This is a genomic window from Thalassospira xianhensis MCCC 1A02616 (assembly GCF_003326475.1).
GTDB lineage: Bacteria > Pseudomonadota > Alphaproteobacteria > Rhodospirillales > Thalassospiraceae > Thalassospira > Thalassospira xianhensis.
Genome location: NZ_JPWA01000016.1, coordinates 1 through 106,243, shown reverse-complemented (window position 1 = coordinate 106,243; position 106,243 = coordinate 1). Strand labels below are relative to the sequence as shown.

Here is a 106,243-nt window from a genome sequence, read left to right as displayed (position 1 = left end):
TCCGACCGCGCGTGAACTTGAAACCGATGTCAGGCCGCTGGTGCGGATCGGTCTTCTGATCCTGATTCTGGGGGTCGGGTCGGTGTTCTTGTGGGCGGCAACGGCGCGCATCAACTCGGCCGCGACGGCAAGCGGCGTGGTCGCACCGTTTTCCGGCCGCCAGAGTGTTCAGCATCTGGAAGGCGGGATCATTCGTGAAATTCTGGTGCGCAACGGGGCGCGCGTGCAGGGCGGGGAAGTTCTGATCCGGCTTGACGATACGCGTGCGCGGGCCAGTTATGACCTGCTGAACAACCGGTATCTCAATGCGCTGGCGACACAGGCGCGCCTGCTTGCGGAACGCGGCGGCAAGGATCGGGTGCAGTTCCCGGCCCCGCTTTATGATCCGAAATATGCCGGGATTGTTGAATCGCAGGAAACCCTGTTTCAAAGCCGGATGAACGCGTTTCGTGGCGAACTTGACCTTTATGACGAACGGATCAAGGAACTGCGCCGCGAAATCATCGGCACGCAGGAACAGAAAACCGCTTCCGAGCAGCAGGTTGGCATCGTCAAGGAAGAGCTGGCGATGGTCAAGCCGATGGTCGATCTTGGCTATGCCAGACGGACGAGGTTGTTGCAGCTTGAAAGTCGGTTGGTCGAGATTTTGGGCAATATCGGACGGTTCTCGGCCGATATTGCGCGCATCGAACAGCAGATTCAGCAGGTCAAATCCAGTCAGGCGCAGCTCACACGTGACAATCTGCAAACCATCAATACCGAGCTTCGCGATATCCAGGGCGAGATTTCCGACCTGAACGAACGGCTGCGATCGGCCGAGGATATTCTGGTACGGTCCGACATCAAGGCGCCGCGTTCCGGAACGGTGACCAATCTTCAGTTTTCGACCGTTGGTGGGGTGATCCCGCCCGGTGCGCAGGTGCTTGAAATCGTGCCGCAAGACGACAAGCTTGTGATCGAGGCGCGGGTATCGCCGAACGATATTGATGTCGTGCATGAGGGGCTTGAGGTTAATATCCGGGTGACGGCGTTCAGCCAGCGCTGGTTTGCGCCGGTAAAGGGCATTGTTTCCGATGTGTCGCCGGACCGTCTGACAGACCCGGAAGGTCGCCCGTATTTTCAGGCGATGATCGAAATCGATTCGGAAAGCCTTGCCGAACATGAAGGCATGATTTTGTCGCCGGGAATGGCAGCACAGCTTGAAATCGTGACCGGTGCCAGAACGATTCTCGCCTATCTGTTTGCCCCGATCACCGACAGCTTTGATCGCGCATTCCGCGAACAATAGGCACTGGCGCCCGATTCGGGGTGCCTATATCCACCCTATACAACCTGACAGATTCTGTCAGAGGCGAATTTCGCCTTCCAAATCCCCGGAAAACATGAAAAAAATGTGATTTACCGATTCTGGTGCCCATCTTCCGTTGATGGGCTCTTGATTGGGGTCTATACTAGTGTATATGGATGGCCGGTTGCCTTCCATGAAAATGGATCGAAAAATTAGTCCCAAGTAGGGAGCAAAGCCTTGGCCTCGCCCGCCAATCAAGACGATGGCACCGGTTTAACCGATGCCGATATCGAACAGGTGCTGGATGACCGCGCAGAGGATGGCTCTGCTGCGGATAATTCCGATTCCGGTTCGTCGGGCGAGACAGGTTCACAATCCCCTGCAACGCAGGTCTTCACCAATATCCAGAACGTCATCGGCACGTCGTATAACGACATCCTGATCGGGGATCCGGGCGACAACACGCTGGTTGGTGGCGCAGGCAACGATATCCTGGTACCGGGCGAGGGTCAGGATGAAGTTACTGGTGGCGAAGGCCGCGACACATTCGTTTTGCAGGCCGGATTTGGTCAGGCGACCATTACCGATTTCACCATTGGCGAAGATTATCTGGCACTTGATGATCTTGGTGTTGAAAGTGCGGCCGATCTGGTTTCGCGTGCTTCGGATGACGGTCAGGGCAATGTCGTCATTACTTTTGCGACCGGCGATCAGCTTACGCTTAAGGGCATTACGATTGCCCAGCTTTCCGACATCACCCTTGTTGATGCCCCGAAACTGACGGATGTCGCACTGGACAGCTCTGGCGATCCGTCGTCGGGCACGCAAAACGTCATTGACGGTACAGCGGGCGATGACGTGATCCAGGGCACGTCTGGCGACGATGTGATTTCGGGCAATGGCGGCAGCGATGCTGTTGATGGCGGGTCTGGCAACGATACGCTGTCATTTGATGGGTCCGATGATGCCGTGACCGCCGATCTTTCGACCGGTACGGCAGACAGTGTCAACGGTAGCAATACCGTTTCGTTTAGCAATATTGAAAATCTGACCGGGACATCGGGCGATGATGTCCTGCGCGGGGATGCCGGAAACAATACGCTTTCGGGTGGTGCAGGCGACGATACCTTTGGCGCCAGTGGCGGCAATGACACGATTGATGGTGGTGCGGGTCGCAACACCCTTGATTACAGCGCGTCCGAACAGGGCGTTGTTGTCGATCTGAAAAATGGCGCGACCGAAAGCCGGACAGAAACTGAAACCGGCGATGATGCTGCTTCAGAAACCGGAAACAATACGGATTCCGGCACGGCAAGTGGCGATGCATCCGGCGGTGATACGGCAGCCGAGACTGACACCGGTGCGGACAGCGGTTCCGAAAATTCTGGTGAAACGACCGGCGATACTGCTGGGTCAAATGCTGGGGATACCACCGGTGGGGCATCAGACCCGTCGGATGATCCGGTGACGGGCGAAACTGATACGACCGGCGGTGATACGGGCGGTAGCGAAACGGGTGATCAGGCTTCTTCCGGTGGCGGTGAGGATACCTCCCAGCCAGAAACCGATGGCGGGGCTGTCGATGATTCTGCATCTGGCGGCTCGGGTGATGACAGCATCACCGAGGAAACCGGCGACGCAGAAACCGACACCGAAACCGACAGCGGTTCGGACGAAGGTGATGAAACCACCGGTGATGCCGGAGCGGGTGAAGAAACCGATCCGAACACCGGTAGCGATGAAACAACCCCAACCGATCAGAATGGGGCCGAAGCGGGCTCTGATGCTGGCGCCGATACCAACACGGGATCGGAAACCGGCAGTGACGAGACGGATGGGGCTGGCAATGCCGGTGGTGCGTCGCAGGAAACCGAAACCGGATCGACCTCCGACGGTGATCAGACGCAGACGGGCGATACGCAAACCGGCGCACAGGATGAAACATCCGATAACGCATCCTCGGACGAGACTGATGAGACGGTATCGGGCGACGGTTCAGATGAAACCGGTGCATCCGGCGATGAAGCTTCAAACAGCACGGATGGCAGCGATACTTCTAACCCCGTCGATGAAGGGGCGACTGGTCCCGTAACAGAGGGCGAGCAGTCCCCGGCAGAAAACGGTTCGGAAACATCCGGAACCGAAGAAGGCTCTTCGACCGAAACCGATGGCGAGACTTCCGGTGATGCCTCGAATGAAGTCACCGACGGAGAAACCACGCCCGATCAGGAAACAACTCCTGCTGAAACCGGCTCGGAAGCCGCAGGTGATGAAGCGAATGCGGGTGGTGGTGCCGCAGACGACAGCCTAGGCGGTTCGGATGGCGCTGACCAAGACGTTCTGAATGAAGATACGCCTGCGTCGGGTGATGGTGATGACAGCACGGACGGCGAAGAACAGCCGTCCCGGTCAGAGAGCCAGAGCGAACAGGAAAACACCAATAGCGGTCTTCAGGCTGGTGCAGAAACCTCGCCGGAAACCGGTGCGGATGAAACCGGTCTTTCCGGTGACGCGACCGGTGATGAGACTGTTGGTGAAGATGCTGGCACGGATGAAGGCGTAGCCGAGGATACGACCGGCGGCGAAACCACTGATGGCGAAGCAGACCCGATTGAAGCAGGTGCTGAGGACGGCGACAGCCCATCGGGCGAGCAGACGGATGGTGAGACCACTGGCGATACGGATTCCGAAGCCGGGGATGGGGCCGGTGATGAGGCTGGTGACGATACGGGTGGTGGCGCTACCGACAGTGGAAATGAGACCGGCGACAATACCAATATCTATGACAACACCCCGACATCGGGGAACGATATTGTCCATGGCACCGATGGTGATGATTTCCTTGGCGGTGCTGCCGGGAACGACACCTTGCAGGGCAGTGGCGGCAATGACGTCATCGATGGTGGTCTTGGCAACGATGTGCTGCAGGGCGGCCTTGGCGACGACACCCTTGATGGTGGTGCTGGTGCTGATGTCTTGCAGGGCGGTGAAGGCAATGACAGCCTTTATGGCGGTTCCGAAGATGACATTCTGCAGGGTGGCGAAGGCAGCGACCTTCTGGTCGGCGGTACCGGCAATGACGTTTTGCAGGGTGGTTCAGGTGACGATTTCCTGCGTGGCGGTCTTGGCAACGACCATATCCAGGGCGGCGATGGCATCGACACCGTCAGCTATACCGATGCTATTGATGCGGTAACCGTTGATCTTTCACAGAACACGGCAACCGGCGGGGCAGGCAGTGATGTCCTGCAGATGGTTGAAGACGTTATCGGTTCGGACTTCGACGATCATATTACCGGTAATGACGGCAATAACGTGCTGATCGGCGGGGATGGTATCGATACCCTGACGGGTGGTGCGGGTGACGATACGCTGACCACCGGTTCGGGCAAGGATGACATCGAACTGACCGAGAATTTCGGTAACGATACGGTCACCGATTTCAATATTGCCGAAGATACTGTTGATCTTTCGAAGCTGGGCGTGACCGATTTCGCGACCCTGCAATCGATGATGAGCGACGATGGCAACGGCAATACCGTTATCGATTTCGGCGAGCAGGGTGTTCTGACCCTTGAAGGGGTCAGTTCGGACAGTCTTGTTGCGGATAATTTCCGCGGGTTTGGCCGTATCTTTGAAAGCGATGGCGACGACGTTGCCGAAGGTACTGACGGCGATGATGCGCTGTATGGCTTTGACGGCAATGATATCCTCGGCGGTGGGGCCGGGGACGACGTCATTTCTGGTGGTTATGGCAATGACACGCTTTCGGGCGGTGCGGGCAACGATACCCTGCGCGGTCAGGAAGGTATTGATACGGTTGATTATTCCGGTGCCAATGGTTCGGTGAATGTCGACCTTGCCGCCGGTAGTGCAACCGGTGCCGATGGCAATGATGTTCTTGACCGTATCGAAAACGTTATCGGATCGAATTACGACGATACGATTTCGGGTGACAGCGGTGTTAACGTGCTTCAGGGCGGGGCAGGCAACGACACCATTACCGGCCGTGATGGCAACGATACGCTCGATGGTGGTGCCGGTGATGACACCTTTGTCGCCGAGGCAGGCAATGACACCTATATCGGCGGTGCGGGCAACGATACGCTGAATCTGAGTGCGCGCGATGGTGCGCAGACGGTTAATCTGGGGGCCGGTGTTGTCATTGATGAGACCAGCGGTGAGACGGATACTGTCACGGGGATCGAGAACATTGTCACCGGTGCTGGCAATGACGTTGTGACTGGCGATAGCAGCGATAACGTTATTTCGACAGGTTCCGGGGACGATTTCCTCAATGGTGGACGTGGTAACGATACCCTTGATGGGGGTGATGGTGTCGATACCGTCAGTTTTGCCGGACAGACCGGGGTTACTGTCGATCTTTCTGCCGGGACAGGACAATCGGATTTTGGCCAGACGATATTGTCGAACATCGAAAATGCCGTTGGTTCGTCGGGTGACGATGTCATTCGCGGTAACGATGGCGCCAATATTCTTTCAGGTGGTGCAGGCGACGATACCCTTTCGGGCGGTGAGGGAGACGACACGCTGGTTGGCGGCACTGGTCGCGACACCGCCGACTTTGCCGGGACGAATGCAGATATCACTGTCGATCTGACCGAGGGTACTGCAACCGGTGAAGGTAACGATACCCTGATCGAAATCGAGAATGTGATAACCGGGGATGGTGATGATGTCATTCGCGGCAACGATCAGGATAACATTATTGATACCGGTGCCGGAGACGATACCGTTTTTGGTAGCACTGGCGATGATACTCTGTCTGGCGGAGATGGACGGGACACGTTGTCCTTTGCGGGCGGGGCGGACTTTGCCCAGGGGATCGTTCTGGATGCGCAGACCGGTCAGGCCGTTGCTGGTGGTTCGGCGGCTATTTTCAGCGGGTTTGAGGAATACGAGGGTTCATCACAAGCGGATAGGCTTTCGGGCAGTGATGCCTCGGAACGTTTTATTGGTGGCGCGGGCGACGATACCATCGACGGACGGGGTGGCGACGATACCCTCAGCGGTGGAAGTGGCCGGGACACATTTGTTGTCTCGGCGCAAAGCGACAATGACCTGATCACCGATTTTGATCCGGCCAATGATGTCATCAATATTCAGGGCATCGACGGGCTTGAGCTGTTTTCCGATGTCGCTGGCTTTATCGGTGAAGATGCCGCGGGCAATGCCACGATTACGGTTGGCGGTTCGGTGATTACCCTTGAAGGTGTTAACCCCGATGCCCTGACATATGCCAACTTTGCCGGTATCCGGTCGTTGGATGGTACGGAAAATCGTGATGTTCTGATCGGAACGAACCGCAGTGACGTCATAGATGGTCTGGCTGATGACGATACGATTTATGGTAATGCCGGAAACGACACGCTGTTTGGCAGTGATGGAAACGATCTTCTGAACGGTGGTACGGGTAACGATGTCCTTGACGGTGGTGCCGGAAACGATACCGCGCAATATGGGGATGCGGCTTCCGGTGTTTCGGTCGATCTTGGTGCGGGAACGGCATCGGGTGGTGCTGGGAACGATACCCTGACCGGGATCGAGAATGTAACCGGCTCGATTTATGACGATAGGCTTACGGGTGATGATCAGGCCAATACCCTTGTTGGTGGACTGGGCAACGATACCATCAGTGGCGGGAATGGTAACGATTACCTTGTCGGTGGTGTTGGTACCGACACGCTGAATGGCGGTGCTGGCAACGATACAATCGCGGGCGGTAGTGGTATTGACACTGTTACCTACGATGACGCGGCCGGCGGTGTCGAAATCAATCTGGGCGCCGGGTCCGCGATCGGATCCGAAGGTTCCGATACGATCACTGAAATTGAAAATGCTATCGGCTCCGGCTTCAACGACATCATTACAGGTTCCGAAGGCGCAAATACCCTGAGTGGCGGTGCCGGGGACGATACCCTGAATGGCGGGCGTGGCGATGATCTTCTGATTGGTGGAGACGGTTCGGATACGTTCATTTTCGGGACGTTTGCCGGGAACGATAAAATTGCCGATTTCGATGTGACCAGTGACCAGATTGATCTGGGCGCGTTTGATATTCCAAACTGGGAAGCGTTAAAGCCTTTGATCAGCACAGATGATAACGGCAATGCCGTTATCACGATCAATGGCAATAGTCTGACCTTGACGGGTATTCCTGTTTCGGCGCTGGATGTTTCAAACTTCAGCGGCCTTGAAACCCTTGGCGCGACCGAAAATGATGATGTGATCAACGCCACCGATGCCGCCGAAATCATCGATGGTCTTGCCGGAAATGATACGATTTTCGCGGGTGCGGGGAACGATACTGTTTTTGGTGGGGAAGGCGACGATACGCTTTCAGGTGGTGCGGGAGCGGATGTTCTCGACGGTGGTACAGGTCGCGATACGGTTGATTATAGTCAAAGTGTCGGGGTCGATGTCGATCTTTCTGCCGGGACAGGTTCTGTTGGCGGCGCTATCGATACCTTGATCAATATCGAAAACGTTATCGGTTCGCAAAATTCGGACCGTATGTTTGGTGACGATCAGGACAATATCCTGCGCGGGGAAGCCGGCAATGACACGCTTTCGGGCGGGGCCGGAAACGATCAGGTTCTTGGTGGTGCCGGGACAGATGTTCTTTCAGGTGGTGCCGGTGACGATATCCTGAGCGGGGGCAGCGGTGTTGATCTTGCCGATTATTCTGCTGCGACGGGCGGTGTTGTTGTTGATCTGGCGGCGGGCACGGCGAGTGGCGCGGATGGCAATGATACATTGTCAGGCATCGAAAACCTGCAAGGCAGTGCGTTTGACGATACGCTGGCAGGTGATGGAGCTGACAACACCCTGATTGGTGGCGATGGCAACGATGTCCTGTCCGGTGGCGATGGCAACGACATGCTTCGTGGCGGAGCAGGTAACGATGTTATCGACGGTGGTGCGGGTCTGGATACCGCGAGTTTCGAGGATGCCGGCTCTGTTACGGTCAATCTGGCTGACGGTACGGCGACAAGTGCATCGGGAACCGATACGCTTTCAGGTATTGAAAACCTGATTGGATCGTCCGGGGCTGATAACCTGACAGGCGATGCCGGTAATAACGTCATTACTGCCGGAGCCGGGAACGATACCATCACCGGCGGTGCAGGGGATGATACCCTGACTGGTGGCGCAGGTGCGGATATTTACCAGATTGCGCCGGGTGACGGAAACGACACGGTCACCGACTTCAATGTCAGTAGCGATCAGATTGATCTTACCGGGCTATCCATTGACACCTATGGCGAACTGTTCGAGCAAATGAGCGAGAACGGTAATGGCGATCTGGTGATCGATTTCGGTGACGGTGTGACGATGACGCTGGAAGGCGTCAGCAAGGCTGGTATCACCGCGGATAACTTTATCGGCATTCGTGACATTGTTGGTACGCTTGGTGACGACGTTCTGACTGGCACGGACGGGCGCGATACCCTCTCAGGTCTTGACGGGGATGACACGCTTTACGGTTTTGAAGGGGATGACAGTCTTGCCGGGGGTGCTGGTGACGATCTGCTGAATGGTGGCGACGGGGATGACCGGATTGATGGTGGTGCCGATATCGACACTGTCGACTACAGCAATGCCGATGGTGGCGTTAACGCAAATCTTCAAACCGGCGAAGTTTCCGGGGCGGCGGGTAATGACCGTCTGTCGAATATCGAAAACATCATTGGCGGTTCTTCCGCAGATATCCTGACAGGGAGTTCCGAGGATAACGTGATTTCCGGTAATGCCGGGAATGACGTGATCGATGGTCTTGGCGGGAATGATACCCTGTTTGGCGGCGCGGGCAGTGATACAGCATCCTATGCATCGGCGTCGGGTGGGGTTAGCGTCAATTTGGCCGATCTGACGGCAAGCGGTGCTGCCGGTAATGATGTTCTGGTCGATTTCGAGAATGCCACTGGCTCGGCATTCAATGACATCCTTGAAGGCGATAACGGCGATAACCGTCTTGATGGCGGCGCTGGCAACGACACCCTTATCGGAACGGGGGGTAATGATACCCTGATCGGTAACGGCGGTGTCGATACGGTAGATTATCGCAATGCGACCACTGGTGTGAATGTTGACCTGACAACCGGAACTGCGACCGGACTTGGAACGGATACATTAAGTGGTCTTGAAAATGTTATCGGATCGAATGCCGGTGACATCATCACGGGTGATCAGGGCACCAATATCCTCGATGGACGTGCGGGCAATGATATCCTCTCGGGTGGCGACGGTGACGATACTCTGTTGGGTGGTGACGGTAACGATACCCTGATCGCAGGCGATGGTGCTGACCATGTTGATGGCGGTGATGGTATCGATACCATCGATTATTCGGCGCAAACCGGTGGTGTTGACATCAATCTTGCGACCGGTCAGACAGATTCCGAAACAGCCGACAGCGTTTCCAACGTTGAAAATGTCATCGGTTCGTCCTTTGGTGATACGATCACTGGGTCGGATGTCGATAACACGTTGATTGGTGGTGCCGGGAACGACCGGTTTATCGGTAGTGCCGGAAACGATGTGTTTGACGGCGGTACTGGCTCAGACACGATTGATTACAGCAGCGCTGATGGTGGAGTGTCGCTGAACCTGCAGGCAGGTTTGACGCAGAAAGCCGATGGCGCGGATAGCTTTACCGGTATCGAGAACGCAACCGGCACGGGCTTTAACGACAGCATGACCGGGTCGAGTGGCAATAACGTTCTATCCGGTGGTGCCGGGAATGATTTCATCAGTGCCGAAGGTGGAAACGATACCGTTATTGGTGGTGCGGGTGATGACACTCTGCGTGGTGGCGCGGGCAGTGATACGCTTGATTACTCCGGCGCGACTGGCGGGCAGATCGTCAATCTGGTGACGGGCATATCCAGCGGTGCAGATGGCAACGATGATATTGCCGGTTTCGAAAATGTTACGGGTACGGCCTTCAACGACACGATTACCGGTGATGCTGCTGACAACACGTTGCTTGGCGGGCTCGGGAACGATGTATTGTCGGGTGGTGCCGGTAACGACCTTCTGAATGGTGGTGCTGGCAATGACAGCTTTGTCGGAGAAGCCGGTGACGACACCTATGTCGGTGGTGAAGGATCGGATACTCTTGATTTCCGGACGGCCCAATCGGGTTTGAATATCGATCTTGCCAACAATATTGCGACCGGAGCTGATACAGGCACCGATCTGTTCACCGGTATCGAACAGATTCTGGCGTCCGATTTCAACGATACCATCACCGGAAGCAGCAATGCGGACACCGTTAGTGCCGGGGCTGGTGACGATATCGTTCGCGGTGGGGCCGGGGATGATACGCTTTCTGGCGGTGCCGGTAATGATCTGATTGATGGCGGCACAGGTCGGGATATTCTCGACGGCGGAGCCGGCGAAGACACCATTTCCTATGACAGTGCAAGCGGCTCCGTCAGTGTAGACCTGCAAAGCGGTGTCGTTAGCGGTACCGAAAACGACCAGATTTCCAGTTTTGAAAATATCAAAGGATCTGCCTTCGCCGATACTTTAAGGGGTGACTCCGGTCGCAACAGCATTGACGGCGGCGCGGGCGATGATTTCATCGATGGTCGTGCCGGTGATGACGTTCTGTCAGGTGGTGCGGGGAATGATACGCTCCGTGGCGGTGCCGGTTCGGATACCATTGATGGCGGTGCCGGTGTCGACACGCTTGATCTGTCTGACCTGACAGGTAACGTCACTGTCGATATGTCAGCCGGGCAGGCAACAGACGGCACGGATACCGACAATTTTGCCAATATCGAAAATATCACGACCGGATCGGGCAATGACATTGTCATTGGCGATGATGGCAACAACGTCATCACGTCTGGCGCTGGTGACGACATTGTCAATGGTGGTGCTGGCAATGATGTCATTTCCGGCGGAGACGGTGCCGACACGCTTGAAGGGGGTGCAGGTAACGATACCCTGCTTTCAGGCGCCGGTGACGATATCCTGATTGGTGGTGAGGGCCTCGATACTGCCAGTTACGCAGATTCAACCGGCCCTGTTGTGGTTGACACCGTAAACAATACTGTCAGCGGCTCGGCCACGGGTACCGATACACTTGAGGGTATTGAGGTTATTGAAGGTTCTGCATTCGACGATACCTTCGTCGGTGGTGCCCAAAGCGATACTTTCATTGGTGGTGCTGGCGATGACACATTTGAAGCCGGTCTTGGTGATGATACGCTGACGCTCGGAACCGGCAGGGATCAGGTCGTCTTCCGTCCGGGTGATGGCAATGACACGATTACCGATTTTGATCCGGCGAATGATGTCATTGATCTGACGGACTTCAATATTGCCGGTTATGGTGCTCTTGAAAGCCTGTTTGGAACCGATGCCCGCGGCAACCTGACCATTACACTTGATAGCGGTGATACGATCACCCTTGAAGGGGTTCAGGCATCTTCGGTTGGCATTGACAATTTCATCGGTGTCGATGTCCGCCTTGGAACCGAAAATGCTGATGAAATGATTGGCGGTTCTGGCGGTGACATCATCAATGCGCTGGGTGGAGATGATACTGTTTCGGGCGGTGACGGCAATGACCGCCTGATTGGCGGCGCTGGCAATGACATCCTTTCTGGCGATGCGGGTGATGATACGCTGATTGGCAATTCGGGTTCCGATACGCTGGTCGGTGGCGCAGGTCGTGATACGGTCGACTATTCGACCGAGACAGCCGGTATTACGGGCGATCTGTCGACCGGTACAGTCACCGGTGGTGACGGCGACGATGTACTTGATGGCATCGAAAATCTTATCGGGACGCTGTTTGAAGATACCCTGACGGGTGATGCCGGTGACAACACTTTGTCGGGCCTTGCCGGAAATGACACGCTGGCCGGGGGCGAAGGCAATGACGTCATTGACGGCGGTGCTGGTTCGGATACCGCCGATTATAGCAGCGCCAGCAGTGCTGTTGACGTTAATCTTGAAGACGGAAAAGCCACCGGTCAGGGCAACGACACCCTTGCCAATATCGAAAATGTCGTCGGCTCGGATTTTAACGACACAATCACCGGCAATGCTGCTAATAACACCATAACGGCCGGTGCCGGGAACGACGTGATCAATGTCGGTTCGGGCGATGACGTTGTTGATGCCGGAAGTGGTGATGACGAAATTACCGGCGGTGCGGGATCGGATACCCTTTCCGGTGGTACCGGCAACGACGTGCTGGATGGTGGTGCGGATAACGACACCCTGTCGGGTGGTACGGGTGACGACATCATTCAGGCCGGGACAGGCGACGACTGGATTTATGGCGATACCGGTGACGACATCATTGATGGTGGTGACGGTATCGACACGGCCGATTATTCCAATGTCGAAGGCCCGGTTGTCGTCGATCTGGTCAACCAGTATGCGTCGGGTTCGGGTGGCAATGATATCGTTCGCAATGTTGAACGGGTCATTGGTACCGATTTTGCCGATACCCTGATCGGGGCGGACGGGGTCAATACCCTGGATGGTGGATCGGGCAACGATACGCTGTTTGGCGGCGATGGTGACGACGTCATTATCACCGGCGACGGCGAAGACATGATTGTTGTTACCCCGGGTGGCGGCAGCGACACGGTTACCGATTTTGACGTCAACGAAGATGTGATTGATCTGTCATCCTACGGGATTGAGGATTATAGCGATCTTGCCGATCGCATGTTCGATGACGCCAATGGCAATGCGGTTATTTCGCTCGGCCCGGGTGAAAGCATCACGCTTGAAGGCGTTTCGGTCGATGATCTTGGGCCGGATAACTTCTTTGGCTATGTCACCATCGAAGGTACTGAATTCGACGACGTCCTGCAGGGCAGCCAGCTTGGCGATGAAATCAATGCGCTGGCCGGTGACGATATTGTTGATGGTGGTGACGGTGACGATGTCATCAATGGTGATGCAGGCAACGATACCCTGATCGGTGGTGCCGGTGATGACGAACTGAATGGCGGGGATGGCAACGATACCGCCGATTATTCCGACACATCCGAAGGTGTTACCGTTGACCTGAGCACAGGTAGCGCAACCGGGGACGCCGGAAACGATACCCTTGATAGCATCGAAAATGTTACCGGCGGGGATGGCGACGATATCCTGATCGGTGACGAAAACGCCAATATTCTGGATGGCGGCGCAGGCAACGACACAGTTTATGGCAATGGTGGCGACGATACCCTGATTGGCGGCGAAGGCGATGATACGCTGTCCTATGAAGGGGCCGAAGACGGCGTTTCCGTCGATCTTGCTAATGGCACGGCAAGTGGTGGTGCCGGAAATGATGTGATTGACGGTTTTGAAACCGTGATCGGTTCCGACTATGCCGATACCATTTCGGGCGATGATGCCAGCAACGTAATCGAAGGCGGTGCCGGTGATGATGTGCTGGCCGGTGGTGCCGGTGATGACACCATTCTGGGTGGGGCGGGTAACGATACCCTGCAGGCGGGTACCGGCAATGATACCCTTGTCGGTGGCGATGGTACCGATATTGCCGATTATTCGGACCGGACAGATCCGGTTGTGGTTGATCTTGCCGCGGGTACCGGCACGACCGCCGACGGCAACGATACCCTGATCGAGATCGAAGGGGCGACCGGTGGTTCGGGCAACGACACCCTTCTGGGGTCGGACGGCAATAACATCCTTTCAGGCGGTGCCGGTGATGACACCCTTTCGGGTGGTGCAGGGAACGACACCCTTGCCGGTGGCGCCGGGGCAGATTTGCTTGACGGTGGTGCGGGTGATGATGTCCTGGCCTTTGAAGGGGACCATGTCGCGGCGTCGGGTGAAACCACCGACCATGTCGGCAGCCCGACGACGGATGGCACCGGTGACGTTGCCGATATCAGTGGCAAAAACCTTTCTGATGACAGTTTTGTCGGTGGCGAAGGCAACGATACCCTGCAGGCAGGCGACGGTGATGATGCCATCATTCTGGATCGCGATCACGCCGGTGGCGGTGCCGCTAACCCGTCGATTGTGGATATTGAAAACATCAATGCCGGTGCGGGTAACGATGTTGTCGACCTGACCAGTGAAACGCATTCCTATGGCGACGTCACGATTGATGGCGGTGCCGGTGACGATACCCTGTGGGCCAATGACGGTGATGACGTCATCCTTGGGGGTGCCGGTTCTGACAATATACTGGGCGGTGCGGGTGCCGATACTATCGATGGGGGTGCTGATAACGACATCCTTGATGGCGGAACCGGGAATGACATCATCGCGGGCGGTGCTGGTGACGACACCATCATGGCCGGTATCGGTGATGACACGCTTTCGGGTGGTGATGGGGCCGATACGCTTGATATGTCTGCGGCCAATGGCGCGACAATTGATCTGGCCAATGGCACGGCAAGCAGCGATGCCACCGGTTCGGACAGCATTTCCGGCTTTGAAAATGTGATCGCGACGGATGGTGATGACACCATCATCGGTAATGCTGCGGACAATACGATTGACGCCGGTGCGGGCAACGATACGGTTTCGATTGATGCCGGTAACGACCACCTTGATGGTGGCGACGGCATTGATACGCTTGATCTGTCAGGCACCATTGGCGGGGTAACGGTTGATCTTGCCGCTGGCACGGCGAACGGCGCACAGACCGGTTCCGATACGATTGCCAATTTCGAAAATGTCACCGGTTCGGCATATGCCGATACCATTACCGGCAATGATGCGGCCAACACGATTGATGGTGGTGCCGGTGATGACGTGATCGATGGCGGGGCTGGCGACGATGTCCTGTCGGGCGGTGCTGGGAATGACACACTGGTGGCGGGCGACGGCAACGACACCCTGACCGGTGGCGATGGCGCGGATGTCTTTGTCTTTGAAGATGGCAGTGACGCCGATCTGGTCAGCGACTTTGACATCGCCAGCGACATGATTTCCTTGCCCGATGTCGGTGTTTCAAGCTGGACCGAATTGCAGCCGCTTCTGTCAGATGGTCCGGATGGTGCGGTGATCACGTTGCCGTCCGGTGGCACGGTAACGCTTTCGGGCGTTGCTGTTGGCGACCTGACACCGGATCACTTTGCCGGAATCGAAAATGTCGGAACGCCGGGTGATGATACACTTGGCGGTGGCAGCGGTGACGATACGGTTGGCGCCGGTGATGGCAACGACACGGTCGACGGTGGCGACGGTAATGACACGGTCGATGGCGGTGACGGTGACGATTCCGTTGGTGGCGGATCGGGCGATGATAGCGTTGGCGGTGGTGCCGGTAACGATACGGTCGACGGTGGCGATGGCAATGACACGGTCGATGGTGGTGATGGTAATGATTCCGTCGGTGGCGGTGCGGGTAACGACACTGTTGGCGGTGGTGCCGGCGACGATACGGTTGATGGCGGCGAAGGTGATGACACGCTCGACGGTGGTGACGGCAACGACACCCTGATCGGCGGCCCGGGCACGGATACGCTTGCCGGTGGTGCGGGTGATGACATTCTGGAATTTGGCGCGGATCGCACCGGCCAGTCGGGTGATACCACCGATCATGCGGGCAGCCCGGGTGTCGATGGCACTGGCGAAATTGCCGATCTTGACGGTCTTGGCATCAGTGATGATCAGTATGATGGCGGTGACGGCATCGATACGCTGGTGGGCACGTCGGGTGGTGATGCGATCATTCTGGATCGCGATCATGAAAATGGTTCCGCCAATCCGTCAATCAGTGGCGTTGAAATCATTGAAACCGGCGACGGTGATGACGTTGTCGATCTGACCAGCCAGGTGCATTCCTATGGCGATGTCACGGTTGATGGCGGGGCTGGCAACGATACCATCTGGACCAGTGCCGGGGATGACAGCGTCCTTGCGGGCGATGGCAACGACCATATCAATACGGGTGCCGGCAGTGACGTGATTGATGCCGGGGCGGGTGATGACGATATCGCGGCGGGTTCCGGCGATGATGTGATCACCGCGGGTGACGGCAACGATGTGATTTCGTCGGGTGACGGTAATGATACGGTCGGTGCCGGTGCGGGTGACGATACCGTTATCGGTGATGCTGGTAACGATATTCTTGCCGGTGGCGATGGCACCGATACGCTTGATCTGACCAATGCCGATGGTGGTGCCGTCATTGATCTTGAAAATGGCACGGCAAGCAGCACGGAAACCGGGTCTGACACCATTTCGGGCTTCGAACAGGTTGTTACAGGTGCTGGTGACGATACGATTTCCGGAAGTTCTGCCGATAACACAATATCGTCCGGTGCAGGAAACGATACGATTGACGGTGCCGATGGCAATGACCGGATCGTGGCTGGTGACGGCAATGACGTCATATCCGATGGCGCGGGCAGTGATTATGTCGATGCGGGTGCAGGCGATGACACGGTTATCGCGGGTGCCGATGATGACAGTCTTGATGGTGGCCAGGGCAATGACACCATTGACATGCGCAACGCAACCAGTGGTGCCACGGTCAATCTAGCGGCAGGTTCGGCGCAATCGGCAGAAACCGGTTCGGACAGCATTTCGAACTTTGAAAATGTCACAACCGGTTCGGGCGATGATGAGCTGACCGGATCGGACGCCAATAACGTCATGGCCGCAGGGGCGGGTAACGATACCCTTGATGGCGGGGCTGGCGACGATACGCTTTCGGGCGGGGCTGGCAATGACAGCTTTATCTTTGCCGATGGCACCGATGATGATGTTGTCACCGACTTCGAAGTCGGGACCGACAAATTGACCCTTGATGGCACGGGCATTGAAACCTGGACCCAGCTACGTGATCTGATCACCGGCAATTCGCTTGGCGATGCGGTGATCAATCTGCCGTCCGGCGGCACGATAACGCTGCAGGGCGTCAATCCGCTTGATCTCTCAGTCGATGATTTCACCGGTGTGACCGACGGCGGCACGCCTTATGACGACAGCCTGACCGGCGGCGATGGCGATGACGTTATTGATGCGCTTGCCGGTGACGATATTGTCGATGGTGGTGCCGGTAACGATACGATTTATGGTGGTACGGGCAACGATACCCTGACGGGTGGTTCGGGCGATGACACGGTCGATGGTGGAACCGGTTCGGATACGCTTGGCGGCGGTACCGGCAATGATGCACTTAATGGTGGCGATGGTGCGGATACGCTTTCGGGCGGTGCCGGTGACGACACCCTTGACGGTGGATCCGGCGACGATGTCCTGAACTTTGAAGCCGATGGCACGGCCGCGAGCGGTGAAACCACCGAAAATACCGGTAGCCCTGGTGTTGATGGCACCGGTGATCTTGCCAATATCGGCGGCAAGAACATCTCGGATGATACCTTCATCGGTGGTGACGGTACCGATACCCTGAACCTGACCGGTGGCAGTGATGCGCTGATCCTTGATGGCAGCAAGCTGGGCGATGGCCAGACGACGGGTAACACAATCGAAACCCGGACATTCGGCCTGACGGATTCAGCATCATCGGGTGCCGTGCAGGCCGCATGGTCGGATGCAAATCTTTATGCCTTTGATTTTGGCACATCCTATGTCGGCGAAGACGGCAAACTGAACCTTGCTGCGGCTGATGACACCGTGACCTTTGATGGCAACGGTATTGGCAATAACGGCGGTTCACCGGCCGGAAGCCAGATCAACCACAATGGCAATACCGGCGAAAGCGAAGCCGTTGTTGTCGATCTTGGTGCCAATGCGCGGAATGCCACGGTTCAGGTTTCCAACCTGATTGCGGCCGAACATGGCGGTGAAGTCGGTTCCTGGCAGGCCTTTGATGCCGATGGTAATCTGGTGGCATCGGGTGTGCTTGACGAAAGCACGATCAATTACACGAGTGGCGGTGTTGGTACGGCAACGATCAGTGTCACCGACAGTCTCGGCAATCCGGTTGAATTCCGTTACCTCGCCTTTGAAAGCGAACCTTATGCAGACGGTTCATCGGGCGGTGACAGCAGCGACTATTTCGTGCGTTCCATCACCTTTGATGCGGTGGTTGAAGAAATCGTCACCGATGGCGCGCGCCTTGAGGGCGTCGAGGTTATCAATGCGGGCGAAGGCAACGACGTTGTCGATCTGACCAGCGATACGATTGCCTATGGCGATGTCACCATCAATGGTGGCGGCGGCAACGATACGCTTTGGGCCAACGAAGGCGATGACCGCATCAATGGCGAACTTGGTGACGACAATCTTTATGGCGGTGCGGGTGACGACTATCTTGATGGTGGTTATGGCCGTGATGTCCTTGATGGTGCCGAAGGCAGTGATACGCTGATCGGCGGGCAGGGTAACGATACGCTTCGCGGTGGTGAAGGCGACGACATCATCCATGGTGGTGGTGACATCGATACCGTGACCTATGACGACGCGGCATCGGGCGTGAATGTTGATCTGGCCAATTACACCGCGACGGGTGGTGCCGGAAATGACGGTATCTACTGGGTCGAAAACGTTGTCGGCTCTGCCCATGATGACATCATCAGGGGTGATGCGCAGAACAACACGCTGGATGGCGGTGCCGGTAATGACACCCTGTCGGGTGGTGCCGGGAATGATGCGCTGCGCGGTGGTGATGGCAATGATACGGCGGATTACAGTAATTCGGCCGCGGCGGTTCGTGCGAACCTTGCAACCGGTACCGCACAGCTTGCCAATGGCGAAGCAGACAGCCTGACCAGCATTGAAAACCTGATTGGCTCTGGCGGCAGCGACACCCTGACCGGGTCGGATGGCGATAACCTGCTTTCGGGTGGTGCGGGCAATGACAGCCTGATCGGCAATGGCGGCAACGATACCCTTGATGGTGGTATCGGCAACGACATGCTCGATGGTGGCGATGGTGATGACATCCTGACCGGTGGCGATGGTGCCGATCGCCTTTATGGCGGGGCAGGCAATGATACGTTGGACGGGGGTGCCGGTAACGATACCCTTGATGCCGGTGCGGGCGACGACGTTATTCTGGCGGGCGATGGTAATGACGTCATCACCGCGGGTGCAGGCGCCGATACGGTTGATGCGGGTACGGGCGATGACACGGTTGTTGCCGGTGCAGGCAACGATGTTCTTGCCGGTGGTGATGGTACCGACACCCTTGATTTCGCTGCTGCCAATGGCGTGACGGTCAACCTGTCGACTGGCACCGCAAGCAGCGATGCCACCGGTACAGATACCATTTCCGGCTTTGAGAATGTTCTGGGTACGGCGGGGACGGATACGCTTATCGGATCAAGCGGGGCAAACGTCCTGTCTGGTGCGGATGGTGATGACGTTCTGGACGGCGGTGCGGGTGATGACTCCGTTTATGGCGGGGCCGGTAACGACACCATTATCGCCGGTGCCGGGAATGACACGCTTTCGGGTGGTGCGGGCATCGATACCCTTGACCTGACCCAGGCGACAGGAGGTGCCACGGTCGATCTGTCGGCCGGTACCGCAAGCAGTGCGGAAACGGGCAACGACACTATTTCCGGTTTTGAAAATGTCATCGGGTCGGCAGGTAATGACGACATTATCGGATCGGATGGCGATAACGTCCTTTCGGGCGGTGCCGGGGATGACACCATCGAAGGCGGTGCGGGTGCCGATACGCTTGATGGTGGCGATGGCATTGATACCATCAGCTATGAGGGTTCAAGCGCCGGGGTCGAGATTTATCTTGGCGATACCGATGCCAATGCCAGAACACCGGGCGAAGGCGGCCGCGCATTTGGCGGTGATGCCGCAGGAGATATTCTTGCCAATTTCGAACGCGTCATTGCGTCGGCCCATGATGATTATGTCTATGGCAACAGCCAGAACAATGTTGTCGATCTGGGTGATGGCAACGATACGTTTGACAATGTCGAAGCCGATGTCAGCGTCGATACGATTGATGGTGGCGAGGGCAATGACACGATCTGGACCGGCGATGGCGCCGATACCCTGATCGGTGGCAATGGCAACGACTATCTGAACGGTGAAAAAGGCGACGACACGCTTGACGGTGGGGCTGGTAATGACAGCCTTGTCGGCGGCGATGGCAACGATATGCTGGATGGCGGATCGGGCGATGACCGTATCTCGACCGGGTCGGGTGCCGATCTGATCAAGGTCACAAGCCTTGTCGGCGACAAGGTCGTTACCGATTTCAACACCAGTGTTGATCAGATTTCCCTTGATGCCCTTGGCATTTCCGAATGGTCCGAACTGGCCCCGCGTCTGAGCGAGGTTAATGGCAATACCGTCATCGATCTGGGCCCGGATGGCTCGGTCACGCTGCTGGGTGTGCGCCTGAACGAAGTCACGTCCGATATGTTTGTCGGGATCGAAGGCCCGGTTGGCGCGACGCCGTTTGATGATGTCCTGCTTGGTACCAGCGAAGATGATTATATTGATGCGCTGGCCGGGAATGACGTGGTCGATGGCGGGGATGGCAATGACACCATCCTTGGCAATGATGGCGACGATAACCTGTCGGGCGGTGCCGGGAACGATACGATTTCGGGCGGCAACGGCAATGACGTGATCGACGGTGGCGACGGCGATGACAATCTGGATGGCAATGACGGCCATGACGTGATCGCGGGCGGTGCGGGCAATGACACCCTGATCGGCGGGGCCGGCAACGATGTGATTTCCGGCGGTGGTGGTTCGGACTTCATCGATGCGATGGATGGCAACGATGTTGTCACCGGCGGTGATGATACCGACACGATCTATGGCGCGGCCGGGGATGACCAGCTTTCTGGCGAAGCGGGCGATGATGTCATTTCGGGCGGGGATGGTGCCGATACCATCAATGGCGGTCTTGGTAATGACTTGCTGTCGGGCGATGCGGACAATGACACCCTTTCGGGTGCGGATGGCAACGATACCCTGATGGGGGGCGACGGTGCCGATACGCTTTCGGGTGGTAGCGGCAATGATGTCCTGTCGGGCGGCAATGACAATGACCTGCTCGAAGGGGGTATCGGCAGCGACACCCTGTCGGGCGATGCGGGTAACGACACGCTGCTGGGTGGCGATGGCAACGATACGCTTGATGGCGGGGCTGGCAACGACACCTATACCGGTGGCGCCGGTTCGGATCAGATCATCGTGTCGGATAATTCCGGCGACAAGGTCGTCACCGATTTCAATCCGGCAAGTGACCAGATCAATCTGTCTGCCCTTGATGTTGATAATTGGGCCGAACTGCGCAGCCTGATGTCCGAGGTCAATGGCAACGCCGTCATCAACCTGAATGGTCAGGGCACCCTGACCCTGCTGGGTGTCGCGATCAGCGACCTTAATGCGAACATGTTTGTCGGTGTCGAAGCCTCGACCGGGCCAACGCCCTATGATGATGTCCTGTATGGCACCAGCAACAATGACACGATTGCAGCCCTTGCGGGTAACGACACGGTCTTTGGCCTGAACGGGCAGGACACGCTGTCGGGCATGGATGGCAATGACAGCCTCTATGGCGGTGATGGCGACGACAAGCTGTATGGTGACAACGGTAATGACCTGATTGACGGCGGCGGCGGTCAGGACAGCATCACCGGTGGCGAAGGCGACGATACGCTGGATGGCGGGTCGGGCGATGACCGCGTCTGGGGTGGAAACGGGGCTGATACGCTGCTGGGCGGTCAGGGTCAGGACAAGCTGTATGGCGAAGCCGGCAATGACGTGATCAATGGCGGCACCGGCGATGACTCGATCCTTGGCGGGGACGGTAACGACGTTCTGGATGGCGGCGAAAACAACGACCGTCTGTGGGGCGGCGACGGTAACGATACCCTGTTCGGCGGATCGGGCGATGACAAGCTTTATGGTGATGGTGGCAATGACACCCTGATGGGTGGTCAGGGCAACGATACCCTTTCGGGTGGATCGGGCCGCGATACCGCAAGTTATGCCAATGCGACATCCGCGGTTGGTGTTAGCCTGAAAAACGGCACCGCCGTTGGTGGTGACGGATATGATGTCCTGTCTTCGATCGAAGATCTGATCGGCTCGAACTTCAACGATTACCTGTTTGGCGACGATGGTGCGAACCTGCTGTCCGGCCTGTCGGGCGATGATGTTCTGGGCGGTGATGGCGGTAATGACACCATCTGGGGTGGCGATGGCAATGACGTCATCAATGGCGGATCAGGCAGCGATCTGATCGATGCCGGTGCCGGTGATGACATCATCGAATATCAGAAAGACGCGACCTGGTCGGGCAGCTATGCCGCGAAGAATGTCGGCGATCCGGATATGAACGGCACCAACGAGCAGGTGAATCTGCAGGGTTACACCCGTTCGCAGGATATCTTTGATGGGGGTGACGGTACCGATACCCTGTCCCTGACCAGCGGCAATGATGCCCTGTTCCTGGATGACAAAATCACCGATCCGGGTGTTTCGCCGCGCATTTCGAATATCGAAGTCATTGATGCCGGTAATGGCGACGATATTGTCGACCTGACCAGCGAAACCCAGTCTTATGGCGATGTAACGGTTCTTGGCGGAACCGGCAATGACATCATCTGGAGCAACGCCGGTGACGACGTCCTTGATGGCGGCGAAGGCAACGACACGCTTTGGGGTGGTGCGGGCAACGATACTCTTGCCGGGGGTGCCGGGATCGACATCCTGAATGGTGGTGCCGGTGATGACGTCCTGCAATACAATGCTGACGACACCTGGAGCTCGAACTGGCATGCGCTTAATGATGGTGCGCCGGGCGAAGACGGCCATGACAACAATACCGGCTGGGGTCATACCGGCCATCACGGTAATGGTTGGGGCCATGATTACAGTGGCGATGCCGGGACTGGCGAATATGTCAATCTGAACGGCTATAACCAGTCGAACGACATCTTCGAAGGTGGCGATGGCACCGATACCCTGAAACTGACCAGCGGTAATGACGCGCTATTCCTTGCCGATACGGTCAGCGATCCGGGTATTTCGCCGCGCATCCGCAATATCGAAGTGATCGAGGCCGGTGATGGCGATGACATCATCGATCTGACCAGCTCCTATGAAACCTATGGCAATGTCACGCTCGATGGTGGCAATGGTAATGACATCCTCTGGAGCAATTCGGGCGACGATGTGCTTCTGGGCGGGGCGGGCAATGATCGCCTGTATGGCAGTGCCGGTGATGACACCCTGACCGGTGGTTCGGGCTGGGATGAATTCGAGATCGGCAAAACCAACGGTCACGATATCATCACCGATTTCACCCCGGGCGAGGACATCATCAATCTGTCGGAATGGAATTACAGCAACTTCAACCAGATCAAGAACGACATGCACCTTGATACCGATGGCAATGTCGTCATCGAACTTGGCAATGATGCGTCGGTCACCCTGATGGGTATTCATGATCCTGATGATCTTGATGCCGATGATTTCGGGTTCGGCACCTGATCGCGGATCGTGTGGATCATCTGATCCGGAAATGACAAAGGCAGCCAAACAGGCTGCCTTTTCCTTTGATATCCCGTTATTTCCAGCTATTCGGCGGCAATCGGAACATTTGTCCGCTGATTTTCCGGATTGTCGCGATCAGCGGTCAGCTTGGCGCGAAGCTCGTGAATGTCGCGAATGCGCTTGATCTCGTCAAAGCAATCGGCGGCCTGTTCATGCCCCTTGCGGATCATCGCCACCCATTGCTTGATGCGTCCGGCCTGATGGTTTTCGGTGGTGTCATCGGCACTCATCAGATCGATATAGGTCAAAAGCATCGTCAGGACATCGGACCAGCTTTGTTTTTCAAGATTCTGACCGGCTTCAGACGCCTTGATGCGATTGGCGATGTCGGGGGCGGCAATCGCACCACGGCCCAGCATGAAGGATGTACAGCCCGAAACATTCCGGCATTTCGCGTAATCCTCAACCGTCCAGATTTCGCCGTTGGCCGTCATCGGGATTGAAATGGCTTCGCGGATGCGCGCCAGATATTCCCAATGTGCGGGCGGTTTATATCCTTCAAGCTTGGTGCGCGCATGCACTGTCAGATGCTGCGCGCCGGCGGCCTCGACCGCGCGCGAATTGTCCAGAAACAGTTCCTTGTCGGCATATCCCAGACGGATTTTTGCACTGACCGGAATATGGTCGGGAACCGCACGGCGAACGCTTGAGACGATATTGAACAGGTTGTCCGGGCATTTCAAAAGCGATGCACCGGCTTCGCGTTTATTCACCGTCTTGGACGGGCAGCCGAAATTGATATCAATCCCCGGCGCGCCAAGGGACGCGGCAAAGGCGGCATTTTCGCCCATCAATTCGGGATCATGCCCCATCAACTGCACCAGAACCGGCGTGCCTGATGCCGTTTTGCCACCCTGAAGCAATTCGGGGCAATAACGGTAAAACACATGAGCCGGAAACAGGTTTTGCGACACACGGATAAACTCGGTCACGCACAGGTCAAACCCGCCCGTCGCACTCAGCAATTGCCGAACGCGCCAGTCGACCAGTCCTTCCATTGGTGCAAGCACCAGATGCGTCATTTGCGAATTATCCCGTTAAATGAAATTGAGTGCGCGGCTTTTATCACAAAGCGCAACATCATGCCGGTCAAAAATCACAGACCAGGTTTGCCCTGTGAACAGCAGGATCGGCGAATTAAGGCCAATTTGGCTTATTTCCGACAAGGTTTCAGCGAATTTCCCGCCCACCTTCAATAGGTCAATCACAATAAAACGACCCGGACATTGTGATGGTCCGGGCAGGAGAGTGTGGAAATGCTGTATATTGTCGAAAGTGCGCTGGATGAAGTTGAAGCCGTATCGCGCGATGCCCGTGAAAAACTGTCGCGTCTTGAAACGGTGATGAAATCAACCGCGCAAAATCTTAAAATCCTCAAAGACAAACTCGAACAACCCGCCACCAACGGCTAGCCTGTCGGTCTTTTCTCAACACACATTGTCTTGTATCCCTGTTTCTTTACCCCTGTTTTGGGTAGAATAACTTGCGGGTCCGGCATACGACCCGGGCGGCTCATTGGTGCGCATCAAAAAAGGATGCGCCACCAATAAGCCGTTACCCCGGCTTGACCGGATTGTTGATCAGGATCATGGGGACTGATAGCAAACCGGGCTATGACAGCGGCGATTATGGCAGTCCGAATTACGGCCTGCTTAAGACAAAGAAATTTCGAGCTGTCATATAACCGGCAGCCAATAACGGAGGACAGAATTTGCTTTATATCATCGAAAAAGCTTTGAACGAGATCGAAGCCATGCCGCGTGACAAACGTGAAGACCTGGCGCATCTCGACACTGAAATCAATGAAGCAGTCGAAAAGCTGAAAGTTCTGAAGGCAAAACTCGAAGCAGCGGGCGAAAAGAAATAAGACCTGCTGCGACGAGCTATCCGATCAAAGGTCGCGCTTTTGCGCGGCCTTTATTTTTGGGGTGTCTTGATCAGCCCAAGCATTTCCTCGACCGCGGCGGTCGGGTTGGTTGACCCGGCCAGAACATCGGCTTCTAGGGCTTTGAGGCGTCCGGCGACATCTTCGCGGGCGGTAAAGGTTTCAAGCAAACGGTCACGCAGCATGGTCCACATCCAGTCGCGTTGCTGACGCGCCCGTTTCGCAGTGAACTCGCCTTCGTTTTCCATGATGGTGCGGTGCTGGTTGATCAAATCCCAGACCTGATCAAGGCCATCATTGATCAGGGCCGACACCATGATCGATTGCGGGCGCCAATGATGGCTGCTGGGTTGCAGGATGCGAAGGGCGGATGAATATTCGCGTTTGGCTTCGCGTGCCTTGGCCGGGTCGGCATCGGCCTTGTTGACCGCGATCAGATCGGCGATTTCAAGAACGCCTTTCTTGATCCCCTGCAATTCATCCCCGGCACCGGGCAGCATCAGGACCAGAAAGAAATCGGTCATCTGGGCGACCATGGTTTCGCTTTGACCAGCCCCGACGGTTTCGACCAGAACCACATCAAAACCGGCTGCCTCGCACAGCAAAATGGTTTCGCGGGTCATGCGATTGACCCCGCCAAGATAGCCGCTGCTGGGCGATGGGCGGATATAGGCGTTCGGATCAATGGAAAGCTCGTTCATCCGGGTCTTGTCACCCAGGATCGACCCGCCAGACCGCGCACTTGTCGGATCAACTGCCAGCACGGCGACCTTTTTCCCCGCCTTGGTCAGGTTTTTGCCAAAGGCCTCGATAAAGGTGGATTTGCCGACACCGGGCACGCCGGTAATGCCGATGCGCTGCGATCCGCCGGTATGGGGCATCAGGCGCGAAAGAACGTCCTGCGCCTGATCAAAATGTCTGGCGTTGCGGCTTTCGACCAGTGTGATTGCGCGTGACAGAATGGTGCGATCACCGGCCAGAATGCCATCAACAATCTCGTCAGTTGAAAGAACCCGCCTGCGCACCGTTTTGCGGGGTTGGCCCTTGGGGCCGCCCGATATGGTGCGCAGCGTTTCCGGTGCATTTTGGGGCGCACTCTTTGGCGCAGTTTCTGTCACGATCTCGCCTTCACAATCAGGCTGCTTCCTCGGACGTTGATTCCTTGAGCTTTTCTAACAGGTCGCAGGCCGCTTCGGCAATCACGGTTCCGGGCGGGAAGATCGCCTCGGCCCCGGCTTCGTAAAGTTTGTCAAAGTCCTGCGGCGGGATAACACCACCGGCAACGATCATGATGTCTTCGCGGCCAAGCTTGTCCAGTTCGGCGCGAAGCTGTGGCACAAGGGTCAGGTGACCGGCCGCAAGCGAACTGGCACCAACGATATGCACATCGTTTTCAACCGCCTGCCGGGCGGCTTCTTCGGGTGTCTGGAACAGCGGGCCGATATCGACGTCAAAGCCAAGATCGGCAAAGGCTGTTGCGATGACTTTCTGGCCGCGGTCATGCCCGTCCTGTCCCATTTTGGCAATCAGGATGCGCGGGCGGCGGCCTTCGGATTGTTCGAACTCGTTTACCAGCCGGTCAACCTTGGCCAGTGCTTCGTTATCGGCACCGACTTCGGTTTTATAGACCCCCGAAATCGAACGGATCACGGCCTGATGACGTCCATAGACCTTTTCAAGCGCGTCGGAAATCTCGCCCACCGTGCATTTTGATCGGGCGGCCTGCACTGCAAGTTCAAGCAGATTGCCACTGCCCTGATCGGCGGCATTGGTCAGGGCGGTAAGGGCGGCTTCAACATCCGCATTGTTGCGTTCGGCGCGCAGACGCTCCAGCTTGGCGATCTGCTGACGGCGGACCTCAGCATTGTCGACCTGCAAAACATCGACCGGGCGATCATCAGTCGCACGGTATTTGTTCACGCCGACCAATGTCTGACGGCCGCTATCGATCCGGGCCTGCGTGCGCGCAGCCGCTTCTTCGATGCGCATTTTCGGAATGCCGGCTTCAATCGCCTTGGCCATGCCGCCCTGTTCTTCGACCTCAAGAATATGGGCCCATGCCTTTTCCGCCAGATCACGGGTCAGGCGTTCAACATAATAGGACCCGCCCCACGGATCGATAACCTTGGTCGTACCGCTTTCCTGTTGCAGGAAAAGCTGCGTATTGCGGGCAATACGCGCCGAAAAATCGGTCGGCAGGGCCAATGCCTCGTCAAGGGCGTTGGTATGCAGCGACTGCGTGTGGCCCTGTGTTGATGCCATCGCCTCGACACAGGTGCGGATGACGTTGTTAAACACATCCTGGGCTGTCAGTGACCAGCCCGATGTCTGGCTGTGCGTGCGCAGGGACAGCGATTTGGGGCTCTGCGGATCGAACTGTTTGATCAGCTTGGCCCAGATCATACGGGCGGCGCGCATTTTGGCAATTTCCATAAAGAAATTCATGCCAATCGCCCAGAAGAACGACAGACGCGGCGCGAATTTATCAATCGGAAGACCCGCAGCCTGACCGGCACGGGCATATTCGATGCCATCGGCAAGGGTATAGGCCAGCTCAAGGTCCGCCGTCGCCCCGGCTTCCTGCATGTGATAGCCGGAAATCGAGATCGAATTGAATTTCGGCATGTTTTGCGAGGTAAAGGCAAAGATGTCCGAAATGATCCGCATCGAGGGTTTCGGCGGATAGATATAGGTATTGCGGACCATGAATTCCTTCAGAATGTCATTCTGAATGGTGCCCGAAAGCTGTTCATGCTTCACACCCTGTTCTTCGGCAGCCGCGATATAAAGCGCCATCACCGGCAGAACCGCGCCATTCATGGTCATGGAGACCGACATCTGATCGAGCGGAATGCCATCAAAAAGGGTCCGCATGTCATAGATGCTGTCAATCGCCACACCGGCCATGCCGACATCGCCGGTCACACGCGGATGGTCGCTGTCATAACCGCGATGGGTGGCAAGATCGAAGGCAATCGACAGGCCCTTTTGGCCGGCGGCAAGGTTGCGGCGATAAAATGCATTGGATTCTTCGGCGGTCGAAAAACCGGCATATTGCCGGATCGTCCAGGGTTGCTGGACATACATGGTCGGATAGGGGCCGCGCAGGAAGGGCGGCATGCCCGGCATGGTGTTGAGATGATCAAGCCCCGCCAGATCATCCGCGCCAAACACCGCTTTGACATCGATGCCTTCAGGCGTGGTCCAGGGTGCTGTATTGACCGGGCTGGTCGGGCCGGAAGTCGCGCCATCAAACAGCGGCAGATCGGAAAAGTCCGGAATCCGGGTCATGGTTATTTTACCCCCAGATGTGAAAGGGCCGTCTCGCAGATCGCAAGAACATCCGCCCCGATAAATATGAAATCATCGATACCGGCCGCCTCGTAATCGGCCTTCGCATCGCCGGGATGCCCGGCAAGGTAAATGCGGTTTGCTCCGGCCTGTTTTAGGGCCTTGGCGACATCGGCGGCCATGTCGGCATATTGCGGGTCCGATCCGCAAATCACCGCGATCTTGGCACCACTTTCGCCAAATGCCTTGGCGGCTTCGCTGGCATCGGCAAAGCCGTTATTGGTGATCGCCTCGATCCCGCCGCCTTCGAAGAAATTTCGGGCAAACATCGCGCGCGCGGTGTGCTTGGCAACCGGGCCCAGATTGGCCAGAAAGATTTGCGGAAATTTGCTGGTTGATGCCTTGTGGGCATCGGCACGATCCCGCAGGGTTTCGAAACTTTCCGAAAGACGATGGGTTGGCAGCGGATCGATGGTTATGCCTGCGGCCTTGCCATAAAGGGCTTCATACATCTGTGCGATGGTGGCACCGGATTTGGCCGCCGTGATCAGACCCTCAAGGCTGATGCCGATTACATCCTTAAACCCGGTCTGGCGGGCTTTGGCCTCCTTGCGGATGGTTGCCAGATCCGGCGTATCGCAGGTGACTTTGGCCTCGGTGATATTGGGGAATTCCGACACCCCGGTCAGCGGATCGCGCCGGGTGGCAACGCGGCTTTCGCGGGTCTGCCAGATTTCCGAAATCTCTTTTTGCAGGGACCCGTCGGCAAGGGCTTTGATAATGCCGCCCTTGGCTTCAAGGGACTGGAACCGGCCCCAGGCATTGGATGCCAGTTCGCGGGTCAGATTTTCGATAAACCAAGATCCGCCTGCCGGGTCGATCACACGGTGAACGTTGCTTTCTTCTTGCAGGATCAGTTGGGTGTTGCGCGCAATGCGGCGCGCAAAGCCATCGGGCAGGCCGATCAGATGATCATAGGGAAGGCAGATAACGCTATCGGCCCCACCCAGTCCGGCGGCAAAACTGGTGACGGTGGTGCGCAGCATATTGACCCATGGATCAACCTTCGACAGGGCCATTTCGGCTGATACCGCATTGATCGTGATGGTGGCGTCATCAACACCCGATGCCGAAAGAACCCGGCTCCACATCAGGCGAAGCGCGCGCAGCTTGGCAATCCCGGCAAAGAAATCGGTGCCAACCGCAACATTAAACGCAATCGCGCCTGCGGCCTGATCAATCATCATGCCGGTATTCGTCAGCGCACGCAGATAGGTAACACCACCGGCCAGCAGACAGGCAAGTTCCTGCCCGTCGGTTGCACCGGCATTATAAAATGGTGCGCCATTGACCGTGATGGCGGTGGCATGCGGGAAACGGTCGATCAGATCGGCGGCAATATCGGCGGCCTGTTGGATGGCATCATCGGCGGAAACCGGAAGGCACCCTGTTGCGGCCAATGTGCCAATCGGATCAATGTTAAAGGCCGGGGCTGCGTCGCTTGCAAAATCGTCATCCGCGTCGGCGCTGTTTTCCGCATCCTTTTCAAGGCGCGCGGCCAAAAGCGCAGCGGTCGGGATGGCGGCGGCACCGGCATCCATCGCGATGGTCGCAAGGTTGGTATAGACATCGTCAAGTGCGCAATCGAGATCGGCAAGGCAATGAATGGCGATGCCATCAATGCCAACGTCGCCCGATGTGATGCCCGCACCCGCGCGTGCCGCGGCATCCAGACGTAACAGGACCGACGTCGCGCCATTTTCCAGATCGTCGAGAATCGCTGCATTGACCGATTTGGGATCGGGATAGGCATGAAGCTGGCGAATATCCCAGCCGCTGGCGGCATCCTCGGCATCGACGGCGGCACAAAGGATCTGATGGATCAGGCGGGCGGCGTCGTCCTGATCGTCATTTGTGTAAAGTGGCTGCATGGCGAAACCGTCAAGCATCCTTGTGACCAGTTTCTTGTCAAAGGATGCGCCTTTCAGGCCGGATTCCGCCAGTTGACGCCAGCTTGCATAATCTGCGGCTGGAAACTCAGAGGCCAGCTTTAACGGGTCTGTCATGCTCTCTCCCGGTCGCGGTCGGATCTTTTCGGATCTGGGCCGATTCTATTTTACAACGGATTCTCTCCGCCCGGTACACCCCGCCCGGTCCGGTAGAAACAAGAGCCATCTTTCGGTATCTGGCTTACGCACCGCCAGAAACGGCGCATTTACAGTTGCGAGGGCAGCTTCGGCCTTGATCGCCGACGTGCGCCGGATCGTACCGAATTCCCGAAAGAATGTTTGCATATCGCATCTGCGACATGGCGGTGTTTATAGCACCCGTCCATAATTACGTAAATAGGCATGGAAATACCTATTTAGGTCAATCCCGCCGTCGTCTTGTAGCATTCCGTAACGTTATCCTTCTGAAAAATGGTTGTTTTCTGCCAAGGACGAGATTGATGGGCGGATATCCATGACGCGCCGCTGCCATTATACTTTGGCTGGATTGTGATGGTTTCTGGGAAAAAATGCGGGATTTAACCAATTTGACATTTTCATCTGCCAGATTGGGGCTGTCCCAAATCTCGGAGTATTGCCATCCATGAATGCGCTCAGCGCCGTGCCGCCCCGACCGACACATGACGGTCTGGTTGCGTTTGCCGACGACAGCCCCAGCGCCAAAGCGGCCCTTGAAACCGTTTTGCGCCGTGCCGGGTATGACGTGGCAGGGTTTGACTGTGCCGATGATCTGATCGACCAGCTGGACGGTTTGTATCCGCGCGCGATTATTCTGGATCTTGAAATGCCCGGTATGAGCGGGTTTGAAGCCTTTTGCGAGATTCGCCGCCGCTTCCCGAACGCGGTCGAGGTGCCGGTTCTGTTCTTCTCTGCCCATTATGATGCCGATACGCGGGCACAGGCCGATGCCCTTGGCGCGGCAGATTTTATCAGCAAGGATGCCAGCCCGATGGTGGTGATCGAGCAGCTTAACCGGGCGCTCGATAAATCCATGAGCCATTGCTGAGTTATTTTTGGCAATCACCTGCATTTTTCATTTTCAGTGAATAATCAAAAAATCGGGTCGTTTGGCAAAAAATGCCGTTGGACCCGATTTTTCGTATTACTCATATCATAGTAGTAAATGCCGTTTCAGGCGTGCCGAAGCTGTGCCGGATCACCCGATGGCATGGCAATCGTGTGATCCTCGTCCCCGTGAATGTAATAAAGCTGATCACCGGGAAGAGTGACTGCCGGATCAATCGCCGGACGCTGGGCAAGGCGGTCATAGATTGCCGCAAAATCCGCATCCATCGCATCGAAAAGCTGCTGGTAGTCGGTCAGCACGAAATAGGTTTTCTGGAAATCATCAATCGCATAGTCGGTTGCCATCACCCGTTCGAGGTCAAACGCCACCCGGTTGGGGGTTGGATCAGACACGGAATAGATGGTCTCGGTTTGCGATGACAGCATGCCCGCCCCATAGGCGCGCAATCCATGCTCGGTCATGATCAGGCCGAACTCGACCATGTACCAATACATCCGGGCGAGTTTTTTAAGCCCACCTTTGGCAATTGCCTCTGGCCCCTTGGCCCCATAAGCCGCCAGATAATCGGCAAAGACCGGATCATAAAGCATCGGCACATGACCAAAGAAGTCATGGAAAATGTCGGGTTCGACGAGATAGTCGATTTCCTCGGGCTTGCGCAGCCAGACGGTGACCGGAAAGCGCCGGTTGGCAAGATGATCGAAAAACACATCATCGGGCACCAGCCCCGGCACCGCGACAAGGTGCCAGCCAGTGGCGGCATGAAGCTTTTCACTGACCCGGCCGAAATGCGGAATGCCATCGGCGGCATCAAGTTTTTCAAGATTGCGGATATAGTCCGGGGCGGCATAGCCCGGCAGGATCGCCTTCTGACGGGCATAAAGTTTGCGCCAGAGGTCGTGTTCGGCCCCGGAATAGGATGCCCAGTCCTGGGCCACGGTGTAGTCATTATTGATGTGGCTGTAATCGCCGCGCAGATTTTTGTTCTGGTCCATGACGGTCCTCGTTTGCTCCCTGATGAGACTTTCTGCATGAACCATTTTACATCAATTCAAATGTCATTTTCGCGCGATATAGGGATCAAAATGCGTTATGGTTGATCAGATGTGACTGTATAAACCAGTTTGAGGGCAAAAAATGACCGATATGCTGTTAAGCCCGACCGACATCAAAATCCTGCAAATCCTTCAGCGTGACGCATCGATCAGCAATGTGCAGCTGGCCGAAAAGGTTGGCATGTCGCCATCGCCGTGCCTGCGCCGGGTCAAGCAGCTTGAGGCATCGGGCATCATTCGCCAGACGGTCGCGTTGCTGGATCGCAGGAAGGCCGGGCTTGGCGTGATGGCAACCATTCAGGTCCGCCTGCAACGCCACACCGAAGAAGGGGCGGAGGATTTTGCCAAGGCGATGAACGACCTGCCGCAGATCATGTCCTGCTGGGCGATGACCGGGCGGCAGGATTTCCTTCTGGTGGCGCTGGCACGCGATATTGAAAGCTTCGGGGATTTCGTGACGCACAAGCTGCTATCGATGCCCAATGTGCGTGATGTGCAGTCAAGCCTTGTGTTAAAGGAGTACAAGAACCAGACGGCCATTCCGGTTGGTCATCTGGCGGGCGGGTGATCGTTTTGATCGCGTTGCACTGCATCACGGGTGATGCTTGCTTTTTTGGGGCGACTTCGGGCATAGGTTTGATCCTGTTCTGAATGCGCCCCGGTTATGGAGAGCCCCAAGATGTCTGCCAATTCTGCCAACCAGATTGCTGCCAATCCGATCCTTGTCGAAGCCACCCGTGGCGGGATGGTCGAAAGTTTCCATCGCGGGCGGTATGTCGTGATGAAGGCCGATGGCACCGTGGTTGCCGAAGGGGGCGATATTGACGCGCTGATGTATCCGCGATCCGCGATCAAGCCGTTGCTGGCGATCCCGCTGCTTGAAAGCGGGGCGGCGGATGCGTTCGGGCTCGAGGACAAGCATATTGCGCTGGCCTGTTCGTCGCATAATGGCGAGGAAGAACATGCCAAGACGGTTGCTGCATGGCTTGAGAAAATCGGGTTGTCGGTCGATACGCTGGAATGCGCGCCGCATTATTCGCTAAGCCTGAACGCGGCGATCAAGCAGGCGTCTGATCATGTGACGCTTTCAAAGGCGCATAACAATTGTTCGGGCAAGCATTGCGGGTTCCTGACAACCGCACAGCATATGGGCGATGATCCCGAAGGTTATATCGAGGAAGCCCACCCGGTTCAGCAGCGCCTGATCAGAATTCTCGAGGAAATGGGCGATTGCGATCTGTCATCCACGCCACGTGGCATTGATGGATGCGGTATTCCGGTGATCGGGATGCGGTTGCGTGACCTTGGCCTTGCGATGGCGCGCATGGCTGATCCAAGCGGATTGGCACCGAAACGTATCGAGGCGATCAAGCGCATTCGCAAGGGATGTGCGGCTGCCCCGTTCATGGTGGCGGGCACCGGGCGTTTTTGCACCGGGATCATGGAAGTCTGCGGCGAAGATGCGTTGGTCAAGGTTGGGGCGGAAGGCGTTTATTGCGCAGCATTCCCCAAACAGGGGCTTGGTGTCGCGCTTAAGATCGATGACGGCACGCAGCGCGGGGCCGAGGTTGCGATGGGGGCGATATTGCGCCAGCATGGCGTGATTGACGATGCCCGCGCCGAAACACTTAAAAAGTATCTGACGCCGGTTCTGACCAACTGGGCGGGCAAATATGCAGGGGATTTGCGCCCGGCATTCTGATTTGGGGGAAAGATGCACAGCATTGCGGCCTATGCCGGTGCAGCAACTGCCGAAATCGCCGGATGCTTTGCGTTCTGGGCGTGGCTTCGGCTTGGCAAATCCGCATTCTGGATCGTGCCAGGTATTTTGTCGCTGATTGTGTTCGCGTGGCTTTTGACTAGGGTTGAAAGCGATTTTGCCGGTCGGGCCTATGCCGCCTATGGCGGGATTTATATCGCCGCGTCGCTGGGCTGGTTATGGCTGGTTGAGGGCAAAATGCCTGATCGATGGGACATGACCGGGGTTGCGGTTTGCCTTGTCGGGGCGGGGATCATTTTGTTCGCGCCGCGATAGGCTTGATCCCGACTTAGGTCCCAGAAAGAGTGTGATCCGGCCTTAAAGAAGTTCATTTTCCGTAGGGTGTTGCCATGAATGACGACTGTAAATTTTCATCAATTTACAGTCCTTAACTCGCATCAATATCAGCAACAAATCATTCTGCTGTCACCGCACGATCTCGTCTTTGTAGAGAACAGGTGACAATCATGAACCGCGACAAACTGACACACGCGAATGGCGCCCCCGTCGTCGATAATCTCAATATCCAGACTGCCGGCCCGCGGGGGCCTGCATTGCTTCAGGATATCTGGCTGATCGAGAAGCTGGCGCATTTTGATCGGGAAGTCATCCCAGAACGCCGTATGCATGCCAAGGGATCGGGGGCTTACGGCACGTTTACCGTAACCTCGGATATCACCCGGTTTTCCAAGGCGTCGGTTTTTTCCCAAACAGGTAAACAAACCCCCGTATTTGTTCGGTTTTCGACTGTTGCGGGAGAACGTGGTGCGGCAGATGCCGAACGCGATATTCGTGGCTTTGCTGTCAAGTTTTATACCGATCAGGGCAACTGGGATCTGGTCGGTAACAATACTCCGGTCTTTTTCTTTCGGGATCCTCTTCGTTTTCCTGATTTGAACCATGCTGTTAAGCGCGATCCACGAACAGGGATGCGGAATGCCAACAGTAACTGGGATTTCTGGACATTGCTGCCCGAAGCCCTCCATCAGGTCACGATCGTCATGAGCGATCGGGGCATTCCAAAATCCTATCGCACGATGCATGGTTTTGGCAGCCATACCTTCAGCATGATCAATGTGGCCAACGAACGCGTTTGGGTAAAGTTTCACTGGCGTAGCAGTCAGGGCATTGAAAATTTAACCGATGAGGATGCAGAGACGGTTATCGGTGCGGATCGAGAAAGCCATCAACGCGACCTTTATAACGCCATCGAACAGGGAAATTACCCATCTTGGACGCTTTATGTTCAGGTCATGACGGATGCTGAGGCGCAGCAGCACCGCCACAATCCTTTCGACCTGACAAAGGTCTGGCCAAAGCGAGATTTCCCATTGCACGAAGTCGGAGTGATGGAGCTGAACCGCAATCCCGAGAATGTCTTCGCCGAGGTGGAACAGGCGGCCTTCAGCCCGGCGAACATTGTTCCGGGTATCGGTTTTTCACCTGACAAGATGCTTCAGGCCCGGCTGTTTTCCTATGGTGATGCCCAGCGCTATCGGCTTGGCGTCAATCATGCGTCCATTCCGGTTAATGCGCCCAAATGCCCATATCATTCATATCATCGCGACGGACAAATGCGCGTTGACGGGAATGCAGGATCGAAAATTGCCTATTACCCGAATTCGCAGTCGGAATGGGAAACGGCACGGGAAATCGATCCCCCACTGCCACTTGAAGGCGATGCTGATCATAATGACCACCGGGTCATGGAGGATCATTACGAACAGCCTGGCAATCTGTTCCGGCTTATGTCGCCGGCACAGCAAAAGACATTGTTCGAAAATACCGCGCGCTCCATCAGGGATGCCGATATCGCGATACAGCGGCGTCATATTGCAAACTGCACTCTTGCCGATCCTGCATATGGTGACGGTGTCGTAAGCGCGCTTGGCATCTCGTTTTAAATCCCCGGAAACGAACAGGAGTTCCAAGATGATTACGAAAGCAGTAACCGGCGCACTGGCGACAGGCGCACTATTGATGTCCATGACATCCGTATTTGCCCATTCAATCAAATCCGAGCGATCGGAAGCGGTGCAGGCCTCGTTCGATATTGTTGAAACAATGATCGTGACCAAGGGGGAAACGGCAATTTTTTCTACCCGTGTTCGCGGGGAGGCGGGCAAGGACAAGCCCGATGCAACAGGACAATTCGAGGGATCGAGTGTTTACGCCTATGTCTGGCCGACCAGTCTTGATAGCAGCGAGGTCGGGTTCGAGAAAGAGCAGGGAATTGTTGCACTTGCCGTTACGTTCCATCCAGATTTCGACGATGCGGCGTATGGCGGAAAGAACCGGCATATCTGGCATCCGCATTGGGTTGTTCTTACCAAGGATGAGGCCTGTGGCGGAGGGTTGAAGGTCGTTGATATCCCGGCGGGCACAACACCCAAAGTTCCGCCAACCTGGCCCGGTGTTCCCATCCTGATCGACAGCCCGGAATACGAAACCGTATTTGACGGAGATACAGTTGATGTCAGCATTCCGGTTGGCCTTATTGGGGGCATCAGTACGGCCAGCTATGATGGTGTGACAGCGGGCCTGAAAATCAACGGCAATCTCCATGCGCCCCTGCTGTGCGTCAGTGACGTTTTCAAGGTTGCCTCTGGCGACTTAAGTTTGCCGGGCAAAGTTATTCCTGCCAAGGACTAGAACACGCTTGGGCTTAATCGGTTGGCCGGCGAAACATCTTCATTTCCCCGGCCAACTCCGTTGCTTTGATGGCAGATAAACCTAGGCGGTTTTCTTTTTATCTGTCGGCTTTTTGACTGTGTCAGGTTTGCCTGTCCGATCCTCGGCCGGGAGGAGGACGTGGAAGGTTGTGCCTTTGCCCATTTCGGTTTCAAACCAGATGCGCCCGCCATGCTTGATCTGAACGATGTCATGGGTGATGGCGAGGCCCTGACCGGTGCCTTTGCCGACTTCCTTGGTGGTGAAGAACGGGTTGAAGATTTTTGATCTGTTTTCCTTGGCAATGCCCGTGCCGTTATCGGAAATACTGATCAGGACACTGTCATCAAGGAAGGTGGTTTTGATTTTGATTTCGCCTTCTTCGGGGGACCGCCCGGCGGCGTCGATTGCCTGCGCGGCATTGACGATCAGGTTGAGAAACACCTGATTGATTTCGTTGATGTGGCACGGGATATGCGGCAGTTCCGGTTCGTAATTTTCGACGAGCTGCGCGTAATGTTTCCATTCATTGCGCGATATGACGGTGACGTTTGACAGGACCCGGTTGATATCGGTCGCGGTTTTTTCCGCTCCGCCCGGATGGGAAAATTCCTTCATCGACAGGACGATACGCGCAACCTGATTGATGCCATCAAGCGACTGCTGGGTTGCGTGCGGGATTTCATCGAGCAGGAATTCCAGATCGGCATCGCGCATTTTGCGGGCAAAATTGTTGAAGGTGTTTTCAGGCAGTTTGTCGCGATTCTGCCAGAGTGCTTGCAAGGCAAGACCCAGAATACGTGACAGGGCCCCGTAGCCGTCATTGAGGAATTTCAGGTTGTCGCGGATATACTGGCTGGGCGTGTTGATTTCATGCGCGATCCCGCCAGCCAGATGGCCGATGGCTTCGAGCTTCAAGGCTTCGCGCAGTTCGCCTTCGAGTTTTTGTTGCGATTCTTCGGCCTGTTTGCGGCGCGTGATATCGCGGAAAATGTAAAGGTAGCTCATTTCGCCGGTGAAATTGGCGGGGCTTACGGTGATTTCCATCGGGAAGGTATCGCCATCAAGGCGCTGGCCCATCGTTTCGGTATAGTCATAGCGCAGTGTGCCGCTGCTGATATTGATGCAACGGTTCAGCAGTTTGTGGCGCACCGTTGATTTGCGGTCGACAAAAAGGGCGTCAACCGACAGGCCCAGCATATCCTTCATTGAGCCGCGCAAAAGGTTCAGGGCGGACTCATTGCAGTCACAGATCATTCCCGCGCCATCGATGACCAGAATGCCTTCGACCACGCTGTTCAGGATGGTTTTCAGCCGCTGATTTGATTCGGTTTCACGTTTTTTCTGTTCGTTCAGAAGGGCATGGATTTGCTTGAGAGCTTCGGGGCTGACATCAAGCTGATTGATGGCATCAAGAAGATCGTCGGTCCCCGCCGAGTCACTGGTGGGGTGAATGACCTTGAGATGTTCGTCATTGTGCCGCTTGTCTGTCATGCCAGCACTTCCGTTATTCAGTCATTGGTCGAAGGGCGGGAGCCGCCCCGGCGAATACGGATCGGTTCACGAAACTTGTGGATCTGCTGGAATACGCGCAGGCGTTGCAACTGGACTTCGGAAACATGATTGCCGTGGGTCAGCAGGATGTGGCCTTCGACGGTTTCGATGTCCGTCATCAGAAAGTCGTGTACCCGCAGCGACTTGAGAAAGACATCCTGTTCACGTCCTTTGGGGTGGGTTTCGATGTCATAGGAATCGTCAACAATAGCAAGAAGGTCGGATATCTGACCCAGAAGTTCGGGGTCATAGCGGTGCGGGTGTTCCCGCAATTCATCGAAATTCTGGGCGAGTGGCATGTCGCTGGTGCTGAGTTCGGCAAGATCATTGAGGATGCGCAGCACGCGCGCGCCAAGCGGGATATCCTTGCCCTTGGGATTGTCTCCGACCGGGAAGCCCGACCCGTCGAAGTTCTTGAACTGCAGGTAAACAATTTCACCGATATGATTCAGGCGCGGAATATTGGCGATTAGCTGTTTGCCCACTTCGGGAGTGCGTTTCAAAAGATCGCGTTCCAGCGGTTGCAGAACCTTGCCCATGGCCAGACGGGCAAGGGTATCGGGTGGCAGGGACACCATGCCAATCGGCGCAAGCAGGGCCGCAAGACCAAGTTCCCACGGCTGGGGATAGCCGATATCGCGCGCAATCAAGTCGCACCAAGATTTTACCCGCATCGAACGCCCGAATATCAGGGGGTTAAGCTGTGCCAGGACATCGGTCAGAACCTTGACGCTGCCTGCCAGTGTCTGTTCAAGCAGATTGCGTTCTGCGGTGATCAGTTGATGCTGGCGAATGGCATCATTGATCCCCTGTTCGAGCACCTCGTCATCGCAGGGTTTGCTGAAGAACCGGAAAATCTGGCCGCGATTGATGGCTTCGACAGCGGTGTGCTGATCGGCATTTCCGGTCAGCATCATGCGGACCGTATCGGGGCTGACGCGGCCGATTTCGGTCAGAAGTTTGACGCCATCCATACCGGGCATGCGCATGTCGGCAATGCAGACGGCAAAGGGACCGTCTTCCATCAGGATACGCAGGGCTTCCTCGCCACCGATTGCAATTTCGAAATCGAACTTGCGGCGCATTTTGCGCTGCAGGGCGTGAAGCAGGTTTCTGTCATCGTCGACGAATAGGACTTTGCTTTTTTCCATGGCCGCGGGTCTTTACTGGGTCAGGGTTTTATATTTGTCGGCTACAACGCGTGCGATCTTGTACCATTCATCAAGCTGGTCGGCTTTGCCGATACCCGCAAGATAATCCATGTCGATATGACTTTCGATTTTCTTGCCTGCTTCCTCGGCGGCAACCTGCCGTGTGAGGTCCTGGGCGACATAGATCGCGGTCAGGACATTCATTTCGCGATGGGGCGTATCCATCGGGCGGTGGTGATAGGCAACCGCCTGTACCACGGGGGCGGGGAAACCCCACAATCCCAGAAGATAGGCACCGATTTCCGGATGACCTGCGCCGAACTGTTCAATTTCGGCCTGTTCGATCGGAACATGGTCGGTTTCCACCCTTTCAATCACCTTTGCCATTTCGGCATTACGGTTGGCATACAGGATGAGACTGCCGACGTGGCTGAGCATTCCGGTCGAGGGGACGGCCTGGCAAATAGCGCGCGGCAGCTTTTCATATTCGGCAATCAGGGCGGCCGTAACGCCGATCTGCTGGCTGCGATGGCAAAGACGCAGCAGATTGGCGGCTTCGCTTTTGGGGCCGTCAAAGCCGCGAAAAATACCAACGAAAAGTGCCAGGGCCTTGAGCGTTTCGGTACCGATCATCCGAACGGCGTGGGAAACGGAGCTTATTTTCTGGGCGATGGCGAAATATGCAGAGTTGGTTAGTTTCAGGACTTCGGCGGTCAGCGCGATATCCGATGAAACGATCTGGGTGATCTGTTCCTGCGAGATTTTCGGGTCTTCAAGAGCCTTGACCAGCCGAAGATAGGTATCGGGCGGGGAGCTTAGCGTATCGATACTGGCAACCAGCGAACGCAATTCCGGACGGGACAGCAGGCTGCGGAGGTCCAGTGCATTTTCGATGGTTTCGATCAGAAGCGAGTCCTCGCACGGCTTGGCCAGATATTGATGGGCCGGGCCGACCGTCCTGAGGACGGCTTCTTCTTCGGCAAAACCCGACAGGATGATGCGCGTGGCATGCGGGTGTGTTTTTTGCAGGGTGCCAAGCAGTGTGGCCCCATCCATACCGGGCATGCGCATGTCCGATACGATGACATCGATCTGCATGCTTTTGGAAAGTTCCAATGCTTCGGCGGCACTCGTTGCAAAGACCATTTCCCAGTCAGGTCGCATGCCGCGCAAGCGCCTGCGCAGGCCGTGCAGGATGTTCTCGTCATCGTCAACGAACAGAATCTGGTTCATAAATCGGGGTCCATGCAACGAGTGGCGCGTTTGTTGTTACCGATATATTTGGTGATTTCATGCGTCGTATCAAAGGTATCGGGGTGCAATTAATTAAAGTTGTGAGCAGAAATTTTTACACGCTGTAGATAGGTCGGTGCATTTTCCGGGGCGTGGCGGCGTGCAACAGGCTGTTGCAGGAATCCCAGACATCAATCTGGCAGGGGACGCAGGAGGTATCCACCTGATCGGCATCGGATGCCGGTGTATTCGTGAGGATGATCCGGCCTGTGGTCCGATTTATCGCGTAAACCGGTTGGAAAGCGGTTTGAAAATGCCAAGATGTCATATTGTGTCAGAAAATTATGCATGAAGCCGGGCTATCATAATGCTGTAACCATTCCAAAATTGTTCCGGGCCAGAAGATCATCGGGGAGATCGATCCTAGAAAATGGTTTCACGTACAGAGCTGATTGAAGCGATCAAAAAGCATCAGCGATATGTATTGAAACAACCTGGCGGCAAGCGCATGCAGCTTCGCAACGGGAACCTTTCGCGCATCAAGATGAGCAAGATCAGCCTTGAAGACGCGGTCATGCCGGGATCAAACTTTATCCAGGCCGTGATCAAGGATGTCAGTTTCAATTTTTGCGATCTTTTCGGGACCAATTTTGTTGAAGCCGATCTTGAAGGGTCAAGCTTTGTGCGGGCCGATTTGCGCGGCGCCAACATGGCACGTGCCAAGTTGCGCAATGCCAATCTCAAGGGGGCCGATCTTCGATCCGGTGTGATGATCGTGATGGATTCCGGGCGCGAACGCCGGGTCAAACGGGCCACCGATCTTGCCAATGCGGATATGGAAGGATCGATGCTTGTGGGGGCCAATCTGGCGGAAGCCAATATGTCGGGTTCGAACCTGATGGATTCCGACCTCAGCGATGCCAACATGTTTGCCGTGAACCTTGCCGGGGCGGATTTATCGGGTTGCAATCTTTCGGGTGCCAAGATGAAGAACGCCAACCTCAAGGGGGCGAAGCTTCAGAATGCGGTGCTTTCGGGAACGGATTTAAGCGGGGCTAATCTTCGAAATGTCGACCTGAACGGTGTGGATCTTTCGCAGGCCAATATCGCCAACAGTCTTGGCAGCAAGGTGGTTGCACCCCTGCCCGATGATATTCGCGATCTGGTGAATGCGCATAGTGAATGGCTTTCGAGCGGCGGCCAGCAGGGCAAGCCGCTTAACGCGACGGGGCGTGATCTTTCGGGGATGGATTTTTCGGGGCTGGACCTTTCGGCCGCCTGTTTTGACAATTGCGTCCTGCGCGGGGCATTGTTTATCGATACCATTCTTGCCATGGCCTCTTTGCGCGGGGCGGACCTCAAGCTTGCGAAGCTTAACAGTGCGACCCTGAACGGGGCACGATTGAACGGGGCAAACTGCCAGAAGGCAATTTTCCAGGGGGCACGCTTTGGCGCGGTCGAGCAGCGTGACGGCCAGGGCCACAAAACCGGGGTGACGTGGCATGCCGATCTGAGCGGGGCGGATTTTTCCAAGGCCGATATTCGCAATGCGATCTTCACCAATCCGAAAATGGTCGATGTCAAAATGATCCGCACCAATATTTCGGGCGTTGCGTTTGGTGATACCGATCTGGGCAGCGTTGATTTCGAGGGGGCGAATGTGGGGGCGATCCTGAGCGGGCATTTGCCCGACCATTCCTGAACCGAACCGGCGTGCCCCCGACAGCAGAAAGCCGCCTTCGATTGAAGGCGGCTTTGATTTATTCAGGTTGCTAGGATCAGTCAGCTACGATAATCGGCATTGATCGAGATATAGCCATGCGTCAGATCGCAGGTCCAGACGGTGGCCTTGCCATCTCCAAAGCCAAGATCGACATCGATGTCGATATACTGGCCCTTGATGTGGGCTGCGACCGGGGCTTCGTCATAATCGGCAACGCGTTCGCCGTTTTTCGCCAGAACAATGCCACCGATGGAAACGGTCAGCTTGTTCGGGTCGGCCTGAACGCCGCACTTGCCGACTGCCATGACGATACGGCCCCAGTTGGCGTCTTCACCGGCAATCGCGGTTTTGACCAGCGGAGAGTTCGCAATCGCCTTGGCGGTGATTTTGGCTTCTTTTTCGCTGATGGCGCCGGTGACATTGACGGTTATGAATTTCGAAGCTCCTTCGCCGTCGCGGACCACCTGATGGGCCAGATCACGCATCACGTCTTCAAGGGCGGTTTTGAAACCGGCCAGTGCCGGATCATCAATACCGGTGACGGCAGCATTGCCGGCCTTGCCGGTTGCCGCCAGAAGGACGGTATCGGATGTTGAGGTATCGCTATCGACTGTAATCGCATTGAAAGAACGGTTGGTGCAATCAGCCAGCAGCGCCTGAAGCACGGAATGGGGGACAGCCGCATCGGTAAAGATGAATCCCAGCATGGTGGCCATGTTCGGTTCGATCATGCCTGAACCCTTGGCAAAACCGGCAATCGTGACTTTGGCGCCGTGGATGGTGGCGGTGGCCGATGCGCCCTTGGGGAAGGTGTCGGTGGTCATGATGGCCTTGGCGGCATCAAGCCAGCCAGCGTCATTTGCCAGAAGATCGGGCAGGGCATCGGTGATGCGGTTTGCGGTGGTCGGCTCCCCGATCACACCGGTCGATGCGGTAAAGATTTCGGTTTTGTCGCAACCCAGTGCCTTTGCGGCGGCTTCGACTTTATCGGCGACGAATTTTTCGCCCGCCTTGCCGGTGAAGGCAACCGAGTTACCGGCATTGACAAAGAATGCCCGACCGGTGCCGCCTTTAAGCGCCTCGCGTCCCCAGCGAACCGCGGCCGATGCCGTGGTCGAGGTGGTGAAGACACCCGCAACCTGTGTGCCCGGTTCCAGTTCGGCCAGAAGGACATCGGGGCGGCCCTTGTATCGGATGCCAAGGGTTACGGTATGCAGTTTGACACCGGAAATTGCCGGAAGATCGGGAAAACCGGCCGGAGCCAGCGGAGAAAGCGAAGTCGCAACCATCTGTTCAATTTCCTTCGTTGAACGTAACCAAGCCATTAATTCAAAGGTAGCGCATTTGGCACGGGTGGATGACAAAAAAACGGGGTGAAGCCCGATGGCTCACCCCGTTCTGGATCTCAGCTTTTGAAACCGATTAAGCCGTGGGGCTTAGTTTTTCGGGGTTTCTGCGCTGTCGTCGGCGGCCGGGGTTTCGGTGTTGTTCACCACCTCGGCATCGGATCGGAGTTCTTCAATCAGGTCCTGAACGGCCTGCTGGGTCACTTCGGCTTCCATCTGCGGACGAATTTCTTCAAGGCTTGGCTGTTCGCCTTCCTTTTTCTCTTCAACCAGGATCACGTGCCAGCCGAACTGGGTCTGAACCGGTTCCTTGCTATAGGTGCCCGGCTCCATCGAGAAGGCAGCTTCGGCGAACGGTGCGACCATGTCGCCCTTGTTGAAGAAACCAAGATCACCACCATTCGGACCTGACGGGCCGGTTGATTTTTCTTTGGCGAGTTCGACGAAATCGGCACCGTCATCGAGCTCGGCAATCACGGCTTTGGCGTCTTCTTCGTTTTCCAGAAGGATGTGACGCGCGTGAACCTGCGGCTCTGGCTCGTTGGTTTTGATGAATTCGTCGTAATGGGCTTTGATCGCGTCGTCGGTAACTTTTTCGGCGATTGCGCGCTCAAGATAGGTTTCGGCGACGAGGCGGCGTTCAAGGGCGGCGAGTTGCTTCTTGACCTCTTCGTCGTCGGCAAGACCTGCGTCCTGACCGGCAAGCATCAGCAGGCGCTGATTGATTTCACGGTCGACAAGCATCGGCTTGAGCATTTCAAACGGGAGCTGGCGATACTGTTGGGGCAGGCCCTGTTGCGTCGCGCGCACTTCGGATTCCAGGATTTCCTCGCCATTGACGGTTGCAAGAACCTGGTCTTCGGCCGGTGCAGCGTCCTGTGCCATAACCGGGCTTGCAAACATAACGGTCGCAAGTGACGCAGCGAGTAGGGTTTTGCGCAGCATATTTTCTCCAGACTTTCATTTTAGGGGGATTTTTCCCCATGCCTCACCCCACGGATAAATCACATCCGTTCGTGACACACAAGGGTTCCCCTCGGGTGTCACGGTTTTTTCAAAGCAATCTGGCTAAAATGTGAAATGCTGATGTAGCGCGGAAAACATAATCGCACCGGGTAGGGGATTTTCAGGCCCTTCGCTGCCGGTTGCGGCACAAATCGGGATGTCACGGCTAGGCGCGAACGTCAAAAAAGACTTCGCCGACGGTGCCGGTGCTGCCGTCATCACGTTCAAAACCGGCACTTGCCGCCAGAACACCACCGACCAGTTTCTGATCCAGCGGGGTGATGAAGGTCAGATCAATCGCGGAAATGCCGGCATCGGTTAGATTGGTGGTCGAGCCATCAGCGCGCAGAAGAACCAGAGATGAAAAGACGTCATCGTTGCTGTCGATCCGGCCATCCCTGTTGCCGTCATATTTGGCAAGTTCGGTAAAGCCGTCTTTTGCTCCATTCTGATCGCCGAACAATTCGGTGCCATCATTGATGATGCCGTCATGGTTGCGATCCAGTGCAAGCAGCGCGTCATTACCGGTCACCCATGCGGTGCGGTCCTGCGTGCCATCACCATTGATGTCAAATATCCTGCCGTTTTCAAGGCTGGTGATGTCGATCCCGTTGCCGTCAAGATCAAGGATCAGCGGGTCCTGCTGGGTAATGCCGATGATTTCAACGCGGATCTGTTCGACGCGGGCGTGAAATTCGCTGATCGAGATGCTGCCGCTGCCAAGGGCGTCGGAAAAGCGGGCTTCGATCTGTTTCATATCGATACGAATACTTTGCGATACCATCGAAAAGGCAGCACTGCTGCCGCGCTTTGCAAAACCATTGGCCAGTGCCAGACCAAAATCGCGCGCCATGGCGGCGGGGCTGCCATCAATACCGGCAGCGGCGGCCATATCACCCTCAAGCCCCTTGGTCAGGGCATCGGCCATTTCACGGGCCTCGGCCGGGGGAATGCCCAGCATCGCCAGCATGATGAAGGCATCGCGGTTCATTTTTGTTGCGGCATTGCCAAGGGTGGCGCCGACCGCACCGGTCAGTTTTTCAATTGCCGTTGGGGAAACAGGGTTGGAAAAGGCGCCATCGCCGAGTGTTTCATCAAGACGCAAATTGATCCGCAGGCTTTCATCGATCTGATCGATGATGCGGCGTCCCTCGCGCACGGTATCCTGTCCGGGGGATGGGCGGTTTTGCCTTGTGTCGGGCTGAATGTCGGCGGCCGCAACACGACGGGACGTTGCCAGCAAATCGGCGGAGCGTCCCTGCGTGCTGTTATTAAACGACGGGTGTCCAAACATTCAGCGCCTCCTTCCTGAAGGGCTGCGGGATGGGAGCAATTGCTACGGCCCCATCCCGTGCTGCTATGGTCAGGCCAGAACGTCCTGTTCCTGGCTTGGGTCAATTACGGAAACGGTTTCCCCGTTCGGCAACTGGAAAGTGGCGCCGTTTTCATCCTGTCCGAAACGGCCCATCGGCATCAGCATGTCGACCGACAGTTTCAGCATCGGATCACCAGAACCGTCTTCGGCCATGGTTTCGGTTACGCCACGTACGACCAGGGTTGCCTGTTCCATGATCTGGGCATTGAGTTTCGCCATGCGGCTGGCGAGAATTTCCTGCATGCTGGCGTCTTCGGTTGTGCCATCTGCATTTTCTTTGCCGTCGTCGGCTGCCGGTGCGGCACCGGTGGTATCAAGCATCAGATCGCGGATGAATTCGGCGACTCCGCTGCCTTCCATGTCAAACAGAAGGCCGCCATTGCCCGCACTGGCCGGATTACCCAGCATATCGACGAGATTGCCGCCGCCAAGGCCGTTCATAACTGCGCCAAGCGCACCCATCGCAGCCCCCATGCTGTTGCCGATGGCAACGGCTTCGGTTCTGACGATCTGGACCTTGGATGCCTCGTAATTGAACGAGAATTCGCCGGTTTCGCTGTTGATGTTGATATCAAGAGACTGCATCGCCATCATCGCGGACTCGGAAACCCCGACACCGGCACCATTCGCCCCGGCATAAGAGATTTCGGTGCGGGAATGGCTGGCGATGGCCTGCTGGAAGGAGAAATCGATCTGGCCGTCATCAGCAGCCATTTCGCGGATTCCCTTGAACATCGCGTTGGTCGCGGCAAGGGCTTCCTTGTCATCCATTCCGGCCAGTTTGAACATTTCGACCATGTCATCCTTGATCAGCTCAAGGGCGGCGTCGAGCGCCTTGGCGAAAAGTTCATCGGTGGTCATCGGTTCGGATTTCAGGGATTTTGAACCGGCAGCCTGCAACGGGTTTTTATCCGCATTGCGTGCGGCAACCGCATCCTCGGACAGATCAACAGGATCAACAACCGGATGCTGTTTCGAGCCGGTCTGTGCCGCACCAGTACCCGACGGATTCCCGGATGTGGCAATCGGCTGACGCGCATCGGTCAGTGAAGACTGTCCCTGTCGAAAGGGATTAAGCGTGGAGAAATCCACCATTTCCTCCTCCTGAGGCTTCTTTCGCGCAAGGCAGAGAACCCTGATATGTCGCGAAAAAGATGAGCTACTTGCTCTCTAATTCAAAGTTGAACACCGAGCATACGTGTTTTTTGCGATTTCCTCAAGCATGAAGGAAGTGCAATTCGCAAGCACAGTCACAGGTTGTAACGGGCGGTCTTCGCGAGCAAACTATTTTTCGAGCATGACTGCGCGAACATTAGTGATATTGGTTCGTTCCGTTGACAGATGGCAGACAGGGTTCTATCTGTGATCGGGCCTCGGTATATAGCCGTTGCCCCATAACTGTTTTTTCATTTGTTCAGGAACGTTTTAATGCTCGGCGTAATTGCCCGGAAAATTTTCGGTTCAGCTAACGATCGTGAAGTCAAAGCCCTGCGGGCCACGGTCGAGCAAGTCAATGCCCTGGAACCCGAAGTCGAGAAGCTTAGTGACGACGAACTGCGCGCCCGTACCGATTGGCTGCGCGAACGTCTGTCCAAGGGCGAGACTCTGAAGGATATTCTGCCTGACGCATTTGCTACCGTTCGCGAGGCAGCCAAGCGTGTCCGCGGCGAACGTCATTACGATGTCCAGCTTATGGGCGGCATGGTTCTGACACTTGGCAAGATCGCCGAGATGAAAACAGGTGAAGGTAAAACGCTTGTTTCGACCCTTCCGGTTTATCTGAACGCGATCGAAGGCAAGGGCGTTCACGTTGTTACGGTCAACGATTACCTTGCGCGTCGTGACGCGGAATGGATGGGGCAGGTCTACGGCTTCCTGGGGCTTAGCGTTGGCGTGATCATGCATGGCATGACCGATGACCAGCGTCGTTCGGCCTATGCGTGCGACATTACCTATGCCACCAATAACGAGCTGGGCTTTGATTATCTGCGCGATAACATGAAGTTCCGCCTTGAAGACATGGTGCAGCGCCCGTTCAACTTTGCCATCGTCGATGAGGTTGACAGCATCCTGATCGACGAAGCGCGTACGCCGCTGATCATTTCCGGCCCGGCCGAAGACAGTTCGGAACTGTATCGCGCGATTGATGCGCTGATCCCGAAACTGACCGAAGACGATTACGAGAAGGATGAAAAGGCACGCGCCGTCACCCTGACCGAAGATGGTACCGAGAATGCCGAACAGCTTTTGCAGCAGATGGGCATCCTGACGGAAGGGACGCTTTATGACGTTGCCAACGTGCATCTGGTGCACCACGTCAATCAGGCGCTTAAGGCGCACAAGCTGTTCCAGAAAGATACCGATTACATCGTCAAGGACGACAAGGTCGTGATCATTGACGAGTTCACCGGTCGTATGATGGAAGGCCGCCGTTATTCCGATGGCCTGCATCAGGCACTGGAAGCCAAGGAAAAGGTCAAGATCCAGAACGAAAACCAGACTCTGGCCTCGATCACCTTCCAGAACTATTTCCGTCTTTACCCGACGCTTGCGGGGATGACCGGTACGGCGATAACGGAAGCCGAAGAGTTCGAGGAAATCTATAACCTTCAGGTTGTTGAAATCCCGACCCATCGCCCGATTGCCCGTAAAGACGCCGATGATGAAATTTATCGGACGGCCAAGGAAAAATGGAACGCGATTGCCGATCTTCTGGAAGATTGCCACAAGCGCGGCCAGCCGGCCCTTGTCGGCACGGTTTCGATTGAAAAATCGGAAATTCTTGGCGCGTTGCTGAAAGAACGCAAAATCCCGCACGAGGTCCTGAACGCCAAGCAGCATGAACGCGAAGCGTTCATCGTGGCACAGGCCGGTGCGCCGGGCGCGATCACGATTGCAACCAACATGGCCGGTCGCGGTACCGACATCAAACTTGGCGGCAACGTTGAAATGCGTGCCGAGATCGAGCTTGCCAATATCGACGACGATGCAAAGCGTGCCGAGGGGATCGAGCGGATCAAGGCCGAAGTGAAGGCCGATCAGCAGAAGGTTCTGGATGCCGGTGGTCTGTTCGTGATCGGTACCGAACGCCATGAATCTCGTCGTGTCGATAACCAGCTTCGCGGTCGTTCCGGCCGTCAGGGTGACCCGGGTGGTTCGAAATTCTTCCTGTCGCTTGAAGATGATCTGATGCGTATTTTCGGGTCGGAGCGCATGGACGGGATGCTTCAGAAGCTTGGCCTTCAGGAAGGCGAGGCGATCTATCACCCGTGGATCAACAAGGCGCTTGAAAAGGCACAGCAGAAGGTCGAGGCGCGCAACTTCGACATTCGTAAGAACGTGCTGAAATTCGATGATGTCATGAATGACCAGCGTAAGGTCATTTATGAACAGCGCCGCGATCTGATGCAGGCCAAGCATGTTGCCGAAGATGTGGCTGACATGCGCAGCGAAGTCGTCGAAGACCTCGTGACCAAATACTGCCCTGAAAAGGTTTATCCGGAACAGTGGGAAGCGGCCAGCCTGCATGAAGAATGCACGCGTCTGTTTGGCCTTGATCTTCCGGTGACCGACTGGGTCAAGGAAGAAGGCATTGATGTCGAAGTCATGCGCGAGCGGATCGAACAGGCGGTTGAAAGCAAGATGGCAGCCAAGGTTGCCAATTATGGCGCGGATATCATGCGCCAGGTCGAAAAGAGCCTTGTTCTTCAGCTGCTGGATCAGACCTGGAAAGAGCATCTTCTGGCGCTTGATCACCTGCGTCAGGGCATTGGTCTTCGCGCCTATGGCCAGCGCGATCCGTTAAACGAGTTCAAGCGCGAGGCGTTCAACCTGTTTGAAGGCATGCTGGTGACATTGCGTGAACGTGTGACCCAGATGCTGTCGCATGTTGAATTGCAGTCCACCCCACGCCCGGAAGACCTTGAACCGCGCCGCGCACCGCAGGAAATGCACGAAAATCACCCGGAACCCGAAACCATGGCGGCTGAAGGTGGTGACAGTGCAACGGTCCATTCGCGTGCGGCATCGGGCAATGTTGACCCCAACGATCCATCGACATGGGGCCGTGTTGCACGTAACGCCACATGTCCGTGTGGGTCGGGTAAAAAGTACAAGCATTGCCACGGTCAGCTGGCGTAAGCCAAACTATGTGGATTTGATTTGCAAAACGCGCCGTTTAAAACGGCGCGTTTTCTTTTATCAGGCTGGGTCTATGAGCTTGTTACTGTGTCGAAAGCAAGGGCGCAGTTTGTATCTTCCGTGCGGCCAGAAATTCCCGAATGGGATCAAGCACAGCCCGGTTTTCTGTCAGGATACTGCCCAGTGCGATCAGAGTTCCGGCGTGGCCAGTGTCGTCGATTTCAATCAGTTTTGCATCCGGGGCGAGTTCCGCCAATCGACGGGAATTGCGGGGGTAGACCGTATGATCACGCGTACCCGTGATCAGAAGCATCGGCGGCATGTGTGACAGGTCCTGTTCGACCGGCTGGCTTTGGGCGGCAGGGGTTTCGCCAAAGGCAATCCGGGTTGCCTTAACATCGTAGGGATAGAAATCATACGGGCCGGAAAGCCCGATGATGCCTGCGATGTCGTTGGACGACATGCCGACGGAGGCCAGATAGGATTGATCGGCCACCAGTTGAACCGCGTTATAGGCCCCGGCAGAGTGACCGGCCAATATCATCGGGATGGCGGTGATGCGATCGGGATGCTGATCGCCGTACTGCTTCATGAAGGCGAGGGCCCCGGCGCCGTCTTTGATGAATTCCGGGAAACGGATTTCGGGCACCAGCCGGTAATCGGGGATGGCAACCGCGTAGCCCATTTCGGTAAAGCGTTTGGCGACGAAGGCGTATTTTGCCTTGTCACCCGAATCCCATGATCCGCCATAAAACCAGACGATCAGGGGGGCCGGTTTTGAGCGATCCGGCGGCAGATAAATATCTAGTTTCTGGCGGTCCGCATCCCCGTATTGCAGGTCTGCAACGGTCGGGTGATAGTCCCCGGCCTGAAGGTGATTGAATGCGGCGAGTTTGTCGCAGGCCGCCAGAAACAGGGCTGCGATCAGGGCATTTGCCGTCAGTTTGAGTACGCGCATTGTCACCGTAAAACAGATATTATCGATTTGGGTTTACAGCTTATACGCAAAAGCCCGCCATCGGGATTTGTTTCATTTCAAGGGTGTTAGACGTGCATCGCAATTCGGGTTTGATGACTTTGGCAAGAACGCTGGTTGTGATGCCGGTTCTGATCGCCTTTTCATCCGCGGCATTCGCAGACAATGACAATGAGGCTTATGAAGCTGCGGTTGCCGGTATGGCAGAAAATCCGCAAGCCGCAGAGAAGGCGGTTAAGGGCCGGTCGGACGGTGTCGGATTACTGGACCGGATATTGTTTTTATATGCGTTCAAGGACCAGAGCCCGGCACGCGATCGTGAAATTGCCGCCTTGCAGGACCGGGTCAATGAAGACGTCATTCCGTTGACTGACGAGCTGGAACGTAGTGTGCTGGGGGACTTGCAAAGCTTTGACGGATCAATTGAAAGCCTGTTGCCGACGATCACGCTGGCGACGAGCAGCGGTTATGCGAATACGGATTCCGCGTTTTACGCCATTCCCTGTGCGATTTTGCAGCGACAGCCGGGGCTTCTGGATGCAACCCGACCGACATGGGGCGGCAATCGCGACAATTTCATGCCGCGTTCGGGGTGCCAATGGGGGCGCGGGGCGGTTGCGGGCTATCCAACCGCGCTGATGGATGCCTATGTTGATGCGGCTTATCTGGCCAGTGGGGATATGTTTGCCCCGGAAAACGGAACGATACGTTTTGCGCATATGGCGGGGCAAAGTCACGATCTTGAGATGGCGATGCTAAAGCCTGATGAATTGCCGTCTGCCCCGGCGGGATCACGCAAGCCGTTCGAGGTCTGGTCGTATCTTTCACCCGCCAACCGGGATGTATTCAACGCGATTGAAACCGTACGGATACCGGCGCAGGATGCGTTGATTACCTATTGGGTTTCACGCGGCGAAAGCCGGGATATGGCGGTTAAAATCGCCCGCGATACCCTGTTTTCCGTGGTGTATGGGGCCGATTGCGATACACCGGTACCGGTTAATATGATGCGGGTGATGTTAATCGAAAACCGCCCGGTTGCGGATATCGTGGCGACGGCAACGCGCGGTGCGGGGCAGGATGGAAACCTGTTTGCCCGATGTGCGGTTTATGGTGGCATTGATCCGCTATTGCATGTTGCGGTGATGCGATCCGATAGTGCGGAAATCCTCGATATTTTGTCGCAGAATGGCTATTTCGCTGATATCGAGGCGCGCAATGATTTTGGCAAAACCGCCTTGATGGCCGCCGCCCAGCAGGGCAATGGCCCGGCGGTAAAATGGTTGTTGGGCAAGGGGGCGGATGTTCAGGCGCGGACACATGCCACGGATGAATGGGAATATCCCCGCCATGGGGAACGAACAGCGTTGCATTATGCGGCCGCCACGGGGGATGCCGAGATCGTAAAGATGCTGGTTGCGGTCGGGGCCAAGACCAATGCGGTTGATGACGAAGGATTTTCGGTGCGCGATCACCTGATCGGGCGGGAAGATTTGCCGGGGAACGTGGTGGTTTCAAGCGAAGATCGTGCGATGATTTTGCGATTGCTGGGCGGGCAAAAGGGCTGAGCCGATTTCGGTCAAATGCGGCACTTGGCGAAAGCAGACTTGCAGGATAAAACAATCGCATGAGTATTCAGAATCCAGATAGAGGCTGCATGTCGGTGGACCTGCGGCAGGGGAAAATCCCCGAAAAAACGGTGTTTGTCAGTGCGGTGGCGCTGGTGGATGCCGATCATCGTGTATTGATCGCCCAACGCCCCGAAGGCAAATCCATGGCGGGGCTTTGGGAGTTTCCGGGCGGCAAGGTCGAGGCGGGCGAGACGCCGGAAATGGCATTGGTGCGCGAGCTTAAGGAAGAGCTTGGCATTGATATCACCGAAAGCTGTCTGGCACCTTTTACCTTTGCATCATTTACCTATGATGATTTCCATCTGATGATGCCGCTTTATCTGTGCCGGGTCTGGAAGGGGGAGATTACCCCGATGGAAGGCCAGCAGGTCAAATGGGTGCGACCGATCCGGTTGGGTGATTATTCGATGCCGCCAGCCGATGTGCCACTGGTGGCGATGTTGCGCGATTTTCTGTAACGATCCGGCCGGTATTGCCGGTCGTATCAAATGACGAATTCAAGTTTGCGGGGTTGTGATGTCTGAAGCGGTTCGGGCCTGTCTGATCATTATCGGTAATGAAATCCTTTCGGGGCGAACCCATGACAAGAACCTGCCTTATCTGGCGGAAGAACTGAACAAGCTTGGCATTCGCTTGGCAGAAACGCGGGTGATTCCCGATATCGAAACCACGATCATCGAAACGGTCAATGAGTGCCGGGCAAAGTTCGATTATGTCTTTACCACCGGCGGCATCGGCCCGACCCATGATGATATTACATCCCCCTGTGTTGCGCGGGCCTTTGGGGTCGAGATTGAACTGAATGCACAAGCGCATGAATTGCTCAAAAGCCATTATGAAAATCCCGCCGACCTGAACGAGGCGCGGCTTCGCATGGCGCATATCCCGGTTGGTGCGGAACTGGTGCAGAACCCGGTGTCCAAGGCGCCGGGGTTCCGAATGGAAAACGTCTATGTCATGGCGGGTGTACCCATGATCATGCAGGCGATGTTCCAGGGGATCAAACACCAGCTTATCGGCGGGCGGCCAATGGTTTCGCGGTCGGTTGGCGGTTATATCCCCGAAGGCACGATTGCCAAGGTGCTGGGCGAGATCCAGCATGATTTCCCCGATACCGATATCGGATCCTATCCGTTCCTGCGCGAGGGGAAACTGGGCACGACGCTTGTGGTGCGGGGCGAAGAAGCCAAGGATGTTGATCTGGCATCCGAGCGCATCCGGGCTGCGATCATAGAGCAGGGCCGCGAGGTTATCGAGGATAGCGGCGCGGTTTCGTAACGCGTGGATTGCGATTGATCATTTTGGCGATGCTATAATTCCGGCTATGACAATCCGATGATGTCGCGTTGGAGGAACTAGCATGACCGGCAAGTCAAACGACACGGATGAAATTCGCAACAGCAAGGCTGCGCGCGAGGCCCGTTCCATTATCAAGTTCATGATCGAACATACCGCCTATGGCGGGTTCGGGGCGCTGGTATTTGGTGCCTTGGTGCTGTTTTTTGATATTGGCGGGATTTACAGCCTGGCCACGGCATCACGTGATGCGCCGATCTTTATCATGCTGCTGTTTTTCGGGTTGTTCATCACGTTTGGCGGTATCAGCCTTGGCATCGGAATCATGAATCTGGGCGGGTTTTCCGATAATGACAGCTATGACGACGAACGAAGAAAGCATCGTGACGATCGGAACGGATCATAAAAAAGGCGCTATTGATTTCAGCGCCTTTTGTTATCTAGCGGGATCGCGATCAGGGCCGGTCCGCACCACTGCGTGAACGCAGTATTTTGGCGATGATCATGCCGCCGATCCAGAATGCCAGCGGGACGACAAAGATATAGTCAAACATCGGGTGCGTGGTATCACCCCCGGAAATTGCCAGAATGTAACCAACCCATGCCGCTGTCAGAAGATAGCCCATGATCTTGAAGTAATGACCATTCGGGAGCCCCTTTTTTGCGGGTTGTTCTGGATTGGTTGGTTGGCCTTTGTCGGCGGTCATCGGGATTTCCTTTGATGATCGGATTTGGTGTTAGCGTTCGAGCGTCAGGTCAGCAGGATTGATGCGATCCTGCCAACCCTCGCGGACGAGTTCGGGAACGACATGGTCCTCTTCGGGGTAGCCGATGCACAGATAGGCGATCAGACGCCAATGTGACGGGACTTCAAGCGTTTTAAGAACCGTTTCGGGTTCAAGGATCGAAACCCAGCCGACCCCGATGCCTTTGACGCGCGCGGCCAGCCACAAAAGCTGTACGGCGGCGACGGCAGAATAATCGAGCATCTCGGGCATGGTTTTGCGCCCAAGGCCCATGCCGGCCTCGGTTTCCTCGTCGGCGAAAACGGCGAGCTGCACGGGGGCCTGATCCATGCCCTGCAATTTCAGGGACGCATAAAGTCTGGCACGTTCGCCGTGATAGTCGTTGAGCGCCTGCTGATTGGCGCGTTCGAAACTGTCGCGGATGGCTTTGCGGCGGTCTGGATCGTTGACCTTTACAAAGCGCCATGGCTGACAATTGCCGACAGATGGTGCAAGGCAGGCTTCCCTGATCAGGCCGTCGATGTCGTCCCTCGGGATCGGGTCGGTGCGAAAACGCCGCACGTCACGACGCCACAAAAGCAGATCGATGAACTGCTTTTGAAAGGCGCGATCAAACACCGGCGGGGTCAGTGTATCTGTCGCGTCGGGCGTATCGGGCGCATCGCGATCGGATTGTGTCATGGCGCGAACCTGCTGGTCTGGGCGGTTTCGAATTCTTTGTGCACCCTAACCGGACAGGGGTGTAACGCCAAGCCACAAGATGCCGGCAAGGCGCGGAAACATCAGAAATCGAAATGGATCGTCATCAGGCCAGACAGGTTGTTGTGTTCGGTTTCGAAGGTCAGTTTTCGCTGTACCTCAAGGCTCATCTGACCGGGAATGCCACCCCAGTTATGGGTGATACCCCCCCCCATTTGCGAATAGGTGCTGGTGTTTTCACTTGTCAGGTAGGGGCTCAGGACCCCGTAGCCATAGGGCAATTCCGAACGCAGACTGAGTTCCGACCTTATACCCTCGACCGCATCGGAATTTGGTGAAAATTCGCGGAAGCCTTCGACGGATGCCCCGATCTGCCACGGGTCATAGGCATATTCGGTCCCGGCGAAGTAGCGGCGATTGGTGGAACGGCCATAACCCTGGTTCATCAGGGTGATGGCCTGATCTTGACCGGCAAAGGGCACAAGGCGATGATCGCCCAGAACAAGGTTATAGCGTGCCTCGGCGGTGCTATCGAAAATCTGGTTCAAGGCCGTGCGTGCCGGTACCAGTGATCCGTCGACCGCGCGTGCGCTTTCAAATTCCTCGCGGGCGGTGATGATATCACCGTCGAGGCTGAGCGTGAGGGGGAGAAAGCCGAGATCATATTCCGTGCCGAAGCCGATGGAGCTCGACAATGTCGAACTGTCGAGATTTTCGGCATAGCTGAGATCATCCGAACCGCCATTGAGTGCCGATTGGGTGATGGTGCTGCTGCCAATTCCGATGCTGCCGCGGATATTCAGCCATTCGGTCATGCGCGATACAAAATAGGGGGAAAATGTAACGTTGTTTTCCCGATATAAAACCTGCCTTGCGGCGGCTTCGCTTAGTACGCTGCCCCAGCCGACACCAAGTCCGATAATCAGGCTGTCATCGACCTGATAATCGACCCCGGTATCGATTGAGATGACATCACCGCTGAGGTTCGGATTGTAACCGGTATCGGCAATGCGATTCTCGATATTCGTCTGGCTGCCATGTACCCACATGTTGATGGGAGTGGCCCGGCGGCGTGCCTGATTCGGGAAGGTGCCATTTGCCGTATCAAAATCAAGTTTCTTGGCAATTGATGCCAGAGCGGACCGGCCGCCAAATGTTTCGATGGTTGTTGCATCACCGGTACCAAGTGCCAGTGCATTTGGCGGCTGGGCCGGGGCAGGAATCGAATTATCGAGAAAAAGGGGGCCGATTGTGCTTCCGACGAGATCTTTCTCCATCTTGTCATAGAGGCGATTGAGGTGGCGTTGCTGGTTGGCAGACCGGTTGATTGTTTCACTTCGCAGGATCGGCGCGTCAAGACGGCTGGGGCCGTCATCCTCGGCGTTGGCATAGGGAATGATTTCGTGGCGCAACAACAGGCCAAGCATGGCAAGTGCCAGACATGCTGAGATAGCCAGTGAAATGTACCTGTGCCTCTTCACGGTCAACTGGATCGCCTATTGATTCTTATGGGATCATTGCAACCTTGCCGGGGAAAAATGGGGGTAATGTGGTGAAAGACAGGCAATTATGTCGCAATGCCGCATTCGTCATTCTGCAGCCATCACCCATGTCGGGCTTTCCGGGATTGGCAAAATCGGGCATTCCGGTATTGCGCCGTTTTTAAAGCCGCGCTAGAACCCTGTTCTGCCGGTTGGAACACCAACCTTCTGAGCGCTTTGCGGGCGTGGCGAAATTGGTATACGCAGCGGACTTAAAATCCGCCGGTCCTTAAAGACCTTGCCGGTTCAAGTCCGGCCGCCCGCACCATTTTCATCCGATTATCAAACAGTCCTTTGTGATCAGGTGAGATGCGCCATCAAATAACCTGTTTTGCAACGTATCGGTCAGGAACAAACGCAACATGCGTGCGTTTGACCGGGACCGATGTCCCTTTGCGACAGGAGCAAATGATGATCCATCTTTTTGTATTCGGCTTGATTGCTGTCAGTGCACTGGTTGTTGCCTGAGGTAAGTACCGATGCGCGTCTCGGACCGCAGATGCGGTCTGGGAAAGCGCGCGTTTGAACGAGTCAGAATACCTCCACTCTTTACTATTGATGTCTGTGGTTATCTGTTTTCCTGCAAGCTTTTGCGGGACATGAGGTACTGCGCGATCATTCTCACAGCATTTCCGGATTTACCGGATATAAATCAGAAATGCTTATGACCGATGACATGGCCTGAAAACGGGCAGCTTTCGGAGTGGTTGGGTGAACGATATCGATAGTGAAGACGAAGGCCCGCGCAAAAAAGAGCGGTTCGGCAAATATGTCGTGCCCGAGGAACGTGCGGCCAATATCGTCAAGCAGCTTGACGAGTTCCTGCGCAAGGGCCCGCGCAAGGGGCTTAAATATTCGCGCTGGCAGCAGATTGCCTGGTACGAGATTGTTGACGAACTTAAACGTGCAGAAGCCGCCCAGAAGAATCAGGACAGTCTTACGAAATCAGCGTTTCTGGCACTTGCGGTCGGGTTCGGAACCATCGGGTTCTGGGGACTCGTTGTCTTGCTGGGGCAGAATTTTGGCATGATCGGCGGCATTCTGATCGTGATTGCCGGACTGGTTGTCTGGCGTGCCTTGGCCAAGGCCAAGTGGTTCAGCTAACCGTGTCGGCAAACGGCGAGGTGTCGCGATAAAGGACGTGATAAAGGATGGGGGACGATGAACAAGGAAGCGGCTGAAACTCTGGCCATTCGGGCAATTGCCCATATTGCGGGCGATGACGAGTTGCTTGAAGGGCTTTTTGCCCAGACCGGTATGGGGCTTGATGATCTGAAAGCCGGGATCACCAGCAATGAAGTCCAATTGGGTGCGATTGACTTTTTAATGTCGCACGAGCCGTTCCTGATGCGTTTTGTCGACGATAGTGGTTATGCGCCGGAAGACCCGGCGCGGGCGCAAATCATCCTCTCGGGCGGGCCGATCTGGCAGGATTAATGCGTCAGATCAGGTGTCTGCTGTCGATCTGGCTGCGTCATCGTCATTGGCACCGTGATGTTCGAGTACCTGATCAATCAGACCCCATTCCAGAGCCTGATCTGCGGTCATGAAACGGTCGCGGTCCAGCGTGCGTTCCACTTCCTCGTAACTGCGACCGCAATGTTTGGCATAAAGCGAGATCATGCGCTGTTTGGTCAGGCGCATTTCTTCGGCATGGATCAGCACATCCGATGCCTGGCCCTGAAAACCACCCAGCGGTTGATGCACATGGATACTGGCATTGGGCAGGGCAGCGCGGTGGCCCGGTTCGCCTGCCATCAGCAGGAACGATCCCATGGACCGTGCGGTGCCCATGCATAGGGTATGAACAGGCGCCTTTATGTAGCGCATCGTGTCATACATCGCCATGCCACTGGTGACGACGCCACCCGGGGAATTGATATAAAGGTTGATCGGTTTTTTTGGGTTTTCGGCTTCGAGAAACAGCAATTGCGCACAGACAAGCGATGAGATGGTGTCATTTACTTCGCCATTGAGGAAAATGATCCTTTCGCGCAAAAGTCGCGAAAAAATGTCAAAGGACCGTTCGCCCGCGCTGGTCTGTTCAACCACCATCGGGATCAGTTGCATCATGTCGCGCATCGAGGGGCTCCGGGTTCGAAAAGGGATCGGGTGAGGCGGCGTCAGGCCGCGCACATTATTTCCGCACTATTGCTGTTGGCGGCCTTGGCCGGGGTCAGGCATCTTGCATCGGTCAATTGATGGATGATGCGAAGGCATGTGCTGTTTTCGCCGGTTTGCGCGAGGTGAAAGGTCACCACGCTTTCCAGGTAAGGCGGGGAGGGATCACGCATCTGATAGGTCACTTCTTCGCCGGGAATTTGCCGTATCGGTTTGGCATTGCGCAAATTGGTGCCGGGTAACCAGCTTTCGCGAATTTCGGGAATGCTGATCGCCCGCCAGACCTTTTCCTTTGGCGCATCCAGTCTGAATTCAAATTCAAGGTGACGGGAAGCTGTCGGCTTTGCGGGTTTGGCAGTGCGTGTCTTGCTGTCGGTCACTGGTCCATCTCCTTTAGGGTCTGGCGCAAGGCGTCTATCCGGTCAGGCCAGAAGGTGCTGTATCGGGCGACCCATTGAACAATCAGCGCCAGCCCATCGGGATTGACCCGGTAATGGACGAAGCGCCCCTGTCGTTCTTCGTCCACCAGTTTTGCCTGGCGCAGCACGGCCAGATGCTGGGACATGGCAGGCTGGCTGATGCTCATACCGTTGCGAAGGGCACTGGCATTCATGCTTTGGCTGCTGGCCAGCTTTTCAAAAATTGTGCGCCGGGTCGGATCGGCCAGTGCTTTGAATATGTCGTTTTCCATCATGCAGACACATAAGCACGGACTTATGTGTCTGGGCAAGGTAAATTATTTGGAAAGGCAAGTTTGGGGCACCAGACACAAAAAAGGCGCGAAGCCAGCGGAATATACCCGGGTTCGCGCCTTGTTCAATCTGCCCGATAGGAGGGTAGGAAGGGCTTTATGTGCGGCTTAGAACAGCGTTTCGAAAGGTGCCATGCCGTAACCGTAAATCCACACCAGCAAGCCGCCGCCCAGAAGAATGCGGTAAATCGCAAACGGCGTGAAGGTTGACCGTTTAAGCCAGCTCATGAGCATGGCGATGGCGATCAGGGCGGTGATGAAGGAGAGGCCGGCAGCAAGCAGGACATCCATGGTCAGGGCCATGTCACCCGATTGTTGCAGATCGATACCGGCCAGAAGGCCAGCACCCAGAATGACCGGGATCGACAGCAGCATCGAAAACTGTGCAGCATCAGCACGTTCATAGCCCATCAGGCGTGCCGCCGTCATGGTGATGCCCGAACGGCTGGTACCGGGAATAAGGGCAATGACCTGTGCGAGGCCGATGAACAAGGCCCCGCCCCAGCGCATATGTTCAAGCCGGTTGATCGTCATGCCGATCTTGTCGGCAATCCAAAGGACAATGCCAAAGACAAGCGTGGTCCAGGCAACGATTTCGACCGAGCGCAATTGTTCCTCGATCCCGGAGACTTTCAGATAGAAGCCGACCCCCACCACCGGGATGGTGGCAAGGATGATATGCAGCGCGAGTCGGGCACCGGGATTGATCCGGCCGGACAGAAGGAAGAAGAATCCGCCGATCATCGCGAAAACATCGCGCCAGAAATAGATCAGAACAGCGGCCAGTGTGCCGACATGAACGGCAACATCTACCAACAAACCCTGATCTGCAGCACCTGTCAGGGCGGGGGTCAGGATCAGGTGACCTGATGAACTGATGGGGAGGAATTCCGTGATCCCCTGGATGACTGCCAGAAGAATTATATGTTGTAACGTCACCCCGGCCTCGATCGCTGTTATCGGCAAAAACTCCCCGCTTATAGCAGCTTAGCGCGAACAGGCGAAACGCATTAATAGTACCAAAATGGTACTATTGAAACTTTCTTTCAGCGCTTTAAAACCAGAAATTCCTGATGCCCTGATTTTATTTGGGGATATAATGGTCAGCAATATTGACCTATCATGCATTTTGTGCTGGATTCTTGCAAAACCGGCGCGTATACAAAAGCCAACCCGCAACATAAAACCCTTTTAGAGGGCTGCTATGACAGAAAAGATGCTGAAGTTTGTTCATCTTGAACAAAAATATCCGCACAAGAGAGAAGCATCCGAGCGTCGCACGGACTTCAATGAAATTTACGAAGGTTTCGAGACAGAAGCTGCGGCCGATCAGTCCGCGCGCTGCTCGCAATGTGGTGTGCCGTTCTGTCAGGCCCATTGTCCTTTGTATAATAACATCCCGGACTGGCTGCGCCTGACGACCGAAGGTCGTATGGAAGAAGCCTATGCCATTTCGGCAGCAACCAACAACATGCCGGAAGTGACCGGTCGCATCTGCCCGCAGGATCGTCTGTGTGAGGGCAATTGCGTGATCGAACAGTCAACGCATGGTGCTGTCACGATTGGCTCTGTCGAGAAATACATTACCGATACTGCGTTTGCGAATGGCTGGGTCAAGGCCCCCAAGCCGACGCAGGAAAACGGTATGTCGGTCGGGATCATCGGTGGTGGTCCGGCAGGCATGGCAGCGGCCGAACAACTGCGCCTCAAAGGATATGAAGTCCATATCTATGACCGCTATGACCGTATGGGCGGATTGCTGGTTTACGGGATTCCGGGTTTCAAGCTTGAAAAACATATCGTTGAACGCCGCGTAAAGCTGCTTGAAGAAGGCGGTGTCGTAATGCACACCGAATTCGAGGTTGGCCGCGACGCGACGCTTGATGAACTGCGCCGCAAACATGACAGCGTTCTGATCGCCACGGGTGTTTACAAGTCCCGCGATCTGAAGCTGCCCGGTGTTGGTCTTGGCAATATCTATCCGGCACTGGAATATCTGACGACGTCGAACCGCATCGGCCTTGGCGACACGGTTGCCGCCTATGACGATGGCACGCTGAATGCCAAAGACAAAAACGTTGTGGTTATTGGCGGTGGCGATACGGCCATGGACTGTGTCCGTACCGCGATCCGTCAGGGTGCGAAGTCGGTCAAATGTCTTTATCGCCGTGACCGTGCGAATATGCCGGGGTCCCAGCGCGAAGTGGCCAATGCCGAGGAAGAAGGCGTTGAATTTGTCTGGCTGACCAACCCGGAAGCCTTTGTTGGCGACGACAAGGTGACCGGTGTGCGTGCGGTCAAGATGCGCCTTGGCGCCCCGGATGCCGGTGGCCGCCAGAGCCCGGAACTGATCGAAGGGTCGAACTACACCATGGATGCCGACATGGTCATTCTGGCACTTGGTTTCGAGCCGGAAGACCTGCCGACCCTGTTCGAGGCACCGGAACTGGGTGTGTCGCGCTGGGGCACGGTTAAAATCGATTTCCGTTCGATGATGACCAATCTGGATGGCGTTTTTGCCGCCGGTGATATTGCGCGCGGTGCGTCGCTGGTGGTTTGGGCCATCCGTGACGGTCGCGATGCGGCTGACCGGATCGATGAATATCTGCTGGCGCGCAAAGAAGCTGCTGCTTAAGCCCGCTGCCGCATTAGGAGAGAGAGTTATGAACAAGATTATTCATGACCGTGGCGCGCAAGAGATCGCCCGTTTTGAAAAGAATGCCGAACATCTGTCGGTGAACGGTATGTATGATCCGGCCGAAGAACACGCCAACTGTGGCGTGGGTCTTGTCGGTGCGATTGATGGCAAGCCGCGTCGCGAGGTGGTTGAAGCCGGTATCGAAGCGCTTAAGGCGATCTGGCACCGTGGTGCCGTTGATGCCGACGGCAAAACCGGCGATGGCGCAGGCATTCACCTGCAAATCCCGCAGGATTTCTTTAAGGCGTATCTGAAGGTTATCAATCAGGAAGCGCCGGAAAGCCTGATTGCGGTTGGTCAGGTATTCCTGCCGCGTATCGACATGTCAGCACAGGAACGGTGCCGTGCCATCGTTGAAACCGAAATCCTGAAACAGGGTTATGGTATTCTTGGCTGGCGTCAGGTTCCTGTCGATGTTTCGGTTATCGGTGAAAAAGCCAACCAGACGCGGCCTGAAATCGAACAGGTTCTGATCGGTGCGCGGGGTGACGTTGATGAAGACCAGTTCGAGGTTGATCTTTACACCATCCGTCGTCGCGTCGAGAAAGCGGTTCTGTCCGAGGCGATCAAGGATTTCTATATCTGTTCGATGTCGTGCCGCTCGATCATCTACAAGGGCATGTTCCTTGCCGAGCAGGTCGACATCTTCTATCCGGATTTGCGCGACGAGCGGTTCGTTTCGAACTTCTGCGTCTATCACCAGCGTTATTCGACCAACACCTTCCCGAGCTGGCCGTTGGCGCAGCCGTTCCGTGTTCTGGCCCATAACGGCGAGATCAACACGCTGCGCGGTAACGTCAACTGGATGAAAAGCCACGAAGCCCGGATGGCGCACGAGGCATTTTCCGACACCATCGAAGACCTGAAACCGGTCATTCAGCCGGGTTCATCGGACTCGGCCGCCCTTGATGCCGTGTTTGAACTGATGGTGCGGGCCGGTCGTGACCTGCCAATGGTGAAAACCATGATGGTGCCCGAAGCCTGGTCGAAAAAGGCATCGACGCCGGATAGCTATAAAAACCTTTATGCCTATTGCAACGCGGTGATGGAACCGTGGGACGGCCCGGCGGCACTGGCAGCTTATGGTGGCAAATGGCTGATGGGTGGTACGGACCGTAACGGTCTTCGTCCGTTGCGCTATGCGGTCACGGGTAACGGCCTTCTGATCGCCGGTTCCGAAGCGGGTATGGTCCATATCGACGAGGAAAGCTGCCTTGAAAAAGGTCGGCTTGGTCCGGGGCAGATGATTGCCATCAATCTTGAAGAAGGCAAGCTGTACCATGACAGCGAGCTTAAGGATAAGCTCGCGAACCGTCGTGACTGGTCGAAATGGGTGGGTCGCACCAAGGTGCTTGATGACCTGATTTCGCCAGAGCACACCGAACCTGCGCGCCTTGGCAAGGAAGCGCTTCTGCGTTTGCAGAAGGCGATGGGCCTTACCCATGAAGACCTTGAACTGATCCTGCACCCGATGGGTGAGGACGGTAAGGAAGCCATTGGTTCGATGGGGGATGACACCCCGCTTGCGATCCTGTCGGACCGGTATCGCGGTTTGCACCATTTCTTCCGTCAGAACTTCTCGCAGGTGACCAACCCGCCAATCGACTCTTTGCGCGAAGCCCGCGTCATGAGCCTGAAAACGCGCCTTGGCAACCTTGGCAATATCCTTGACGAGGATGAAAGCCAGTGCGACCTGCTTCAGCTTGAAAGCCCGGTTCTGACCAACGCCGAATATGACGCGATGCGCGGCTATATGGGCGATACGGCGGTCGAAATCGATACCACGTTTGACATCAATGGTGGTGCGTCAGCACTTCGCGATGCGATCACCCGCATCCAGCGCGAAGCCGAAGAAGCCGTTCGTGGTGGTGCGCTTCATATCATCCTGACCGATGAAGGCATCACGACCGAACGTGCCGCGATCCCGATGGTTCTGGCAACGGGTGGTGTGCACAGCTATCTCGTGAAAACGTCGCTGCGTACCTATATCTCGCTTAACGTTCGTTCGGCGGAATGCATGGATGTGCATTACTTTGCCGTTCTGATCGGTGTGGGTGCGACGACGGTGAACGCCTATCTGGCGCAGGAAGGTCTTCTGGACCGTTATGCGCGCGGACTGTTCCCGAGTGTCGGCAGCACTGCGGAAGTCATGCAGCGTTTCAAGGCGGCGATTGATGCCGGCCTGCTCAAGATCATGTCCAAGATGGGCATTTCGATCATCAGTTCCTATCGCGGTGGCTATAACTTCGAAAGTATCGGCCTGTCGCGGTCGCTGGTGGCGGAATTCTTCCCGGGTATGCCATCGCGCATTTCGGGTATCGGTCTTCAGGGTATCCAGCGCCGTTGCATTGCCCAGCACAAGGAAGCGTTTAACGGCAATGTCGTGACCCTTCCGGTCGGTGGCCTTTACAAATATCGCCGTTCGGGTGAACGCCATGTCTGGACCGGTCCGCTGATCCACACGTTGCAGTCGTCCGTCACGACGGGGTCGTACAATACCTTCCGCAAGTTTTCGGAAGGGCTGCGTTCGCGTGAGCCGCTTCATCTTCGTGATCTGCTTGATTTCCGTTCCGACCGTAAACCGGTTCGTCAGGAACAGGTTGAAAGCATTACCGAAATTCGCAAACGGTTCGTAACACCGGGCATGTCCCACGGTGCGCTTTCGACCGAGGCGCACGAGGCGCTTGCGATTGCGATGAACCGTATTGGTGCGAAATCGAACTCGGGCGAGGGTGGTGAATCGCGTGAACGTTTCCGTCCACGTTCGAACGGAGATAATGCGCGTTCGTCCATCAAGCAGGTGGCATCTGGTCGTTTCGGTGTGACCGCCGAATATCTGAACAACTGCGAAGAAATCCAGATCAAGGTCGCCCAGGGTGCAAAACCGGGCGAAGGTGGTCAGCTTCCGGGCTTCAAGGTGACGGTTGAAATCGCACAGTTGCGTCACGCGACGCCGGGTGTGACCCTGATTTCGCCGCCGCCGCACCACGACATTTATTCGATCGAAGATCTGGCTCAGCTAATCTATGACCTGAAACAGATCAACCCGCGTTGCCGCGTTTGCGTCAAGCTGGTGTCGCGCTCCGGGGTCGGCACGATTGCGGCCGGTGTGGCAAAGGCAAAGGCCGACGTCATCCTGATTTCGGGATATGATGGCGGTACCGGTGCCAGCCCGCAGACATCGATCAAATATGCTGGTATTCCGTGGGAAATGGGCCTTTCGGAAGTCAACCAGGTCCTGACGCTGAACAACCTGCGCAGCAAGGTCAAACTGCGCGTCGATGGCGGTTTCAAAACCGGTCGTGACGTAGTGATCGGTGCGATGCTTGGTGCCGAGGAATTTGGTATCGGTACTGCATCCCTGATCGCGCTCGGCTGTATCATGGTGCGCCAGTGCCATTCGAACACCTGCCCGGTTGGCGTTTGTACCCAGGACCCGGCATTGCGTGCCAAGTTCGTGGGTACGGCGGACAAGCTGGTCAACCTGTTCACGTTTATGGCCGAAGAGGTCAAGGATATCCTGGCTGAGCTTGGCTATGACAACCTGCAGGAAATCATCGGCCGTTCGGACCTGTTGCAACAGGTTCATCGCGGCGCGAAGGATCTTGTTGACCTTGACTTGAACCCGCTGCTTGCACAGGCTGACGCCGGTGATCACAAACGTTACTGCACGACGGTTGGCCGTAACGAAGTGCCCGACACGCTTGACGCCCAGATGATCAAGGATGCACGTGCATTGCTTGAAGACGGCGAAAAGATGCAGCTGCAATACAACATCCAGAACACGCAGCGTGCGATCGGGACGCGTATCTCGTCACTGATCACGCAGAAATATGGCATGACCGGCCTGAAACCGGGCCACCTGCATGTGCGTTTGCGCGGTTCTGCCGGTCAGTCACTGGGCGCGTTTGCGGTTCAGGGTCTGAAAATCGAAGTTCAGGGCGATGCCAACGATTATGTCGGCAAGGGTCTTTCGGGCGGTACCATCGTCTTGCGCCCGCGGCCGTCAAGCCCGCTCAAGACCAACGAAAACACGATTATCGGTAACACCATTCTTTACGGTGCGACGGCCGGTAAGCTGTTTGCAGCCGGTCAGGCCGGGGAACGTTTCTGCGTTCGTAACTCTGGCGCGACGGTTGTGGTTGAAGGATGTGGTTCGAACGGTTGTGAATACATGACCGGTGGTACGGCCGTGATCCTTGGCGCGGTTGGCGAGAACTTTGGTGCCGGCATGACCGGTGGCATGGCGTTCATCTATGACGTTGCAGGCACCTTTGGTGATGTCGTCAATGATGGCTCCATCCTGTACCAGCGTATTGAAACCCAGCATTGGGACGAAGTCTGTCGTTCGCTGATTGAAGAGCATGTTGCAGAAACCGACAGCGGTTTTGCACGCACCATCCTCGATAATTGGGATCGCGAACGCGGCAATTTCTGGCAGATCGTGCCGAAAGAAATCGTCGACAAGCTGGAAAACCCCATTCGCTCTGAGAGCGAAAACCAGGCAACTGCGTGAACCCTTTTCACGCTTTTGCGCAAGCTCCCTTGTCCATACACCCGGACAAACAAACTGGCCCCGTACTCTGTACGGGGCTTCTTTTTTGCCCGTAGGGATGTTTGCGGGGTGGCGCTTTCGCCGGGGGGCATTGATACTTATGTCAATGCGAACATTCCAGCCAACCTGACAGGTGGTTCATGACCGTTACCGACATCGCCACACGGGCCTATAACCACAATTTCAAGCTTGATCCGATCATCCGCAGTCTTCTGGACACGGATTTTTACAAGCTTCTGATGTTGCAGGCGATCTGGCAGGAACATCCGGACGTGGACGTCACCTTTTCGCTAATCAATCGCAGCCATCATATAAGGCTTGGTGATATCATCGACGAAGGCGAATTGCGCGCGCAGCTTGACCATGCGCGAAGCCTGCGCTTTACGCGACAGGAACTGATCTGGCTGGCGGGGGCGACGTTTTATGGGCGCAGCCATATGTTCAAACCGGAATTCATCAGCTGGCTTGGCGATTTCCAGTTGCCGGAATATGAACTGCGCAAGATTGACGGACAGTTTGAACTGCATTTTACGGGGCCATGGACGCATAGTTCGATGTGGGAAACACCGGCCCTTGCGATCATTACCGAATTACGGTCGCGTGCGGTGTTGCGCAATCGCGGGCGGTTTGAACTTGATGTGCTATATGCCCGCGCTAAGGCCAAACTTTGGGAAAAAGTCGAACGGCTGCGCGATTTGCCGGACCTTGTTCTTGCCGATTTCGGCACTAGGCGACGGCATGGCTTTTTATGGCAGCGCTGGTGTGTTGAGGCCCTGAAAGAGGGGATCGGCAGCCGGTTTATCGGCACATCGAATGTGTTGCTGGCGATGACGGCCGATATCGAGGCGATTGGCACCAACGCCCACGAATTGCCGATGGTCGAAGCGGCCATTTCCAAGGACGATGACGAACTTGCCGCGTCGCCTTATCGCGTGCTTGAGCAATGGCGCCAGCATTACAGCGGCAATCTTCTGATCGCGTTGCCCGATACATATGGAACGGCGGCGTTCCTTAAAGACGCGCCGGACTGGCTGGCGGACTGGACCGGATTTCGCCCCGACAGTGCGCCCCCGATTGAAGGCGGTGAACAGATCATCCGATGGTGGGAAGAACATGGTAAAGACCCGCGCGAGAAGCTTCTGGTCTTTTCCGACAATCTCGACATTGATGCGATCATCGAAACCTATCTGCATTTCCATGGCCGGGTCCGGATGAGCTTTGGCTGGGGCACGAACCTGACCAATGATTTTCGTGGCTGTGATCCGGCAGGCGAACAGGGGCTTGAACCCATGTCGCTGGTGTGCAAGGTGACAAGTGCCAACGGGCAACCGGCGGTCAAGCTTTCGGACAACCCGGAAAAGATTTCGGGCGATCCAGAGCAAGTTGAACGCTACATCCGGGTTTTTGGAAATCCTGTACAACAGGCTTGATCCGGATAAGCCGGATCAGAGAAGAATGTTCAGATAGGTGCCGCGCCGCGCATTGTGGTCAATCTGATCGGCTGCGATCAGATTGCGCAGACGGGCAAGTTGGGCGGCGATGAAGCTGTCAGATGATGGCTGATCGGTGTTGGCGGCAACACGCCCGCGCGCACCGGTAGGCACACCCTGTGGCATGGAGCGGGCATCGTGAAGACCCGTTTGTGTGGCACTGCTGCCGATCCGGTTGGTTGCCATGAATTCATCCATTCTGAAATCGCAAAAACATTAGCACGGCCAACGGGTTTTGTCATGAAGTTGCGGTGTCGTCACCTCCATCGTTTCCCATTCGGGCCGATGCGCCGGGTGGATTGCCAAATGGTGGAAAGACATTCTGCCCGACGGCGTCACGATGATGGTGCAAGGCCCAATGGACGGTGGGGAAGGCGATGTCGTCCCACGGGATATCGGCCCAGCGAAACAGACCAACATCAAGACTTTCCGGGCCGCACGAAATATCGGGACTGTTTAGGGTGGCGCGATAGAGCAATTGCAACTGGCTGATATGGGGCAGGTCATATAGGCAAAGCAAACGATCAAGCGACAGATCGGCACGGGCCTCTTCATAGGCTTCGCGTGCAGCACCGGCGGCAGATGTTTCACCGATTTCCATGAAACCGGCGGGCAGCGTCCAGAGGCCCTTGCGCGGATTGATCGCGCGACGGCACATCAAATAGCGGTCTTCCCAGGTTGCGACCACACCGACGATGATCTTGGGATTGTCGTAACGGATGTAACCGCAATCGGGACAGCTTAACCGTTCGCGGTCATCGCCTTCGGGAATGATTTTTTCACGGGGTCCGGATGGTTTCTGCATACGGACAGGATACATCCGGAAGCCATGCAGAAAAAGGGGTGGTCGAAACCACCCCGAGGAAGCTAACGAGAGGGAAAAATCACGTTAGAATATTGACGCGGGTACCGCGTGCGCCGCTGGTTTCAAGCGGCTGATGTTCCGTGACGATGGAGCCGATAACCTGTGCAAGGCCCTGAGCTTTCTGGATCGAAGAAGTTGCCGCGGCAAGCGGTGCGGATACGCCATCCTTACCGCCGCCTGGTGTGATCGCGTCATTTACGGCCTGTGCGGCAGCGCTAAGTCCTGAACCTGCTGATCCGATCATCGTATCCTCGTCTCAAATTCCGTGAAGGTGTGATAGCTGCACATTGGCAATATCACGGCTTCTGACTCTTAGATTAGGCTTCGCTTAACACTTTTAAAGTGACAGCTGTCACAGCAGCGCATCGAACAGCGATTACTTTTTTGTGAACGGTGCCAAATCAAGGGTTTATGTTTCCCTTGGAAAATAAATTTCTGGGTGTGCTGCGACAGCGTGGCACGGGATCGCGCAACGGCCATGACGTTTTGACGAATCGGCTGATGATGTCCTAAAGCCTCTGACGCTCGGTTTTGTAGGCAAGAGCCTCGTGGATGGCTTTTTGCAACTGGGCGGGACGGAACGGCTTTTTGACGAAAATATAATCGCCCAGCATCTTTTCCATTTCCCTGCGCGTCCGTGCCGGATAACCCGACATGAAGACCACGGCCAGATCCGGGTATTGACGCTGTGCCTCGATGGCAAGTTGCGGCCCGCTTAGCCCCGTCATGACCACATCGGTCAGAATGACGTCAATCCGGTCGGTCTTTTGTGATTCGGTGATGATCTGCAGGGCTTCTTCGGCACTGCGTGCGACTATGGCGTCAAAGCCGGCATCTTCAAGAATAATCTTGGCGGTCGTGCGCAGTGACTGTTCATCATCGACAATCAGGACCCGTTCGCCATTACCTGGAAAATAGTCTATTTCCTGCAGGGCGGATGCCTTGACCTTGCCGGCTTCGGAGCGCGGCAGATAGATCGAGAAAGTCGTACCTTCGCCCTCGACGCTTTCGACATCGATAAAGCCGTTCGATTCTTCGACCCAGCTGTGCACGATCGACAGGCCAAGTCCAGTGCCCTTGCCGGGTTCCTTGGTCGAGAAGAAGGGTTCGAAGATATTACCCAGAATGTCCGCAGGAATGCCGGTACCGGTATCCTGAACTGTTACCACGACATAATCGCCCGCGGCGGCCTTCGGGAAGATGTCATCTTCGTCATCGGGGGAGCGTTCATCGGCAGGCGGTACTGTTGCGCCATAGCAGGAAATCTGCAACGTGCCGCCATCGGGCATCGCATCACGGGCATTGATCGCAAGGTTCAGGATGCAGGCCGAAAGCTGTGTCGGATCAACCCGCGTATATAGCGGGGCGTCATTGGCCCAGATCTGCAGTTCGATCCGGTGTTCAAGCAGCGTGACGAGCAGCTTTTCCATTTCGCTAATCGCGGCATCGACCTGAACGATGGTGGGCTGATCAATCCGGCGACGCGAGAACATCAGAAGCTGATCAGCAACGCTGGTGGCGCGTTCGCCAAGGGAAATCACGTGATCAAGGTATTCCTTTACCCGTTCCGGGTCATCGATTTTGGCGCGCGCAACTTCGGCAAAGCTTAAAATGCCGGCAAGGCAATTGTTGAATTCATGCGCGACACCACCGGCCATCTGCCCCACGGCTTCGAGTTTTTGTGACGTGGCAAGCTGACGTTGCAGGGCCTGCTGTTCTTCGGTTGCGCGATGCTGAGATGTTACGTCGCTGCCGGTGCCACGATATCCCTTGAACGAACCATCCAGATCAAAAACCGGCACGCCATTGATGCGGCCGAAATGTTTTTGCCCGTCACGCGACATCCAGGAAAATTCGAAATTCTGGAACGCCAGATGGCTTTCCAGCCGTTTGACCAGACTGTTCCAGCTATGATCGGTTTCGGCCTTGAGGCCCAGTTTGTCAAAGGACTGACCCTGTGGCGAGCCGTTCAGTTCTTCAATCAGCTGATAGAATTTATAGGAGGCAAATGCGATCTTCAGATCCGCCCCCATCTCCCAGTACCAGTCGGCAGATGACAGGGTGAAGTCGCGGAAGCGTTCCTCGCTGTCGCGAAGGGCTTCCTGGGCGATCTGGTGCTGGTTGGTGCGTCGTTCCAGACTTTCGGCCATTGTATTGAGGCCGCGTTCCAGTGTGCCGATTTCGTCTCGGCCGGCAGGTTTCAGGCGGGCGCTGAGCTTGCCAAACTGGATTTCGGAAACGAACTGTGCGGCCGTGATCAGTCGGCGCAACACGGTTTGCTGCATGAACAGGAAAATCAGCCCCGACGTCATCAGAATGCACAGGACCGACCCGATCAGCAGCACGGATTGCATCTGGCGCTGGCTTTCTTCAAGGCCGACGGTCGAAACCTTGAAATAGGCAAACATGAAAGGCTGATTGGCATTCAGGCTGAACAGCGGTGTAATACTGACCATGTTACGGCCATCCGGGCCATCGGTTGTAAACAGTACCTGATTGCGCAGGTCCGCAGAAAGCCGGTCTTTTGGGAAGTCAGGAACAGAAGCAATATCCGATCCGATCAGCATCGGGTCCATCGCGTGATAGATCGTGCCGTCAAAGCCGATTGCCATGGCTTCGCGAAGGTGCGGGCCCAAAAGCAATTCAAGCTGTTTCGGGTCGCTGATCACGGAAATCTTGAGCTGTTCGTCCTGAATCAGGCGGCCGGGCGCACTGATCTGTTCGGCAATCCGCCGATCAATTTCTGCCCCGAAATACTGAACATAATAACCGCCAAAGAGGCCAAGCAGGATGGTTTCGACAATAACAATTGCGATCCCGATCTTGAAAACCAGACTGCCAAACAGGCGGTCAAAAAGCTTCTTCACGCCAACCTCTAAACCCTGGCCCAGCCTGATTGCCGGTTAATTCTGTTATTGGCTCTCAAGATAATACTGGGATGGATTGGTCGGTGCCGGTGTGGCATAGCTCCAAGCCGCAGGGATGACCTTGGGAACATTCTTGAAGTTCTTTGCCACGAGCCCTTTGCGATTGGGCGGCAAGGCAATTCCCATAACGTAAAACTGATTTGCGCTGATGTCGAGAATATCGCGCATAAGTTTATTTTGTTTTTCCGCATCTGCCGTCGCTTTCAACTGGTTATAGAGTGCCAGCTGACGGACTACCTCGGCGGGTGGGGCGATTGCATCGGGATTTGTCGGGTTTGTATACCACTCGGCCCAGCCGGTCGCGTACCACGATGATTCGCTTGATACCGGCAGATAGTTGATCGGAATCACCATGGCATCAAGGCCGCCGTCACCGCCCCATGCGCTGGCGTGATGATTGTTATTTTCACGCATGTTTACAAAAACATCGCGCGACAGATCCCGGGGCGTTACATCAAGGCCGAGATCGCGCCAGTAATCAACGACGGCAGAAAGCATCTCGAAGCGGGATGCACCCTCGGTATCAATGGTGAAGGACAGCCGTTTGCCATCCGGGCGCAGAAGGAAGCCTTCGTCATCTTTGCGTGTCAGCCCGGCATTTGCAAGGTGGCTTGCGGCAAGCACAGGGTCATAGGTGATGAACTGGCGCGCCAGAACCGTGTGGTAAAGCGGGCTTTCGGGCCTTGGTGCGGCCTGATGGGGCAGCGCACCGGGAACGAACCTGCCGATGATGCTGTCGCGGTCGATGGCATGTGAGAGGGCAACACGGAATTCCTTGTTCTGGAATATGTCGCGCAGAACAGGGTCCCTGTCGTTCAGATTGAGCGACAGGGTCAGAATATTCATGTCGCTTTCTATCAGGGTGAAGGATTGCAGGCTGTCATTGGCGGCAAGAATTTCGTCCGCGCGCTGGCCGATATGGCGTTCCTGCATGTTGACCTTGCCCGCAATCGCCGCATCACCGGCTTCGTCTTTGCTGTTGACCAGATCAAAGGACACGCGGTCGATATAGGGGAGTTGTCGTCCGCCCGGATCGATTTTCCAGTAAAAAGGATTGCGAACGGCAACCAGTGGATCGTCCTTGCCGTAAACACCGGTCAAAACCCATGCGTTCAGGGTCGGGACATTCGGGTTCTGCCATCGTCCGGGATCGTCGATGGTGCCCGGTGTGCCGAATACCGAAACAAAACGATCCTTCCATCCTTTGAAGCCAAGCTCCTGTGCCTTTGCATCCGCATCCTTGTTATATTTTGGCAGCAGGGGTTTGAGGAAATGCGCCGGATAGCTTACCGGTTCGACGCCTTCGGGACGTGCAAGGAAGGTCGGAAAGAGGCCATAAGGTGTGTTGAACCGGAAGGCGACGGTGGTTTCGTCGATTTTTTCAACGTGAACCGGATTTCCACCGGCGGTCAACCATTCGGGCGTCGCATTTTCGAATGCGGGATTAAGCAAAATGTCTTCATACCAGAAGGCGATGTCGTCGGCGGTAAAAGGGGCACCATCCGACCAGTGCATTCCCGGACGCAGCCGGAACACGAATTCCGTCGCATCGCTGTTGGCTTGCATCGAAAGGGCAACATTGGGGACCGTATCCGTCCATTGCGGCGTCCAGCGCAAGAGCGGTTCATACCCGATGGTCCTGATCAGAAGGGCGTGATCGCGTTCGGCATTCTGGGCCATCAGCCATGTGCCGCCATATTGGCCAAGCTTGTCATTGGGAGTGACAATCATCGGGGTACGCGGAAGACGTTCCCCGGCAGGTGGCAGTTTTCCGTTTGCGACCATATCGGCAAGCATCGGTGCTTCACCAAATTCAGCCGCATACCCATCATTTCCAGCCGCAGTCAAAACCACGGCCAGCAGTAATACCAGCGATGTAAAACAACCCACTACCCTGTACACGTCGGGCTTCCCCTGAATTTTTTATGCCTATCGAAAGGTATCGATATCCCTACTCTTAGGTGGTGAATATCCTAAAGCCAATGCCGGGTAAAGTTTTGAAAGCCGGTTTTCCCCTGATCTTCTAAAGATGCGCCAGATGTTCGTTGTTTACAACGTACAGGCGGATAATTTTCCTATGTGCATCTTTTTGTATCTGCAAACAACGTATCGGTCCGCCGTATTTTCGTTCGAACCTCATGGAATAGCCTGATAAACCGGGCCTTGTTGAGCTTAAGCCAACACTTACTTCGACGATCCGTGCGGGTTTCCCTAACATTTGGACAGGAATTGGCTTTTGTGCTGATCAGCGATGACTGCAACTAAAGTCTAACGCAGTCTGATGTGCTTGTTATCACCATATAAGTTTTTGGTAATAAATTTCGTTTTGAACGCTTTGTGGGTCATTTGACGGCAACGACGCCGACTGTGATTCCTCTTGCCAGAAAGAGCGGATCGGAGAGACAATTCCTGTATGGCAAACAAATCAGCATCATCCTATCAGGCTTCTTCTGATCCGGGGTATCTGTCCGGGCCAAAGCCGTTGGCACCGATCCCGCGTTATGAACCGGGATCATCGGTGGACCGCTATCGACCGGATGACCGCGGACATGATTCTGATGCCGACAGTTTTTCGGTGGCCGGGATTGAAGGAAAAATTGATCGTCGCAAGGCCAATATTGCCAACAGGATTGTCGATACCGATCCCGGGCAGGCATTGCGCGTGATCAGAAATTGGTTGGCTCAGGACTGACTGCCGTTTCTGATGTTTGTTTCTGTTTCACTTTCCATTTCGGGCGGCACCTGTTTTAAGTCGTCGAACACACCGATGACAGGGGGGGCGCGTGACAGATTTCAATTCCTTGATAGAGCAGCAGTTCAGTGCTTTTGATCCGGACTATTCCGATCGAAAAGGTGCCTATGCCGACAAGCTTGCCCCGCTGGAAGAAAAGCTTATCGCGGCCCAGCAGACAGGCAACAGCATGGCAGCATCCGATCAGTATATGATCGAGTGCAAGTGGTTGCTGCTTTACACCGCCGACTGGGATGCACTTGAAAAGAAGATGGCCCAGTTTGAAAAGTCGCTGAAAAACAAGGATCAGGACTGGGCCGAGGAACAGGTGGCAAGCGATGGATCGTGGGGGCCTTGCTATGATCAGTGGTTCCTGAAGGTTGATGCGATGATTGATGCCGTTAATGCGCTGGCGGATGAAGGGATTGCACCGGATTATCCGCTGACATTCCTGGCGCCGATTGCCAAACCGGCCGATCTGGTTTCCTGGCTGAACAGTCAGAAAACATCGCGAATTTTTGCTGATGGTCTTGATCGTCGCGATGCCCTTGGCGCGGTCAGTGCGGCATTATCGGAAATGTGCTTCAAAAGCGAAATTCGCGATTATTTCCGTAAATACGTCGAAGGTTTTGATCTGAGCGATGATTATATCGCAGCGTATAAAAGCTGGCTGGATGATTGGCAGGATGCGCGATCGGGATATTGGGGCGGCTGGTTTGAAACAGACGCGGGTGATATTCTGAAAAGCCCGGACCTTAGTCTGACGTTCCACAATATTTCGTATCAGCATGGCAAGGTCGGGCTTTGGCCCGCTATTTTCAAAACGACACTGGCGATCCGTGATGATGCCTATCCGTTTGGCTGGAAGCACAATGGTGATTTCAACAATCACAACAATTATGACGTTGCCAAAATCTTTGACCTTGGCTGGGCGGAAGTCGACAGCGATAGCCAGAAATTGGCATCAGCCGATATTTCCACGATCCTGGACTGGTGTCTGACCAAATCCATGACGCCGGATGGCGGGTTCATCGATGACCCGACTTTTTATAATTCGGTCGGGGCGGCGTATTATTATGGTGTGTCGTTCCTTGATCAGATTGGATATTTCGGCACCGATATTCCGTTCTGGACAGACCATGCCTTTGCCGATGGTCCGGCACTGTGTTGCAAGATCCAGAAAAAGATGAAGGCCGAGAAACTTGATGATGACGAGGCCGAGGCTGCGATGGAAAAGCTGGTCGATGCCTGTGGAAACTGTGGCTAGGCACGGCTGAATGCAGGGGGCAGAACAAATTCGTGTCTCCCCTTGGCGAAATGCACCGGTCGCTACCCATATATATTTTATGGCGGCAACAAATCGGTGAGGGACCAGAATGTCTGATCGTAGAGATATCGACATTGCATTCTTGCGTCAGCGGCTTGAAGACCGGCGCGCGGATATCAGTGCCCATTCAAACCATTCAGAAGATTATCGAAAGCCGGTCGAGCTTGATCAACAGGCCGTAGGCCGCCTGTCGCGGATGGATGCACTTCAGGATCAGCAAATGCATCTGGAACAGGAACGCCGCCGCGCTGCCGAACTTGATCGTATTGAAAAGACACTGGCCCGGATGGAGCGTGCCGACTACGGTTTTTGCCACAACTGTGGCGAGGAAATCGAAAAGAAGCGTCTGGAATTTGATCCAACGACACCGCTGTGCGTTGATTGCGCCGCCCATGTCAAACACAGTTAGAGGCGGATTGATCAAACCGGTCAGGCCGAATTAACGTATCCGATATATGGCAATTCAAAAGGCGAAGCATGCCGGATCGAAAAAACTGATCCGTTGGGGCAGGGTCGCAGCATGCGGTTTGGTCGCATCGCTGTTTTTTGTACTCGATTATGCCGACGCACGAGCGCAGCAAAACAGTTGCGCGGTCGTACGTGCACCGGTTGCGCGCCTTTCCTTTATCAATCAGGACCCTATGCTGGACCGTCACCGGTCAGTCCGCTGGCTCAATAATCGTGCCAACCAGGGCAGTCGTTATATGGTGACCGGCCTGACCGAGTATGAGCTTCAGGCACGGTTCGACATGCGGCTTGAACCGGTCGAAGTCGGAGTGGGACAATTTTGCCTTTATCCGATCCGGATCAATCCCGAGGTCGAGGTGATCAAACATCTGGTGTATGTCGCGTCCGAGCTGGAGCGTGGCACATGTGAATATGACGTAGTCTATGCCCATGAAGGACAGCACGTGCAGATCAACCAGCATATGGAACGCGATATTCAGCGTGAACTTGATGCGATGGTTGCGGAAATTACTGCGGACTTTGCCGCCATGCGACCGGTTGGCGCCGGCGAGGTGCAACGCTTGCAACGGCGTTTGCTGAACCAGTATGGGCAGGATTTCAAACGCCGATTGAACGCCATCGATCTTTCGCGGCGCGAAGACCATCGGGCGATAGATACACCCGATGAATATGAAAGGTTATCAAAGGCCTGCGGACCAAATTCGGCATTCCAGACAACATTGCCTGATGCAATGCGCTGACGGGTTTTGTGCAATCTGATCAGGCTGCTTTGTGATCAAGTCCGGCAACGATCTGAAGTGCTTTGACATCAAGCCCGAATTCAGAGCGATTGCGCAGGTTCAGATGACCATGTCGGCGAAACTCGGCGATGACCCGGCTGGCGGTTTCGGTTGTGATGCCCAGCATGGCCCCCATGTCTTCGCGACCGGGCAGAACGCAACTGTCATCCGTATCATCACACAGATACAGGCACAGCCGTGCAACCCGTTCCCGTGCCGATCCGGTTGACATCTGGGTGAGCCAATTATCTGATTCCATCACCGCCTGATGCCAGCGCGTGAGCAACTGTTTGTGCAAACGGGGGCTTTCACGATCAAGCTTTTCAACAACAGCAACCGGAATCCGGCATAGCGTGCTGTCCTGAAGGGCTTCGGCGTGGTGGGCAAAGCAGTCGCTTACCAAGGCTTCGAGGCCGATTGTGCCGCCGGGGCGGACAAGCCGGACAACCCGTTGTGAACCGTCGGCCAGATAATGGGTCAGTTTGATCAGGCCGCTGCGCAGTGTGAACAGTGCATTTGCATCATCCCCGGCGTTATAAAGGGCTGCGCGTTTGGCAATTGCCATGTCTTCGACCGGCAAGTGAACCAGTTTGAAATCGGCATCGGTCAGGTCGTTGAAAAGCGCAAGTTGCCTAACGCCGCATTGGCGACAACGCAACATGTCGGGTATGGCTGATTGCGGTGCGGAGTAATTCACAAAACCCCCTGACGGAACGGGACAGATGCAGGATCGGTCGCCGCAGGCTGTTAGGTGGAAGCACTCTAAATCTTTGAGTAATCTACCTGATTGGTTTGTAAATTCAACCTAATAGCGACCAAAACGCGAAAAACGTCACAATGGCACGACCGTTTCGGGCGTGCCGTTATGCAGTGCTGTCCAGGGTGACAAGGCCCTTTTCAATTGCATAGCGCACCAGTCCGGCAGAGCTGTCGATATCGAGCTTGCGTTTGATGTTACGGCGATGAGTTTCGACGGTACGGACACTGATATCAAGTTCGCGGGCGACGTGCTTGTTGCTGGCACCTTTGGCCAGAAGCCGCAAGACCGTGCGTTCCCGGGTCGTCAGCGGCATGCCGTCGTCAGGCATGCCTTCGTTGTTGCTGATGCGATCAAATGTCGGGCTATAGGCCTCGCCGCCATTGGCAATCGTTTCGATCGCGCGGACCATGTCGTTTGACGATACGTCCTTCAGGATGAAGCCCCGCGCGCCTGCCAGCCGGGCGGTGCGAAGATATTCCGGATTTTCATGCATGGTCAGGATGATGACCTTGATATCGGGCATGGTTTCGCGGAATTTTTCGGCGGCTTCAAGCCCGTTCATCACAGGCATCGAGATATCCATCAGAACGATGTCGGGTCTGACATTAGAGGCAAGCGACAGGGCTTCCATGCCGTTGCCAGCTTCGCCGACGATATCGATATGGTCATAGCATTCAAGACGTGAACGAATGCCATCCATGACCAGCGCATGGTCGTCGCACAGCAAAACACGAATGGGGCGGTTGGGCGAATAGGAGATATTTGCGCTGCTCATGGTCAATTCAGTTCTCTGTCACATTGCCGAAACATTTGGGCCGAAACATCTTATGCCACCTTAGCCGGTGATGGCGGTGACGGGTAGATCATTATCACGCGAAACCGGAATATAGGCTGTGATGGTTGTGCCATCGTCCGGTTCGGATTTGACGGTCATACCGCCACCATGGAATTCCATGCGTTCGCGCATATTGCGAAGTCCGATCCCGGCACGCGGATCGCGATTTCGAATATACCGGTTGGTTTCAAACCCGACACCGTTATCGATGATTTTCATCACGACACTCTGGCCTTCGCGGCGGATCGTGACCTTGATATGCGTGGCATCGGCGTGGCGTTCGATATTGGTCAGGGTTTCCTGCAAGACGCGATACAGGGTCGTCTTTTTCGCGATATCAAGAACAACATCGATATTATCCGATTTGACATCAATCTGCATGTCGGACCGGTCTGCCAATTCCTTGCACATGCTTTCAATTGCCGGACGCAGGCCCAGATCATCAAGCACGGCCGGGCGCAGGTCGCGTGATATGCGACGGACTTCGTGGATGGCGTCCTGCAATCGTTTGGCGGCCTTTTCCATCGGTTCGGTCGCGGCATTCCTTTCCGGTCCCAATCGTGCGATGGCGGTTTCGACCGAATATTTGACGGAAACAAGGATCTGGCTGATGCCGTCATGTAGTTCGCGCGACACCCGCAAACGTTCCTGTTCCTGAACGTCGACCACCCGATGGGTCAGTTCCTTTAGCTTGGAATCGGCAAGTTTGCGTTCTGAAAGCGTAACAACAGTGCCCGAAATACCGACGAGTAAAACCGCCAGAATGGTGATGCCGACAATCGATATGGTCGTGTCACGGATGTGGGATGATACCTCGGTCTCGATTTCCTTCACCTGTTCGGAAATGTCATCGATATAAATCCCGGTGCCGATCATCCATCCCCATTTATCGAGCATCAGGGAATAGGCGATCTTTTCCGCAGGTTCGCCGGTTGACGGTTTTTCCCAGACATGGCGCAGGAAGTCGCCCCCCTTTTCGGCATTGAAAATCAGCGCCTGAATGACGGAATTCCCGTTCAGATCGCGCAGGTTCCAGTATGTCCGACCCAGACGCCATGGCTGTGGCGGGTCGACAAGGGCCGTACCATCGCGGTCATAGATAAAGAAATAGCCATCCTCGCCATAGGATAGATCCTCGATGATGCTTTTGACCCGCTCCTTGGAAACTGCATCCAGCGGGCTTGCGACCGAATAGATGTGATCGATAGAGGCAAGGGCGAGCTCAAGATAGCTTTTAAGCTCTTCCTTGCGGGCTTCGAGGATGTTGCGCTCAAACGTTCTGATTTCGGCTTCGGCCAGTCGTTCGGCCTGTGCAAACACCAGATACGAGATTGCCGCAGCCGCCAGAACCAGTGGCAGGATCGACAGCAGCAAAAACTTTAGTCGAAGATTGATTTTCGGCATGGGCACAACAGTCTCGGATGCGGAAATTTTTTTCGGGCCGGACAATATCACAAAAGCACCAAAAGTCTGCGCCTGATCGCAGTTTTCGAACCTTTGGGTTGCATTGTTCAAGGCCGACATTTTCCGCATGGTGAAAAGGCGCTGGCCGCGATAAAGTGAAATTGGTATTACCAATTTCGAAGATCATGCTTTGACAGAGGCAGCGCATTGCGCATATATCAGACACGTCGCCTGCCCACCGGGCGCCAGGAACCCTGGATGCACTGCACGCGTTTTAACGTGACAGACATCCTTTATCGCCACAGATGGTATGGCGTTGCAGGCATCCCGCACCGCAACGCATTCCGGAATCATATCGTGGCGTTTCTCTTGGTTTTCGGCAGGGGCGCACAGGGACGCACCTGCCCTACAAATCTGGTAGGAGCCCGGTGTCCATGACGCGTTCTGCACCAAAGCGTATCCGTAAACTTCTGGTCGCGAACCGCGGTGAAATCGCGATTCGTGTTCTGCGTGCCGCCAACGAGCTTGGCATTCGCACAGTTGCCATCTTTTCCGACGAAGACCGTTTTGCCCTGCACAGGTTCAAGGCCGATGAAAGTTACACCGTCGGCAAGGGCAACAAACCCATTCGCGCCTATCTTGATATCGAGGATATCCTGCGCGTTGCCCGTGAAGCTGGTGTGGATGCCATTCACCCGGGCTATGGGTTCCTGTCTGAAAACCCCGATTTTGCTGATGCCTGTGCCGAGGCTGGCATAACATTCATTGGTCCCGATTCTGAAGTGATGCGCACGCTGGGCAACAAGGTTGCCGCGCGCAATCTGGCGGAAAGTGCGGGTGTGCCGGTGATGCCAGCATCAGGCGCATTACCCGATGATATGGATGAAGTGGCCCGCATTGCTGATCAGGTCGGTTATCCGATCATGCTGAAAGCCAGCTGGGGCGGTGGTGGTCGCGGGATGCGCGTCATCGAGAATTCCAAGGACCTTTCCAAACAGGTTCTGGCCGCCAAGCGCGAAGCAGAAGCCGCATTTGGCAATGACGAGGTCTATTTCGAAAAGCTGATCCGTCGTGCCCGCCATGTCGAAGTCCAGCTTCTGGGCGATACGCATGGTACGCTGGTGCATCTGTTTGAACGTGACTGTTCGGTTCAGCGTCGCAACCAGAAAGTCGTTGAGCGGGCACCTGCTCCCTACCTTAACGAAGATCAGCGCAAAGAACTTTGCGAAGCAGCGCTTCGTCTGGGCAAGGCCGCAAATTACGTCAATGCGGGTACCGTCGAATTCCTGATGGATGTCGATACATCCAAGTTTTACTTTATTGAGGTCAATCCCCGCATTCAGGTCGAACATACCGTGACGGAATGCGTGACCGGATTTGACCTTGTGAAGGCGCAAATCCTTGTCGCACAGGGGGGGCGTATCGGCTTCCCTTCGGAAACCGGTATTCCGTGGCAGGACAAGATCAAGCTGCGTGATCATGCGCTTCAGTGCCGCATCACGACCGAAAACCCCGAAAACAGCTTTGTCCCCGATTACGGGATTATCAAGGTTTACCGTGGTGCCAATGGTTTTGGCATCCGTCTGGATGGCGGCACGGCTTATTCCGGGGCGGTGATCACCCCGTTTTATGACAGTATGCTGGAAAAGGTCACCGCATGGGGCAGTACCCCGCGTGAAGCGGTCGACCGAATGGACCGCGCCCTTCGTGAATTCCGTATCCGTGGTGTTGCGACCAACCTGGCGTTCCTTGAAAACCTGATCAATCACCCGAAATTCCGGGCCGGTGAATATACCACGCGATTCATTGATGAAACGCCGGAGCTGTTCAAGTTTGTGCGCCGCCGCGACCGTGCAACCCGGTTGCTGCGCTTCATCGGTGAAGTCACGGTGAACGGCAATCCGGAAGTCGAAGGCCGGGTGGTGCCGACCAACCTGCATGCGCCGGTCATGCCGAAATCGATTGATCTGGGCGAAATCCGGCCGGGCACCAAGCAGAAGCTTGACCAGTTGGGGGCCGAGGGCTTTTCACGCTGGATGAAGGATCAGAAACGGGTATTGATCACCGATACCACGATGCGTGATGCCCATCAGTCGCTGCTGGCGACCCGGATGCGGACCTTCGATATGCTCGAAATAGCACCCTATTATGCGCATGGGCTGCCGGAACTGTTTTCGCTGGAATGCTGGGGCGGGGCGACATTTGACGTCGCGATGCGGTTCCTTAAGGAAGATCCGTGGGATCGTCTGGTCAAGTTGCGCGAACGCGTTCCCAATATCCTGACCCAGATGCTTTTGCGGGCATCGAACGCGGTCGGTTACACCAACTATCCCGACAATGCGGTCGAATATTTCGTCAAGCAGGCAGCAGAACACGGCATGGATGTTTTCCGTGTCTTCGATTCCCTGAACTGGGTCGAAAACATGAAAGTCGCCATGGATGCGGTTTTGAAAACCGACAAGCTGTGCGAGGCGACCATTTGTTATACCGGCGATATCTTTGACGAGAAACGCCCGAAATATAACCTTGATTACTATGTCAAAATGGCCCGCGAGCTTGAGGCATCCGGTGCGCATATCCTGGGGCTTAAGGATATGGCAGGGGTTCTGCGCCCGGCCGCGGCTACGACCCTGATCAAGGCGTTGAAGGATACGGTCAATATCCCGATCCATTTCCATACTCACGATACCAGCGGCATTTCGGCGGCCACCGTGATTGCCGCCATTGATGCCGGGGTGGATGCGGTTGATGCCGCGATGGATTCGATGTCGGGTCTGACATCGCAGCCAAACCTTGGGTCGATTGCCAATAACTATATCGGGCAGCCACGTGATCCGGGGCTGAATACCGAGGCGCTTAAAGAAGTTTCGACCTATTGGGAGCAGGTCCGGCGTTATTATGCCGGGTTTGAAAGCGATATCCGTAGCGGCACATCGGATGTCTATGTCCATGAAATGCCGGGCGGCCAATATACCAACCTGCGTCAGCAGGCGCGGTCGCTTGGCATCGAGGAACGCTGGCCGGAAGTGTCGAAAGCCTATGCCGCGGTCAACAAGATGTTTGGCGATGTCGTCAAGGTGACGCCAAGCTCGAAAGTTGTCGGTGACATGGCGCTGACGATGGTGACGTCGGGTATTAGCGAAAAGGATGTTCTGGACCCGAAAAAGGACATCGCATTCCCCGATAGCGTCATTTCGTTCTTCCGCGGTGAAATCGGTCAGCCGGTTGGTGGCTTCCCGCCAGCCCTTCAGCGCAAGGTGCTTAAGGGGGCAGAAGCCCTTTCGGATCGGCCGGGTAAATCTATGGCCCCGATCGATTTCGAAGCAACCCGCAAGGAAATCGAAAAGAAAACCCATCGCAGCATCAGTGATGCCGAGGTCGCATCCTATGTGATGTACCCCAAGGTATTCCTCGATTATGCCGAACATCGCAGCCACAACGCCGATGTTTCGATCCTGCCGACCCCGATCTTCTTCTATGGGATGAGCCAGAATGACGAGATTTCCGTCGATCTGGAAAAGGGCAAGACGCTTGTTATCCGCTATCTTGCAACATCCGAAGGCGGGGACGAGGAAGGCAATCGGACCGTGTTCTTTGAACTGAACGGCCAGCCCCGAACAGTCAAGGTTGCCGACAAGACATTGGCCGCCACGGGCAAGGTCAAGCCAAAGGCCGAGGATGGTAATCAGCTTCATATCGCTGCCCCGATGCCGGGGCTTGTCGTCGAGGTCCATGTTGCCGAAGGCCAGAAGATCAAGGCGGGCGATGTAATGTGTTCGCTTGAAGCGATGAAAATGGAAACCGCGGTTCATGCGGAAAGGGACGGGGTCGTGGCAACCATCCATGCCCCCGCCGGTACACAGGTCGACAGCAAGGATCTGCTGATCGAATTAAGGGAGTAAACTTCGCATGCTTAGGATGCCTGAGCCGGATCAATCGACCCTTGCACGTCGCAAGGATATCATCGCCGCCATGCGGGACATCGTTCCGAACGAAGGTGGGGTTATCGTCGATGAAGATCAGCTCAGGCCCTATGAATGCGATGGGTTGATGGCTTATCGCCAGCTTCCGATGATCGTGGTCCTGCCCGAAAATACCGGGCAGGTCGCGGCCATCCTGAAATATTGTCATACCCATAAAATTCGTGTCGTCCCGCGGGGGGCGGGCACCGGCCTTTCGGGCGGAGCGTTGCCAATGGCGGATGCGATCACGATCAGCATGATGAAATTCAACCGCGTTCTGGATATCGATTGGGATAACCGGGCCGTCGTTGTGCAGCCCGGTGTGACGAATCTTGGCATCACACGTGCGGTCGAACATAAGGGGTTCTATTACGCCCCGGACCCGTCCAGCCAGATCGCCTGTTCGATTGGTGGCAACATCGCCGAAAATTCGGGCGGGGTGCATTCCCTTAAATACGGGCTGACCACCAATAATGTCCTTGGTGTTGAAATGGTCACGATCGAAGGTGAAATCCTTCGTGTCGGGGGCAAGGGGCTGGATCAGTCGGGCTATGACCTTTTGGGGGTTATTACCGGGTCCGAAGGGTTGTTGGGTATCGTTACCGAAGTCACGGTACGCATCCTGCGCAAGCCGGAAACGGCGCGCGCACTTCTGCTCGGCTTTAACAGTAGCGAGGAGGGCGGCAATTGCGTCGCCCGGATTATTGCCGACGGCATCATTCCCGGCGGACTTGAAATGATGGATGCCCCGGCCATCAAGGCGACCGAGGATTTCGTTCATGCGGGTTATCCGCTTGATGTCGAGGCTTTGCTGCTTGTTGAACTTGATGGACCAAAGGTCGAGGTCGATTATCTGATTGAACGTGTCGGCGCGATTGCCAAGGAATGCGGTGCGGTTTATTCGCGCATTTCCGAAAGCGAGGATGAACGCCTGCTATTCTGGTCGGGGCGCAAGAATGCCTTTCCGGCGATTGGGCGCATTTCGCCGGATTATATCTGCATGGATGGCACCATTCCGCGCCGCCGCCTGGCCGAAGTTCTGACCGGGATGCAGGTTCTGTCGCAACGCCACGGGTTGCGGGTTGCCAATGTTTTTCATGCAGGCGACGGCAATCTGCATCCGCTGATCATGTTTGATGCCAATCAGCCCGGCGAACTGGAACGGGCCGAGGCATTCGGTGCTGATATCCTGAAACTGTGTGTCGAGGTTGGTGGTGTCTTGTCCGGCGAGCACGGGATTGGCGTCGAAAAACGCGATCTGATGCCTGAAATGTTCACCGAAGACGACATGAAGCATCAGGAACGCCTGAAGCTGGCATTTGACGAAGACGAATTACTAAACCCCGGCAAGGTTTTCCCGACCTTGCATGGCTGCGGGGAACTTAAAACCCTGCATGCGCGTGAAGTTGCCAACAAGTTCCCGGATATCCCGCGTTTCTAAGCCGGGCCGAAAAACGAAAATAAAAATAATCCTGCCATCGGTTCCCACCAACCGGTCGGCAAGGATCAGGAGAGGAAGAGAGAAACCATCATGACGGAAGTCATATCCCCCACCACGCCGGAGCAATTGCGCGAGGCCGTCAGTTGGGCACTTGGTTCGAAGAACCCGCTGGAAATCATCGGATCGGGCAGCAAGAAAACATACGGACATTCGGTTGCCGCCGACCATGTTCTGGACCTGTCGAAATTGACCGGGATCATGTTTTACGAACCCGAAGAACTGGTGTTGTCGGTACGTGCCGGAACGTCCCTTGCCGAAATCGACGCATTGCTGCGAGATAAAAACCAGCAATTCCATTTTGAGCCCGGAAATTTTCCGGGATTGCTGGCCGATGGCGTTTCTGATCATGCCGGAACGATTGGCGGATTGATTGCATCGAATTTGTCCGGTCCGCGCCGGATCAAGGTTGGTGCTGCACGCGATCATCTTTTGGGGTTTGAAGCCATTAGCGGCCGGGCCGAGGATTTTAAATCTGGCGGGCGGGTGATGAAGAATGTGACGGGTTTTGATCTGTCAAAGCTGATGGCGGGATCGTTTGGCACGCTTGGCGTGATGCATACCATCACCATGAAAGTCATGCCGTGCGACGAGAAAACCCGAACCGTTCTGATCGCCTGTGACGATATGGAAAGTGCCGGGCGTGCGATGACCCGTGCCATGGGCAGCGAGAACGAGGTTTCCGCCGGCGCATGGATTGCGCAGGAAGAGGTTGGAAAGTTCGGTATGGATATGGTGACCGGCATCGGGTCTGGGATTGTCGCGCTGCGCGTTGAAGGACCGGCTCCCTCGGTTGCCTGGCGGTGCGAGGCATTGCGCAAGCTTCTGGCCGACATTGGTGCTAGTGAAGAACTTCATAGCGCCAACAGCCATACGTTCTGGCGGGCGGTGGCCGATGTGGCGCCGTTTGCCGGTGGTACGGGAATTTTATGGCGTGTTTCCGTAGCACCGGCATCGGGTGGGGCGATTGCCGCGAAACTGGTGGCGAATACCGGCGGAAAGGTCATGATGGATTGGGCCGGGGCGCAAATCTGGCTGTTCCTGCCGGGGGGGGATGCGATGGCTGCTAAAGTGCGCGACATTGCCCGGCTTCATGATGCGCAGGCGGTTTTGGTTCGTGCGCCTGACGATATTCGAAATCAGGTGTCGGTGTTCCATGCCGAGGATGCGGCTTTGGCCCGCATCAACGCCAAAATCCGCGAAAATTTTGACCCCGAAGGCATCCTCAACCCGGGGCGGATCGGACACAGGCTTACCAAGCGGGGGGATGCGTAATGCAAACGAACTTTACCGCCGCCCAGCTTGCCCATCCGGCAATCGCCGAAAGTGAACAGATCCTGCGGAAATGTGTGCATTGCGGATTTTGTACCGCGACATGCCCGACTTTTGTAACGCTGGGGGACGAACTTGATAGCCCGCGCGGTCGGATTTACCTGATCAAGGACATGCTGGAAAACGATAAACCGGCAACGGATAAGGTGGTCAAACATCTGGATCGGTGCCTGTCGTGTCTGTCCTGCACCACGACATGCCCGTCGGGTGTCGACTACATGCATCTGATCGACAATGCGCGCGCCCATATCGAAGAAACCTATGACCGGCCGTTTGCTGATAAATGGCTGCGCCGGATTTTATCGATTGTTGTGCCCAACCCAACGCTTTTCAGGCTTTCGCTGATCGGGGCGAAGCTGGCATCGCCATTCGCACACCTTTTGCCCGGACGTCTGAAGGGCATGGTCAAAATGGGGGCACGGCATATGCCGCCGCCAAGCTGGGTCGACAAGCCGCAGGTGATCCCGGCCATTGGTCAACGCAAAGGCCGGGTCGCCATCCTGACCGGCTGTGCGCAACAGGTTCTTGAAACCGAGATCAACGAGGCAACCGTTCGTTTACTGACACGCCTTGGCATCGAAATCGTTGTGGCCCAAGGGGCGGGTTGTTGCGGGTCGCTTGTCCATCATATGGGCAAGGAAGCGCAATCCCATCAACAGGCCAAAGCCAACATTGATGCTTGGAGCCGGGAGCTTGCGGGCGAGGGGCTTGATGCGATTGTCATTACGGCATCGGGATGTGGCACAACGGTCAAGGATTACGGGCACATGTTGCGCCACGATCGGAATTATGCGGCGAAAGCGGCCAAAATTTCCGACCTTGCCTGTGATGTGACCGAATATCTGGCAGGGATTGATGTCCCGGCGGATCGTTTTGCCGGGGCGACTCATGGCGGGGCGCGGGTGGCTTATCATTCCGCATGTTCGATGCAACATGGCCAGAAGATCATCCGGGAGCCGCGCGACCTATTGAAAAAGGCCGGATACGAGGTGCTTGAAATTGCCGAGGGGCATTTATGCTGCGGGTCGGCGGGGGTTTATAACCTGTTGCAGCCTGAAATCGCAGGCAGACTGCGCGACCGCAAACTTGGCAATATCAGAAACACGGCACCGGATCTGGTTGCGACGGGCAATATCGGCTGCATGGTGCAGCTCGAAACAGACATGTTGAAGGTCGTTCATACGGTGCAATTGCTTGACTGGGCGATGGGGGGACCAATTCCGGAGAAGCTTGTGCCCTATTACGCAGACAAGATCGCCTAGCCACCAGTCAAAAAGTTTGAATGCAAAAGCCCGCACGACATGGCGTTGGCGGGCTTTTGCGTGAACGGACAGGCGGTGTTGCGAAACCGCCTATTTCGCAAGCAGACTGGTAGCGATGCCTTCGGCGGCGGAACCTTCGCTGCTGTCTTCGGCAAAGGCGGCCGTTTTTTCGCGAATCCAGTTTTGCACCTCGGCTTCGCTGACATCGACTTTTGTTGCCATCACCGCAATGACGGCTTCCATGGCAAGGACATGAGACGCAATGTTGTTGACCGCGACGTGCAGGTCATCGATGTGGCGTGATGCGGCTTCGGACATGTCGCCCAATTCGCCGGAAAGTTTCTGGATCAGTTCCTGAATCTCGTCGAGCGAAGTGCTCATTGTCGTCTCCCTTTTGCGCTGTTCTGCGCCAGAGTGCCCCCAACGGGTTGATATCTTATGAACAAGCTTCATGCTTTCAGCCCGCTTTGTAAAGTCGGGGGAAGCTGAAAACAGCTCGGGCGTGTTTGAGCGACAGTCTTAAGAATTTCCAATGCGGTGTTTGGGCAATGTTACAGTTTTTGTAACCAAGTCCGTCAAAATCGAACAATGCAGCACTGGAATTGTCGGTTCCGGGTTTGATTATTTGCAGGCGCTATTTTGCAAAAATCGTTGAGAAATAAAGGTTTTCAGGAGGTGGTTTGCATCTCTGATACGTTGTCACATAACGTTAACAAAACTGACGCAATACCGTAAGCACCCGGCGTTAGAGTCCGCCTCGCAGATCGTTGCACCGTTCCGGTTTGGAACAATCAATGGGGAATTTACCATGAAGAAGACTCTTGCTGTTGCGGCGCTGATGAGCGTTGCCTTTGTTGGCGCGGCCCAGGCACGCGACCAGATTCGTATTGTTGGTTCGTCCACCGTATTCCCGTTCGCAACTGCCGTTGCTGAAGAATTCGGTAAAACCACCTCGTTCAAGACCCCGGTTATTGAATCAACCGGTTCCGGCGGTGGTCTGAAGCTGTTCTGCGCCGGTGTTGGCGAACAGCATCCGGACATCACCAATGCTTCGCGTCGCATCAAGAAGTCCGAAGTTGAAACCTGTGCCAAAAACGGCATTAACGAAATCACCGAAGTCAAAGTTGGCTACGACGGTATCGTTCTGTCGAACTCCAAAGATGCTCCGCGTCTTGATCTGACCAAAGAACAGATCTTCCTGGCGCTGGCCAAAACCGTTCCTTCGAAAGACGGCAAGTCGCTGATCGACAACCCGTACAGCACTTGGGCCGAAATCGACCCGAGCCTGCCGGACGTTAAAATCGAAGTTCTCGGCCCGCCCCCGACCTCCGGTACCCGTGACGCTTTCACCGAGCTGGTACTTGAAGAAGCCTGTGACTCCTTCGAAGCCATTAAGGCAATCAAGGACAACAAAGATCAGCACGGTGCAGTTTGCAAAGGTGTTCGTGAAGACGGTGCCTATGTTGAAGCCGGTGAAAACGACAACCTGATCGTTCAGAAACTCGAAGCAAACCATGATGCACTTGGCATCTTCGGCTTCTCGTTCCTTGATCAGAACGGCGACAAACTTCAGGGTTCCCTGATTGCCGGTGTCGAGCCGACCTTCGAAGCCATCTCGGCTGGTGATTACCCGGTTTCGCGTTCGCTTTACTTCTATGTCAAGAACGCCCACGTCGGTACCATTCCGGGTATCAAAGAATATCTGACCGAATTCACCTCCGACAAAGCATTTGGTGGCGAAGGTTACCTTGCTGACCGTGGTCTCATCCCGATGGATGCGACCGAGCGTGAAGCAGTTCGCAATGCTGCGCTAAACCTTGCTCCGCTGAGCATGTAACGCGATCTTTCAACCGGTGGCGGCCGTTGCTGCCACCGGTTTCTTTGTTTCTTGGCTTGATTGATTTATTATTTTTGTCCTATTGGCTCCTCGTGATTTAAACAGGCCCTCCAGGCAAACGGATTTATCGAAATGTCCCTGACTTTTCTGTTGCTCGCGGTTGCTGCACTTTGCGCGCTGTCATTCTATTTCGGGCGGCAGCGGGCCGTTGCCCTGTCGGGCGGCCGATACAGCAATCTGCATTCCCTGCCAGCCCATTACGGGACCTATACGGCGATGTGGTGCGGTATTCCCGCGCTTTTGCTGCTTCTGGTCTGGTACATGTTTCAGGGATCGATCATCGAAGCGATGATCGTTTCCGATCTTCCTGCCGAAATTACCGGTGACTCGGGCCGTCTTTCACTGGCCCTGAACAGTATCTCGCTGATTGCTGCGGGTAATGGTGAACATCTGTCGGTTGATCCGGAAGTCGTGGAAGCGGGCCAGCGTCTTGCGAACCTGCAGACCATTGCCAATGCGGCACTGGTTGTCGTGATGCTGAGTACGGCGATGATCGGGCTGGCGCTGTCGTATCGCAAGATCGCGAAAGAAATGCGGGCACGCAACAATGTCGAACGTATCGCGCGTTATGCGATGATCGCCTGTTCCGGGATTGCGATCCTGTCGACCGTGGGGATCGTTTTCTCGCTGCTGTTCGAAGCGCTGCATTTCTTCTCCAAGATCAACCCGATCGAATTCCTGTTCGGACTGGAATGGAGCCCGCAGACGGCGATCCGTGCCGATCAGGTGGCATCGGAGGGGGCCTTTGGTGCGATCCCGCTGTTCGTGGGGACGCTGCTGATCACCTTGATCGCGATGTTTGTGGCCGTGCCAGTCGGTTTGTTCTCTGCCATCTATATGGGCGAGTACGCATCATCGAAATTCCGTGCTTTTGCCAAACCGGCCCTTGAAATTCTGGCCGGTGTTCCGACGGTTGTGTATGGCTTCTTTGCTGCCCTGACGGTTGCGCCGTTCCTGCGTGACAATGGTGCTGTTCTCGGACTGGATGTCAGTTCCGAAAGCGCGCTTGCCGCCGGTCTCGTTATGGGTGTGATGATCATTCCGTTTGTGTCCTCGCTGTCTGACGATGTCATGTCGCAGGTGCCCAAATCCCTTCGCGACGGATCTTATGGTCTGGGTGCCACAAAGTCGGAAACCATCCGTCACGTGATCCTTCCCGCTGCCCTGCCGGGGGTTGTCGGGGCGGTTCTGCTGGCAGTGTCGCGTGCAATTGGTGAAACCATGATCGTGGTTATGGCCGCCGGACTTGCGGCCAATATGACGGTCAACCCGTTGCAGGCGGTTACCACCGTTACCGTGCAGATCGTAACACTTCTGGTCGGTGATCAGGAGTTCGACAGTGCCAAAACCCTGTCGGCATTTGCACTCGGTCTTGTTCTTTTCCTTGTCACCTTGGGCCTGAACGTTTTTGCCCTTAAGGTTGTTCAGAAGTATCGCGAGAAATATGACTGATATGGCATCGCTTATGGAAGATAGAGCCGCCGCAAAAGTGATCTCTGGCAATCTGCACACGCCGGTTGACTGGGATAGCCCGAAAATTGCCCGCAACATCAAAAAGCGGTATGCGGCGGAACGCCGGTTCAAGATCTACGGCCTGAGCGCGATTGCCATCGCTCTCATGGCGCTGCTCGTACTTGGTTATTCGATTGTTTCGAAGGGGTACAGTGCCTTCTTCCAGACCTATGTTCAGCTCGAAATTCATTTCGATCCGGCTGAGATTGATCCGGACGGAACAGGTGACCCGGCAGTTATCGGTCGCGCCAACTTCGATAGCCTGGTCAAGGAAGCATTGCGTAACCGGTTCCCGGATGTAACCGATCGCCGCGAACGTCGCGACCTTTATGACATCGTTTCGGGCGGGGCGTCCTACGATCTGCGCGAACGTGTGCTTGATAATCCGAGCCTGATTGGACAGACCCGAAAGATCTGGCTGATTTCGGGTGACGATTTTGACATGCTCAACAAGGGGTATATCAGCGCAGATACAGATGAAGGCGACCGTCGCCTGAACGATCAGGAAATCGGCTGGTATAACGCGCTGACATCTGATGGTGCCGTTGAGAAACAGTTCCACACGCGGTTTTTCACCAATGGTGACTCGCGCGAACCGGAACTTGCCGGCATCTGGGGGGCCGCAGTCGGGTCGTTCTATACCCTGGTTGTGACGCTTCTCCTGTCATTCCCGATCGGTGTTCTGGCAGCGATTTATCTGGAGGAGTTTGCCCCGAAAAACCGTTTCACGACAATTGTCGAGGTCAATATCAACAACCTTGCGGCTGTGCCGTCGATCGTGTTCGGTCTTCTCGGGCTTGAGGTCTACCTCAATGTCATGCATCTGCCGCGTTCGGCACCGGTTGTCGGTGGTTTGACGCTGGCACTGATGACCCTGCCGACGATCATCATCGCATCGCGCGCAGCGATCAAGGCGGTACCGCCGTCAATCCGTCAGGCTGCCCTTGGACTTGGGGCATCTCCGGTACAGACGGTGACCCATCATGTGCTGCCGCTGGCAATGCCCGGCATTCTGACCGGAACCATCATCGGCATGGCGCAGGCACTTGGTGAAACCGCACCGCTTCTGATGATCGGTATGGTGGCATTCATCGTTGATGTTCCGGGGGGCGCGCTTGATCCGGCGACGGTTCTTCCGGTGCAGATTTATCTGTGGGCTGACAGTCCGGAACGTGCCTTTGTCGAGAAAACCTCGGCGGCGATCATGGTATTGCTGGGCTTCCTGATCCTGATGAACGGATTTGCCGTGTATCTGCGCAAGAAATTTGAACGGAAGTGGTAAAATGGCTGTTGTAACTCAAAGCGCAATGACGGCAGAGCCGTCAGTCACTAGCCCGAAAATGACGGCCCGTGACCTTAATCTTTTCTACAGCGACAATCAGGCGCTTTTCGATGTCAATCTCGACATTGTCGAACGTCAGGTTACTGCGCTGATCGGCCCGTCGGGCTGCGGCAAATCGACCTTCCTGCGCTGCATGAACCGCATGAATGATACGATTGACGGTGTCACGATCAACGGCAAGGTGACGCTTGATGATCGTGATATATATGACAAGGCGATTGACGTTGTTCAGTTGCGTGCCCGTATCGGCATGGTGTTCCAGAAACCGAACCCGTTCCCGAAATCGATCTATGACAACGTGGCCTATGGCCCGCGTATTCATGGTTTGGTCAATTCGCGTGACGAGCTTGACGAAATCGTCATGACCTCGCTTGAACGGGCAGGCCTTCTGAAAGAAGTCAAAGATCGTCTGCCGGAGCCAGCAACCGGTCTTTCGGGTGGACAGCAGCAGCGTCTTTGCATTGCGCGTGCGGTTGCCGTCAGCCCGGAAGTCATCCTGATGGACGAACCGTGTTCGGCACTTGACCCGATTGCAACTGCGAAGGTCGAGGAACTGATCGACGAGCTTCGTTCGAACTACACCATTGTGATCGTGACGCACTCCATGCAGCAGGCGGCTCGCGTGTCGCAGCGCACGGCGTTCTTCCATCTCGGCAAGCTGGTCGAAGTGGGCGAAACCGATCAGATTTTCACCAATCCCAAGGACGAACGCACCAAGGGATACATCACGGGTCGCTTCGGTTAATTCCGGGCAGGAGTATTTTAGATGGCCGACGAAAAACATCATATCGTCAGTTCGTTTGACGAAGAACTGACCCGTTTGAACAATATCATCTCGCAGATGGGCGGGCTTGCCGAAAGCCAGCTGATTTCTGCGATCCGCGCGATCGTCAAACGGGATTCGGAACTGGCTGAGAAGGTCATCCTTTCTGATCACCGTATCGATACGCTGGAACAGGAAGTACAGGACTTTGCCGTGCGTCTGCTGGCTCTGCGCCAGCCGATGGCGGATGACCTGCGACAGGTGGTGACCGCGCTTAAGCTTTCCAACGATCTGGAACGTATCGGTGATCTGGCGAAAAACATTGCCAAGCGTGCGCAGGTTCTGAACCAGGTGCCGCCGATCCGTCCGGTTCAGGTGATCCCGAACATGGCCAAGCTGTGCCAGGAAATCATCAAGGACGTTCTGGACGCCTATATCGAAGGTGATGCGGAAAAGGCCCAGCGTGTCTGGGCGCGCGATCAGGAAGTTGACGATATGTACAACTCCCTGTTCCGTGAACTGCTGACTTATATGATGGAAGATCCGCGTAACATCACGGCATCGACCCATCTGCTGTTTATTGCCAAGAACATCGAACGTATTGGCGATCATGCGACCAATATCGCCGAAACGATCTACTATCGGATCAAGGGCGAAGACCTGCCGATGGATACTCGGCCAAAAAATGACGCGGCGAACTTTGCCGTCGTAGAACCGAATGAGTGACACTGGAGCATAGGAAGATGGACCCAACGGTTCTTATCGTCGAGGACGAAGCTGCAATCGTAACCATGTTGCGCTACAACCTCGAACGCGAGGGAATGCAGGTTGTCGAAGCCGGAGACGGTGACGAAGCGTTGAAAATTCTGGCCGAAACCCATGTCGATCTGGTCCTTCTGGACTGGATGCTGCCGGTGATGTCAGGGATCGAGGTTTGCCGCCAGATCCGCAGGAAGCCTGAAAGCCGCGATTTGCCGGTGATCATGGTCACTGCGCGTGGCGAAGAAGGCGACCGCATCCGTGGCCTTGATACCGGTGCCGACGATTATGTGACCAAGCCGTTCGCGATTGGCGAATTGCTGGCGCGTATTCGTGCGTTGCTGCGTCGGTCCGGCCCGGCGCAACCACAGGGGCAGTTGATCTATTCCGATATCGAAATGGATCTCGCGGCCCATCGTGTCAGCCGCAATGGCAAGGCCATCCATCTTGGCCCGACCGAATTCCGTCTGCTGCGTTACTTCCTGGAACATCCGGGGCGGGTTTTCTCGCGCGAGCAGCTTCTGAACGCGGTCTGGGGGCCGAACATCTATGTCGAAACCCGGACGGTTGACGTACACATTCGCCGTCTGCGCAAGGCACTGAATGACGTCAAGGGAACACGTGATGTCATCCGTACAGTTCGTGCCGCCGGTTACGCACTGGATGTCGAAGCCGCCTGATCGTGGCGTGGTTATTCCGGAAGACGAAATGAAATACCCCCATCCTTGTGATGGGGGTTTTTGTTTTCAGGTGGTTTTCCTGGATTTCGCCGGTTTGGCGGGTTTTGGGGCCGGGTCTTCGGTTTTCTGGCGCGCGGTGCGCGGCGCAAGTTCGTTCATCAGCAGCATATCGGCACGTCGGAACTTGGCTATTTCGGTGTCGATATCTTCCTGCGGGATATCGCAGGCGGCCAGAACGTGATCTGACAGGCGCAAACCGGTTTCGAGGACTTCGGGAATGGCGGCATCGGCACCACTGCGCGACAGGGGCCCGATATGGGTGATGTCCTGCGCACGGGCAAAGATTTTCAGATGCGGGTAATGCTGGCGCAGCAAGGCGACCGTCTTTTCGGTTGCATGCGGGTTCCCCATCGCGACAGCGGCAATATGCGCCTGTTCGGTATGGGCTGCGCGGAATGTTTCCGGACGTGACCCGTCGGCAAAATAAACCGGCAGACCTTCGGCACGGCCGCGTGAAACCTGCTGGGCATCGGATTCAAGAACGATGAACGGGATATCCTTGGTCCTCAGCAGACGAGCCAGAACCCGACCGACACGCCCGCAACCAATCACCAGAACATGTTTCTGAATGCCATCGGTTTCATCTGAAATTTCGCTAAGCTGATCGTTTTCCTTGGGATGGAGCTTTTGTTCGATCCGGTGACCAAGCGAAATCAGGGTGGGTGTCAGACCCATCGAAATCGCAACAACCGGGATCAGCATTACGGCAATATCAATCGGAACCGCCCCGTTCTGGGATGCCAGTGCCAGCATGACGAAGGCAAACTCGCCACCGGCTGCAAGGCTCATGGCAACTCGGATCGATGAAGCCCGGTTAAAGCCGATCAGCAGGGATAGTCCGAAAAGTACCGCTGCCTTAACGACCAACAGCCCGATCAACCACAAAATGATGGTGCCAGCCTGTCCGATGACCACATTGGCATTGACCGACATACCGACCGACATGAAGAACAGCGACAGGAAAACCCCGCGGAAGGGTGAAATGTCGGCTTCGATCTGATGGCGGAATTCGGTTTCGGCCAGCATCACCCCGGCGATAAAGGCACCAAGCGCCATCGAAAGACCGGCCGCTTCGGTCAGGGTACTGGCAGCCAGAACGACAAACAGCGTGCCGATTGCGAAAAGTTCCGGATTTTTTAGGGACGCAATATAGCGAAACAGTCGTGGCAGCAGATAGCGGCCGGCCAGCAGCAGGACGGCAACAGCGCCGACACCACTTAACGCACTGATCCATGGGCTGGTTTCGGTTCCCGCCTTGCCAGCAGCCTGTACCATGATTAGGAAGGGGCCAACCGCAACGTCCTGCAGCAGCAGGATGGCAAGGGCGGCGCGCCCGAAACGGGTGTGCAGCTGGCGTTCATCGGAAAGCTGTTTGAGGATAATGGCCGTTGATGACAGGGCGAGTGCCCCGGCGATTACGATAGAGGCGGGCATATCGTAATTGATCAGCAGCAATACCCCGAACATCACTGCCATCGTAACACCGATTTGGAGGAAGCCAAGGGTAGCAAACCGGCCGCCAATCACGCGCAGGCGTTCGCGCGACAGTTCAAGACCGATCATAAAAAGCAGAAAAACAATGCCAAGCTCGGCCACGGTTGAAATGTCTTCGCGGTCACTGATCAGGCCAAAACCAAAAGGGCCGATGCAAAAGCCGCCGATCAGAAAGCCGATGATCGAGTTTGCACGTAATTTCTGGGCCAGCGGCACAGCAATTACCGCGGCGGTCAGGACAAGGAACAGCTCGAAAAGAACGCTGTGAGACATGATGGGATATGCGTCCGGCGAAGATAGGCGTGTAAAAAAAATCGTTGAAATCAGGATAGCGGAAATACCCCTATGATTTCTATGGAAATTTCGCGTGTGCGAAGGCATCAGTGAAGGATGACATGTATTAAGACTACGCGACCGTGGTGATTACGTTCGGCTTGCGTTTCAGTGTGGGAACAGCATCACACCGATATGGCAAATGGTCCTTCGGTAGGACGACGCTGCTTGCTATTCTGGGTTCGTAATGCCATGTTCCGCTGGCCCGTTAAAAGGCACAGAAATAATCAAAATTTTCCCCAGACGAGCAGGCCGGCATTGGAACAGTTCATCCCTTATTTGCAGATTATTGGTGGTCTTGTGCTTTTGACGGCCGGTGGCGAGTTTATTGTTCGCGGCGCTGTTGGTCTGGCACTGCTAATGGGCGTTTCCAAGATTATTGTCGGTCTGACCGTGGTGGCCGCTGGCACGTCGGCCCCCGAATTTGTCGTATCGCTGAATGCGGCACTTGCCGGTTCGGGGGATATCGCGATGGGGAACGTGGTTGGCTCCAACATTGCCAATATTCTTCTGATTCTCGGGGCGACAGCGCTTCTGAAACCGATTGCTGCATCACGAACCATGGTTGTGCGTGATGGCGGTACCATGTTGCTGGGCACGGTTCTGTTTATCGGACTTTGCATGTTTGGTGTTGTCGAACGCTGGGCAGGGGCGGTGATGCTGCTGGTTCTGGCGGCAATCTGGTATTTCACCTATCAGCATGACAAAAAAAGCCCGGGCGAAGCCAGCCACTTGCATGAGGAAGAAGTCGACGAAGTCGGCGAGGTGCCAAGCGGTTGGCTGAAACCGATTGTTGCGACCGTTATCGGTATTGTTGCCCTGACCTATGGTGCCGATCTTCTGGTGAATGGTGGTGTTTCGGTCGCACGCCAGTTCGGGGTTTCTGAAGCCGTGATTGGTTTGACACTTGTTGCGTTCGGAACGTCGCTTCCGGAATTGGCCGCATCAATTGTTGCGGCGTTCCGCGGGCATTCCGATGTTGCACTTGGCAATGTGGTTGGTTCAAACCTTCTGAACCTGCTGGTGATTATTGGTGGTGTGTCGCTGATTGCTCCGATTGCGGTGCCTGATCAGATTCTGCAATCCGATCTGTGGATCATGTTGGCGGTGACCGTGCTTTTGCTGGTTGTCGGCTATTTCCTGCACGGTGTGTCGCGGATTACGGGGATTGTCTTTGTTCTTGCCTATCTTGGATATGTCGCAAGTCTGGTCATGGCATGATCCGTCGTGCCTGCCTGAAACCGTTCACACGGTGATGGACCGGCAGGCAGGTTTGATTGTAAGTTCCGGGATTGCCGAACATAAATGACGGCGCGCCCGATATTTAAAGGCGACCGCCCGCCCCGGAAAAGGGGGCGCATCTTGACGGACGGGATGGAAACCGGATGACAGGGATAATGCCGAAAACGGTCCTTGTGACAGGGGCTGCGAAGCGTATCGGACGGGCTTTATCGCTTGATCTGGCTGCGCAGGGATATGATGTTGCCCTTCATTGCCATTCCTCCCGAAGGGATGCGGAACAGCTTGCCGATGAAATCCGTGCCCTTGGCCGTCGTGCCTGCGTTATTTCGGCCGATCTTGGCCGGGAAGAAGACACCGGGCGTGTCGTGCGCGAGGCAACGGCTGCACTGGGCTCGATTGGCGTTCTGATCAACAACGCATCCACCTTTGAATATGATGATATTGGCACTGCCACGCGTGAAGGCTGGGACTATCATATGGAAGCCAATCTGCGTGCGCCGTTCGTGCTGTCGCAGGATTTCGCCAAACGGTTACCGGACGGGTACAAGGGTGCCATCATCAACCTGATTGATCAGCGCGTCTGGAATCTGACACCGCATTTCATGACCTATACCTTGTCCAAGGCAGGTCTTTGGACCCTGACCCAGACGCTGGCACTGGCATTGGCACCGCAAATCCGGGTCAACGCCATTGGCCCCGGCCCGGCACTGCCTAGTGTTCGGCAAACACAGGAAGTTTTCGATCAGCAATGTGATCAGACTCCCCTGAAAATTGGGACAAACCCGCAAGAGATTTGCGACGCGGTACGATTTTTCCTTGCCGCGCCAGCCATCACCGGGCAAATGTTAGCGCTTGACGGCGGGCAGCACCTGAATTGGGCGCCCAGTGGCGAACAGAATATGCCAGAGGAATGATGCATCGGGCTTGGGTTCCGGACATCTGGCCGCAGAAGCGCAGCACAAGGAAGACCAGACCATGACCGCAGGCCTTAAGCAGGACGATAACATTACGACACTGCCCTATGCAGATCATGCAGGCAGTTTGCGTCGTGTCTTCGTGCGCGACATGGTCGTCGAAACATCCATTGGCGTATATGACCACGAAAAACATGCCCCTCAGCGGGTGCGTATCAATCTGGATCTTGCCGTACTCGAAGGCGAAGGTGTCCAGAATGATGATATTGCCACTGTTTTAAGCTACGAGGATCTGGTGACAGGCACGAGGGAAATCTGCCGTGACGGTCATGTGAACCTTGTGGAAACCCTTGGGGAAAAACTGGCCGATATGTGCCTGGCGGATCGCCGGGTGCGCAAGGTAAACGTCCGGGTTGAAAAGCTTGATGTCTTTGACGACGTTGCAGCGGTCGGGGTCGAAATAGAGCGCTTTAATATCGCGCGCTGATCGCATCGGTAAATCTGCGTAAAATTTACTTTTGTTAACGGTTTTGGACGGGGACTCTTTGATTCCTCTAGGCCGAATCGCTGCCGCCCTTATGCACAAGCATCTGGGGGCGTGGAATCAAAGGAAAATATTCTTTTTTGACTCCTCTATTACCGAATGTTTTCAGGTTGACAGTATTTTTTGTTAATTAAATCAATAACTTAACTTGTTTGCTCAATAAATGTGCACTTCATAGAACGTTAAGACTCTCAAGGGGTGTAGCAAAGAGCCCCCCTATTACCCACAAACTTATCCACAGCCTTGGTGGACATCTTTTTCCGGTCGCGATTCTGTGAAGTGATGTTGCGGCGTTAATCTTTTTGGGTATTGTCGGAAGCCCGTTTGAGAAGTGACCGCCGTCACAACTTTTGATTTTTAATAAATCTGCCGGAGACGCCTGATGAAGCCTGAAACCCCATCCGAAAACCCCGCCCGGGAAATCGGATTGTCGCTTGAAAGCGATGAGTATGACGGGGGAGCTGCGCGCGGTGTCGAGGCCATCAAACATGCGCTGAAAACCATGCCGGGATCGGCAGGTGTCTATCGCATGATCGATGACAAGGACCGGGTTCTTTATGTTGGCAAGGCCAAGAACCTTAAAAAGCGTGTGGTGGCCTATACTCGCCTGATGCAGTTGCCGATACGGATTGCCCGCATGGTGGCGCAGACGGTCCGTATGGAAATCATCACGACCCATACCGAAGCCGAAGCGCTTCTGCTTGAATCCAACCTGATCAAGAAACTTAAGCCGCGCTACAACATCCTTCTGCGCGATGACAAAAGTTTCCCCTATATCCTGATCACCGAGGATCACGATTATCCGCGTATCGTCAAACATCGTGGCGCACGGGCCAAGGATGGCAGTTGTTTTGGTCCGTTTGCGTCCGCCTGGGCGGTGAACAATACGATTAATCACTTGCAGCGTGCCTTTTTGCTGCGGTCCTGCACCGATGCGGTGTTTGCCAACCGGTCGCGTCCGTGTCTGCTGTATCAAATCAAGCGCTGCTCTGCGCCGTGTGTGGATCGGGTTGCCAAGGCCGAATATGACGGACTTGTTGATATCTGCCGTGACTTCCTGACCGGGCGCAGCCAGAAAATCCTCAAACAGCTTGAAACCGACATGCTGGCGGCATCCGAACGCATGGATTTTGAACAGGCTGCGATGTATCGCGACCGTATCCGTGCGCTTAGTCAGATACGGTCACATCAGGACATCAATCTTGAAGGCGTTGAAGAGGCCGATGTGATTGCGCTGCATCACGAAGGCGGGCAAAGCTGTGTTCAGGTCTTCTTTTTCCGGTCCGGGTCGAACTATGGCAACCGGTCCTATTTCCCGCGACATGAGCAGGGGGCGGAAATACCCGAAATCCTGTCGGCCTTTGTCGGGCAGTTTTATGCCGATAAACCGGCCCCGAAACAGGTGCTGCTATCGCATGAAATTGAAGGTCAGGAACTGGTCGAAACCGCATTGTCGATCAACAACAACCGCAAGATCATCCTGCAGGTGCCCAAGCGTGGTGGTCGGCGCAAGCTTGTTGAACATGCGTTGACCAATGCAAAGGATGCGCTGGGACGGCGCATGGCCGAAAGCGCGTCACAACGCAAATTGCTGGAAGACCTGGCGGACAAACTCGAACTGGACGGCACGCCGGAACGGATCGAGGTTTACGATAACAGCCATATTCAGGGCACCAACATGGTCGGCGGCATGATCGTTGCCGGGCCCGAAGGTTTCATGAAAAGTGCCTATCGCAAATTCAATATCAAGGGCGATATCGCGCCGGGTGATGACTTTGCCATGATGCGTGAAGTCCTGACCCGGCGGTTTGCCCGTGCGCAAAAGGAAGACCCGGATCGGGAAAACGGCACATGGCCCGACCTTTGCCTGATTGACGGCGGTTTGGGGCAGCTTGGTGTTGCCCGCGAAGTGCTTGAAGATCTGAGAATCGAAGATGTGATGCTGGTTGGTGTCGCCAAGGGTGTTGATCGGAATGCTGGCAAGGAAGTGCTGCATATCCCAGGAAAGCCGCCCGTGCGCCTTGATATGCAGGACCCGGTTCTGTATTTCATCCAGCGTCTGCGTGATGAAGCGCACCGTTGGGCGATTGGCACACATCGCGCCAAACGGTCCAAGCAGATCGGTAAAAGCGTTCTGGATAATGTGCCCGGCGTTGGCGGGGCGCGCAAAAAGGCACTGCTGCATCATTTCGGCTCGGCACGCGGGGTGGCCGATGCCGGTTTAACCGATCTTGAGGCGGTGGATGGCATCAGTGCCGCCCTTGCGCGCAAGATTTACGATCATTTCCACGGGGAAAACTGATCACGATCAGGGGCCGTTTCATAACAGGTTTGTTGCAATTGAACGCGGCACTTGTGGTAACTGCCCGGAGACATTAATAATTGCCTCGCATCGGGGAGACAGAAAACGCTTCGCCGGACCGTTCGATACAATACCCGCAAACAGGCCCGTTTATGAAAAACCAGATTCCCAATCTGCTAACCTTGTCGCGCATCATTGTGATTCCGGCTCTGGTTGCGTCCTTTTATATCAGCGGGCCGGTTGGTAACTGGATCGGATTTGTGCTGTTTGCCTTTGCCGGGGTGACGGACTTTTTTGACGGTTACCTTGCGCGCAGCATGAATGTGGTCTCGCCGTTGGGCCGGTTCCTTGATCCCATCGCGGATAAGCTTCTGGTGGCAGCCGCCCTGATGATGATGGTGGCGTTTGAACGCATTTCCGGTCTGGCCGTTTTGCCCGCTGTGATCATCATGTGCCGCGAAATCATGGTATCGGGTCTGCGCGAACATCTGGCCGAACTGAAAGTTCCGCTGCCGGTGACGGTCCTTGCGAAATGGAAAACCACGGCACAAATCCTTGCCATCGGGTTTCTTCTGGTCGGGGATGCGTCGCCCGACATGATCCCGTCGATCCTGATTGGTGATATCCTTCTGTGGATTGCCGGTCTGGTGACGGTTCAGACCGGATATATCTATCTTCGCACTGGGCTAAAGCATCTCGATTAACGTCCGCAGAGCATAAGGTTCCGCATGGCACGCGTATCCGTTCAGGAACATGATTTTGATCCCGGCGCCGAACTGGCGTCCCTGACCGATGGCCGCACCGATATCGGGGCGGCGGTCAGTTTTGTAGGGTTGGTACGTGATATTCACGGCGGTGATCAGGTTTCGGCCCTGACCCTTGATCATTATCCGGGGATGACCGAACGCGAACTTGAAAAGATCGCAGACGAAGCCACCAAACGCTGGCCGCTTGACGATGTGCGGATCGTGCATCGGTTTGGCCACATGTTACCCGGTGAACGGATTGTTCTGGTGATAACCCTGTCGGCTCATCGTCGTGCTGCGTTCGAAGCCTGCGACTTCATCATGGATTTTCTTAAAACCCGGGCCCCGTTCTGGAAACGCGAAGAAACCGCCCAAGGTGATCATTGGGTCACGGCGAAGGCATCAGATGATGCTAATGCTGATCGCTGGAAAACGGATTAACCGACAAATTTTGCCAGCAACCCGACAAATTGCAGCAGCGCGGTCTGGATTTGGGCGGCATCGTCGATCCGGTCTTTAAGGTTCTTCATCTCGGTTATATCCGCATCGGTGATTGCCGATGCATTCTGGATCAACCGCTTTGCCTGAAGTGTCACAAGCTGATCAGCCGCTTTATTGCGTGTTTCGGCCATCACAAGTTTTTCGTTGATGTCTGACGACTGGTAGGCCGCGTCGATTTCAATGAAGCTGGCTTTGGCGGCCCTTATCAATTCATCAAGATTGCTCATGGTGATACTCCCTATTGTGCTGGTATCGCGGTTGCACTGCCAGTGGCGGTTTCAAGCAGGTTGTTGCCCTGTGCGACAAGTTCCGTCGGTGGCAGGTTACGAACTTCTCCGGCCAGTGCGATGCCCTGTTCGGCCGCACCAATCAGGGCGGTCACATCGAGTTTCGCGTAACTGTTGATCTGATTTTGCAGATGCGCGCCAAGCGAGGATGCCGTCATGAAGCTGCGTAGCGTATGTGTTTGAAGCAGCTTTTCCTCGGCCATCAGAGCCTGCCAGTCCTGCCACCAGATTTGCAGACGCAATGATTTAGCGTCGTCATCATCGTTTGGTTCGGATCGGATTTTGTTCAGTTCGGCGATCAATGTGCCGCGACGTACCAGATATTGCGGCGGGTCTTTGGCCAGATCGCTGGTGATGGCGTCAAGCTGACTGCGCAGTTTTTCAAGGATCGGACCGGAATCCATGACCGCCGATGCCCCAAGGGCCGATCCGCCCTCGATCTGATCGAAAATCGCGACAAATTGCCGATATTGGCTGCGCAGATCAGCCAGTGTCTTTTGCCATTGTTGCGCAACATTCGGATCGATTTTAACCGCATCCGGATCAAGCAGGGTGGGCAGATTGGATGGTGTCACCTTGCCGGTGAAGGCTTCCATATTTGTGATGAATTCGGATTGCCGGGCGTTTTGCGATTTTGGTGTCGGTGCAAATTGCGCGGTCTGTGCCGTGCCATAGGCTTCAAAGGCATCCTCGGTCGCGCTGCCAAACTGGGTGACCGTGATTTTCAGCGTTTCGGCCTTTTGCGAACAGGCGGCCAAAAGCCCGATGCCAATAATCAGTACTGCCTTGCGTGTGAATTGGTAGATCGATGAAACTGCCATAACGTCCCCATCACGTGATCATGCTCGTCATCTGACGGGGGCAGGGGGCACATGTGATGGCAAAAATGACAAAGGCCGCAGATTTGCTGCGGCCTTTTGATCCGGAAACGGCAGATGCTATTTGCTCAACATGAAAAGCGCCTGATTGCCAAAGAAATTGGCAAGCCGGGAATGGCTGTCCAGGCTGACTTTTGATCCGCTTTCGTTAAGCACCATCGATCGTTCGATTTTAAAACCACACTCGTCACAAAGGGCAACGAAATCTCGGACGGTGCAGAAATGGATGTTCGGGGTTTCGTACCACATGATCGGCAGGTTCGGGTTTTGTGGCATGCGCCCACGGAACATCAAATCAAACCGCGCCCGCCAGTGACCGAAATTCGGAAAGGAAACGATGGCTTT

Annotated in this window: 74 protein-coding genes, 1 tRNA gene and 1 riboswitch; of the genes, 42 read left to right on the top strand and 33 right to left on the bottom strand. The window is 55.5% G+C overall.

The window, feature by feature from the left end; translation table 11 throughout:
- Positions 1 to 1,288 (top strand): HlyD family type I secretion periplasmic adaptor subunit (locus TH5_RS14405; RefSeq protein WP_114122404.1); only part of this gene is annotated, 1,288 nt, incomplete at its 5' end.
- A 237-nt stretch (positions 1,289 to 1,525) separates the two neighbouring features.
- Complete coding sequence (locus tag TH5_RS26005) at positions 1,526 to 23,704, top strand: hypothetical protein (protein WP_244204923.1); 22,179 nt, start codon at positions 1,526 to 1,528, stop codon at positions 23,702 to 23,704.
- Between the two features lie 86 nt (positions 23,705 to 23,790).
- Here TH5_RS26005 and TH5_RS14120 read toward each other — a convergent pair whose 3' ends face one another.
- Positions 23,791 to 24,789 carry a tRNA dihydrouridine synthase gene (locus tag TH5_RS14120; RefSeq protein ID WP_114122403.1) on the bottom strand — a complete coding sequence of 333 codons (999 nt, stop codon included), beginning with the start codon at positions 24,787 to 24,789 and terminating at the stop codon, positions 23,791 to 23,793.
- Positions 24,790 to 25,023: 234 nt separating this feature from the next.
- Here TH5_RS14120 and TH5_RS25525 point away from each other — a divergent pair, with 234 nt between their 5' ends.
- Together TH5_RS25525 and TH5_RS25520 are read left to right on the top strand one after the other, a co-directional pair.
- Positions 25,024 to 25,179, top strand: a complete 156-nt coding sequence (locus tag TH5_RS25525; RefSeq protein WP_167443558.1) for a hypothetical protein — start codon at positions 25,024 to 25,026, stop codon at positions 25,177 to 25,179.
- 299 nt (positions 25,180 to 25,478) lie between these two features.
- Positions 25,479 to 25,634, top strand: a complete 156-nt coding sequence (locus tag TH5_RS25520) for a hypothetical protein (RefSeq protein WP_156484587.1) — start codon at positions 25,479 to 25,481, stop codon at positions 25,632 to 25,634.
- Positions 25,635 to 25,684: 50 nt separating this feature from the next.
- Here TH5_RS25520 and meaB read toward each other — a convergent pair whose 3' ends face one another.
- From meaB to TH5_RS14105, 3 genes are read right to left on the bottom strand one after another with little or no spacing between them, the layout of a single operon-like run.
- The gene (gene meaB, locus TH5_RS14115; RefSeq protein WP_114122402.1) at positions 25,685 to 26,770 is read right to left on the bottom strand and encodes a methylmalonyl Co-A mutase-associated GTPase MeaB; all 1,086 of its coding nucleotides are present in this window, start codon (positions 26,768 to 26,770) and stop codon (positions 25,685 to 25,687) included.
- Positions 26,771 to 26,786: 16 nt separating this feature from the next.
- Positions 26,787 to 28,943, bottom strand: a complete 2,157-nt coding sequence (gene scpA / locus TH5_RS14110; protein ID WP_114122401.1) for a methylmalonyl-CoA mutase — start codon at positions 28,941 to 28,943, stop codon at positions 26,787 to 26,789.
- A gap of 2 nt (positions 28,944 to 28,945) precedes the next feature.
- A complete protein-coding gene (locus TH5_RS14105; protein ID WP_114122400.1) occupies positions 28,946 to 31,009 on the bottom strand; it encodes a methylmalonyl-CoA mutase family protein in 2,064 nt (687 codons plus the stop codon).
- Positions 31,010 to 31,101: 92 nt separating this feature from the next.
- Positions 31,102 to 31,269: riboswitch (cobalamin riboswitch) on the bottom strand.
- A 266-nt stretch (positions 31,270 to 31,535) separates the two neighbouring features.
- On the opposite strand from TH5_RS14105, the gene TH5_RS14100 reads away from it, so the two are divergent.
- The gene (locus tag TH5_RS14100) at positions 31,536 to 31,958 is read left to right on the top strand and encodes a response regulator (RefSeq protein ID WP_114122399.1); all 423 of its coding nucleotides are present in this window, start codon (positions 31,536 to 31,538) and stop codon (positions 31,956 to 31,958) included.
- Between the two features lie 125 nt (positions 31,959 to 32,083).
- Here the strand turns inward: TH5_RS14100 and phhA are convergent, their stop codons facing one another.
- Positions 32,084 to 32,974: a phenylalanine 4-monooxygenase gene (gene phhA / locus TH5_RS14095; protein ID WP_114122398.1), complete on the bottom strand. Its 891-nt coding sequence runs from the start codon at positions 32,972 to 32,974 to the stop codon at positions 32,084 to 32,086.
- A 142-nt stretch (positions 32,975 to 33,116) separates the two neighbouring features.
- Between phhA and TH5_RS14090 the strand changes: the two genes are divergently transcribed.
- The 5 genes from TH5_RS14090 to TH5_RS14070 all read left to right on the top strand — a co-directional run bounded on the left by TH5_RS14090 (position 33,117) and on the right by TH5_RS14070 (position 37,445).
- Positions 33,117 to 33,602: an Lrp/AsnC family transcriptional regulator gene (locus TH5_RS14090; RefSeq protein WP_114122397.1), complete on the top strand. Its 486-nt coding sequence runs from the start codon at positions 33,117 to 33,119 to the stop codon at positions 33,600 to 33,602.
- 111 nt (positions 33,603 to 33,713) lie between these two features.
- The gene (locus tag TH5_RS14085) at positions 33,714 to 34,736 is read left to right on the top strand and encodes an asparaginase (RefSeq protein ID WP_114122409.1); all 1,023 of its coding nucleotides are present in this window, start codon (positions 33,714 to 33,716) and stop codon (positions 34,734 to 34,736) included.
- A 12-nt stretch (positions 34,737 to 34,748) separates the two neighbouring features.
- A complete protein-coding gene (locus tag TH5_RS14080; protein ID WP_114122396.1) occupies positions 34,749 to 35,069 on the top strand; it encodes a YnfA family protein in 321 nt (106 codons plus the stop codon).
- A gap of 191 nt (positions 35,070 to 35,260) precedes the next feature.
- A complete protein-coding gene (locus tag TH5_RS14075; RefSeq protein WP_114122395.1) occupies positions 35,261 to 36,697 on the top strand; it encodes a catalase in 1,437 nt (478 codons plus the stop codon).
- A 28-nt stretch (positions 36,698 to 36,725) separates the two neighbouring features.
- On the top strand, positions 36,726 to 37,445 hold the full coding sequence (locus tag TH5_RS14070; RefSeq protein WP_114122394.1) for a hypothetical protein: 720 nt from the start codon (positions 36,726 to 36,728) through the stop codon (positions 37,443 to 37,445).
- Positions 37,446 to 37,526: 81 nt separating this feature from the next.
- Here TH5_RS14070 and TH5_RS14065 read toward each other — a convergent pair whose 3' ends face one another.
- Genes TH5_RS14065 through TH5_RS14055 form a run of 3 tightly spaced genes read right to left on the bottom strand, consistent with a single transcriptional unit; the run spans position 37,527 to position 41,401 of the window.
- Complete coding sequence (locus TH5_RS14065; protein WP_114122393.1) at positions 37,527 to 38,957, bottom strand: two-component system sensor histidine kinase NtrB; 1,431 nt, start codon at positions 38,955 to 38,957, stop codon at positions 37,527 to 37,529.
- 17 nt (positions 38,958 to 38,974) lie between these two features.
- Positions 38,975 to 40,168 carry an HD domain-containing phosphohydrolase gene (locus TH5_RS14060; RefSeq protein WP_114122392.1) on the bottom strand — a complete coding sequence of 398 codons (1,194 nt, stop codon included), beginning with the start codon at positions 40,166 to 40,168 and terminating at the stop codon, positions 38,975 to 38,977.
- A gap of 12 nt (positions 40,169 to 40,180) precedes the next feature.
- A complete protein-coding gene (locus tag TH5_RS14055) occupies positions 40,181 to 41,401 on the bottom strand; it encodes a response regulator (protein ID WP_114122391.1) in 1,221 nt (406 codons plus the stop codon).
- A gap of 430 nt (positions 41,402 to 41,831) precedes the next feature.
- On the opposite strand from TH5_RS14055, the gene TH5_RS14045 reads away from it, so the two are divergent.
- Positions 41,832 to 43,103 carry a pentapeptide repeat-containing protein gene (locus TH5_RS14045; RefSeq protein WP_114122389.1) on the top strand — a complete coding sequence of 424 codons (1,272 nt, stop codon included), beginning with the start codon at positions 41,832 to 41,834 and terminating at the stop codon, positions 43,101 to 43,103.
- An 80-nt stretch (positions 43,104 to 43,183) separates the two neighbouring features.
- Here the strand turns inward: TH5_RS14045 and argJ are convergent, their stop codons facing one another.
- The 4 genes from argJ to TH5_RS14025 all read right to left on the bottom strand — a co-directional run bounded on the left by argJ (position 43,184) and on the right by TH5_RS14025 (position 47,945).
- Positions 43,184 to 44,413 carry a bifunctional glutamate N-acetyltransferase/amino-acid acetyltransferase ArgJ gene (argJ, locus tag TH5_RS14040; protein WP_114122408.1) on the bottom strand — a complete coding sequence of 410 codons (1,230 nt, stop codon included), beginning with the start codon at positions 44,411 to 44,413 and terminating at the stop codon, positions 43,184 to 43,186.
- 147 nt (positions 44,414 to 44,560) lie between these two features.
- Entirely contained in the window at positions 44,561 to 45,415 is an 855-nt protein-coding gene (locus tag TH5_RS14035; RefSeq protein ID WP_114122388.1) for a peptidylprolyl isomerase, read from the bottom strand.
- A gap of 226 nt (positions 45,416 to 45,641) precedes the next feature.
- Positions 45,642 to 46,769, bottom strand: a complete 1,128-nt coding sequence (locus tag TH5_RS14030) for a hypothetical protein (RefSeq protein WP_114122387.1) — start codon at positions 46,767 to 46,769, stop codon at positions 45,642 to 45,644.
- Between the two features lie 69 nt (positions 46,770 to 46,838).
- The gene (locus tag TH5_RS14025) at positions 46,839 to 47,945 is read right to left on the bottom strand and encodes a hypothetical protein (protein WP_114122386.1); all 1,107 of its coding nucleotides are present in this window, start codon (positions 47,943 to 47,945) and stop codon (positions 46,839 to 46,841) included.
- A 333-nt stretch (positions 47,946 to 48,278) separates the two neighbouring features.
- Here TH5_RS14025 and secA point away from each other — a divergent pair, with 333 nt between their 5' ends.
- Positions 48,279 to 50,990, top strand: coding sequence for a preprotein translocase subunit SecA (secA, locus tag TH5_RS14020; protein ID WP_114122385.1), 2,712 nt, complete (start codon positions 48,279 to 48,281; stop codon positions 50,988 to 50,990).
- Between the two features lie 82 nt (positions 50,991 to 51,072).
- On the opposite strand, the gene TH5_RS14015 is transcribed toward secA, so the two are convergent.
- The gene (locus TH5_RS14015; RefSeq protein ID WP_114122384.1) at positions 51,073 to 51,948 is read right to left on the bottom strand and encodes an alpha/beta hydrolase; all 876 of its coding nucleotides are present in this window, start codon (positions 51,946 to 51,948) and stop codon (positions 51,073 to 51,075) included.
- A gap of 92 nt (positions 51,949 to 52,040) precedes the next feature.
- Here TH5_RS14015 and TH5_RS14010 point away from each other — a divergent pair, with 92 nt between their 5' ends.
- The 4 genes from TH5_RS14010 to TH5_RS13995 all read left to right on the top strand — a co-directional run bounded on the left by TH5_RS14010 (position 52,041) and on the right by TH5_RS13995 (position 55,299).
- Positions 52,041 to 53,534, top strand: a complete 1,494-nt coding sequence (locus TH5_RS14010) for an ankyrin repeat domain-containing protein (RefSeq protein WP_114122383.1) — start codon at positions 52,041 to 52,043, stop codon at positions 53,532 to 53,534.
- An 89-nt stretch (positions 53,535 to 53,623) separates the two neighbouring features.
- Positions 53,624 to 54,055 carry an 8-oxo-dGTP diphosphatase MutT gene (gene mutT, locus TH5_RS14005; protein WP_114122382.1) on the top strand — a complete coding sequence of 144 codons (432 nt, stop codon included), beginning with the start codon at positions 53,624 to 53,626 and terminating at the stop codon, positions 54,053 to 54,055.
- Positions 54,056 to 54,113: 58 nt separating this feature from the next.
- Positions 54,114 to 54,875, top strand: coding sequence for a competence/damage-inducible protein A (locus TH5_RS14000; RefSeq protein WP_114122381.1), 762 nt, complete (start codon positions 54,114 to 54,116; stop codon positions 54,873 to 54,875).
- A gap of 82 nt (positions 54,876 to 54,957) precedes the next feature.
- Positions 54,958 to 55,299 (top strand): hypothetical protein, encoded by a 342-nt coding sequence (locus TH5_RS13995; protein ID WP_114122380.1) that lies wholly within the window; start codon positions 54,958 to 54,960, stop codon positions 55,297 to 55,299.
- Positions 55,300 to 55,348: 49 nt separating this feature from the next.
- Here TH5_RS13995 and TH5_RS13990 read toward each other — a convergent pair whose 3' ends face one another.
- From TH5_RS13990 to TH5_RS13980, 3 genes are all read right to left on the bottom strand, one after another.
- Complete coding sequence (locus TH5_RS13990; protein ID WP_062951286.1) at positions 55,349 to 55,600, bottom strand: hypothetical protein; 252 nt, start codon at positions 55,598 to 55,600, stop codon at positions 55,349 to 55,351.
- 30 nt (positions 55,601 to 55,630) lie between these two features.
- Positions 55,631 to 56,320 (bottom strand): 5,6-dimethylbenzimidazole synthase, encoded by a 690-nt coding sequence (bluB, locus tag TH5_RS13985; RefSeq protein WP_114122379.1) that lies wholly within the window; start codon positions 56,318 to 56,320, stop codon positions 55,631 to 55,633.
- A 101-nt stretch (positions 56,321 to 56,421) separates the two neighbouring features.
- A complete protein-coding gene (locus TH5_RS13980) occupies positions 56,422 to 57,819 on the bottom strand; it encodes a hypothetical protein (RefSeq protein ID WP_244204922.1) in 1,398 nt (465 codons plus the stop codon).
- A gap of 239 nt (positions 57,820 to 58,058) precedes the next feature.
- Between TH5_RS13980 and TH5_RS13975 the strand changes: the two genes are divergently transcribed.
- The 3 genes from TH5_RS13975 (at position 58,059) to TH5_RS13965 (ending at position 59,316) form a co-directional block, all read left to right on the top strand.
- Positions 58,059 to 58,147 (top strand) — tRNA-Leu (locus TH5_RS13975).
- Between the two features lie 443 nt (positions 58,148 to 58,590).
- Positions 58,591 to 58,983 (top strand): hypothetical protein, encoded by a 393-nt coding sequence (locus TH5_RS13970; RefSeq protein ID WP_062951288.1) that lies wholly within the window; start codon positions 58,591 to 58,593, stop codon positions 58,981 to 58,983.
- Positions 58,984 to 59,040: 57 nt separating this feature from the next.
- Entirely contained in the window at positions 59,041 to 59,316 is a 276-nt protein-coding gene (locus TH5_RS13965) for a DUF3572 domain-containing protein (protein WP_114109502.1), read from the top strand.
- Between the two features lie 9 nt (positions 59,317 to 59,325).
- On the opposite strand, the gene TH5_RS13960 is transcribed toward TH5_RS13965, so the two are convergent.
- The 4 genes from TH5_RS13960 to TH5_RS13945 all read right to left on the bottom strand — a co-directional run bounded on the left by TH5_RS13960 (position 59,326) and on the right by TH5_RS13945 (position 61,690).
- Positions 59,326 to 59,961: an ATP-dependent Clp protease proteolytic subunit gene (locus TH5_RS13960; protein WP_114122378.1), complete on the bottom strand. Its 636-nt coding sequence runs from the start codon at positions 59,959 to 59,961 to the stop codon at positions 59,326 to 59,328.
- Positions 59,962 to 60,002: 41 nt separating this feature from the next.
- Positions 60,003 to 60,380, bottom strand: a complete 378-nt coding sequence (locus TH5_RS13955) for an SRPBCC family protein (RefSeq protein WP_208638452.1) — start codon at positions 60,378 to 60,380, stop codon at positions 60,003 to 60,005.
- Positions 60,377 to 60,691 (bottom strand): ArsR/SmtB family transcription factor, encoded by a 315-nt coding sequence (locus TH5_RS13950; RefSeq protein WP_244204921.1) that lies wholly within the window; start codon positions 60,689 to 60,691, stop codon positions 60,377 to 60,379. Before TH5_RS13950 ends, TH5_RS13955 begins: the two co-directional genes overlap by 4 nt.
- A gap of 168 nt (positions 60,692 to 60,859) precedes the next feature.
- Positions 60,860 to 61,690, bottom strand: coding sequence for an undecaprenyl-diphosphate phosphatase (locus TH5_RS13945; protein WP_167443557.1), 831 nt, complete (start codon positions 61,688 to 61,690; stop codon positions 60,860 to 60,862).
- A 265-nt stretch (positions 61,691 to 61,955) separates the two neighbouring features.
- Here TH5_RS13945 and TH5_RS13940 point away from each other — a divergent pair, with 265 nt between their 5' ends.
- The 3 genes from TH5_RS13940 to pncB all read left to right on the top strand — a co-directional run bounded on the left by TH5_RS13940 (position 61,956) and on the right by pncB (position 69,434).
- Complete coding sequence (locus TH5_RS13940) at positions 61,956 to 63,386, top strand: NAD(P)-dependent oxidoreductase (RefSeq protein ID WP_110252464.1); 1,431 nt, start codon at positions 61,956 to 61,958, stop codon at positions 63,384 to 63,386.
- A gap of 28 nt (positions 63,387 to 63,414) precedes the next feature.
- Positions 63,415 to 67,965, top strand: a complete 4,551-nt coding sequence (gltB, locus tag TH5_RS13935) for a glutamate synthase large subunit (protein ID WP_114122375.1) — start codon at positions 63,415 to 63,417, stop codon at positions 67,963 to 67,965.
- Positions 67,966 to 68,144: 179 nt separating this feature from the next.
- Positions 68,145 to 69,434 carry a nicotinate phosphoribosyltransferase gene (pncB, locus tag TH5_RS13930; RefSeq protein WP_114122374.1) on the top strand — a complete coding sequence of 430 codons (1,290 nt, stop codon included), beginning with the start codon at positions 68,145 to 68,147 and terminating at the stop codon, positions 69,432 to 69,434.
- Positions 69,435 to 69,449: 15 nt separating this feature from the next.
- Here pncB and TH5_RS13925 read toward each other — a convergent pair whose 3' ends face one another.
- The 5 genes from TH5_RS13925 to TH5_RS13905 form a co-directional block, all read right to left on the bottom strand.
- The gene (locus tag TH5_RS13925) at positions 69,450 to 69,680 is read right to left on the bottom strand and encodes a hypothetical protein (RefSeq protein WP_114122405.1); all 231 of its coding nucleotides are present in this window, start codon (positions 69,678 to 69,680) and stop codon (positions 69,450 to 69,452) included.
- Between the two features lie 52 nt (positions 69,681 to 69,732).
- Positions 69,733 to 70,299 (bottom strand): NUDIX hydrolase, encoded by a 567-nt coding sequence (locus TH5_RS13920; RefSeq protein ID WP_244204920.1) that lies wholly within the window; start codon positions 70,297 to 70,299, stop codon positions 69,733 to 69,735.
- 79 nt (positions 70,300 to 70,378) lie between these two features.
- Complete coding sequence (locus tag TH5_RS13915) at positions 70,379 to 70,603, bottom strand: hypothetical protein (protein ID WP_114122372.1); 225 nt, start codon at positions 70,601 to 70,603, stop codon at positions 70,379 to 70,381.
- 265 nt (positions 70,604 to 70,868) lie between these two features.
- Positions 70,869 to 73,226 carry an ATP-binding protein gene (locus tag TH5_RS13910; RefSeq protein ID WP_114122371.1) on the bottom strand — a complete coding sequence of 786 codons (2,358 nt, stop codon included), beginning with the start codon at positions 73,224 to 73,226 and terminating at the stop codon, positions 70,869 to 70,871.
- A 45-nt stretch (positions 73,227 to 73,271) separates the two neighbouring features.
- A complete protein-coding gene (locus TH5_RS13905) occupies positions 73,272 to 75,188 on the bottom strand; it encodes an ABC transporter substrate-binding protein (RefSeq protein ID WP_244204919.1) in 1,917 nt (638 codons plus the stop codon).
- Between the two features lie 511 nt (positions 75,189 to 75,699).
- Here TH5_RS13905 and TH5_RS13900 point away from each other — a divergent pair.
- The 4 genes from TH5_RS13900 to TH5_RS13885 all read left to right on the top strand — a co-directional run bounded on the left by TH5_RS13900 (position 75,700) and on the right by TH5_RS13885 (position 78,552).
- Positions 75,700 to 75,978, top strand: a complete 279-nt coding sequence (locus TH5_RS13900; RefSeq protein ID WP_114122369.1) for a hypothetical protein — start codon at positions 75,700 to 75,702, stop codon at positions 75,976 to 75,978.
- A 91-nt stretch (positions 75,979 to 76,069) separates the two neighbouring features.
- A complete protein-coding gene (locus TH5_RS13895; RefSeq protein ID WP_114122368.1) occupies positions 76,070 to 77,284 on the top strand; it encodes a hypothetical protein in 1,215 nt (404 codons plus the stop codon).
- Positions 77,285 to 77,393: 109 nt separating this feature from the next.
- Positions 77,394 to 77,753 (top strand): TraR/DksA family transcriptional regulator, encoded by a 360-nt coding sequence (locus TH5_RS13890; RefSeq protein WP_114122367.1) that lies wholly within the window; start codon positions 77,394 to 77,396, stop codon positions 77,751 to 77,753.
- Between the two features lie 46 nt (positions 77,754 to 77,799).
- Positions 77,800 to 78,552 (top strand): hypothetical protein, encoded by a 753-nt coding sequence (locus TH5_RS13885; RefSeq protein WP_114122366.1) that lies wholly within the window; start codon positions 77,800 to 77,802, stop codon positions 78,550 to 78,552.
- A gap of 19 nt (positions 78,553 to 78,571) precedes the next feature.
- Here the strand turns inward: TH5_RS13885 and TH5_RS13880 are convergent, their stop codons facing one another.
- The 3 genes from TH5_RS13880 to TH5_RS13870 form a co-directional block, all read right to left on the bottom strand.
- Complete coding sequence (locus tag TH5_RS13880) at positions 78,572 to 79,288, bottom strand: Crp/Fnr family transcriptional regulator (protein WP_244204918.1); 717 nt, start codon at positions 79,286 to 79,288, stop codon at positions 78,572 to 78,574.
- A 166-nt stretch (positions 79,289 to 79,454) separates the two neighbouring features.
- On the bottom strand, positions 79,455 to 80,126 hold the full coding sequence (locus tag TH5_RS13875) for a response regulator (RefSeq protein ID WP_114122364.1): 672 nt from the start codon (positions 80,124 to 80,126) through the stop codon (positions 79,455 to 79,457).
- Positions 80,127 to 80,186: 60 nt separating this feature from the next.
- Positions 80,187 to 81,590 carry a cache domain-containing protein gene (locus TH5_RS13870; protein ID WP_244204917.1) on the bottom strand — a complete coding sequence of 468 codons (1,404 nt, stop codon included), beginning with the start codon at positions 81,588 to 81,590 and terminating at the stop codon, positions 80,187 to 80,189.
- A 434-nt stretch (positions 81,591 to 82,024) separates the two neighbouring features.
- On the opposite strand from TH5_RS13870, the gene pyc reads away from it, so the two are divergent.
- The 4 genes from pyc to glcF all read left to right on the top strand — a co-directional run bounded on the left by pyc (position 82,025) and on the right by glcF (position 89,644).
- Entirely contained in the window at positions 82,025 to 85,492 is a 3,468-nt protein-coding gene (pyc, locus tag TH5_RS13865; protein WP_114122362.1) for a pyruvate carboxylase, read from the top strand.
- A gap of 16 nt (positions 85,493 to 85,508) precedes the next feature.
- Complete coding sequence (locus tag TH5_RS13860; protein ID WP_114122361.1) at positions 85,509 to 86,993, top strand: FAD-linked oxidase C-terminal domain-containing protein; 1,485 nt, start codon at positions 85,509 to 85,511, stop codon at positions 86,991 to 86,993.
- Between the two features lie 90 nt (positions 86,994 to 87,083).
- On the top strand, positions 87,084 to 88,325 hold the full coding sequence (gene glcE, locus TH5_RS13855; RefSeq protein ID WP_114122360.1) for a glycolate oxidase subunit GlcE: 1,242 nt from the start codon (positions 87,084 to 87,086) through the stop codon (positions 88,323 to 88,325).
- A complete protein-coding gene (gene glcF / locus TH5_RS13850) occupies positions 88,325 to 89,644 on the top strand; it encodes a glycolate oxidase subunit GlcF (protein ID WP_114122359.1) in 1,320 nt (439 codons plus the stop codon). The genes glcE and glcF overlap by 1 nt, the downstream gene beginning before the upstream one ends.
- A gap of 90 nt (positions 89,645 to 89,734) precedes the next feature.
- On the opposite strand, the gene TH5_RS13845 is transcribed toward glcF, so the two are convergent.
- Entirely contained in the window at positions 89,735 to 90,025 is a 291-nt protein-coding gene (locus TH5_RS13845) for a hypothetical protein (protein WP_062961298.1), read from the bottom strand.
- Between the two features lie 427 nt (positions 90,026 to 90,452).
- Here TH5_RS13845 and TH5_RS13840 point away from each other — a divergent pair, with 427 nt between their 5' ends.
- The 6 genes from TH5_RS13840 to phoB all read left to right on the top strand — a co-directional run bounded on the left by TH5_RS13840 (position 90,453) and on the right by phoB (position 96,597).
- Positions 90,453 to 91,481 carry a PstS family phosphate ABC transporter substrate-binding protein gene (locus TH5_RS13840; protein ID WP_114122358.1) on the top strand — a complete coding sequence of 343 codons (1,029 nt, stop codon included), beginning with the start codon at positions 90,453 to 90,455 and terminating at the stop codon, positions 91,479 to 91,481.
- Between the two features lie 132 nt (positions 91,482 to 91,613).
- Complete coding sequence (gene pstC / locus TH5_RS13835; RefSeq protein WP_114122357.1) at positions 91,614 to 92,993, top strand: phosphate ABC transporter permease subunit PstC; 1,380 nt, start codon at positions 91,614 to 91,616, stop codon at positions 92,991 to 92,993.
- Positions 92,986 to 94,335, top strand: coding sequence for a phosphate ABC transporter permease PstA (pstA, locus tag TH5_RS13830; RefSeq protein WP_114122356.1), 1,350 nt, complete (start codon positions 92,986 to 92,988; stop codon positions 94,333 to 94,335). The genes pstC and pstA overlap by 8 nt, the downstream gene beginning before the upstream one ends.
- Before the next feature lies 1 nt (position 94,336).
- Entirely contained in the window at positions 94,337 to 95,140 is an 804-nt protein-coding gene (gene pstB / locus TH5_RS13825; RefSeq protein ID WP_062951342.1) for a phosphate ABC transporter ATP-binding protein PstB, read from the top strand.
- A 21-nt stretch (positions 95,141 to 95,161) separates the two neighbouring features.
- The gene (phoU, locus tag TH5_RS13820; RefSeq protein WP_085645515.1) at positions 95,162 to 95,884 is read left to right on the top strand and encodes a phosphate signaling complex protein PhoU; all 723 of its coding nucleotides are present in this window, start codon (positions 95,162 to 95,164) and stop codon (positions 95,882 to 95,884) included.
- A 17-nt stretch (positions 95,885 to 95,901) separates the two neighbouring features.
- The gene (gene phoB, locus TH5_RS13815) at positions 95,902 to 96,597 is read left to right on the top strand and encodes a phosphate regulon transcriptional regulator PhoB (RefSeq protein ID WP_007091986.1); all 696 of its coding nucleotides are present in this window, start codon (positions 95,902 to 95,904) and stop codon (positions 96,595 to 96,597) included.
- Positions 96,598 to 96,663: 66 nt separating this feature from the next.
- Here phoB and TH5_RS13810 read toward each other — a convergent pair whose 3' ends face one another.
- Positions 96,664 to 98,424 carry a cation:proton antiporter domain-containing protein gene (locus tag TH5_RS13810; protein ID WP_114122355.1) on the bottom strand — a complete coding sequence of 587 codons (1,761 nt, stop codon included), beginning with the start codon at positions 98,422 to 98,424 and terminating at the stop codon, positions 96,664 to 96,666.
- A 318-nt stretch (positions 98,425 to 98,742) separates the two neighbouring features.
- Between TH5_RS13810 and TH5_RS13805 the strand changes: the two genes are divergently transcribed.
- From TH5_RS13805 to moaE, 6 genes are all read left to right on the top strand, one after another.
- On the top strand, positions 98,743 to 99,705 hold the full coding sequence (locus TH5_RS13805; RefSeq protein ID WP_114122354.1) for a calcium/sodium antiporter: 963 nt from the start codon (positions 98,743 to 98,745) through the stop codon (positions 99,703 to 99,705).
- 176 nt (positions 99,706 to 99,881) lie between these two features.
- Complete coding sequence (locus TH5_RS13800) at positions 99,882 to 100,640, top strand: SDR family oxidoreductase (RefSeq protein WP_114122353.1); 759 nt, start codon at positions 99,882 to 99,884, stop codon at positions 100,638 to 100,640.
- 61 nt (positions 100,641 to 100,701) lie between these two features.
- A complete protein-coding gene (folB, locus tag TH5_RS13795; RefSeq protein WP_051682075.1) occupies positions 100,702 to 101,127 on the top strand; it encodes a dihydroneopterin aldolase in 426 nt (141 codons plus the stop codon).
- Between the two features lie 439 nt (positions 101,128 to 101,566).
- Entirely contained in the window at positions 101,567 to 103,486 is a 1,920-nt protein-coding gene (gene uvrC, locus TH5_RS13790; protein WP_114122352.1) for an excinuclease ABC subunit UvrC, read from the top strand.
- A 152-nt stretch (positions 103,487 to 103,638) separates the two neighbouring features.
- Positions 103,639 to 104,190: a CDP-diacylglycerol--glycerol-3-phosphate 3-phosphatidyltransferase gene (gene pgsA / locus TH5_RS13785; protein ID WP_114122351.1), complete on the top strand. Its 552-nt coding sequence runs from the start codon at positions 103,639 to 103,641 to the stop codon at positions 104,188 to 104,190.
- 24 nt (positions 104,191 to 104,214) lie between these two features.
- Positions 104,215 to 104,673 (top strand): molybdopterin synthase catalytic subunit MoaE, encoded by a 459-nt coding sequence (gene moaE / locus TH5_RS13780; protein ID WP_114122350.1) that lies wholly within the window; start codon positions 104,215 to 104,217, stop codon positions 104,671 to 104,673.
- Here the strand turns inward: moaE and TH5_RS13775 are convergent.
- From TH5_RS13775 to TH5_RS13765, 3 genes are all read right to left on the bottom strand, one after another.
- A complete protein-coding gene (locus TH5_RS13775; RefSeq protein WP_114122349.1) occupies positions 104,670 to 104,960 on the bottom strand; it encodes a hypothetical protein in 291 nt (96 codons plus the stop codon). The two genes, moaE and TH5_RS13775, sit on opposite strands and share 4 nt — an antisense overlap.
- 11 nt (positions 104,961 to 104,971) lie before the next feature.
- The gene (locus tag TH5_RS13770; RefSeq protein WP_114122348.1) at positions 104,972 to 105,841 is read right to left on the bottom strand and encodes a hypothetical protein; all 870 of its coding nucleotides are present in this window, start codon (positions 105,839 to 105,841) and stop codon (positions 104,972 to 104,974) included.
- Positions 105,842 to 105,958: 117 nt separating this feature from the next.
- Positions 105,959 to 106,243, bottom strand: a 285-nt coding sequence (locus tag TH5_RS13765) for a methionine biosynthesis protein MetW (protein ID WP_244204916.1), incomplete at its 5' end; no start/stop codon positions are given.

Bases quoted from the DNA above. Each gene is read 5' to 3' on its own strand.
- TH5_RS14120 (WP_114122403.1), bottom strand. From the start codon at position 24,789: ATGACGCATCTGGTGCTTGCACCAATGGAAGGACTGGTCGACTGGCGC.
- TH5_RS25525 (WP_167443558.1), top strand. From the start codon at position 25,024: ATGCTGTATATTGTCGAAAGTGCGCTGGATGAAGTTGAAGCCGTATCG.
- scpA (WP_114122401.1), bottom strand. From the start codon at position 28,943: ATGACCCGGATTCCGGACTTTTCCGATCTGCCGCTGTTTGATGGCGCG.
- TH5_RS14105 (WP_114122400.1), bottom strand. From the start codon at position 31,009: ATGACAGACCCGTTAAAGCTGGCCTCTGAGTTTCCAGCCGCAGATTAT.
- TH5_RS14100 (WP_114122399.1), top strand. From the start codon at position 31,536: ATGAATGCGCTCAGCGCCGTGCCGCCCCGACCGACACATGACGGTCTG.
- phhA (WP_114122398.1), bottom strand. From the start codon at position 32,974: ATGGACCAGAACAAAAATCTGCGCGGCGATTACAGCCACATCAATAAT.
- TH5_RS14090 (WP_114122397.1), top strand. From the start codon at position 33,117: ATGACCGATATGCTGTTAAGCCCGACCGACATCAAAATCCTGCAAATC.
- TH5_RS14085 (WP_114122409.1), top strand. From the start codon at position 33,714: ATGTCTGCCAATTCTGCCAACCAGATTGCTGCCAATCCGATCCTTGTC.
- TH5_RS14080 (WP_114122396.1), top strand. From the start codon at position 34,749: ATGCACAGCATTGCGGCCTATGCCGGTGCAGCAACTGCCGAAATCGCC.
- TH5_RS14075 (WP_114122395.1), top strand. From the start codon at position 35,261: ATGAACCGCGACAAACTGACACACGCGAATGGCGCCCCCGTCGTCGAT.
- TH5_RS14070 (WP_114122394.1), top strand. From the start codon at position 36,726: ATGATTACGAAAGCAGTAACCGGCGCACTGGCGACAGGCGCACTATTG.
- TH5_RS14065 (WP_114122393.1), bottom strand. From the start codon at position 38,957: ATGACAGACAAGCGGCACAATGACGAACATCTCAAGGTCATTCACCCC.
- TH5_RS14060 (WP_114122392.1), bottom strand. From the start codon at position 40,168: ATGGAAAAAAGCAAAGTCCTATTCGTCGACGATGACAGAAACCTGCTT.
- TH5_RS14055 (WP_114122391.1), bottom strand. From the start codon at position 41,401: ATGAACCAGATTCTGTTCGTTGACGATGACGAGAACATCCTGCACGGC.
- TH5_RS14045 (WP_114122389.1), top strand. From the start codon at position 41,832: ATGGTTTCACGTACAGAGCTGATTGAAGCGATCAAAAAGCATCAGCGA.
- argJ (WP_114122408.1), bottom strand. From the start codon at position 44,413: ATGGTTGCGACTTCGCTTTCTCCGCTGGCTCCGGCCGGTTTTCCCGAT.
- TH5_RS14035 (WP_114122388.1), bottom strand. From the start codon at position 45,415: ATGCTGCGCAAAACCCTACTCGCTGCGTCACTTGCGACCGTTATGTTT.
- TH5_RS14030 (WP_114122387.1), bottom strand. From the start codon at position 46,769: ATGTTTGGACACCCGTCGTTTAATAACAGCACGCAGGGACGCTCCGCC.
- TH5_RS14025 (WP_114122386.1), bottom strand. From the start codon at position 47,945: ATGGTGGATTTCTCCACGCTTAATCCCTTTCGACAGGGACAGTCTTCA.
- secA (WP_114122385.1), top strand. From the start codon at position 48,279: ATGCTCGGCGTAATTGCCCGGAAAATTTTCGGTTCAGCTAACGATCGT.
- TH5_RS14015 (WP_114122384.1), bottom strand. From the start codon at position 51,948: ATGCGCGTACTCAAACTGACGGCAAATGCCCTGATCGCAGCCCTGTTT.
- mutT (WP_114122382.1), top strand. From the start codon at position 53,624: ATGTCGGTGGACCTGCGGCAGGGGAAAATCCCCGAAAAAACGGTGTTT.
- TH5_RS14000 (WP_114122381.1), top strand. From the start codon at position 54,114: ATGTCTGAAGCGGTTCGGGCCTGTCTGATCATTATCGGTAATGAAATC.
- TH5_RS13995 (WP_114122380.1), top strand. From the start codon at position 54,958: ATGACCGGCAAGTCAAACGACACGGATGAAATTCGCAACAGCAAGGCT.
- TH5_RS13990 (WP_062951286.1), bottom strand. From the start codon at position 55,600: ATGACCGCCGACAAAGGCCAACCAACCAATCCAGAACAACCCGCAAAA.
- bluB (WP_114122379.1), bottom strand. From the start codon at position 56,320: ATGACACAATCCGATCGCGATGCGCCCGATACGCCCGACGCGACAGAT.
- TH5_RS13965 (WP_114109502.1), top strand. From the start codon at position 59,041: ATGAACAAGGAAGCGGCTGAAACTCTGGCCATTCGGGCAATTGCCCAT.
- TH5_RS13960 (WP_114122378.1), bottom strand. From the start codon at position 59,961: ATGCGCGACATGATGCAACTGATCCCGATGGTGGTTGAACAGACCAGC.
- TH5_RS13950 (WP_244204921.1), bottom strand. From the start codon at position 60,691: ATGGAAAACGACATATTCAAAGCACTGGCCGATCCGACCCGGCGCACA.
- TH5_RS13940 (WP_110252464.1), top strand. From the start codon at position 61,956: ATGACAGAAAAGATGCTGAAGTTTGTTCATCTTGAACAAAAATATCCG.
- gltB (WP_114122375.1), top strand. From the start codon at position 63,415: ATGAACAAGATTATTCATGACCGTGGCGCGCAAGAGATCGCCCGTTTT.
- pncB (WP_114122374.1), top strand. From the start codon at position 68,145: ATGACCGTTACCGACATCGCCACACGGGCCTATAACCACAATTTCAAG.
- TH5_RS13925 (WP_114122405.1), bottom strand. From the start codon at position 69,680: ATGGCAACCAACCGGATCGGCAGCAGTGCCACACAAACGGGTCTTCAC.
- TH5_RS13920 (WP_244204920.1), bottom strand. From the start codon at position 70,299: ATGCAGAAACCATCCGGACCCCGTGAAAAAATCATTCCCGAAGGCGAT.
- TH5_RS13915 (WP_114122372.1), bottom strand. From the start codon at position 70,603: ATGATCGGATCAGCAGGTTCAGGACTTAGCGCTGCCGCACAGGCCGTA.
- TH5_RS13900 (WP_114122369.1), top strand. From the start codon at position 75,700: ATGGCAAACAAATCAGCATCATCCTATCAGGCTTCTTCTGATCCGGGG.
- TH5_RS13890 (WP_114122367.1), top strand. From the start codon at position 77,394: ATGTCTGATCGTAGAGATATCGACATTGCATTCTTGCGTCAGCGGCTT.
- TH5_RS13885 (WP_114122366.1), top strand. From the start codon at position 77,800: ATGGCAATTCAAAAGGCGAAGCATGCCGGATCGAAAAAACTGATCCGT.
- TH5_RS13875 (WP_114122364.1), bottom strand. From the start codon at position 80,126: ATGAGCAGCGCAAATATCTCCTATTCGCCCAACCGCCCCATTCGTGTT.
- TH5_RS13870 (WP_244204917.1), bottom strand. From the start codon at position 81,590: ATGCCGAAAATCAATCTTCGACTAAAGTTTTTGCTGCTGTCGATCCTG.
- pyc (WP_114122362.1), top strand. From the start codon at position 82,025: ATGACGCGTTCTGCACCAAAGCGTATCCGTAAACTTCTGGTCGCGAAC.
- TH5_RS13860 (WP_114122361.1), top strand. From the start codon at position 85,509: ATGCCTGAGCCGGATCAATCGACCCTTGCACGTCGCAAGGATATCATC.
- glcE (WP_114122360.1), top strand. From the start codon at position 87,084: ATGACGGAAGTCATATCCCCCACCACGCCGGAGCAATTGCGCGAGGCC.
- glcF (WP_114122359.1), top strand. From the start codon at position 88,325: ATGCAAACGAACTTTACCGCCGCCCAGCTTGCCCATCCGGCAATCGCC.
- TH5_RS13845 (WP_062961298.1), bottom strand. From the start codon at position 90,025: ATGAGCACTTCGCTCGACGAGATTCAGGAACTGATCCAGAAACTTTCC.
- TH5_RS13840 (WP_114122358.1), top strand. From the start codon at position 90,453: ATGAAGAAGACTCTTGCTGTTGCGGCGCTGATGAGCGTTGCCTTTGTT.
- pstC (WP_114122357.1), top strand. From the start codon at position 91,614: ATGTCCCTGACTTTTCTGTTGCTCGCGGTTGCTGCACTTTGCGCGCTG.
- pstA (WP_114122356.1), top strand. From the start codon at position 92,986: ATGACTGATATGGCATCGCTTATGGAAGATAGAGCCGCCGCAAAAGTG.
- pstB (WP_062951342.1), top strand. From the start codon at position 94,337: ATGGCTGTTGTAACTCAAAGCGCAATGACGGCAGAGCCGTCAGTCACT.
- phoU (WP_085645515.1), top strand. From the start codon at position 95,162: ATGGCCGACGAAAAACATCATATCGTCAGTTCGTTTGACGAAGAACTG.
- phoB (WP_007091986.1), top strand. From the start codon at position 95,902: ATGGACCCAACGGTTCTTATCGTCGAGGACGAAGCTGCAATCGTAACC.
- TH5_RS13810 (WP_114122355.1), bottom strand. From the start codon at position 98,424: ATGTCTCACAGCGTTCTTTTCGAGCTGTTCCTTGTCCTGACCGCCGCG.
- TH5_RS13800 (WP_114122353.1), top strand. From the start codon at position 99,882: ATGCCGAAAACGGTCCTTGTGACAGGGGCTGCGAAGCGTATCGGACGG.
- folB (WP_051682075.1), top strand. From the start codon at position 100,702: ATGACCGCAGGCCTTAAGCAGGACGATAACATTACGACACTGCCCTAT.
- uvrC (WP_114122352.1), top strand. From the start codon at position 101,567: ATGAAGCCTGAAACCCCATCCGAAAACCCCGCCCGGGAAATCGGATTG.
- pgsA (WP_114122351.1), top strand. From the start codon at position 103,639: ATGAAAAACCAGATTCCCAATCTGCTAACCTTGTCGCGCATCATTGTG.
- moaE (WP_114122350.1), top strand. From the start codon at position 104,215: ATGGCACGCGTATCCGTTCAGGAACATGATTTTGATCCCGGCGCCGAA.
- TH5_RS13775 (WP_114122349.1), bottom strand. From the start codon at position 104,960: ATGAGCAATCTTGATGAATTGATAAGGGCCGCCAAAGCCAGCTTCATT.
- TH5_RS13770 (WP_114122348.1), bottom strand. From the start codon at position 105,841: ATGGCAGTTTCATCGATCTACCAATTCACACGCAAGGCAGTACTGATT.